General features: G+C 40.0%; 95 protein-coding genes and 2 pseudogenes (1 of these 97 running past the window's edge). 12 read left to right on the top strand and 85 right to left on the bottom strand.

From position 1 onward, the window contains the following. Together BLP54_RS16190 and gdhA are read right to left on the bottom strand one after the other, a co-directional pair. A pseudogene (locus tag BLP54_RS16190) lies at positions 1 to 2567 on the bottom strand (hypothetical protein); the annotation flags it as partial. A gap of 228 nt (positions 2568 to 2795) precedes the next feature. Beyond that, positions 2796 to 4157: an NADP-specific glutamate dehydrogenase gene (gdhA, locus tag BLP54_RS00685; protein WP_090165772.1), complete on the bottom strand. Its 1362-nt coding sequence runs from the start codon at positions 4155 to 4157 to the stop codon at positions 2796 to 2798. A 200-nt stretch (positions 4158 to 4357) separates the two neighbouring features. Here gdhA and BLP54_RS00675 point away from each other — a divergent pair, with 200 nt between their 5' ends. Next, a complete protein-coding gene (locus tag BLP54_RS00675) occupies positions 4358 to 6205 on the top strand; it encodes a flagellinolysin (protein WP_176754426.1) in 1848 nt (615 codons plus the stop codon). Positions 6206 to 6219: 14 nt separating this feature from the next. Here the strand turns inward: BLP54_RS00675 and BLP54_RS00670 are convergent, their stop codons facing one another. The 16 genes and pseudogenes from BLP54_RS00670 to gap form a co-directional block, all read right to left on the bottom strand. Further along, positions 6220 to 7605: a DUF4340 domain-containing protein gene (locus BLP54_RS00670; protein WP_090165770.1), complete on the bottom strand. Its 1386-nt coding sequence runs from the start codon at positions 7603 to 7605 to the stop codon at positions 6220 to 6222. A 10-nt stretch (positions 7606 to 7615) separates the two neighbouring features. Continuing rightward, complete coding sequence (locus tag BLP54_RS00665; protein ID WP_090165768.1) at positions 7616 to 9088, bottom strand: GldG family protein; 1473 nt, start codon at positions 9086 to 9088, stop codon at positions 7616 to 7618. Further along, entirely contained in the window at positions 9088 to 9795 is a 708-nt protein-coding gene (locus BLP54_RS00660; RefSeq protein WP_090165766.1) for an ABC transporter permease, read from the bottom strand. The genes BLP54_RS00665 and BLP54_RS00660 overlap by 1 nt, the downstream gene beginning before the upstream one ends. After that, entirely contained in the window at positions 9795 to 10811 is a 1017-nt protein-coding gene (locus tag BLP54_RS00655; protein ID WP_090165764.1) for an ABC transporter ATP-binding protein, read from the bottom strand. Before BLP54_RS00655 ends, BLP54_RS00660 begins: the two co-directional genes overlap by 1 nt. 136 nt (positions 10812 to 10947) lie before the next feature. Next, positions 10948 to 14508 carry a hypothetical protein gene (locus tag BLP54_RS00650; RefSeq protein WP_090165762.1) on the bottom strand — a complete coding sequence of 1187 codons (3561 nt, stop codon included), beginning with the start codon at positions 14506 to 14508 and terminating at the stop codon, positions 10948 to 10950. A gap of 115 nt (positions 14509 to 14623) precedes the next feature. Then, positions 14624 to 15286: pseudogene (gene sstT / locus BLP54_RS00645) on the bottom strand (serine/threonine transporter SstT); the annotation flags it as partial. A gap of 10 nt (positions 15287 to 15296) precedes the next feature. Further along, complete coding sequence (purB, locus tag BLP54_RS00640) at positions 15297 to 16751, bottom strand: adenylosuccinate lyase (RefSeq protein WP_090165758.1); 1455 nt, start codon at positions 16749 to 16751, stop codon at positions 15297 to 15299. Further along, the gene (gene purF / locus BLP54_RS00635; RefSeq protein ID WP_176754424.1) at positions 16744 to 18189 is read right to left on the bottom strand and encodes an amidophosphoribosyltransferase; all 1446 of its coding nucleotides are present in this window, start codon (positions 18187 to 18189) and stop codon (positions 16744 to 16746) included. The genes purB and purF overlap by 8 nt, the downstream gene beginning before the upstream one ends. 33 nt (positions 18190 to 18222) lie before the next feature. Next, positions 18223 to 19089 carry a phosphoribosylaminoimidazolesuccinocarboxamide synthase gene (locus tag BLP54_RS00630; protein WP_090165756.1) on the bottom strand — a complete coding sequence of 289 codons (867 nt, stop codon included), beginning with the start codon at positions 19087 to 19089 and terminating at the stop codon, positions 18223 to 18225. A 67-nt stretch (positions 19090 to 19156) separates the two neighbouring features. Beyond that, positions 19157 to 20701: a 2,3-bisphosphoglycerate-independent phosphoglycerate mutase gene (gene gpmI, locus BLP54_RS00625; RefSeq protein WP_090165754.1), complete on the bottom strand. Its 1545-nt coding sequence runs from the start codon at positions 20699 to 20701 to the stop codon at positions 19157 to 19159. A 44-nt stretch (positions 20702 to 20745) separates the two neighbouring features. After that, entirely contained in the window at positions 20746 to 21018 is a 273-nt protein-coding gene (locus BLP54_RS00620; protein WP_090165752.1) for a hypothetical protein, read from the bottom strand. A 3-nt stretch (positions 21019 to 21021) separates the two neighbouring features. Beyond that, complete coding sequence (locus BLP54_RS00615; RefSeq protein WP_090165749.1) at positions 21022 to 22122, bottom strand: CapA family protein; 1101 nt, start codon at positions 22120 to 22122, stop codon at positions 21022 to 21024. Then, positions 22109 to 23350 carry a tetratricopeptide repeat protein gene (locus BLP54_RS00610; protein ID WP_090165747.1) on the bottom strand — a complete coding sequence of 414 codons (1242 nt, stop codon included), beginning with the start codon at positions 23348 to 23350 and terminating at the stop codon, positions 22109 to 22111. Before BLP54_RS00610 ends, BLP54_RS00615 begins: the two co-directional genes overlap by 14 nt. A 172-nt stretch (positions 23351 to 23522) precedes the next feature. Further along, positions 23523 to 24269, bottom strand: a complete 747-nt coding sequence (gene tpiA / locus BLP54_RS00605; protein ID WP_090165745.1) for a triose-phosphate isomerase — start codon at positions 24267 to 24269, stop codon at positions 23523 to 23525. Positions 24270 to 24287: 18 nt separating this feature from the next. Beyond that, a complete protein-coding gene (locus BLP54_RS00600; RefSeq protein ID WP_090165743.1) occupies positions 24288 to 25511 on the bottom strand; it encodes a phosphoglycerate kinase in 1224 nt (407 codons plus the stop codon). Positions 25512 to 25594: 83 nt separating this feature from the next. Then, positions 25595 to 26611: a type I glyceraldehyde-3-phosphate dehydrogenase gene (gene gap / locus BLP54_RS00595; RefSeq protein WP_090165741.1), complete on the bottom strand. Its 1017-nt coding sequence runs from the start codon at positions 26609 to 26611 to the stop codon at positions 25595 to 25597. 173 nt (positions 26612 to 26784) lie between these two features. Between gap and BLP54_RS00590 the strand changes: the two genes are divergently transcribed. Further along, positions 26785 to 27591, top strand: coding sequence for a histidinol-phosphatase HisJ family protein (locus BLP54_RS00590; RefSeq protein ID WP_090165739.1), 807 nt, complete (start codon positions 26785 to 26787; stop codon positions 27589 to 27591). Positions 27592 to 27621: 30 nt separating this feature from the next. On the opposite strand, the gene BLP54_RS00585 is transcribed toward BLP54_RS00590, so the two are convergent. The 3 genes from BLP54_RS00585 to BLP54_RS00575 all read right to left on the bottom strand — a co-directional run bounded on the left by BLP54_RS00585 (position 27622) and on the right by BLP54_RS00575 (position 31545). Next, positions 27622 to 28413, bottom strand: a complete 792-nt coding sequence (locus tag BLP54_RS00585) for a shikimate kinase (RefSeq protein ID WP_090165737.1) — start codon at positions 28411 to 28413, stop codon at positions 27622 to 27624. Between the two features lie 112 nt (positions 28414 to 28525). Continuing rightward, on the bottom strand, positions 28526 to 30526 hold the full coding sequence (locus BLP54_RS00580) for an oxidoreductase (RefSeq protein ID WP_090165735.1): 2001 nt from the start codon (positions 30524 to 30526) through the stop codon (positions 28526 to 28528). A 134-nt stretch (positions 30527 to 30660) separates the two neighbouring features. Then, positions 30661 to 31545, bottom strand: a complete 885-nt coding sequence (locus tag BLP54_RS00575) for a LysR family transcriptional regulator (RefSeq protein ID WP_090165733.1) — start codon at positions 31543 to 31545, stop codon at positions 30661 to 30663. A gap of 248 nt (positions 31546 to 31793) precedes the next feature. Between BLP54_RS00575 and BLP54_RS00570 the strand changes: the two genes are divergently transcribed. The 6 genes from BLP54_RS00570 to BLP54_RS00545 all read left to right on the top strand — a co-directional run bounded on the left by BLP54_RS00570 (position 31794) and on the right by BLP54_RS00545 (position 37716). Then, the gene (locus tag BLP54_RS00570; protein WP_090165732.1) at positions 31794 to 32669 is read left to right on the top strand and encodes a shikimate dehydrogenase; all 876 of its coding nucleotides are present in this window, start codon (positions 31794 to 31796) and stop codon (positions 32667 to 32669) included. 38 nt (positions 32670 to 32707) lie between these two features. Further along, complete coding sequence (locus BLP54_RS00565) at positions 32708 to 33925, top strand: MFS transporter (protein ID WP_090165730.1); 1218 nt, start codon at positions 32708 to 32710, stop codon at positions 33923 to 33925. A 25-nt stretch (positions 33926 to 33950) separates the two neighbouring features. After that, positions 33951 to 34712, top strand: coding sequence for a type I 3-dehydroquinate dehydratase (aroD, locus tag BLP54_RS00560; RefSeq protein WP_090165728.1), 762 nt, complete (start codon positions 33951 to 33953; stop codon positions 34710 to 34712). A gap of 74 nt (positions 34713 to 34786) precedes the next feature. Continuing rightward, positions 34787 to 35416, top strand: coding sequence for a TRAP transporter small permease (locus BLP54_RS00555; protein WP_090165726.1), 630 nt, complete (start codon positions 34787 to 34789; stop codon positions 35414 to 35416). Then, a complete protein-coding gene (locus BLP54_RS00550; RefSeq protein WP_090165724.1) occupies positions 35413 to 36702 on the top strand; it encodes a TRAP transporter large permease in 1290 nt (429 codons plus the stop codon). The genes BLP54_RS00555 and BLP54_RS00550 overlap by 4 nt, the downstream gene beginning before the upstream one ends. A 9-nt stretch (positions 36703 to 36711) precedes the next feature. Further along, the gene (locus tag BLP54_RS00545) at positions 36712 to 37716 is read left to right on the top strand and encodes a TRAP transporter substrate-binding protein (protein ID WP_090165723.1); all 1005 of its coding nucleotides are present in this window, start codon (positions 36712 to 36714) and stop codon (positions 37714 to 37716) included. A 32-nt stretch (positions 37717 to 37748) separates the two neighbouring features. On the opposite strand, the gene BLP54_RS00540 is transcribed toward BLP54_RS00545, so the two are convergent. The 18 genes from BLP54_RS00540 to BLP54_RS00455 all read right to left on the bottom strand — a co-directional run bounded on the left by BLP54_RS00540 (position 37749) and on the right by BLP54_RS00455 (position 55506). After that, positions 37749 to 38336 carry a sigma-70 family RNA polymerase sigma factor gene (locus tag BLP54_RS00540; protein WP_090165721.1) on the bottom strand — a complete coding sequence of 196 codons (588 nt, stop codon included), beginning with the start codon at positions 38334 to 38336 and terminating at the stop codon, positions 37749 to 37751. An 18-nt stretch (positions 38337 to 38354) separates the two neighbouring features. Further along, positions 38355 to 39104, bottom strand: coding sequence for a 23S rRNA (guanosine(2251)-2'-O)-methyltransferase RlmB (rlmB, locus tag BLP54_RS00535; protein WP_090161904.1), 750 nt, complete (start codon positions 39102 to 39104; stop codon positions 38355 to 38357). 2 nt (positions 39105 to 39106) lie between these two features. Next, positions 39107 to 39547: a Mini-ribonuclease 3 gene (locus BLP54_RS00530; protein WP_090165719.1), complete on the bottom strand. Its 441-nt coding sequence runs from the start codon at positions 39545 to 39547 to the stop codon at positions 39107 to 39109. Then, positions 39532 to 40959, bottom strand: coding sequence for a cysteine--tRNA ligase (gene cysS / locus BLP54_RS00525; protein ID WP_090165718.1), 1428 nt, complete (start codon positions 40957 to 40959; stop codon positions 39532 to 39534). Before cysS ends, BLP54_RS00530 begins: the two co-directional genes overlap by 16 nt. Then, a complete protein-coding gene (gene ispF / locus BLP54_RS00520; RefSeq protein WP_090165716.1) occupies positions 40959 to 41510 on the bottom strand; it encodes a 2-C-methyl-D-erythritol 2,4-cyclodiphosphate synthase in 552 nt (183 codons plus the stop codon). Before ispF ends, cysS begins: the two co-directional genes overlap by 1 nt. 21 nt (positions 41511 to 41531) lie before the next feature. Then, a complete protein-coding gene (locus BLP54_RS00515; protein WP_090165713.1) occupies positions 41532 to 42725 on the bottom strand; it encodes an ATP-grasp domain-containing protein in 1194 nt (397 codons plus the stop codon). 79 nt (positions 42726 to 42804) lie between these two features. Continuing rightward, a complete protein-coding gene (locus BLP54_RS00510) occupies positions 42805 to 43797 on the bottom strand; it encodes a DUF4349 domain-containing protein (protein ID WP_090165711.1) in 993 nt (330 codons plus the stop codon). A gap of 155 nt (positions 43798 to 43952) precedes the next feature. Beyond that, positions 43953 to 45236, bottom strand: coding sequence for a PhoH family protein (locus BLP54_RS00505; protein WP_090165709.1), 1284 nt, complete (start codon positions 45234 to 45236; stop codon positions 43953 to 43955). Between the two features lie 219 nt (positions 45237 to 45455). Beyond that, the gene (mgtE, locus tag BLP54_RS00500) at positions 45456 to 46844 is read right to left on the bottom strand and encodes a magnesium transporter (RefSeq protein ID WP_090165707.1); all 1389 of its coding nucleotides are present in this window, start codon (positions 46842 to 46844) and stop codon (positions 45456 to 45458) included. A gap of 224 nt (positions 46845 to 47068) precedes the next feature. Further along, on the bottom strand, positions 47069 to 48550 hold the full coding sequence (locus BLP54_RS00495; RefSeq protein WP_090165705.1) for an AAA family ATPase: 1482 nt from the start codon (positions 48548 to 48550) through the stop codon (positions 47069 to 47071). A 126-nt stretch (positions 48551 to 48676) separates the two neighbouring features. Beyond that, positions 48677 to 49528 carry a YitT family protein gene (locus tag BLP54_RS00490; protein ID WP_090165703.1) on the bottom strand — a complete coding sequence of 284 codons (852 nt, stop codon included), beginning with the start codon at positions 49526 to 49528 and terminating at the stop codon, positions 48677 to 48679. Positions 49529 to 49679: 151 nt separating this feature from the next. Next, positions 49680 to 50147, bottom strand: coding sequence for a hypothetical protein (locus tag BLP54_RS00485; RefSeq protein WP_090165701.1), 468 nt, complete (start codon positions 50145 to 50147; stop codon positions 49680 to 49682). Between the two features lie 27 nt (positions 50148 to 50174). Then, the gene (locus BLP54_RS00480; RefSeq protein ID WP_090165700.1) at positions 50175 to 50903 is read right to left on the bottom strand and encodes a hypothetical protein; all 729 of its coding nucleotides are present in this window, start codon (positions 50901 to 50903) and stop codon (positions 50175 to 50177) included. Between the two features lie 14 nt (positions 50904 to 50917). Then, positions 50918 to 51331 (bottom strand): hypothetical protein, encoded by a 414-nt coding sequence (locus BLP54_RS00475; RefSeq protein ID WP_090165698.1) that lies wholly within the window; start codon positions 51329 to 51331, stop codon positions 50918 to 50920. Between the two features lie 138 nt (positions 51332 to 51469). Continuing rightward, positions 51470 to 53269: a methyl-accepting chemotaxis protein gene (locus BLP54_RS00470; protein WP_090165695.1), complete on the bottom strand. Its 1800-nt coding sequence runs from the start codon at positions 53267 to 53269 to the stop codon at positions 51470 to 51472. Positions 53270 to 53467: 198 nt separating this feature from the next. Next, positions 53468 to 54316, bottom strand: a complete 849-nt coding sequence (locus BLP54_RS00465; protein ID WP_090165694.1) for an FKBP-type peptidyl-prolyl cis-trans isomerase — start codon at positions 54314 to 54316, stop codon at positions 53468 to 53470. Between the two features lie 40 nt (positions 54317 to 54356). Then, on the bottom strand, positions 54357 to 55034 hold the full coding sequence (locus BLP54_RS00460; RefSeq protein WP_090165692.1) for a hypothetical protein: 678 nt from the start codon (positions 55032 to 55034) through the stop codon (positions 54357 to 54359). 271 nt (positions 55035 to 55305) lie between these two features. Then, positions 55306 to 55506, bottom strand: coding sequence for a hypothetical protein (locus BLP54_RS00455; protein ID WP_090165690.1), 201 nt, complete (start codon positions 55504 to 55506; stop codon positions 55306 to 55308). 277 nt (positions 55507 to 55783) lie between these two features. On the opposite strand from BLP54_RS00455, the gene BLP54_RS00450 reads away from it, so the two are divergent. Further along, complete coding sequence (locus tag BLP54_RS00450) at positions 55784 to 56296, top strand: SprT-like domain-containing protein (RefSeq protein ID WP_090165688.1); 513 nt, start codon at positions 55784 to 55786, stop codon at positions 56294 to 56296. Here the strand turns inward: BLP54_RS00450 and BLP54_RS00445 are convergent. From BLP54_RS00445 to BLP54_RS00365, 15 genes are all read right to left on the bottom strand, one after another. Beyond that, positions 56291 to 57283: a serine hydrolase domain-containing protein gene (locus tag BLP54_RS00445; RefSeq protein WP_090165686.1), complete on the bottom strand. Its 993-nt coding sequence runs from the start codon at positions 57281 to 57283 to the stop codon at positions 56291 to 56293. The two genes, BLP54_RS00450 and BLP54_RS00445, sit on opposite strands and share 6 nt — an antisense overlap. A gap of 502 nt (positions 57284 to 57785) precedes the next feature. Further along, positions 57786 to 58313 (bottom strand): DUF1697 domain-containing protein, encoded by a 528-nt coding sequence (locus tag BLP54_RS00435; RefSeq protein WP_027209112.1) that lies wholly within the window; start codon positions 58311 to 58313, stop codon positions 57786 to 57788. A gap of 59 nt (positions 58314 to 58372) precedes the next feature. After that, the gene (locus BLP54_RS00430) at positions 58373 to 58825 is read right to left on the bottom strand and encodes a GNAT family N-acetyltransferase (protein ID WP_029233031.1); all 453 of its coding nucleotides are present in this window, start codon (positions 58823 to 58825) and stop codon (positions 58373 to 58375) included. A gap of 390 nt (positions 58826 to 59215) precedes the next feature. Next, entirely contained in the window at positions 59216 to 59530 is a 315-nt protein-coding gene (locus BLP54_RS00425) for a TfoX/Sxy family protein (RefSeq protein ID WP_090165682.1), read from the bottom strand. Positions 59531 to 59558: 28 nt separating this feature from the next. Then, positions 59559 to 60092, bottom strand: coding sequence for a flavodoxin domain-containing protein (locus BLP54_RS00420; RefSeq protein ID WP_090165680.1), 534 nt, complete (start codon positions 60090 to 60092; stop codon positions 59559 to 59561). Positions 60093 to 60378: 286 nt separating this feature from the next. Next, a complete protein-coding gene (locus tag BLP54_RS00415; protein WP_090165678.1) occupies positions 60379 to 61692 on the bottom strand; it encodes a carboxylesterase family protein in 1314 nt (437 codons plus the stop codon). A gap of 106 nt (positions 61693 to 61798) precedes the next feature. Beyond that, positions 61799 to 62902, bottom strand: a complete 1104-nt coding sequence (locus BLP54_RS00410) for an ATP-binding protein (protein ID WP_176754423.1) — start codon at positions 62900 to 62902, stop codon at positions 61799 to 61801. A gap of 151 nt (positions 62903 to 63053) precedes the next feature. After that, on the bottom strand, positions 63054 to 63764 hold the full coding sequence (locus tag BLP54_RS00405) for a LytR/AlgR family response regulator transcription factor (protein ID WP_090165674.1): 711 nt from the start codon (positions 63762 to 63764) through the stop codon (positions 63054 to 63056). A 121-nt stretch (positions 63765 to 63885) separates the two neighbouring features. Then, on the bottom strand, positions 63886 to 64116 hold the full coding sequence (locus BLP54_RS00400; RefSeq protein ID WP_090165672.1) for a hypothetical protein: 231 nt from the start codon (positions 64114 to 64116) through the stop codon (positions 63886 to 63888). Between the two features lie 67 nt (positions 64117 to 64183). After that, positions 64184 to 64396: a hypothetical protein gene (locus BLP54_RS00395; RefSeq protein WP_090165670.1), complete on the bottom strand. Its 213-nt coding sequence runs from the start codon at positions 64394 to 64396 to the stop codon at positions 64184 to 64186. 409 nt (positions 64397 to 64805) lie between these two features. Further along, positions 64806 to 65156, bottom strand: a complete 351-nt coding sequence (locus BLP54_RS00385; protein ID WP_176754422.1) for a DUF5688 family protein — start codon at positions 65154 to 65156, stop codon at positions 64806 to 64808. 186 nt (positions 65157 to 65342) lie between these two features. Beyond that, a complete protein-coding gene (locus BLP54_RS00380) occupies positions 65343 to 65891 on the bottom strand; it encodes a flavodoxin family protein (protein ID WP_090165665.1) in 549 nt (182 codons plus the stop codon). 4 nt (positions 65892 to 65895) lie between these two features. Further along, positions 65896 to 66396 (bottom strand): cyclophilin-like fold protein, encoded by a 501-nt coding sequence (locus BLP54_RS00375; protein ID WP_207646772.1) that lies wholly within the window; start codon positions 66394 to 66396, stop codon positions 65896 to 65898. A 59-nt stretch (positions 66397 to 66455) separates the two neighbouring features. Further along, on the bottom strand, positions 66456 to 67457 hold the full coding sequence (locus tag BLP54_RS00370; RefSeq protein WP_090165663.1) for an alpha/beta hydrolase: 1002 nt from the start codon (positions 67455 to 67457) through the stop codon (positions 66456 to 66458). A 2-nt stretch (positions 67458 to 67459) separates the two neighbouring features. After that, entirely contained in the window at positions 67460 to 67693 is a 234-nt protein-coding gene (locus BLP54_RS00365) for a hypothetical protein (RefSeq protein ID WP_090165661.1), read from the bottom strand. A gap of 131 nt (positions 67694 to 67824) precedes the next feature. On the opposite strand from BLP54_RS00365, the gene BLP54_RS00360 reads away from it, so the two are divergent. After that, positions 67825 to 68700 carry a LysR family transcriptional regulator gene (locus tag BLP54_RS00360; RefSeq protein WP_090165659.1) on the top strand — a complete coding sequence of 292 codons (876 nt, stop codon included), beginning with the start codon at positions 67825 to 67827 and terminating at the stop codon, positions 68698 to 68700. On the opposite strand, the gene BLP54_RS00355 is transcribed toward BLP54_RS00360, so the two are convergent. The 23 genes from BLP54_RS00355 to BLP54_RS00245 form a co-directional block, all read right to left on the bottom strand. Continuing rightward, positions 68681 to 69604, bottom strand: coding sequence for an SIR2 family NAD-dependent protein deacylase (locus BLP54_RS00355; RefSeq protein ID WP_090165657.1), 924 nt, complete (start codon positions 69602 to 69604; stop codon positions 68681 to 68683). The genes BLP54_RS00360 and BLP54_RS00355 overlap by 20 nt on opposite strands. Continuing rightward, the gene (locus BLP54_RS00350) at positions 69588 to 70400 is read right to left on the bottom strand and encodes a protein-ADP-ribose hydrolase (protein WP_090165655.1); all 813 of its coding nucleotides are present in this window, start codon (positions 70398 to 70400) and stop codon (positions 69588 to 69590) included. The genes BLP54_RS00355 and BLP54_RS00350 overlap by 17 nt, the downstream gene beginning before the upstream one ends. A gap of 52 nt (positions 70401 to 70452) precedes the next feature. After that, positions 70453 to 70893 carry an Rrf2 family transcriptional regulator gene (locus BLP54_RS00345; protein WP_090165653.1) on the bottom strand — a complete coding sequence of 147 codons (441 nt, stop codon included), beginning with the start codon at positions 70891 to 70893 and terminating at the stop codon, positions 70453 to 70455. 110 nt (positions 70894 to 71003) lie between these two features. After that, a complete protein-coding gene (locus BLP54_RS00340; RefSeq protein WP_090165650.1) occupies positions 71004 to 71774 on the bottom strand; it encodes a nuclear transport factor 2 family protein in 771 nt (256 codons plus the stop codon). Positions 71775 to 72213: 439 nt separating this feature from the next. Continuing rightward, positions 72214 to 73467, bottom strand: a complete 1254-nt coding sequence (locus BLP54_RS00335; RefSeq protein ID WP_090165648.1) for an ATP-binding protein — start codon at positions 73465 to 73467, stop codon at positions 72214 to 72216. A 385-nt stretch (positions 73468 to 73852) separates the two neighbouring features. Continuing rightward, positions 73853 to 74704 (bottom strand): M55 family metallopeptidase, encoded by an 852-nt coding sequence (locus tag BLP54_RS00330; protein WP_090165646.1) that lies wholly within the window; start codon positions 74702 to 74704, stop codon positions 73853 to 73855. A gap of 521 nt (positions 74705 to 75225) precedes the next feature. Then, entirely contained in the window at positions 75226 to 77862 is a 2637-nt protein-coding gene (gene ppdK, locus BLP54_RS00325; RefSeq protein WP_090165643.1) for a pyruvate, phosphate dikinase, read from the bottom strand. Between the two features lie 181 nt (positions 77863 to 78043). Next, positions 78044 to 79405 carry an accessory Sec system glycosylation chaperone GtfB gene (gtfB, locus tag BLP54_RS00320; RefSeq protein WP_090165642.1) on the bottom strand — a complete coding sequence of 454 codons (1362 nt, stop codon included), beginning with the start codon at positions 79403 to 79405 and terminating at the stop codon, positions 78044 to 78046. Further along, positions 79378 to 80874, bottom strand: coding sequence for an accessory Sec system glycosyltransferase GtfA (gene gtfA, locus BLP54_RS00315; protein ID WP_090165639.1), 1497 nt, complete (start codon positions 80872 to 80874; stop codon positions 79378 to 79380). Before gtfA ends, gtfB begins: the two co-directional genes overlap by 28 nt. Further along, positions 80871 to 83219, bottom strand: a complete 2349-nt coding sequence (secA2, locus tag BLP54_RS00310) for an accessory Sec system translocase SecA2 (protein ID WP_090165637.1) — start codon at positions 83217 to 83219, stop codon at positions 80871 to 80873. Before secA2 ends, gtfA begins: the two co-directional genes overlap by 4 nt. Further along, positions 83219 to 83662, bottom strand: a complete 444-nt coding sequence (gene asp3, locus BLP54_RS00305; protein WP_090165635.1) for an accessory Sec system protein Asp3 — start codon at positions 83660 to 83662, stop codon at positions 83219 to 83221. Before asp3 ends, secA2 begins: the two co-directional genes overlap by 1 nt. Positions 83663 to 83665: 3 nt before the next feature. After that, positions 83666 to 85291 (bottom strand): accessory Sec system protein Asp1, encoded by a 1626-nt coding sequence (gene asp1, locus BLP54_RS00300; RefSeq protein WP_090165633.1) that lies wholly within the window; start codon positions 85289 to 85291, stop codon positions 83666 to 83668. 11 nt (positions 85292 to 85302) lie between these two features. Further along, entirely contained in the window at positions 85303 to 86508 is a 1206-nt protein-coding gene (locus BLP54_RS00295) for a hypothetical protein (protein WP_090165631.1), read from the bottom strand. Positions 86509 to 86532: 24 nt separating this feature from the next. After that, entirely contained in the window at positions 86533 to 87117 is a 585-nt protein-coding gene (locus BLP54_RS00290; RefSeq protein ID WP_090165629.1) for a manganese efflux pump, read from the bottom strand. Between the two features lie 147 nt (positions 87118 to 87264). Further along, positions 87265 to 87837, bottom strand: coding sequence for a TetR/AcrR family transcriptional regulator C-terminal domain-containing protein (locus BLP54_RS00285; protein ID WP_090165627.1), 573 nt, complete (start codon positions 87835 to 87837; stop codon positions 87265 to 87267). Positions 87838 to 87847: 10 nt separating this feature from the next. Beyond that, the gene (locus BLP54_RS00280; protein ID WP_090165625.1) at positions 87848 to 88081 is read right to left on the bottom strand and encodes a hypothetical protein; all 234 of its coding nucleotides are present in this window, start codon (positions 88079 to 88081) and stop codon (positions 87848 to 87850) included. 2 nt (positions 88082 to 88083) lie between these two features. Beyond that, complete coding sequence (locus tag BLP54_RS00275; RefSeq protein WP_090165623.1) at positions 88084 to 88650, bottom strand: HdeD family acid-resistance protein; 567 nt, start codon at positions 88648 to 88650, stop codon at positions 88084 to 88086. A 66-nt stretch (positions 88651 to 88716) separates the two neighbouring features. Next, positions 88717 to 89604 carry a DegV family protein gene (locus tag BLP54_RS00270; RefSeq protein ID WP_090165621.1) on the bottom strand — a complete coding sequence of 296 codons (888 nt, stop codon included), beginning with the start codon at positions 89602 to 89604 and terminating at the stop codon, positions 88717 to 88719. A 57-nt stretch (positions 89605 to 89661) separates the two neighbouring features. Continuing rightward, positions 89662 to 90156, bottom strand: coding sequence for a Gx transporter family protein (locus BLP54_RS00265; RefSeq protein ID WP_090166725.1), 495 nt, complete (start codon positions 90154 to 90156; stop codon positions 89662 to 89664). 16 nt (positions 90157 to 90172) lie between these two features. Next, positions 90173 to 90550, bottom strand: coding sequence for a NusG domain II-containing protein (locus tag BLP54_RS00260; RefSeq protein WP_090165619.1), 378 nt, complete (start codon positions 90548 to 90550; stop codon positions 90173 to 90175). Between the two features lie 4 nt (positions 90551 to 90554). After that, a complete protein-coding gene (locus BLP54_RS00255) occupies positions 90555 to 91625 on the bottom strand; it encodes an FAD:protein FMN transferase (RefSeq protein ID WP_242870596.1) in 1071 nt (356 codons plus the stop codon). Between the two features lie 11 nt (positions 91626 to 91636). Then, positions 91637 to 92680: an FMN-binding protein gene (locus tag BLP54_RS00250; RefSeq protein ID WP_176754421.1), complete on the bottom strand. Its 1044-nt coding sequence runs from the start codon at positions 92678 to 92680 to the stop codon at positions 91637 to 91639. Between the two features lie 59 nt (positions 92681 to 92739). Beyond that, positions 92740 to 93891 (bottom strand): hypothetical protein, encoded by a 1152-nt coding sequence (locus tag BLP54_RS00245; protein WP_090165615.1) that lies wholly within the window; start codon positions 93889 to 93891, stop codon positions 92740 to 92742. 226 nt (positions 93892 to 94117) lie between these two features. Here BLP54_RS00245 and BLP54_RS00240 point away from each other — a divergent pair, with 226 nt between their 5' ends. Further along, positions 94118 to 95893, top strand: coding sequence for a hypothetical protein (locus BLP54_RS00240; protein ID WP_090165613.1), 1776 nt, complete (start codon positions 94118 to 94120; stop codon positions 95891 to 95893). A 39-nt stretch (positions 95894 to 95932) separates the two neighbouring features. Here BLP54_RS00240 and BLP54_RS00235 read toward each other — a convergent pair whose 3' ends face one another. The 6 genes from BLP54_RS00235 to BLP54_RS00210 form a co-directional block, all read right to left on the bottom strand. Next, entirely contained in the window at positions 95933 to 96751 is an 819-nt protein-coding gene (locus BLP54_RS00235; protein ID WP_090165611.1) for a nitroreductase family protein, read from the bottom strand. A 2-nt stretch (positions 96752 to 96753) separates the two neighbouring features. Continuing rightward, positions 96754 to 97143: a flavodoxin domain-containing protein gene (locus BLP54_RS00230; RefSeq protein WP_090165607.1), complete on the bottom strand. Its 390-nt coding sequence runs from the start codon at positions 97141 to 97143 to the stop codon at positions 96754 to 96756. A gap of 177 nt (positions 97144 to 97320) precedes the next feature. Continuing rightward, the gene (locus tag BLP54_RS00225; RefSeq protein WP_090165605.1) at positions 97321 to 98841 is read right to left on the bottom strand and encodes an alpha-N-arabinofuranosidase; all 1521 of its coding nucleotides are present in this window, start codon (positions 98839 to 98841) and stop codon (positions 97321 to 97323) included. Between the two features lie 49 nt (positions 98842 to 98890). Then, entirely contained in the window at positions 98891 to 99760 is an 870-nt protein-coding gene (locus BLP54_RS00220; RefSeq protein WP_242870595.1) for a carbohydrate ABC transporter permease, read from the bottom strand. Position 99761: 1 nt separating this feature from the next. Then, entirely contained in the window at positions 99762 to 100658 is an 897-nt protein-coding gene (locus BLP54_RS00215) for a carbohydrate ABC transporter permease (RefSeq protein WP_090166718.1), read from the bottom strand. 96 nt (positions 100659 to 100754) lie between these two features. Next, positions 100755 to 102185: an ABC transporter substrate-binding protein gene (locus BLP54_RS00210; protein ID WP_090165602.1), complete on the bottom strand. Its 1431-nt coding sequence runs from the start codon at positions 102183 to 102185 to the stop codon at positions 100755 to 100757. 397 nt (positions 102186 to 102582) lie between these two features. Here BLP54_RS00210 and BLP54_RS00205 point away from each other — a divergent pair, with 397 nt between their 5' ends. Beyond that, complete coding sequence (locus BLP54_RS00205; RefSeq protein ID WP_028246550.1) at positions 102583 to 103503, top strand: ArsR/SmtB family transcription factor; 921 nt, start codon at positions 102583 to 102585, stop codon at positions 103501 to 103503. A 113-nt stretch (positions 103504 to 103616) separates the two neighbouring features. Here the strand turns inward: BLP54_RS00205 and BLP54_RS00200 are convergent, their stop codons facing one another. Both BLP54_RS00200 and BLP54_RS00195 read right to left on the bottom strand, forming a co-directional pair. Continuing rightward, a complete protein-coding gene (locus BLP54_RS00200; RefSeq protein ID WP_090165600.1) occupies positions 103617 to 104561 on the bottom strand; it encodes a glycoside hydrolase family 43 protein in 945 nt (314 codons plus the stop codon). Between the two features lie 21 nt (positions 104562 to 104582). Further along, a protein-coding gene (locus tag BLP54_RS00195; RefSeq protein ID WP_090165598.1) for a glycoside hydrolase family 43 protein crosses the window boundary here: on the bottom strand, positions 104583 to 104665 show its final stretch. 1456 nt of this gene lie beyond the right edge of the window; the window shows 83 of its 1539 coding nt (coding positions 1457–1539); its start codon lies off the right edge, out of view — the gene reads right to left on this strand; the stop codon is at positions 104583 to 104585.

The following is a 104665-nucleotide window of genomic DNA, read 5'->3' as shown; positions in this document are numbered from 1 at the left end:
CTCATGCTCTCTGACATACTTACTGATGTAGATGCACTAACTGACTCTGATGTACTCTGGCTTTCACTATTACTCATTGAAGTACTTGCTGACTCACTTGAGCTTGTTGATGTACTCTCAGATGCTGATGTACTTGCTGATTCTGAAGCACTCTGGCTTGCGCTATCGCTCATTGAAGTGCTTATGCTTGCTGATGCACTTGCACTTGTTGATGCACTCTCAGAAGCAGATGTGCTTGCTGACTCTGATGTACTCTGACTTTCACTATTACTCATTGAAGTACTTGCACTAGCTGACTCGCTCATGCTTGTCGATGCACTATCTGAAGCTGATGTGCTTGCTGACTCTGTTGCACTTGTTGATGCAGATTCACTTGCACTTGTTGAAGCAGACTCTGACATGCTCTGGCTTGCACTATTACTTGCACTTGTTGAAGCACTCTCACTTGCTGACAAACTCTCTGATAAAGAAGCTGCACTGCTAGCTGACTCAGATGCACTCTGGCTCATTGATGCGCTTGCGCTTGCAGATGCACTTGCTGAGAAGCTTGTAGACTCTGATCTTGATGAAGATGCAGATTCTGAAGCTACTGCACTATCTGAAAGGGACATGCTTCTAGACTGAGATGCACTCTCAGACATTCTTGAGCTCTCAGAAATAGACTCACTTCTCTGGGCTGCCTCACTCTGTGATACTGCCTCGCTTGCACTAACTGACTCTGACCAGGCTGCAGACTGTGATGCAATTGCACTAACTGATTCAGATAAAGAAGTTACTTCACTTCTTGCTTCATGGTAATCATCCTTACCCTTATTAAATGCATCCTCTCCAAAGTATGTGTAACCCTTTACATCGAAGTTTCCATCTCTGGCCTCACCGTTGTAATTAAAGTAAATATCTGAACCCTCATGCTCCTTGGCTACGAAGCTGAGCTTATAGTTTACAGTAGAAGTAGATGAATATGTGGCTGCCTTTAATGTAATATGCTGTGCCTCATAGGTCTCTCCAACTCCATCTAAATATGCAACCAGATGGTAAGTTCCATCAGGATTTTTTGATATGTTGGATGACTCATAATAATAAGTCTTTCCACCAATGGAAATGGCAGTATATCTTTCCATTTCCCAGCCCCATTTATTCTGCTTGCACACCGCTTTTTCTTTTGTTACAAGGCTGACAATATTTCCCTCTGTGTCAGTCAACTCACTGTAAGTACCTGTTCCATTCCAGTGATTGACTACTGTACCAAGATTATCATTTCTATTATTTCTAAAAATACCGTCAAAGGTATTGTTCCAGTCATTATCCTTTGTAGAGAAATAAGCTAAATTCTTGTAAACAGTACCATTGCATGTGTAATAATCATGATCACATCCAACATTTACAAGTGTGCCCTTTGTCTCCTCTGTAGGCCATGAAAGAGTAAATGTATTGTCATCATTTAAATCAACCTTAACAACATCCTGAAGCTGGTATCCATTTACATAATATCTGCATACTGTCTGAGCTGTTCCATCAGCAGCATAATTTGTCTCATACTTCCATGTAAGAACATTTCCTGCACCATCTGTATACTGAGTTGTCTTCTTAACAACCATGATTCCAGAAACGATATTTGCATTATCATTCTGACCCCATCCAGTTGTAAGTCCAGGAACCAAAGCATCACCATTCTGATCAACTGTTACATAATCAAAATATGCGTACTTTGTCTCACCAGCTGCATCAATATAAGTAACCTTTACACTGTTGGTATTGTAATTGCTGCTATCCCAGTCACTGTAAAGGATTTCTCCAACATAACCCTCCTGATAGAAGGAATACTGAATAAGAAGATTTGCCAGCTTATCACCATAACCGTAATAGTTATTAGACGCTGGTGTATGATTAAGTCGCTCTCCGTGAGCAATGGCATCAGCCTGTGCTGCCTTCAGCTCCGCCTGCGCCTCCTCAATCTGCTTTATAAGATTCTCAAGATAATCGTCCTGAAGACCTGCCTCTGAGAATGATGTAGATGCTGACTCAAATACTTCCTCAGCCTCAGACATAGCTGTAGAAAGACTTGCGCTCTCTGAAGCCAGTCTCTCTGAATCTGATACTGATGTACTTGCTAAGCTCTCATTCTCTGAAGTGAGGGATTCTAATGCCGAGGTAGAAGTAGATGAAATAGTAGATTCCTCTTCTGATAATGAGGTTCTTGCAACCTCTGACTGTGATGCCAATTCAGATGTCTCTGTAGCAGCTGAGTCACTTGCCGACTGACTCTCTGCTGTGATAGTGGAATCGATTTCCTCTGTCTGCTTTTCAGTTTCTTCCTTAGCCTGCTCCTCAACAGATTCCTGAGCTCTCTCCTCCTGTACACTCTGTACTGTGGACTCAATAACCTGCTGCTGTTGTTGCTGAGTAACTTCTATAGTAATCACACCCTGCGCACTTGCAGCTGCCTGTTCTTCGCCAAGCTCTGCAGCGTATGCTAAATTTGCATCACCAAGTACAGATGCTCCACCAACTGTAGCACCCGTTATCGCAACTCCCTTTAATAAACTTTCTACTTTCTTTCTCGACATTATAAATACCTCAAAAAATCTAAAACATAACTTATTTATAACCCTAAATCCGCCATGTTATTGTAACACAGAATTTTCAAATTTAAAGAGCAAATGTAACATTTTATTGCCAAATTTTAGAATTTCTTGCCAAAAGTTTATTTTTCAAGCTACTATTCACCGTTTTTGAGACAAAAAAAATCTCCAGAACAATAACTGTTCTGGAGATATAATATCAAGATTATGTGATTAATATGCGATGCCCTGAGCGATCATAGCATCTGCAACCTTCTCGAAGCCTGCGATGTTAGCGCCTGCAACATAATTGCCTTCCATACCATACTTCTTAGCAGCATCATCACATGCGTGGAAGATACCTTCCATGATGCCCTTAAGCTTAGAATCAACTTCCTCGAATGACCAGTGAAGTCTCTCAGAGTTCTGTGACATCTCAAGAGCTGATGTAGCAACACCACCTGCGTTTGCAGCCTTAGCTGGTCCAAAGAGAACGCCAGCCTTCTGGAATGCAGCAACAGCCTCTGGAGTTGAAGGCATGTTAGCACCCTCTGATACAGCAAGAACGCCGTTATCAATAAGCATCTTAGCATCATTCTCATCAAGCTCGTTCTGTGTAGCACATGGAAGAGCGATGTCTACCTTGTACTGCCATACACCGTGCTCACCGTTCTTCTTCTCATGATACTCAGCTGATGGTCTAGCTGCAGCATACTCAGAAAGACGAGCTCTCTTAACTTCCTTAACTTCCTTAAGAAGATCAACATCGATTCCCTCTGGATCATAAATCCAACCTGTAGAATCAGAACATGTAACTGGCTTAGCGCCAAGCTGATATGCCTTCTGGATAGCATAGATAGCTACATTACCAGCACCTGAAACAGCTACTGTCTTGCCCTCGAATGATGTGTTCTTTGCAGACTTAAGCATCTCCTGTGTGAAGTAGCATACGCCGTATCCTGTAGCCTCTGTACGAGCAAGTGATCCGCCGTGAGAAAGTCCCTTACCTGTAAGAACACCTGTGAACTCGTTACGAAGTCTCTTGTACTGGCCATACATATAACCAATCTCACGTCCACCTACACCGATATCACCAGCTGGAACGTCTGTATCAGCACCGATGTGCTTTGCAAGCTCTGTCATGAATGCCTGACAGAATCTCATGATTTCCATATCTGACTTACCCTTAGGATCGAAATCAGAACCACCCTTACCACCACCGATAGGAAGTGTTGTAAGTGAGTTCTTGAAGATCTGCTCGAAACCTAAGAACTTGATAACTGAAAGATTTACTGAAGGGTGAAGTCTAAGGCCTCCCTTGTAAGGTCCAATTGCTGAATTGAACTGTACTCTGTATCCACGGTTTACCTGAACCTTGCCCTTGTCGTCAACCCAAGATACTCTAAACTGAATAATACGCTCTGGCTCAACGATACGCTCGATAACACCAAGCTCCTCAAGCTTTGGATTAGCAGCAACAACTGGCTCTAAAGACTCAAGAACCTCTCCTACTGCCTGTAAGAATTCCTTCTGCTCTGCGTTTCTTGACTCAAGTCCGTCGTAAACGCCCTGTAAATAACTACTCTTAAAATTCATTTGTTATTCTCTCCTTCCAAAAATAAGTTCAGGTGCGCCAGAGACCTCTTCCGGCACAATCTAGAAAAGATTGTACATCTTTTAGCACTTTAAAGCAATAAATTTTTAAATATGAAATACAATTTTTTCCTCTAATAATATACATTTTGTTACCGAAATAATAAATAGTTACGTATTATATTTTTTCACGAGGAGAAAATATGGTCATCCAACACAATCTAGGCGCAAGTAACGCCAGCAGAATGTACAATCTTACAGATTCTTCACTTTCAACTGAAAGTGAAAAGCTTTCAAGCGGTTTTAAGATTAACCGCTCTGCTGATGATGCTGCTGGTCTTTCTATTTCTGAAAAAATGCGTCGCCAGATTCGTGGTCTTACACAATCTTCTTCTAACGGTGGAGATGGTATTTCTCTTGCACAGATTGCAGACGGTGCTCTTACAGAGGTTCATGACATGCTCCAGCGAGCAAATGAGCTTGCTGTTCAGGCGGCAAATGGAACTTTCTCTGAAAGTGACAGAAAAAACGTAAATGCAGAAATCGAAAAGCTTAAAGAAGAAATTAATTCCATTACAAGCAGAACCAAATTCAATGAAATTCAGATTTTTGATAAGAACGGAACCACTCCAAAAATTAGAAAAATAAATGGTTCTGCCTCTCAGAAATCTGCTGTAAACACTCTTGCAGGGAAAATAGCTCAAGAATACTACCCAAATGCTATAGCACAGATACTTGATAATATTCCTTCAATGGGTAACAAGCTTCGTGATCTGGCTTCAGTCAATAAGTCTGCCTACAATACAGAGCTAAGTATCAGATATATAGATGGACCAAGTAATAAGCTGGCTTATATGCAGGCAGCCTTTACTATTCCAGCCCAAAACTTTGCCAGTGGATCATTATCCATGCATGTTGACGAGGCTGATTTTCCATCACTTGACCTTACCAAAAGTCAGGTGCAAACTTTGGAATCAACAATTGCCCATGAAGTTATGCACGGTGTGATGGATATTCTTTATCCTGAAAGAATGTACAGAAGAGATGGTTCTGATACTGACTTTCCAAATTGGTTTGTAGAGGGAGCTGCTCAATTAACAGGTGGCGGTTACACCACTGGATGGAACAGCACCTTAACCTATCTTACAAAATCTTTATCTAGCGCCAATGATTCCTCTCAGGATGGAGAAATCGCTGCATATTTACAGACCGATACCGTTGATAATCGTGAATATGGTCACGGTTATCTTGCCGCAGCCTATACCTGCTATCTCGCTGCAGACGGAGATGATGTCTCCAAGGAAAATCTACTTAATGGTGCAGATAAAATCTTCCAGGCATTTTTAGATGATTCAGACTCAAGTTTCGATAGTATCATGAACAATGTTACTGGAATATCTGTAGATACTCTAAAGAACGATATCAACAGTGGAAACACCACTTCCTCAAAGGGCGGAAAAATGAGCTCTGTTGAGTTTGTTCGACAGTTAACCTATCTGTCAGGTGATGGCGCAGGTTCCATTACTTCATTTTCTCTAAATACTGGTGGCTCTAATATATTGGGCACCTCAGCCAAAAAATCTGACCAGCCGATGGAAATTGTTAATGTATCAGACGAATACTATCAGCTTAGAGCCGCTGCATCAACCTATATAAATATTAATCTGCACCTGGGTACTGATGCAGATATGTCCAATAAGGAGGAAATCACTCTTTATAATATGAGTTGTGATGCACTTACAATCTCCAAGACAAATGTACTTACTGAAGATGACGCCACCTCTGCCATCGATGAGTTTGGTACAGCTATTCTAATAGTAAGTGGCGTTAGAAGTTATTTTGGTGCAATCCAAAATCGTATAGAACATACAATAAGAAATCTTGATAATGTCGTAGAAAATACTACCGCTGCTGAATCTCGTATCAGAGATACGGATATGGCCTCTGAGATGGTAAAACTATCTAAGGATAAAATTTTAGCCCAGGCAGGAGAAACAATCCTTGCCCAGGCTAATAGTAGTGCTGAGGGTGTTATGACTCTATTAAGTTAATTACAGGGTAAGGGCTACTGGTCCTTGCCCTTATTTAATATTGCACTGGTAATCTCCTCTCTCAAAGTAGACATTGAAGATCTGTCGCAAAGTCCAACAATTTTTCCATCCACTGCTACAACACAGGAATCACCATCATATTGATACATGACTACATTTACCAGTGTTGCGTCATCATCATCCAAGGTAATAGCAAATGCCAGCTCCTCTGTTCCCTTTTTATAATCTTCTCCTACTTCTGAAAGAGTAAGTCCGTCTATCTTACTTGTAGCTGCAACGAATTCTATCTTGTCGTCACCGATAGAGTATTTATTTCCATCACCGCTGTGATCTACCTCAATAATACTGGTCTCACCATCTATCTTTGCAGATATCTGAGCCACCTTAGTCCAGTCTATAGAAACTATCTCATCAGGTCTTAAATCTTCGTAATTTGCTTTTAGAACATCTTCATATTCATCAGCAGTTATCGTATATACGATAGTTGAACCATCGAAGCAAAGATATGCCTTATCCTTACCATCCTTATGACTAAAATACATGGTCTGATTAACAGACATTACTGAAGCATCCTCATCTTCATCATCTGCAGGAACCTCTCCAGTAAGTGCTACTGTCAGGGTCGGATTATCAAGACCATATTTTGCCATATCATCTTCAGTAGCTTTATAGGTCTCGTAATTACTTAAATCAAGATGAGTCAAAGTGCTTAAGTATCCTAAAACCTTACTTTCTGAAAGTGGCTGATGCTCATTATCACTTACATTGTAAAAATTGTAAGCGTCTGTATATGTATATTTTCCATCAGGATCATAAACCACATTTGCCTTGCTGGCACCTGTGACTCGCATAGCTGTTAACTGCGAATAACCTGCCACCTTATCTCTATCCAGATAATCTTCTATATCACCTGAAAGCTTCTCAAGCAAATCAGTATCAATTAGATAAACGCTGCCGCCATCCACGCAGATATATCTTTTTTCATCAATTGTGGAAAATGAGCCAAAAGCAATCTCTTTGGTACCATCTGCTGTTGTAAATGTAATCTTTCCCTCTGGATTAGAGATTCCATACTGACTGTAATCCTCCACGTCATCTATGATAAAGCTGGCGTGTACAGACTCAAAGGCCTTAAAAATTTCAGCTACATAAGCCTGATCAACAGGAAAATCTGTGTCCGCAGTATTCTTCCAGGTGTCATCCACCTTTTCTACCACGGCAGTATTTCCATCCTTAGTGACGGTCACCTGATTTACATCCTCTTCTGAGATATTAAATACCTCTTCATCAATAGTGTTTATTTTATCTACATGCTGAGCTATAGCCTTTTCTGCCACGATGGCAACCACGGCCACCACCAGCACAAGACTTAATATCAGCAATGTCTTTTTTCGCTTCATTATGTCCCTCCTACTCAAGGCTTACTTTTCTTCTGCGAACCACTTCATCAATACCATAAAGCAGATATCCAAGAGGAATCAGTCCAATCATGATTATCTTAATCATTCTGGCAGCTGATGCGCTGATTGTAAGATAGTTATAATCTAAAGACTTTGCTCTAATCTGGAGTGATTCATTATCTGTCATCTTCCAGCTAATAGCATTCATAAAGAAGTCTGTGTTGGCACCTGAAGAATAAGAGTTATACTGATCATCCAAAAGATAATCAGAAGCAATCCATACTAAGGAGCCTTCACTTGAGTTCTCTGCTGATATAGCAAGTGAAAATGGGCCATCTACATCCCCCTCTTCTTTATCGTAGGTGCTAAGAGAATATCCTGCTGTTTTAGCATAGGATTCTGATGAACTGTCAAGAAGAGAAGTTACTGTATATGCTCCTGCTGTATTATTGATTGTAAGTCCCGCAGAAATTGGCATAATAACCTTACTATTTCCCTCAACCAGTGAGTTTGTAATGTCAGATGCGCCTATGGTTGGCATAAGGAAATAAGGGTATTCAAAAGCGTAATTATCTCTATTGGTATCTATTACTATTCCATCTGTCACAGAAACACCTACATACTCAAGCAGGCTCTTGAAGTTAGCCAATTCAGCATCCTGCTCTGGACCGGAAAGTACAACAATATGACCTCCATTATCCATATATGACTCTAAAATTGTAACCTCTTCCTCCGACAAATCACTTGTAGGAGAATTTATCAGGATGATTGATGCATCCTCAGGCACACTGTCCACATTTAAAAGCGAGAATTCTTTTGTCTCCACATTTGATTTTTCAAGCGCAGATTTCATAGTTGTACCCATTTCAGCTTCACCATGACCTGTGAGAACATAAGCCTGTGGGAGCTCCTCTGATACCACATAATCTATAGCTGTTGTGATTAAGCTCTCTCCATCAAAAGACTGAGAAGCAGAACCTGTTGTATAGTATGAGCTGTTATCCACCTGATACATTGACTCATAGCTTATATAACGACTCTTGTCTCCAGAAACTACAATCAAGGAATTGTTTGTAACAGTTTCATCTGTATATTCCTTCGCAAAGGTTGGGTAAGTATCTGGGTCCTTCTTCACAACCTTCAGGTTATCTGACAGGGAATCATATACATTAAGCAGCTTCTCAATGACTGTAGATTCCTGACCTGCCTGACATATCCAGTAGATAGTCACGTCATCTTCTATATTACTTACAACAGCCTTACTTGAAGATGTCAGGGAATAGAGTCTGGCTGCTGATATATCAAACTGTGTAAACTTTGAAGGCAAAGATGATACAAACACATTTATCGCAATTACGATACCAAGAACAAGGATCGTTATTGCCTTACTGTAACTACCAATCTTAAACCTTTTTGTATTTAAGGATTCCTTTGTTCTCTCCTGAAAAGCTTTTATGTCAATATTAGGTTTCTGAAGTTTCATTATCCGTTGTACCTCCTCTTCTCAAGTGACTGCACACATAAGAACAGGAAAAAGGCAATGATACTTATGTAATAAACAATCGCTGTCAAATCGAAAATTCCATTGTAAAACAAGGAAAATCTCTGAAATAAAGATATCTTTGCAATAATGTTTTGAATTGTTTCATTTGGAATAGCATTGGCAATCTGAACACAAAAATAATTAAGGAGCATTATTACCACACAGATTCCTGCAGCCATTCCCTGGGACTCAGTAAGGGATGAAATGTACATTCCTATACTTATAAGAGCCAGTCCCAAAAATACAAAAGCAAATATTGAACCATAGCTGGTTGGCAGATAAACCTCTCCATACATGGAGAAAATCAATGGATAAAGGCATATTACAAGCATTGGAATAATAAATACCACAAGTAACGCCAAAAACTTTCCAACTACAATTTCACTTGTTCTGATTGGCAAGGAATAAAGTAGCTGATCTGTTCTCTGTCTCTTCTCATCTGCAATTATTCTCATGGTAAGAATTGGAACAATGATAATAAACACCATCTGAATAAAGCTAAGCACATATTCAAAATTAGCCACTGATGCATTGATGTTATAAATCAATGCTCCTATACCTGTAAATGCTAAAAGAAAAGCTCCGAATACATAGCCCGACAAACTATGATAATAAAGTGATAACTCATGTTTCAATACTGCTAACATTATCTCGCCTCCTGTTCTGGAATTACTTTTTCTTCAGCAGGCTCGATTGCTTTTGGGCCTCCATATGCTTCTTCCTCATTTTCTGCTGAGGTAAGTTCGATAAAGATATCCTCCAATGTGGTCTTGATAGGATTAAGCTTAACCAAAGGAATCCCCTTACCTGCAAAGGCTACAAACAGCTCCTTGCAAATCTCAAAAGAATCACTACTGCTTGTGGTTAACTTGAAGCTGTTATATCCATCTACCTGCTCCTTTTGCTCAAAACAGGTTATAGTTGTATTTCTTTCAAGTAATTCTATAGTCTCTAGTGGATCTCCACCAGATAAAATCTCTATCTGATTTCCCTGTAGTCTGGTCTTACCAAGGTTTTCGATATTATCAAAGGCAACAAGCTTTCCTTTATAGATGATAAGAACCTTCTCACAAATAGCCTGAATCTCAGAAAGAATATGGGAGCTTAAAATAACAGTATGCTTCTTTCCAAGCTCAGCTATTAAATCTCGTATTTCAATAATCTGCATAGGGTCTAAGCCTACAGTAGGCTCATCTAAGATGATTACAGAAGGATTTCCGATTAAAGCCTGAGATATTCCCACCCTCTGTCGGTATCCCTTTGACAGATGCTTAATCAGTCGATTCTGCATCTCTGTGATGTGAGTCTCCTCAATTACCCTGTCTATTTCAGCTTCTATGTCGGCTTTTTTTACACCTTTTGCTTCTGCCACAAACTTTAAGTATTCCCTAGGTGTCTGATCGATATAAAGAGGTGGAATTTCTGGAAGATATCCAATTAGTCTTTTAGCCTCCCTCTCCTCTTCATATATATCGTGACCATCGATTTTAATCTCACCACTTGTAGCTGCAAGACAGCCTGTAATGATATTTAGAGTTGTAGATTTTCCGGCTCCGTTTGGGCCAAGAAAACCATAAATATGACCATCCTCAATGGTAAAAGACAAATCATCCACTGCAAGAACATCGCCATATCTTTTAGATAAATGCTCTACGGTTATCATAGCTATTACTCTCCTTTGTGTTTTTTGTCTTTCTAGACTATAAAACACAAATATTATCGTTAGCTGATTACTAAGTGACGGCTATGTGAAAATGCAATAAAAAACTCCCTCGCTTTTCAGCAAGGGAGTCTGTTTGTTATTCAGCTGTCTTTAGTTTTTTCATCCTTCTCATCTTCCTTATCTTTCTTGATGCAAGGAATACAACATCCAGTCCCACTAATGCCCAGAAAAGAATTGGCCACTGATGAGTAACGAAAAACTTAATAGGACTATTTCCTTTTTCGTCGACCTCTTCTTCTATAGGTTCGGAAACAGCAAGTGGTACCACCGGCGTGCTAACCAAAAGATAAGTAGAAAATTGCTCCGAAGATATGGTAACTGTATTTAAGTCTTCATCCTGATCACCTAACAAAGCACTTTCGCCATCATGAACCCTTATCATATAAAAGTCTTGAGCTGAGTTTTTTAGATTGTCAGGTAATTCAAAAACAAACTTGATTGGAGCCAGCGTTTCCGTAACTTCCTTCCAGTCATGAGAATCAAACTTATAGGATATGTTTATATCGAAATATCCCTCTTTCGTCAGATCTGGATATACTTCACTATATTCCAAAAATCCTTTTTCAAATACAGCTTGTTCGGCATCCGGTATACGCTCTTCAAGAGTAGAATTAGTGGCTATCTTTAGCTCAACAAGTCCACCTCTTGAAATCAAATCAATTTGTTCTTCCGTAAGAATGCTCTTTGCAACTGCGTATGCATCTGGTAGCTTTACACCACCATAATCCATTTTATCAAGTTCAATTACAATAACACCCTTACCAACCACAAGTGCTATTGGAACATCCTGTACAGCAATCTCACTTTCCTGCACCGCGGAAGCATCTAACATATCATTGGCATCTATTAGCTCACCACTTGTAGACTCTAATAACTCTTTTAAAGCTGCCTTGGTGTCCTCAGGAAGAGTTTTCCACATGTCGTCCTTGTCTATAAGATCAAAATCTAAGGCTGTGCCTTCACCGTCGACTTCCGTTTTTTTAGAAGTGTTGGATGACTTCTTATTACTGGTCTTCTTTGTAGTTGTTTTTTTAGTAGCTGTTGTAGTCTCTTTTTTCTCTGCTTTTGCTTCTACCTTTACAGTTACATACTTGCTGGCAAAGTTTGAGCCTGTTGCTGCAACTCTGACGAAGTAGGTACCTGCTTTAACAGTAGTGTATGATGCTGACGCCTTTGTATAAGACGATGCTCCACTGGCCTTATATTCCATAGAAGTACTGGTTCCAATTATCTTTCCATCCTCAGCAGTTGAGCTGGATGCATCCTCTGTCGTTAGATTACTAGGACTTGCAGGTCTTTCTGGGATACTTACCTTTACCCATGAACTTGCTTCCTTCCAGTCAGAGGCTTTCCTTCGTCCATAAATATATTTAGCGCTGTTTCGGTCTAGCACTGATGTCAGCTTTAAATTAGCTGTTCCAGAAGAACCAGAACCTGTTGAAATCTCATAATCAGAGCTTATAGCCACTACTTCCATCGGATAATTGTAACTAAGATGCTCTTTTATCTCTGATTCACTGATTGAATCTCCAGGCACCTTCTTTACAGGTCCAACGGAGGCTGACGCTACTGTTATTGCACTTGCTGGGTGACCTTCACCATCAACGTTGGCTGCCTGAGTAGCCCTTACCGTTATATACTTATTATAAGTATTTGTAGGCAGTGTATATCTCACTCCAGTGGCTCCACTTATAGCTGTACTGCCTGCGTACCACTGATAAGTTATGCCAGGTCCTGCATTTACCTGTACCTCCAAAGTATCTCCTATAATAGGCTGGGTTCTGGAAGCAGTAACATTCACAATAACTGGTTTATTTTGTGCGGTCAGTTCAATTACCTGTCTACGCACCGTGTACTCTGCCGTCTTACCCGCAAAAGCTGTGGCGCTTGCTGCATATCGTATCACATAGGTTCCAATTGGCACCTTGGTATATGTGTCATTTGCTCTGGTATAGGTTGTAGCGGAAATCAGCCTGTACTCCATGGCAGAGTTTGTTCCCACTAAGCCACCATTATTCCAATCAGAGGTAACAGCATTCTCTACACTTATCACTGGCGCAGCTGGTCTTTCAGGAATGAATACCGCCAGCCACTCACTGGCAGGTGAGCTTTCAGTAGCCTTTCTTCTTATATAGACTACCCTGTTCACTTCTCTATCTATAATGTCTGTAATAACAAGTGATGTCTGTCCTTCCATAGAAGAATCGGATAAGGCCACCTCATAATCAGCTGTCACATTAATAGTCTCATTTACATAATCATAAATAATGGCTGCAGCCACCTCTTCTGCTGTAATAGTTCCTGCTTCTCTGCCAACAACAGGCTGTGTTGCCTCTGACATAAGAGAAATATCTGTAGCAGGTTTTCCTTCGCCTGCAGCATTTCGAGGCTGTGTTGCCTGAACCTTAATAGTCTTTCCAAGCTCACGATCTGTTAATACCAAGATTTCACTGGTAGCTCCTTCAATGAATACATCATTGGCATACCATTTCCACTGAATGCTTGGCAAAGCATATGTAGACGCGGTCAATCTATCTCCTACCTGTGGAATATCATGACCGTTGGCATTAACAATAAATGGCTTTGTTGCTTCTTCAAGAATTTTGAAATCTATAAAGGTTGCGACTATAGAATCTATATTTGCCGCTGGCATCATAAATTCATAATTACCATCAAGATTTTTAACTGCATCAATTTTATTGCTATTACTATCTGTGACAGCAATAGACGAAAGGACATATCCGACTTTTTCTATTACAGATAAAACTACTTTGTCGCCAACACAGGCATTTGTATTGCCCTCAGCGGTAGACTCTGGCTGCTTAATGATACCTTGTATCTGAATACTGCATTCCGTCTGTGCCGCTTCAGGATAAATTGTAGGTGTAGCAATGGTGTAGCTTACTATCTCTGCAGATGCATCTATAATTGCGTCTCCATTTGGCTGAGTAAAACTACAACTGCCGTCCTCAGAAGGTGATAAGGAAATCTCTGTAAAGGTATCAGCTACGGCAGGTTTTACCGAAAGGCTCTTTACCTGATATCCATCATCAGGTCGAGCTATGACCGAAACAGTATCGTCAACAGAAGGATTATGGTTTGATATTTCAATAGAGATATGTTCAATGCCGTCCCTTACTGTTACTGTCCATTTATCCTTTTCTTCTTCCGTTGGCTGCTGGTTTCCTTCTCCTTCTTCTCCCTCTTCTTCCTCTTCTTCACCGTCTGTATCTTCCCCATCAGAAGATCCTTCTCCGCTCTTTCTTAATTTGACAGACTTCTCCTCCCCATCTTTCTTTTCTCCCTCAGCACCAGTTTCATCAGTAGCCTTTGACTCATCGTCACTTTTTGCTTCTTCTGGTTTAACATCTTCATCAGAATTCTGCCCCTCACCTGACTTGAGTTCCTCAGACTTAGGTTCTTCCTCAGACTTACCTGCCTCATCATTCTTTTGTTCTTCTTTGGAATCAGACTCTTCTCCATCTCCAGCTTTTTCAGAGCTCAATTCCATAATGGTATTTATATTTAAATCCAATTCGTCTGCTTCAGAAAAAAGGAAATTTCTATTTAAATACGCTTGAACTAACACTGCTACCATAGCCAATGCCAGTATTCGTACAAAGAATTTTTTATCCATTTTTTATCACCGCCCCATAGTAATGTTGAATATATTCCATTACTATATATCGGCAAAAAAAATCCCAGTGTGAAGCATCATGCCCCACATTGGGATAGAAAAAATTCAATAAAAATTAGATATCAAGTTTGGTATCTCCGCCTAAAAATGTTGGAAGAGATTTACCCTGCTTCTTCCACTGAGCGTACTCTGCTGTTGCAGCAAACATAACATCACCTGAGGAATTAAGGGCTGTCTCAACAGAATCCTGAACTACACCGATGATAAATCCTACTGCTACTACCTGCATGGCTACATCAGCATTAACTCCGAATAATGAGCAAGCCATTGGGATAAGAAGAAGTGAACCACCAGCAACACCTGAAGCTCCGCAGGCAGCAAGAGTTGCAATGAAAGCAAGGATAAGTGCTGTGGCAAAGGAAACCTGAATTCCTACTGTGTTAGCAGCTGCAAGTGACATTACCGCGATTGTGATAGCTGCACCGTCCATGTTGATAGTTGCACCGAGAGGAATGGATACAGCATACATTTCTGGGTCCATGCCAAGCTTCTCGCAAAGCTCCATGTTTACAGGAATATTTGCAGCTGAACTTCTAGTAAAGAAGGCTGTCACACCTGACTCTCTGAGACATCTGAAAACAAGTGGATATGGATTTCTTCTAAGAACGATTGCTGCAAGAAGTGGATCTACAATAAGTGCAACTGCAAGCATACATCCAACAAGAAGAATTAAAAGCTTTCCATAGTCTGTGAAGATTGACATACCGTTTGTAGATACATTCTCATTATTATACGTTGATTTCTGCTTTTACGCCAAGGATATCCTTATTTGCATCAAGGATTGGTGTAATAACCTCGCGGAGGTAAACCTCTACCTGACGTGGGCTACGTCCAACATAACGTGCAGGCTCCATTGTAGCCTCAAGCTCCTCAAGACCCATTGGGAACTCGTCATCTGCAGCGATAAGCTCAAGAAGGTTGTTCTCCTTACCTTCTACCTTTACGTTCTTTCCTGCCTCCATAGAAAGAGTTCTAATCTTCTCGTGAAGCTCCTGTCTGTTGCCGCCAAGCTTAACAGCATCCATCATGATGTTCTCTGTAGCCATGAATGGAAGCTCAGACATAAGACGCTTTGTAATAACCTTATCGTAAACCACAAGACCGTCTACTACGTTAAGACAAAGATCAAGTACACCATCAGTAGCAAGGAAGCCCTCTGCGATAGAAAGACGCTTGTTAGCAGAATCGTCAAGGGTGCGCTCAAACCACTGAGTAGCTGATGTGATTGCTGGGTTAAGAGCATCAATCATAACGTATCTTGAAAGAGATGCGATTCTTTCACTTCTCATTGGATTTCTCTTATAAGCCATAGCTGATGAACCAATCTGGCTCTTCTCAAATGGTTCTTCTACTTCCTTAAGATGCTGAAGAAGACGAATGTCATTTGACATCTTATGAGCACTGGCTGCAATACCTGCAAGGATATTGCAAACTCTTGTGTCTACCTTACGAGAATATGTCTGGCCTGATACTGGATAGCAAGACTCAAATCCCATTTTCTTTGCGATTGTAGGATCAATCTTGTCGATTGTCTCGTTGTCGCCGTTGAAAAGCTCAAGGAAGCTTGCCTGTGTACCTGTAGTACCCTTTGAACCAAGAAGCTTAAGAGTAGAAAGCACATAATCCAAATCCTCAAGATCCATAACAAACTCATTAAGCCAAAGTGTAGCACGCTTTCCTACTGTTGTAGGCTGTGCTGGCTGAAAATGAGTAAATGCAAGTGTAGGCTGTGCCTTATATTTATCAGCGAATGCAGCAAGCTCAGCAATAACATTTACAAGCTTCTTTCTGATAAGAAGAAGTGCATCACGCATGATAATGATATCTGTATTATCACCAACATAGCAGCTTGTTGCACCAAGGTGAATAATACCTGCTGCCTTTGGACACTGTTTGCCATAAGCATATACATGGCTCATTACATCGTGTCTTACTTCCTTCTCGCGGGCAACAGCAACATCATAATTAATATCCTCAATGTGCTGCTTCATCTCATCAATCATCTCCTGAGTGATGACTGGCTTTCCATCTTGAGAAAGACCAAGCTCCATCTCTGTCTCAGCAAGAGCAATCCAAAGACGACGCCATGTTGAAAACTTCTTATCCTGAGAAAAAATATACTGCATCTCCTTGCTGGCATATCTCTCTGAAAGTGGGCTACTGTATCTATCTGTATTACTCATCATATTCTCCTCTTATATCTTTAGTAGGTGGGTCCATAGGGTAATTTCCATCAAAACAACCATGACAAATCTCCAAACCGTCTACCATCTGCGATAAACGATCAAACTGTAGATATGCCAGCGAATCTGCTCCGATAATTCCGCAGATTTCATCTACTGAGCGATTGTATGCAATAAGCTGCTCTCTGCAAGGTACATCTGTACCGAAATAGCATGGCCACAAGAATGGTGGTGATGAAATTCTAACGTGTACTTCTGTAGCGCCTGCATCTCTAAGCATCTTAACAATTCTATCTGATGTGGTACCACGTACGATGGAATCATCAATCATTATGATACGCTTTCCTGCAACAACCTCTCTAAGGGCGTTAAGCTTAACCTGAACTGAAGACTCTCTGCTCTTCTGCTTAGGCTTAATGAATGTTCGTCCTACGTAGCTATTCTTAATGAAGGCTGTTCCATATGGAATACCTGACTCCATAGAATAACCAAGCGCAGCCGCATTACCAGACTCTGGTACGCCAACTACAAGGTCTGCCTCTACAGGAGAATCCTGTGCAAGGAAACGTCCTGCTTTAATACGTGCATCATATACAGATTTTCCATCAAAGGTACTGTCTGTTCTTGCAAAATAAATGTATTCGAAAATACAACGACCATGTTCATTTTTAGGAACACATCTGCTCTTATCTGATTTAATTCCAAAATCAGGAGAAATAGTAACAATCTCACCTGGCTCAACATCACGAACAAACTCCGCTCCGATAGTATCAAGAGCACAGGTCTCAGATGCTATAACATAAGCATTATCACGCTTACCAATACAAAGAGGTCTGAAGCCCTGTGGATCGCGGGCTGCAATAAGCTTTCTTGGTGACATTACTACCAGCGAATATGCTCCCTTTATTCTGTCACAAGCTTTTGCAACAGCTTCCTCAACTGAAGCACTCTTAAGTCGCTCTCTTGCGATAAGGTATGCAATAGTTTCAGAATCGATAGTAGTCTGGAAAATAGCACCTGTCATTGAAAGCTCTTCACGAAGCTCATCGGCATTGATAAGATTTCCATTATGTGCCATTCCAAGAAGACCCTTCCAATAAGAAAGCACAAGTGGCTGTGCATTCTCACGACAGGAAGAACCAGCAGTGGAATATCTGGTGTGACCCACACCGATATCTCCGTGCATGCTCTCTAATATTTCCTGATTAAAAACTTCATTAACAAGGCCCATGTCTTTATGCAAAGCATAGTTACGCTTTGGACCATTAGTATCTGATACGGCGATACCGCAGCTCTCCTGTCCTCTGTGCTGTAAAGCAAAAAGGCCATAATAAATAGAGGAGGCAACGTCCCCACCGTCGAAATCATACATAGCAAAGACGCCGCACTCCTCATGCAGTCCGTCCCATGGCATGTCCTTTAAGTTAAAATCTCCCATTAATTACTCCTATTACTTTAATCCGAAATATGTCTAGATACTGAGTTCCTTACCTGTAAGTAATTTATACGCTTCAAGGTACTTATCGATGGTCTTATCAATTACATCCTGTGGAAGGAGGTAATCAGACTCTGGATTTGCCTTGAGCCAGTCGCGTACAAACTGCTTATCGAAGGATGGCTGACCGTGGCCTGCCTCATATCCTTCTAGTGGCCAGAAACGTGAGCTATCTGGTGTAAGCATTTCGTCAGCAAGTACTACATTGCCTGCCTCATCAAGACCAAACTCAAACTTTGTATCTGCAATGATGATACCCTTTGTGAGAGCATAATCAGCGCACTTCTTATAAAGAGCAATTGTATTATCACGGAGAGCAGTAGCGTACTCTAAACCGTGACCTGGAAATTCCTTTTCAAGAACTTCAATGGAACGCTCGAAAGAGATATTTTCATCATGATCACCAATTTCTGCCTTAGTTGAAGGAGTGTAGATAGGCTCAGGGAGCTTATCAGATTCCTTAAGACCTGCTGGAAGCTCTATACCACAAACAGTACCGTTCTCTTTGTAGCTAGCCCAGCCAGAGCCTGTGATGTAACCGCGAACGATGCACTCGATTGGAAGCATTGTGAGCTTCTTGCACATCATTGACTTGCCTTTGTATTCTTCGTTCTGGAAGAACTCAGGCATATCCTTTACATCTGTTGAAAGCATGTGATTTGGAACGATGTCCTTTGTAAGGTCGAACCAGAACTTAGACATCTGTGTAAGAACAGCACCCTTATTTACTATCTTATTCTTTAAAATAACATCGAATGCAGATATACGATCTGTTGCCACCATGATAATGCTATCTCCGTTATCGTATACTTCTCTTACTTTTCCCTCTTTAATTGGTTTCATAATCAAATCCTCTCTCTTTTTATTTAGTTTATTTTAATCGCTCTGCCTCCTAAAAGGAGGCGAACAACTATTTCTTAATTAAAAGTGACTTACCAGTCATCTCCTTTGGCTGCTCAAGACCCATGATCTCGATAAGTGTAGGAGCGATATCACACAATGCGCCGCCTTCGCGAAGTGTGTAAGCCTCATCATAGTTAACTAAGATAAATGGAACAGGATTTGTTGTGTGAGCTGTGTGTGGCTCTCCTGTCTCATAATCAATCATCTTCTCAGCATTTCCGTGGTCAGCACAGATGAACAACGCTCCGTCCTTCTCCTTTACTGCCTCTACTGCCTCTCCTACAAGTGAGTCAACACGCTCTACAGCTGCAACAGCTGCCTCTATGACGCCAGTATGACCTACCATATCTGGGTTAGCAAAGTTGATAACGATAACATCGTACTTATCAGACTTGATAGCCTCTACAAGCTTTGCGCCAACCTCTGGTGCCGACATTTCAGGCTTAAGGTCATATGTAGCTACATCCTTTGGTGAGTTAACAAGGATTCTCTCCTCGTCCTTGTTAGGCTCTTCAACACCACCGTTGAAGAAGAATGTAACGTGTGCGTATTTTTCTGTCTCAGCAAGTCTAAGCTGCTTTAAGCCGCTGTTTGCAAGGAACTCGCCGAAAGTATTTGTAATGCTCTCCTTCTCGAAAGCAATGTGCTTGTTAGGGATTGTCTCATCGTAATCCTTGAAGCAAGCATAATATAAATTAAGGAATTCTCTATCGAATCCTGTGAACTTGTCATCGCAGAATGCTCTTGTAATTTCACGAGCACGGTCTGGACGGAAGTTGAAGAATACAACTGAATCGCCGTTCTTAACAACTGAAAGTGGAGTTCCATCAGCATAAGTGATAACTGTTGGAAGTACGAACTCATCAGTAACACCTTCATCATAAGAAGCCTGCATAGCATCCTGAACTGAAGTAGCCTTAACGCCCTCACCCTTAACAAGTGAATCGTAAGCCTTCTGTACACGATCCCAGTTGTTATCTCTATCCATAGCGTAGTAACGACCAGAGATAGATGCAATTGCACCAACTCCGATTTCATCCATCTTGCTCTGAAGCTGAGCTAAGAAATCCTTACCAGAAGCTGGTGGTGTATCTCTACCATCAAGGAAGGCGTGAACGAATACCTTTGTAAGACCGTTCTTCTTGCACATCTCAAGCATTCCATAAAGGTGCTCGATGTGGCTGTGAACGCCACCGTCAGAAAGAAGACCCCAAAGATGTAAATCAGAATCATTCTTTTTGCAGTTTTCAATTGCCTCAAGAAGAACCTTGTTCTCGAAGAACTCGCCATCATTGATAGCCTTAGTGATTCTTGTGAGATCCTGGTAGATGATACGGCCTGCGCCGATATTCATATGTCCTACCTCTGAATTTCCCATCTGGCCATCTGGAAGACCAACAAACATACCTGATGCCTGGCCCGGAACAAATGGGCACTCAGCCATAAGCTTATCCATAACAGGTGTCTTTGCCATTGCAATGGCGTTTCCCTTAGGATTGTCATTAAGACCATATCCATCGAGAACCATAAGTACTACAGGTTTCTTACTCATAGTAATTCCTCCTTAAATGTCTAGTGTAATACTAGTTCATTATTCTATTGTTTTTTTGTAATATGTCCCTTTTTATCTATCTTAGCAGTGCTAGAAAGACTATTGAGACTGTCTATGATATCGCTATATGCTTTATCGTTTTTATTTAAAAGGCGCGTAACACCTGATGAGAATTCACAAGGTATGAACGCTGCATCAATCTGTCCGTCCTTTGAAATCTTAATCTGAGCTAAACCAGTATGATAATCTGCTGGCATTTCTCCTGTAATAGAGAACCAATAATTACCAAGGCTGTAGAAAATAGGAACATTATCCATATATTATACTGTTTGTAAGCAGTGAGTGTGACCACCGATAATAACATCTGCCCCTGCCTCTACGAAGCTTCTTGCAAGATTTATCTGGTCCTCTCCATAATTAGCATTTCCCTCAGTACCCCAGTGTGGAATAACAATTACGTAATCCGAATTTGCTTTTGCTTCTCGAATTACTCCACAGAAAATTTCTGGATGAAGACATTTCAAAACACCTGGTAAAGTGTCTGTCGCCTCCTGTGTGAAATTGAGGGTTCGTTCTATCTGTGTAGCAGAACAAATAGCTATTTTTTTGCCTGCTGCTATGAAATAAACTGGCTTTTTGGCTTCTTCTAAATTTCTGCCCGCGCCTACATAAGGCATCTTAGCATCTTCCAGTGTATCAAGTGTGTCCTTTAAACCAGTTTCGCCGTAATCAAATACGTGATTGTTAGCAACACTAACAATATCAACGCCAAGCTCCTCTAAAAGAGAAACTCTGCTTGGGTCTCCTCTGAAGGTATATGCCTTTCCTTCAAGAGCAGCACCTCTTGTGGTGTATGCAAACTCATTGTTAATCATCATTATATCTGCTGAACGCATCTCTTCCAATAAATCCTCTGAGAAGCAATCAGTAATTCCATTAATCTGATGATCCATATATTCTGTGGTTGCAACATCATTTGCAAATGAGATATCTCCTGTGAAATCCAGGACTACCTCATCATCACAATCTATTTCATAGGTATTACCTAATGAATAGCTCTGAATACCTGTACTTTTACAGTACTCATACCAAAGAACATGTATGCTCTTTCCAGTAAGTTCATACCAAATATCAGGAGTTTCAAAATTAGCATAGCTGGCAATTTCTTCAATAACACTATCTCCATATTCTGATGTAACCAATGCTAAAAAGGACTCATCTATAGGATGTCCGCCAATAAATTCTTTGGTACTATTGTTCAAAATAGTATCCCATGCATCTCCCAAATCTGCTATCTGCAATTTCTTTGGCTGACTTTCTTTTAAATTAAAAGAACTTACGATGCCTTCCTTTGCACCGCAACCGGAAAGTAAAACACTACATGTCAAAACTAAAGCTAAGCCTAAATTACATTTCCTCATTAATCTGTGCCTTCACTCGGACAACAGCCTCAGTGGCGCCTTCATATCCTGAATTTGCCGCCATTTCGTAGTAGGACAAAGCTGTTTCCAAATTCCTCTCAACCCCATATCCATTTTCGTATAGAAAACCTAAATTTACCTGGGCGATGGCATATCCCTGCAATGCTGCAAGCTTCTGATAATAAACCGCCGAAGCAAAGTCTACATCTACACCATATCCATTGTAATAAAGGTAACCAATCTGATTAAGTGCTGGAGCAAAATCAAAGTCTGCTGCCTTTAAGTAGTACTCCATTGCCTTCTCATAATCCTTGTCAACACCGATGCCCTTTTCGTACATCTGTCCGATGTAATAGCTGGCCTTTGGTGATGAATTATCTGATGCTACAGTCAAATGCTCCATAGCCGCATCAGTATCAACGCCTACTCCATAACCCTTAATATACATAAGTGCAATGGCAATATTAGAAAGATTAATTGAATCTCTATCATTTAATGCTGTGCTAGTACTTCTAACTACTCTATTGTAATAGTCGTAAGCCTTTTTATAATCCTGAGTAACACCGATACCCTTCTCATAGATGTAGCCAAGATAATAGCCACCATCTAAATCTCCTGCCTGCTGAGCAACGATAAGTAAGTCTACGATCTGTGAAAGCTCATTTTCATCAGTATCATTCTCAGAATCCTTCTTAGTCGACTTCTTTTCATTTGCTGTAGCATGCTCTGTGGTATCTTCTTCAAGCTCAGTTTCTGCAGCTTCATAGTCTCCCTTTTTAAGTAATACACGTGCAAGACCAACCTTTGCATTAACTGAACCTGCATCAATAGCTGATTTAAAAAGCTCTTCTGCTTTGTCCAGATTCTGTTCAACACCTGCACCTGTAAGATAGAAATAACCAAGTGCATCTGTTCCTTCTACGCTGCCTGAATCAGATGCCATCTGGTACCATGAGATAGCTTCTGCAAAATTCTGCTTAACATCCTCTGTACCATACTCAAGCATTCTTCCAAGCATAACCTGAGCCTCTGTATCGCCCTGATAAGCAAGTACTTCAAGCTCACTATATGAAAGGACTGTATAGTCCTCAACCTCTACATCATCAAAAGCAACCTGCTCTGTGGTATCAACTGCCTCTTCTGTCTGTTCGGCATCATCCTTGCCACAAGCTGTGAATGCTAAAAAACAAAATCCTGATATAAGAAATAAACGAGATAATCGTCTCATAAAATAACTCCTTCTGGCACTAAACGTCCATCAGCGCAAATTATATCATAAAAATATGGCAAATAAAATAAAAATAGCGCACCAGATGACTGGTGCGCATGTAAAACTTTAGGAGTTTTTCTTACTTATAATTGACAATTTTAACAAAGTCATTGATAAAACTCATTAAATTTTAAGCATTAACGATTTTTCCGAAGTCTGGCTTAAGTGAAGCACCACCGATAAGACCACCATCGATGTTTGGCTTGCTAAGAAGCTCAGCAGCGTTACCAGCGTTCATAGAACCGCCGTACTGAATACGAACAGCCTCTGCTGTAGCACCATCATAAAGCTTAGCAATAAGCTCACGGATGAATCCACAAACTTCTTCAGCCTGATCAGCTGTAGCTGTCTCACCTGTACCGATAGCCCAGATTGGCTCATAAGCGATAACAAGATTCTTAACCTGATCAGCTGTAACACCTGAAAGGTCCCAAGTGATCTGACGCTCGATCCACTCCTTGTATGTGCCAGCCTTGCGAAGAGCAAGAGACTCACCACAGCAAAGGATTGGTGTAAGACCAGCAGCGAATGCCTTCTTAACCTTAGCGTTGATAAGGATATCATCCTCACCAAAGATATCTCTTCTCTCAGAGTGTCCCATGATAACGTACTTAACACCAGCGTCAACAAGCATAGGAGCTGAAATCTCGCCTGTGAAAGCACCCTTATCCTCGATGTAGAAGTTCTCAGCACCAACGTTTACGTTTGTACCCTTAACAGCCTCTACTACAGGAACGATGTCGATTGCAGGTACGCAGTAAACTACGTCTACATCATCGTTCTTTACTAAATCCTTAAGCTCAGCAACAAGCTTTACAGCCTCAGAAGGTGTCATGTTCATCTTCCAGTTGCCGGCAATAATTCTTCTTCTTGCCATTTTTATTTTCCTCTTTTCTTATTTATCATCTGCTGCGTAAACGCCTGGAAGCTCCTTACCCTCAAGGAACTCAAGTGAAGCACCACCACCTGTAGAGATGTGGCTCATCTTGTCAGCAAATCCCATCTGGTTAACAGCTGCTGCTGAATCACCACCACCGATGATTGTTGTAGCGTCTGTCTCAGCAAGAGCCTTAGCTACAGACTCTGTACCTACAGCAAGTGCTGGGTTCTCGAAAAGACCCATTGGTCCGTTCCAAAGAACTGTCTTAGCTGTCTTAACCTTGTTAGAGAAAAGCTCTACTGTCTTAGGTCCGATATCGCAACCCATTCTGTCAGCTGGCATCTTGTCTGAATCATATACTACAGTCTCAACTGGAGCATCGATTGGATCTGGGAACTCTGCAATTGTAACAGCATCTGTAGGGAGAAGAATCTCCTTACCCATGCTCTTAGCCTTCTCAAGCATCTCCTTGCAGTAATCAAGCTTTGTATCATCACAAAGTGATGTTCCGATTTCATATCCCATAGCCTTCTGGAATGTGTAAGACATACCACCACCAATGATAAGTGTGTCGCACTTCTCAAGAAGGTTGTTGATAACGTTAAGCTTATCAGCTACCTTAGCACCACCAAGGATAGCTACGAATGGACGTACAGGATTCTCAACAGCGTTGCCAAGGAAGTCGATTTCCTTCTGCATAAGGTATCCAACTACGTTAGAACCACCCTTAGCTGTGATGAACTTTGTAACACCAGCTACAGAAGCGTGTGCTCTGTGTGATGAACCGAAAGCATCGCATACATAATCATCAGCAAGATCAGCGAGCTCCTTAGAGAATGCCTCACCGTTCTTTGTCTCTTCCTCGCCACGGAAACGAGTATTCTGAAGAAGAACTACATCTCCTTCCTTCATAGCCTCAACTGCCTTTGTAGCAGCCTCGCCTGTTACGTTGTAATCAGAAACGAAAACAACTTCCTTACCAAGCTTCTCTGAAAGACGCTTAGCAACTGGAGCAAGTGACTCGCCCTCGTTAGGACCATTCTTTACCTTACCAAGGTGTGAGCAAAGGATAACCTTTCCACCATCAGCAATAAGCTTGTTGATTGTAGGAAGAGCTGCCTTGATACGTGTATCATCTGTAATCTCGCCAGCCTTAAGTGGTACATTAAAATCACAACGAACGAGAACACGGCGACCCTTTACGTTGATATCATCAACTGTCTTTTTGTTTAATGCCATTTTTATTATTCCTCCTTAATAAAAAAGGGGTCCGGTCCATGTGGACCGGACCCCTAATAAAGTCGTTAATTTCGATAAACGAATTAAGCAAGCTCTGAGAAGTACTTGATTGTACGAACCATCTGTGATGTGTAGCTGTTCTCGTTATCATACCAAGAAACAACCTGTACCTCGTACTGATCATCAGAAACCTTAGAAACCATTGTCTGTGTAGCATCGAAGAGAGAACCAAATCTCATACCTACGATATCTGAAGAAACGATTTCATCCTCGTTGTAACCGAATGACTCGTTAGCTGCTGCCTTCATAGCTGCGTTGATACCCTCAACAGTAACATCCTTCTTGTTTACTACTGCTGTAAGGATTGTTGTAGAACCTGTTGGTGTAGGAACACGCTGAGCAGATCCGATAAGCTTTCCGTTAAGCTCTGGGATAACAAGGCCGATAGCCTTTGCAGCACCTGTTGAGTTAGGAACGATGTTAACTGCTGCTGCACGTGAACGACGAAGATCACCCTTTCTCTGTGGGCCATCAAGTGTCATCTGATCACCTGTGTAAGCATGGATTGTTACCATGATACCAGACTGGATTGGAGCGTACTTGTTAAGTGCGTCAGCCATAGGTGCTAAGCAGTTTGTTGTACATGAAGCTGCTGAAATGATTGTATCATCAGCCTTAAGTGTTGTGTGGTTTGTATTGTAAACGATTGTAGGAAGATCGTTTCCTGCAGGAGCAGAGATAACAACCTTTCTAGCACCAGCATTGATGTGAGCCTGTGCCTTTTCCTTTGATGTGTAGAATCCTGAACACTCAAGAACTACGTCTACCTTAAGCTCACCCCATGGGCAATTGTTTGCATCTGGGAATGCATAAATCTTGATTTCCTTACCGCAAACGATGATTGAATCATCTGTGCAAGAAACCTCATCTGCATGCTCGTACTTTCCCTGTGATGAATCATACTTTAAAAGATGTGCTAACATCTTTGGGCTAGTTAAGTCGTTGATTGCTACTACTTCGTAACCTTCTGCACCGAACATCTGACGGAATGCAAGACGTCCGATACGGCCAAAACCGTTAATTGCTACTCTTACTGCCATTTTTAAATCCTCCTAAAGATTCTTTTAAAATATTAATTTTTCGAAGTGCCACAAAAATGCACCCCGTATGTACTACATTTTAAACAAAACCAATTTATAATTCAAGCCCAAAATGAAATTATTGTTAAAATTTTCTCAATCTGCTAGAATTAGCGTCAAAAGGAGGCAGAATTATGTTTTGGGACAATCACATGCACAGTAATTTTTCAGGGGATTCAAAGGCCGAACCCATTGATATGATAAACGCAGCTCGCGCAAAAAAACTTCGAGGTATCACCTTCACAGACCATATGGATTTGGACTATCCTCCTAAATATGGCTTTTTCGAACTTGACCCCTACAGCTATTACGAAGCGCAGCACAGGCTTGCTATAGAACAATCTAATGATAGCTTCACAGTATTAACCGGAATTGAGCTTGGGATTCAGCCACATATTGCAGCTGACATATATAAGGTAGCTAAAGATATTCCTTTCGACTTTATAATAGGAAGTACTCATCTCATTGATAAGCAGGATCCATATTTTGATACCTTTTGGGAATCCGGAGATGCGAAGCAGCTTCTCACCCGCTACTACGAATGTGTTTTAGAGAATATTTCAGCATTTACAGACTTTGATACTGTTGCACATTTGGATTACGCCTTCAGATATGCAAAGGATCCTAAGGTAAAAGAAGATACTCATCAGCCTTACTTTGAAATTGTCGATGAGATTCTTAATAAGATAATAAAGATGGATAAATCACTGGAAATAAATACTGGCGGTCTTAGAAAAGGGCTGGCAAATCCTAATCCTGCATTATCCATCGTAAAACGATACCATGAGCTTGGTGGAAAAATGATAACCCTTGGCGCTGATGCCCACGAACCAGCTCACGTTGCTGCAGATTTTGAAAAGCTTCCTGATATGCTAAATACCTGCGGCTTCAAAGAATTTATGGTTTACAAAAACAGAAAGCCTGAAGCTTATCCTCTATAGGAAAAGCTCAGGCTTTTTTATCGTCCTATTCTATTTGTTGTCTGCATCGAACTTCAAAAGTGAATTTACAAGTTCCTCGCAGATTTCCAGCTCTGACTTATTATCCGTCTCAATAATAATATCAGCTGCTGCCATGTATTTTTCACGGCGCTTCAGCATAAGCTCCTCGATAAATTCCACATTTTTATTATTCTCAATGAGTGGTCTGTCGTGACTGTCCTTAACACGATCAAGGATTGTCTCAGGTTTTGCAGTAAGAAGAACAACACGACCATTCTTCTTCATTTCTACCACATTGCACTCTCGCATTGGAGTACCACCGCCGCAGGAAATAACTACATTATGCTTTGTCTGCATCTCCTTCAAAAGATTAGTTTCAGCATTTCTAAAATGTTCCTCGCCATATACCTCAAAAATATCAGAGATGCTCATTCCCTCTCTCTCAGAGATAACCTGATCCATTTCCACCACATCCATGGCAAAACATGTGCTGAGGTAATCAGATATAGTAGTCTTACCTGCTCCCATGAAACCAATTAGTACAATATTGTAATTAAAAAGATGTCTTGCCTGAATACGCTTAGAGTTTTCAACAATACTCTTAAAAACATTTTGTACTTCCTTGCCGTGACGCTTTCCTTCAAGACTGGCCTTTAACCAATTCTCGCGCTTTTCATCCTGCTCCGGCTGTAATATCTGAAGACCATTAGCTTCCTTATAAGCCATAATCTCTTCAACAATGCTATTTCTCATTAAAAGCGCATTTAATATTATCTCATCATTCTGTCCTAAGTGTTCACGTAACATCTTTAATTGGTCCATAACAGCTTCTCCTTCACTTTAGTGCTTTAAATTGTAACACTAATATTAACAAAAAAACAGACAGATTGAAACCCATAATTTCAATCTGTCTGTAATTATATCAGATTATATCTTAAAGAAACTCATGCTTCTCAAGAACCTTAATAATATCACGGCCCTCTTCTGTTCCCTCAATGATACGACGAGCACGCTTAGAATCGCCAATGTTGTAAATTTCAACATCAGTATCAGCAAATGCCTCTTCAAGATCATTGATGATAGGTGTGTTAGCTCTCATACCAAGACATACGAAACCATAATCGAAGTCGATGTTCTCGATATTGCCCTCTGGAGTCTTAACGATAAACTTGTCGTTGCAAACTTCCTGAAGAGCAGTATTTGTCATCTGACGAACATTGTACTTCTTCATCTTAGCAGCTGTATCACACTTAGTAATAGGATCAAGACCATTACCGATGATTGGAAGCATCTCGATGATAGTAACCTCGCAACCTCTCTCTGTAAAGAATTCCATTACATCAAGACCTACGGCGCCACCACCAACTACAGCAACCTTCTTACCCTTCATATCCTCTGGGTAATCATTGATTCTTTCGATCATCTTGATAACTGTAGCTACATTAGAATCTTCCTTGTCTACAAGATCCATAAGACCTGTAATTGGAGGAAGTGTAGGATTTGAACCTGTAGCATTAACAATAATATCAGGCTTTAATCCCTTAACCTGCTCTACTGTAGTGTCGTTGTCTGTGAATACAAACAGATTCTTGAGCTTGCTAGCACGGTTAATCATGTACTTAGGGAAATCAGCAAGTCTCTTCTTATCAGGAATCTTAGAAATCTGAACAGAAAGACCTCCAAGCTCATGCTTCTTCTCAAGAAGGAAAGTAGTACATCCTACCTCAGCTGCTGTACAAGCTGCCTCAAGACCAGCAGTACCACCACCGATTACAACTACGTTGCAAGGCTTATTGATTTTTCTCTTATAATATTCATCATTTGCATTAACTGCAGGGTTAACTGTACATCTGATTGGAATATTAAGACCAATTCTGTGACCAGCGCAACCAACGTTACAAGAGATACACTTTCTAAGCTCGTCTTCTCTATTGAACTCTACCTTATTTACCCAAGCTGGATCTGCGATAAGTCCACGACCCATACCGATGATATCTGCGTCGCCCTTCTCAAGAATTTCCTCAGCGACCTTAGGATCACGAATATTCCCCATTGTTACACATGGCTTACCATATTTTTCCTTAACAGCCTTTGCCATGTATGAACGCCATCCATCTGGAAGATAATTTGCATCAATCTGGTACTGTATAGAACCATTAAGACCAGCTGAAACATCAAACACATCAACCTCTTCCTGGAAATACTGAAGATAATCTAAGGTATCCTCAAGAGTGTTACCACCTTCCATAAATTCGTCAGCAGAAATACGAACAAAGATTGGGAAGAATGGCCCCACCTGCTTTCTAACCTCTTCGATAACAAGCTTTGTAAAACGAGCTCTGTTCTCTGCAGAACCGCCAAACTCATCTGTACGCTTATTAGTTGTAGGTGAAAGGAACTGGCTAAGAAGATATGAATGACCTGCATGAATCTCAACGCAGTCGAAGCCGGCTGTCTGAGCACGCTTTGCAGCCTCACCATACTTCTTAACGATCTCATAAATCTCTTCCTTCTCAAGTGGACGTGGAGTCTCTCCGCCAGCCTTTGAAGGAATATCAGATGCTGAAACTGGCTGCATACCTGTACGTGCAGAAACAGCTGATGCACCTGCATGGTTAATCTGGATACCTACGCAAGCACCGTGCTTGTGCATTCTCTCAGTAAAATACCATAAACGTGGAATGTAATTGTCGTGATCAATTCTTAGCTGAGTTGTACCATTTGAACCCTGTGGTGAAAATACGCTGGCATTTTCTACCATTAAAAGACCTGTGCCACCTTTAGCACGCTGCTCATAATAATCGATATGCACAAAAGTCATCTCGCCATTCTGATCACCATAGTTTGTTCCCATTGGTGTCATCATAACACGATTCTTAAGTGTCATACGACGAATTGTAAGTGGTTCAAAAATGTGTGGATACTTAGTTTTCATAATTTAGACGCTCCTATTAAATAAACAATTATTTACGTAGAGCTATTCAGAATTTAAAAAAAGCGGGCATGCTTCTTATAATAGAAGTATAATCCCGCTTTAACTAATAAATCCAATGCATTTTTTGCAAATTATTAATGCATTGAGTGTACTAATATAAAATCTATCATACGCTGAACCGCTGGCATTTGGTATCTTCCTTTTATGTATGCCATGTAAACAGTGTGTGAAACGTACTGTTCTGTTGAAAGCTTCCTTATAGTAACATCCTCTCTATGTATAGAAGTTACATCTGCAACCAAAGCTATTCCAAAGTCCGCGGCAACTAGGGAAGCAATGCCATTTTCATCAGGTGATTCGCAAATAAAATTAGGTTCAACATCATTATGAGTAAAGAAATCTCTGGTAAGTCGGCCTAAACCTGAGTTTCTTGTATAGCCTAACACAGGATACTTAGAAAAAGCGCTGGCATCAATCAGATCACACTCTTCCAGAGGATGTCCCTTTGGCATAATAACCACAAGCTCCTGTTGCATAACAGGAATAAACTTAATATTAGGCTCATCTTTAACAAAGGAACCAAATATAATATCGTAATTACCCGCCTTTAAGCCTTCTATATTTCTAGAGGTAATATCCTGATGGAAGGTAAAGGTGACAGCCTGATTCTTCTCTTCTAATAAGAAGGCTCTGCACATATTAGGAATAAAGGACCCAGCAAGAGGAGCCACATAGGCAAGATCAATGTGTCCTCCAGAACCTGATAGCTGATGCATCTTTCTATCACACTGATTTACTTCTCTAAGAATCTTATCAACATGCTCAAAAAAGATATCCCCTGTTTTTGTAAGCACAACATTTCTACCTGTCTTTTCAAACAGAACAACTCCAAGCTCGCTCTCTAATGAACCAATGGAACGACTCAAAGATGGCTCCGATATATGAAGCTTCTCTGCTGCCTGGTTGAAATGCTGTAGCTTAGCTGCCTCATAAAAATACGTGAGTTGATTTAATGTCATTTTGGACTCCTTTTCATAGTTCATTCATAAAACTGCACAATTTGTTCACAATTAATTCGTTCTATATGTCTAATAATACCACAATCAGTACATTTATGCTATTAATTCTACGCAATATAAGTATTGGAAGTTTTCTATTAATACATTTACAATAATATACATAGAGACTGTTAAGAATTTAACAATTTAACTAGCGGGCACTGTTAAAATCAAAAATTCTTAATAAACACTTTTGGAGGAAATGAATAATGGCAGAAAGAATCACTGGCCACACCGAGCTCATCGGTCTTATGGCCTATCCAATCAGACACTCTAGCTCACCAGCTATGCACAACGAGGCTTTTGCTTACCTTGGTCTCGATTATGCATATCTCGCATTTGAGGTAGATAACAGCACACTTGAGGACGCAGTTAAGGGACTTAGAGCTCTTAAGCTTGTTGGCTCGAACGTATCAATGCCAAACAAGACTGTTGTTGGACAGTATCTTGACAAGCTCTCTCCTGCTGCTGAGCTTTGCGGTGCTGTAAACACTATTACAAACGAGAATGGTGTTCTTACAGGTCACATCACAGATGGTATTGGTTACATGCAGTCACTTAAGGATTACGATATCGATGTAATCGGAAAGAAAATGACTATCGTTGGTTGCGGTGGTGCTGGTACAGCAATCCAGATTCAGGCAGCTCTTGATGGCGTTAAGGAATTATCTATCTTCAACATCAAGGATGCATTCTGGGACAAGGCACAGGAGACAGTTGACAAGATCAACGACAGAACAGATTGTAAAGCAACTCTTTACGATCTTGCTGATAAGGATGCTCTTAGACGCGAAATCGCAGACAGCTACCTTCTTGCAAACGCAACAGGAATGGGTATGAAGCCTCTCGAGGGTCAGACATGGCTTCCAGATACTTCTTATCTCCGTCCCGACCTTATCGTTACAGATACTGTTTATGCTCCAGCTAAGACAAAGTTCTTAGAGATGGCTGAAGAAGTTGGATGTAAGAAGATGAACGGTCTTGGCATGATGCTCTTCCAGGGCGCTGCTGGTTTCAAGCTTTGGACAGGTCAGGATATGCCAATCGAACATATGAAGGAAGTACTTGGAATTAAGTACGAGTAATCAAATTGATTTCATATTAAATAATGAAAGGAAATCTCATGGGAACAAATTCAAAAGCAAAATATTATCCTGCAGCTTTAATTCTTTATTTGAACTACTTCATTCACGGAGTAGGCTGCTCAATTCTTGGACAGTCAGTTATCAAAGAGGCTCTCGCTACTAGCTGGGGCGTTGAGGTAATGTCAATCACAGCTATTTCAGCTGCACTTGGTCTCGGAAGACTTATCGCTCTTCCATTCGCTGGACCTCTTTCTGATAAGCTTGGTCGTCGTATCTCTGTAGTTATCGGTGGTTGCTCTTATGCAATCTACGTTATCGGTCTTGCACTTGCCTTCAATGCAGGTACAAACGGTGGTTACCAGATTGCTTATATCTGCGCTATCATCGGTGGTATTGCTAACTCTTTCCTTGATACTGGTATTTACCCAGCTGTTGCTGAAATCATCAGCGATGCTCCAGGTATTGCTACAATGGGTATCAAGTTCTTTATCGCAATCTCACAGATGCTTCTTCCATTCTTCCTTGGAATGACAGTTGCAACAAATGCTGCTGGCTTAGTAAGCTACAACAGACTTTTCTATATCTGTGGTATTGGATACATTATTTTAGTAGTACTTATCTTCATCCTTCCACTTCCAGATTCAGATGCAGCTGCAGCTGAAAAGAAGGAAGGACTTATTGCAAGCTTAAAGACAACTCACTTCTCTATTGAGTCAATTGCAATGATTCTTATCGGTTTCACATGTACAGGTACATTCCAGTTATGGCTTAACTGTGCACAGAACTACGCTAAGACAAATGTTGGTTGGGAAGATCCTTCAATCATGCAGACTTTCTACTCAACAGGTACAATCCTTGCTCTTATCGTTACATCTATTCTTACACGTAAGATTAAGGACGTACGTTTCATCGTAGTTTACCCTATCATTTGCCTTGCTACATTAATCCTTGTACTTATGGCACCATCACAGGGTATGATGAAGGTTGCAGCTTTCGCTATCGGCTGGGCTGGAGCAGGCGGACTTCTTCAGATTGCTACATCTGTATGTAACATGCTCTTCCCTAAGATTAAGGGTACAGTTACAGCACTTGTTATGATTGCTTCATCACTTTGCAACTACACAATCCTTACAGCAGCTGCTGCTATGACACCATCAGGCGTTATGGTTATGAACATTGTTCTTACAGCTATCGGTGTTGTTCTTGGTATCTTCGTAAACTTAAGATATACTAAGATGGTAGAGGCAAATTCATAAACACACTAATTTAGAGGGATATATTATGAATACTGTAAAAATTAGAAACGTAGTACTTGGCGAGGGCGTTCCAAAGATTTGTGTACCTATCGTTGGTAAGACAAAGGACGATATCCTTGCTGCTGCAAATTCCTTCAAGGGAGTTGCTCACGACGTTGTAGAATGGCGTGTTGACTGGTTCGATGGCGTTTTCGAGTTCGATAAGGTAGAGGATGTCCTCAAGGACCTTAGAGTTGCTTTAGGCGACACACCTCTTCTCTTCACTTTCAGAACTTCAAACGAAGGTGGTGAAAAGTCTATCGAGAAGGATGCATACGCTACACTTAACAAGAAGGCTGCTGCTACTGGTCTTGTAGATTTAGTAGACGTTGAAGTCTTCACCGGTGATGATATCGTTAAGGATATCGTTGCTGAGGCTCACAAGAATAATGTTAAGGTTGTTGCTTCAAACCACGACTTTGATAAGACACCTGACAAAGACGATATCGTTTCAAGACTTCGTAAGATGCAGGAGCTTGGAGCTGATATTCCAAAGATTGCAGTTATGCCTACTTGCCGTAAGGATGTAGTTACACTCCTTAGCGCAACTCAGGAAATGGCTGACAATTACGCTGACCGTCCAATCATTACAATGTCAATGGCTGGCACAGGTCTTGTAAGCCGTCTTTGCGGCGAAGCTTTCGGTTCAGCACTTACCTTTGGTGCTGTTGGCAAGGCTTCTGCTCCTGGTCAGATGAATGCTTCTGATCTTTCAACAATACTTAATCTTATACATGGTTCAATGTAATCATTAAGCATTTATAGGGCAATTTGTGTAAATGCACAAATTGCCCTATTGAATTATAAGGGGACTTAAATCACATGAAACGTATCTTTTTCTTTATAGATGAATATCTCGAAGAGTTTATCATGGTTGTTCTTCTCATCGCTATGAGTGTCATAATGGGCATCCAAATCTTTTGTCGCTATATCTTAGGCGCCTCGCTCTCATGGTCTGAAGAAATCACCCGTTACTTATTCATTTGGTCTGCATTTTTAAGTGTGAGTCTATGCACAAAGAAATGTATTTCCATCAAAATTGATCAGTTTATTCGCGCTTTTAAGCCTAGAGGCAAGGCGTTATTTAAGGTATTAAACCTTACAATTGAATTTATATTTTTCGTTTATCTCATTCCATTTTCATATCGTTATTTAATATCGACTATTGAAAGCGGTCAGGTATCTCCTGCCTGCGGAATTCCTATGTACTTTGTGCAGTCAGCACCACTTGTGTGCTTTACACTTTGCGCCATCAGAATACTAGAAAGATGGTTCTTAGAATGGCACAATGTCATCCATCGTGAAGAATTAAAAACATGGCCTTCTCATCTCAAGCAGATAGAAGAACGTGAACAACACAGAATCGAAATGAATGCTCTCCTTGCTAAGGGGAATTTTAATAAAGAAGTACTTGAAAACACAAAATCTAAAGAAGGGAGAAAGAAGAAATGAGTGCATTAACCGTACTTATCTTATTTGCTTTGTGCTTAATTATCGCAATTCCTGTTTCTATCTCCCTTGGAATAGTTGCAGTGTTGCCTGGAGCTTTTGATCCTTCCTTTACAGCCAGTGCAAGCTATGTTATTCGCTCTATGGTTGGAGGAATTGATAGCTTTCCACTTTTAGCAGTTCCAATGTTTGTGCTTTCTGGAATCATCATGGCTCACGGACAGATTTCAAAGAAGCTCTTTGATGTATTCTCATATTTCATTGGAAAGAAAACAGCAGGTGTCCCTTGTGCAGTTATCATCACCTGCCTGTTCTATGGCGCCATTTCCGGCTCCGCTCCAGCTACTGTTGCAGCCGTCGGTTCTATGACCATCCCTCTTCTTTTAGAGATGGGCTACGATAAGAAGTTCTCTACAGCAATCGTTGCTGTTGCTGGCGGTCTTGGAGTTATTATTCCTCCAAGCATACCTTTTATTATGTATGCTATGGCATCTGGCCAGTCTGTAAGTGATTTATTTATAGCCGGAATTATTCCAGGACTTTTAATTAGTGCACTGCTTATGGCCTATGCATATTTCCATTGCAAATTGGTAGGCGAGGACAAGGAAAAAATTAATGCAGAAATCGATGCACTTCACGCAAAAGGCTTTGGCACAATCTTCAAGGAAAGCTTTTTTGCAATCCTCAGTCCTATTATTGTTTTAGGCTGTATCTATGCAGGAATAGCTTCCCCTACAGAAGCTGCTGTTATTTCTGTATTCTACGCACTTATTGTCAGCCTCTTCATCTACAAGACAATCCACGTCAGAGACATTTGGAACATCTTTGTAGAAGCTATGAAGACCTATGCTCCAATCCTTTTCATTTTGGCAGCATCAACCGCCTTCTCAAGAGTGCTTACCCTTATGCAGGTACCTCAGACAGTCAGCGCTTACATCCTGGATAACTTTACAAATAAGATTATCCTATTACTGGTAATCAACCTGTTCCTTCTTCTTGTTGGAATGGTTATGGATACAACTCCAGCAATCCTCATCTTATCTCCTATCCTTCTGCCTATCGTAACAGCAGTTGGAATGAACCCAGTTCATTTTGGTATCATGATGGTTGTTAATCTGGCTATAGGCTTCGTTACACCTCCAATCGGTGTTAACCTTTTTGTTGCAAGTTCACTTACAGATGTTCCTGTTGTTGATATTGCAGCAAAAGCGCTACCTATGATTGCTATGTTTATTATCGCTTTATTGCTGATTACTTTTATTCCTGGAATCAGCTTGGTTTTAGTTTAGGAGGATGATATGAAATTCAAACGAATTATTGCTCTTTCTACAATTTTTATATCAGCCCTTAGTCTTTGCTCCTGTGGCAAATCGTCGGAGGTTCAGACTTATGCCTGGCCTCTTGGTACTTCAAGTCCAGAGGACACCGTTACACAAATTTACGCTGAGAAATTCGCCGAGGAAGTCTACAGACTCAGCGATGGTCAGATGGTTATTCAGGTTTATCCTAACAGCGTTTTAGGCGGTGATAGAGAGCTTTTAGAGTCCTGCAAGGACGGTGATATTCCATTCGTTGTACAGAACACTGCGCCTCAGGTTACCTTCCTTCCAGACGTTGCCATCTTTGATATGCCTTGTATGTTTGGAACTATCGATGAAGTTCGTAAAAAAGTAGATGACCCGGATTTTATGTCAGAGATATCTGCTGTCTATGAAAAAGGTGGCTATCAGCTTCTAGGTTATGCAGATCAGGGATTCAGAGTTATGACCACCAACAAACCGGTCAAAACTATTAATGATTTCAAAGGTCAAAAAATCCGTACCATGGAAAATTCCTACCATTTGGATTTTTGGAAGGCACTTTCAGCCTCTCCTACTCCAATGACCTTCTCTGAGGTTTACATTGGATTACAGCAGGGTACCATCGATGCTCAGGAAAATCCTTATGAAGTTATCGTATCCAACAGACTATACGAACAACAGGATTACGTAGTGGAGACAAATCATCTGCCACATCTGATTTCTTTAATCGTAAGTGAGGAATTTATGAAGGATAAGACTCCTGAAGAACAGGAAATCCTTAGAGAAGCAGCAAAAACTGCTACAAAATATGCAAGAGAACAAAGCGATGCGAGAATTGCTTCAAGAATTGCAACTATAGAGGAATCTGGCACTCAGGTAATCCCATTGAGCGACGAACTCAGAAGCCAAATTCAAGATGCTGCCGTTCCAATTTATAAAAATATAAAAGAACATGTAGACCCAAATCTTTACGATATTTATACAAAAGGTATTCTTAAATAATTAAAGCAGCCACCCGCGTGGCTGCTTTCGTTTTATATATTTTTAGCTTTCGCTTTGATTCTAGTAAGACAATTATCTATGTTCTTAGGCGTTTTCCCAAGCTTAACAGCTATCTCCTTGTAATCCAAGTCTTTCATATACAATTCAAAAACTTGAAGCTCCAAAGGTGATAATACCGCTTTTAAACGATCAACAAGACTAAGATTTTCCTCGGCTTCGATGATAATGTCGGCTGGGTCATCTGCCATAGATGATGCCTCTTCAAACTCTTCTCCATCTTCATCGTACAAGGAAACATACGCGTTTAACGGAGAATGCTTTTTTCGATTACTAGCCTCGATGGCCTTTATCATCTGTCTATCTATGCAAAGCTGAGCGAAATGAAAAAAAGTGACATCTGAACTGGTATCATAATCTCCAATCGCGCCAAAAAGACCTATCATTCCTTCCTGAATGAGGTCCTCATTTTCTCCACCAATCAAAAAATATTTTTTTGATAGCTTCAAAACAAGAGGTTTATATTTTTCGCAAATATAATTTACAACAGCTACATTTCCTGACTGATAGCTCTTCACAAGCTCCTCATCAGTAAACTTAGCGTACTCTTCTCTCAGGTCCATCTTTAACCCCCGTAGGAATTATTTTGCTTTGTTGATTCTCTGTCTAACAACCTCATATGCCAATACACCGCAAGCAACACTGGCATTAAGTGAATCGATATCTCCATACATAGGAATGCTGGCAACCATATCACAGTTCTTCTTAACAAGATCTGAAACGCCGTGACCTTCGTTACCAATAACAAGACCAATTGAGCCTGTAAGGTTGAGGTCGTACATAGTAGTGCCACCCATATCTGCGCACACGAACCACATCCCCTGTTCCTTAAGCTCCTCCATAGTCTTGGAAATATTTGTAACCTTTGCTACTGGAGTATAGTTGATTGCTCCGGCAGAAGCCTTTGCAACAGTAGCTGTAAGACCTACTGCACGATGCTTTGGAATAACTACACCATGAGCACCAGCCTGGTTTGCTGTACGGATGATAGCACCAAGATTATGTGGATCCTCAATGTTATCAAGAATGATAAGGAATGGATCCTCACCCTTTTCACGAGCTGCAGCTAAAATGTCATCTAACTCAGCATAATCATAGCTGGCAGCATAAGCGATAACTCCCTGATGCTTACCTGTCTCTGAGAGCTGATCAAGGCGCTCCTTCTTAACAAAGCTAACCACTGTGTCCTTGCTTTTCTTAGCTTCTCTGAGGATAGTCTGAACAGGGCCATCCTTGCAGCCTTCAAGTACAAACAAACGATCAATTGTCTTTCCTGAACGAAATGCTTCTAATACAGCATTGCGTCCTTCTACAATTCTACTTTCTTCCATATTTACTCCAATATATCTAATTCCAAACGTTCAATACCGCTATTAACAAGTTTGCATATACGGTCCATGTTTCCTGTCATGTAAAGATATCCCATGACAGCCTCAAAACCTGTGGCCTCAAGATAATCCATAGTGGTAGCATTCTTAGCCTTTGTATGTGGCTTGGAATTGCGACCTCTGCGATACCAGTCGGCCTCTTCTTCAGTAAAATCCTCCATGAGGACAGCTGCCATCTTGGCCTGTGTAGGCGCCTTGACAACGGAGCTGGTTCTCTGATGAAGCTTGTTGACTGCAGTATTACCCTTATTAACAAGGATAGAACGAATCACCACATCAAAAATAGCATCGCCTATGTAAGCAAGTGTCAGTGGTGAGTAAGTTCTTATATCCTTTGGTTCAATGTTAAATTTGCTATTTAAATATTCATTTAAACTAGCTTCCATACTACTCCTTCACGAGTATCCTTAATTTCTACACCCTTTGCTAAAAGCTCATCACGGATAGCATCTGCTGTAGCAAAATCCTTTGCCTTTTTAGCCTCTGCACGACGAGCGATAGCATCGTTAATAAATGCTTCAAGCTCAGCATCAACATTGCTTCCTGCTTCTGAAAGAGCCTTAGCATGACCAATCAAATCAAGAGAAAGAACTCTGTCAAAGCTCTCTACAAGAGCAAGCTTTGTAGCATCATTTGTATCTGCCTTCAAAGCATCATAAAGGATTGTGATAGCCATAGAAGTATTCAAGTCATTTGAAACTGCCTCGCAGAACTTCTCCTCGAATTCCTTCTTAACTGCCTCGTCAACAGCACCCTCTGCCTTAAGCTCAGATACTCTCTTAACAAGCTTATTATAAGCCTGAACTGTGTTATCAAGATTGTCCCAAGAGAATACAAGTGGCTTACGATAGTGTGACTGTAAACAGAAGAATCTGTAAACGAGTGGATCGTAACCCTTCTCCTGAAGAACAGAAACTGTAAGGATAGCGCCCTTTGACTTAGACATCTTTCCTGACTGATCATTAAGGTGATTGCTGTGGAACCAGTAATTGCACCACTTATGGCCAAGATAAGCCTCTGACTGAGCAACCTCATTTGTGTGATGTGGGAAGATGTTATCAACGCCACCGCAGTGGATATCCATGTACTCACCAAGATGCTTCATAGAAATGCATGAGCACTCGATATGCCAGCCTGGGTAACCAACGCCCCATGGGCTATCCCACTTAAGAGCCTGGTCCTCGAACTTAGACTTTGTAAACCAAAGAACGAAGTCTGTCTTGTTCTTTTTATTTGTATCCTCTTCTACATCATCACGTACACCAACCTCAAGGGCTTCCTTTTCAACTGATGATGAGAATACGTAGTAATCCTGAAGCTTGCTTGTGTCAAAGTATACATTCCCACCAGCAACATATGCATAGCCCTTCTCGAGAAGAACCTCTACCATATGGATGAATTCTGGAATGCAGTTTGTAGCAGGCTCCACTACATCTGGACGTTTGTTTCCTACTGCATCAAAGTCCTTGAAGAAGGCATCTGTATAAAACTTTGCAATCTCCATAACTGTCTTGTGCTCACGCTTTGCGCCAGCAACCATCTTATCTTCGCCTGTATCAGCATCGCTTGAAAGGTGTCCTACATCTGTGATGTTCATAACACGCTTTACATCGTAACCAGCGTACTCTAAAGACTTAATAAGTGCATCCTGCATGATATATGTACGGATGTTTCCGATATGTGCGAAATGATATACTGTAGGGCCGCAGGTGTACATTGCAACCTTGCCCTCTTCGTTTGGCTTAAAAACCTCTACCTCTCTTGAGGCAGTATTGTAAAACTTAAAATCCATTTTCATTACTCTCCTTTATTTCTAGCGCAACCCCCGCATGTCTCGCAGCTTCGTCCGCTGTCAAATACTACATTACTTCCATCATAAAATTCGTAAAGCAAACAGACTGCCTGTGCGCTAATTCCCTCTTCTCTACCTGTGAAGCCAAGATGCTCCTCTGTGGTAGCTTTTATATTGACCTGATCCACATCGATGCCAAGACACTTTGCTACGTTCTCTTCCATCTGTTCAATGAATGGACGAAGCTTTGGTCTCTGTGCGATAACTGTGGCATCCACATTTCCAACAACGTATCCCTTATCCATAACAAGCTCACGAACCTGCTCTAAAAGCTTCATGGAATCCGCTCCCTTGTACTTAGGATCTGTATCTGGAAAATGAGCCCCAATATCCTTCAACCCTGCTGCTCCGAGAACAGCATCAGAAATAGCATGTAAAAGTACATCTGCATCTGAGTGACCTAAAAGACCAAGTGTATGGTCGATTTTTACGCCGCCAATAATAAGGTCTCTGCCCTCTACCAGCTTATGTACATCATAACCTGTTCCTATTCTCATAATAATACTCCTGGTTGTTAGCTACATTGCTAACTTATTTAACAATATATTCTCACCGTCAGTTCCAACAAATTTTATAGTATCATATACAAATTCTATATTTTCTTTCTGGCGTTCCTCAGTGGTGTTATTAAAGAAAAGTGTAGTCACAACCTGACGCAAGCCAGTATTATTCTCGATAGTGTCACCCACTTTTCTCCATGGAGCCTCCATCAAATAATCTTCTCTTGCCTTAATCTCATCAAGGCCTTCGATTTTAGCAATGGTTCCTGCCTTTGCATATAATAAAATAGCGTGCATATGCAAATCTAACTGTGGAATCAAACGCTCCATGCCAAACATATCTCTTAAAACCATCTGACACAGAAGATTATTAATCTGCTCACCTACAAGTGCTCCAGCCAATCTGTAGTTCATCTCTAAAACTGCACAATTGTTATCGCTATCCATCATCATCTGAAGGAAACCAAACCCTCTTCTGATACCAAGCTCATAAAGCATCTTCTCAACATTAGGATTAACATTTTTTCTAATAAACTCCTCATATGGTGAAAAGATTCTAAATACAGTCATCTTATAGTCATCATATGTAGCAAATAAGTGAGCTCTGCCCTCATCATCAAAACAATAGTACATACTTACCATTGTTCCATCTATATACTTTTCTGCAAAGATACGCTCGCTATATAATCTTGCGTTTTTATAGCCTTCAAGGACTTCTGCTGAATTATGACATATTGTGATTCCTAATCCACTACTTCCATCTATTGGCTTAACAATAACTGGATAATTCATGTTCAAGGCATCGACATCAGCTTCTGTCATTCCATCCTGTAACATGTAATCCTCGGCTACAGGAACATTGTACTTTCTACACTGCTCCTTAAATAAAACTTTATCGCCTATAAGATTCCAAGTCTCTTTATTAGTGTAATAATCCAAGCCAAGACGCTCTGAAAGCTCCATGGCGCGAAGGAGACATGTCTCATGCACACCAGCATAAACGTTTGTAACACCTTCTGATTTGCAACGCTTTTCTAATTCATCAAGATCATTTATATCAACATCCCAATATTCGTCAGCTAATAACTTATCTGGCGACTCCTGGGTACTCCTATTATCGGAAACAATTACGTATGCCCCCAATTTTCTAGCATTTAGTATTAATTCCTTTGTAAAATTCGAATCTCCAAGTAATAGAAGCTTGTGTGTCATTTGAGTATATCCTTTCTATAGTAAGTACAATTTAACAATGTACCATTATAGCATTGGTGTCCTCATTTGTCTTCCTAATTTAATTAGAATTTGTTTCATCTTTCCCACTATTTGAAAGATGGGTCTTATCTTTTTTCAAAATATGTAGTTTCTTTGGCGCTGTTCCCTTCTTCTTAATCATAAACAATACTATACCTGCAATAATTACACCGACTATAGCATATGGCAAAATATAAACGATTACTATAACAAGCCCCTGTAAGAAGGTCACAAAGCCTGATAGCGAATCGCCTATTGCTTCCACAAAACGATTCCAGAAGGTATCTGCTTTAATCTCTGTATAAGTAATAACCTCATCTACATGGATTGAAACCGTGCAATAATCAATTTTGTCATCTAATACCTTAAGCTGAGCCGTATAGTTTTCAATGTCGTACTGAACGTCATTTATCCTGTCTTCAATGTTAAGCAAATCCTCTACAGTTTCTGCATTGGCTTCTAACTCCTGAAGGCGCTCGAGCTTTGTACGCAAGCTCTTTAATCTGGCCTGAACATCAACATAATTGCTGGTGATATCTTCTACAGCTTCATCACTGGAGGTAACAGAACCTATATCGCCAACGCTATCCATAAAGGCCTGATACTTTGCAGATGGAATTCGTGCTGTGTAATTTGCATATCTTCCACCATACTCAGCGGTTCCAGTAATTGAAGAGCTCTCGTAGTAGCCTCCGTTTGACTGAACCAATTTTTTGATAGCTACAATATCCTCATCGAAATTCTTGGTTTCTATTGAAATATTGGAAGAATAAATTATCTTTCTACCAGTAGTATATTCAGAATCAACGCTTTCTTCTTTTGGCGCTTCTACCTGTTCCTGGGCTATTTCATTTGTATCTGCATAAAAGCTTCCAAGCTCCGAATCAAACCCAGCACCGCTTTCCAACGCCTTTGTACTTCCAGACATATCATAGGCATCGGCTGACGCCCCGTCTGAGGTACCACCACAGCCTGTGGAAAACATACCCGTAGCCAGTAAAACAGCAAGTAATATAGCGATTCTTCTCCTCATAGTTAACCTCCCGTTATCCCCATAAACTACCTAAAAATATCTTACATCAATTGATTTAAATAAACAAATCTAACACATTTGGGCAAAAAAGCTGGGACCCAGGCAAGAACACTGGGTCCCTAAAGGAGGATTTATAAAATAAACAAGAGATTAAACTATTTGATTACAAGACGCTTTGCGCCTTCAGCCGCAAGTGGGCTTCGAACAGTCTCGCTTTCATCAAAGGTAACCTGTGCACAAAGCTTTGAGCCCTTCATTCTCTCTGAAGCAAATGTAAGACCATTATTCTTTCTATCAAGCTTAGGAGAATCAATCTGGTCTGGATCTCCAAGAAGAACTACCTTAGAGCCCTTGCCTGCTCTGGTAATAATTTCAAGAATCTGTCCAATTGTGCAGTTCTGTGCTTCATCCACTATGATAAAAGAATTAACAAGAGAACGACCTCTCATGTAAGCCAGTGAACAAATCTCGATAATACCTGTTTCAAACATGTCCTCTATTTGGAGCTTAACCTGTTCCTTCTCTTCATTTTGCCCTTTGAGAAGTACCTGCAGGTTATCCATAAATGGTGCAATAAGAGGAGTCATCTTTTCTTCCAAATCACCAGGAAGGAATCCCAAATCGTTATCTGAAAGAGTATTGCTTCGGGTAATCATGATTCTGTCGTAGCCGTTGTGGTAATATCCCTGAAGTCCTGCTGCCAGTGAAAGGAAAGTCTTAGCCGTTCCTGCACTTCCCTTTAAAATAACAAGTGGTAAATCCTCTGGATGTGCCAGCAAAGCATATAAAGCAAATCGCTGTCCTACATTTCTAGGCTGACAGTATGGAGTGTAGTAGTCTCTGTCCTTTAACAGGTGCCATCCGTCTTCCTTAAAGGTGTAGAGGGCTGAATTACTTCCGTCTCTACAAATACCAAATTCATTTTCTAAGAATCCCTTATTAAATGGACTCTCTATATCTTCCGGTGTGATATCCCTTCGTCCTGTATAGTTCTCACTGTCAAGAATCATCTCGTTGTGATAGCCCTGTACTACACAGCCACACATTGTTGCATTGATTCTCATTGAAATATCATTTGTAACTAATATAGTTTCTAAGTCTGATTCCTTAGCTATGCCAAGTACACCATTTATTATTCTGTTGTCAGGTTTGTCTAGCGAATACTCAGCTGGAACCAGCTTCTCAAATTCAGATTCTTTGGCGATTTTAAAGGTACCGCCATTCAGCATTGTAACTCCACTCGCATAATCTCCCTCAATTGATTCGATGTTTCGAATTGACTCTCTGGCGCCATAGCCCACCTCAGCAAAGGCTGTCTTCTTGGAATCAAGTTCCTGAAGAGTTGTGGTGGTGATAATAACATTGTTATCATCAAAACCAAATAACGCAGTAGGACAATGGATCAGAATGTTGGTATCAAGGACGTAATTTTTCTTCATATGGGGTCACACTCCTTACCTATTAAATTTTAAAAAACAAGAGCTTCTGTACCTAATATATCGACCGTATAGAAGGTAGTTTTTATAATTTAATTCTATCTTATTTGCATAATAAGTTCTACAACATTTTGTTGTTTTTTATGACAATTATGTGAAAAAAGCCCTGTATATTGTTATTTTGAATAACAACATACAAGGCTTCTTAAAATCTGTTTATTATTACAAACGTCCCACCAAAAGTAAACCTGCAAGACCATAATATGTTACCACTGCAACCAAATCATTTACCGTGGTAATAAGTGGACCAGAAGCTACCGCTGGGTCTACCTTAATCTTGTGGAAAAAGATAGGAATAATTGTACCGATGAAGCTTGAAACAATCATTGCCACAAAAAGTGAAAAACCAACAATGCCAGATACACTGAAGGCAGCGTACCATGCGTAGGCCTTAAAACCATGAAGATATACTGCAACAAATACAAAGGCAAGTAATCCTAAAATTAGTCCGTTGGTACCTCCAACTCTCATTTCCTTAAGAACGAACTTTGCTTTTTCTACTCCAGAAATTTCCTCATCCATAAGAACTCGGATGGTAACAGCCAGAGACTGTGTACCAACATTTCCGGCCATATCCAAAATAAGAGACTGGAACACTACTACAACTGCTACTGAGGCTACAACGCCTTCAAAGATACCAATAACAGAGCTTGTCACAAGCCCTAATCCTAAAAGTAATAAAAGCCAAGGAATACGCTTTTTAATACTTTCAAACAGCGACTCGTTTAAATCTTCCTCTGCTGTCAAACCAGCCAACTTAGCATAGTCTTCACCCATCTCATCATCAACGGCCTCGATGATATCCTGAGATGTGATTACACCGATGATTTCATCGTTTGGATTAAGAACTGGAATAGAATCCTCTGCGTAATCCTTTAACATTTCGATGCTATCTGAAATAGATGCATCAGCCTGAACGCTTGGGTAGCTGTGGCTAATGATGTCTGTAAGAGGAGTATCAGCTCGGGCGAGAATTAAATCTCTAAGCTCAATGGCTCCACAGTATTTGTCGTTATCATCCACTACATAAATAGTGTTGATATTGTCATTATCCTGAGACTGGGTAATCAGAGCTCGCATCGCCTGCTTTACAGAAAAGTTTTCTGCAATAACGATGAAGTTCGTAGTCATCATGCTACCGATTTCATCTTCATCGTAAGAATTAATCAGTCGAACGTCTGCAGATGCGTCCTCATCCATCAATTCGATAAGCTTTTCTCTCTGCTCCTCATCATCGATGTCTTCCAAGGCATCAACCGCATCATCGGCGTCCATGTTTTCAAGGACGTCAGCCGCCTGCTCTGGTGTAATCTCAGTTAAGTATTCTCCTACATCCTCGATGTAAGGGAAAATTTCAGACAGGAGCTCCGCACCTAAGATGCCGAAAAGTCTTTGTCTGTCTTCAGTTTCAAGAGACTCGTATGCTTCAGCGATATCATTTTCATGATAATCATCCAACGCCTCAATCATCTGCTCCGCACTCATATTTGAGCGCAGTAAGTCTATAATCTCCTGAATCTTGTTGTCTTCTAGTAAGTCTTTTGTTTCCATAGTTTCGTTTGAACTATAGGCATAAAAAAGTCACTGAATATGTAATTGCAAAAACACAAAAAGGAAAACTGCCCGATTAGTATAAGAAAAGAGCAGCTGCAAAATAGTTACATAATCGCCCGTGACTGTCGGATTTATCCATAGCTGCTCTCCTTTCGTTTTAATTGAATATATTATAGATATTAACAAAAAAACTTTAACACAAAAATTTAGTTTTTGCTACCCTATAAGTAAAGTTTTTCTACCATTTTTCTGTCATAGACAACAGACTCCACTTTGTCCACTTCTATTTGATACAAAGCATTTGCTGCAAGATGTTCTGCAGCCTGCTCCACATTTCTGATGCCTGTAGAAATAACAAATTTCTCCATAACAGCATCGAGTCCATCCTCTGTAACCTGGCACTCTTCTTCAGCCATTCCCATCCTCTTAAGAACCTTAGGCAATGAAAATCTTCTAAAGATTTCCTTCTTCTCCTGAACAGAATAATCTGGAATATCGATAACTGCAAAACGAGACATAAGTGGTGCTGAAATATCTGCCTTAACATTCGCTGTAGCTATTGGGTATACCCCCATTGTTGGAATCATGCACTCCATATAATTATCAGTAAAACCAAGGTTATCAAGAAGTGTAAGAAGAACATCCGCAGGGTTACCATTGCCCTTTCCAGAGTTTGCTTTATCAAGCTCGTTAATTATGAATACAAGGTTGCTGGTACCTGAATTTGCAAAAGCCTCCATGATGATACCTGGTTTTGCGTTTGAATATATTCTTGAGCTTCCTGTAAGCTGCTCCGGGTCATTGATAGAACTCATATCAAGAGTAGTCCATGGAAGCTTTAGGATTCTTGCTACCGCATATGCGATTTGAGATTTTCCAACTCCTGCAGGACCGCAAAGAAGCAAGCCATAGCTAGGCAAAGTGTGGGTGCGGTTCACCTGAATAACAGTCTCCATGATTCTCTGCTTTACGGACTCCAAGCCGTAAAGCTCTTCATCCAAAATTCTTCTTGCTTCTACCGGATCAATGGCCTCGAAATAATCACTCTTCCAGTGTATTCCCGTCATAATAGACAGAGCTCGTTGAGCATGTCTTCTCTCTTCTATTGTTACTTCAGCTGATTTTGCAACTGCAAGATTTCTTCTAGCCCATAGTCTGATGTTGTCAGGGAAAGTTCTTCCGGCACAGGTAATGAAATCAGTAATTGACTGGATGCTAGTAAGCTTCATATCATCGCCATCTTCTGCATCTTCATCATCCAGTTCCTCTTCGGAAGGGGCATTAGAAGCAAAAAGGCGCTCCATCATAAACTGCAAAAAGCCATCCTCTGAAGAAAGCTTACCGTTACCTGTCGCAGTTTCTCTGATTTTGTAAACTGCATATCCCTCTGCTATATTGGCACCTGAAAGTCTCACAGGAATATGATTCTCTCCCAGCCATCCAATAAGGCTGACAAAGCGAGAGTCCACCCTCAGAATATCAGTAGAAATAACGCCATTATCTGATTCGTATTCGAAGCTGCTTCTGGAAATCGGATTAGTGAACGTTCCATTTGTATGGTGCTTCATTACCCCTGCCTTATCTGCCAAAACCAAAATTGGCTTTTCAGCAGATGCCACCGGCTCGTCCGAGCGAAATGTAGTGTATGTCACCACAGCTTCCTTTTTCTCTTTCTCATCATTAGCAAAATCAAACACTGGCATAATCCTTCTCCCTTTCAACTATTACGCTTTATTTGACTTTCATTCTAGCAGAACACTTTAGTGCAGTAAAGTGTATAAGTAAAATTTAAGAGCCACCAGAAGCTTCTGAATGACTCTCATATCATCTTATAAGTATTTCTTCTGCTCAGTAAAGCCTCGACCCTTTACCTCAGATACACGGCTGACAATAATGAAAGCCTCAGGGTCGATTTGGTGTACAAGACGCTCAGCCTTCGCCAGCTCTCTTGTGGAAACAATTGAAAGACAAATCTCTGTGTCCTTGCCAAGATAGCCTGTGCGACCGTACATAACTGTAACACCACGGTCCACATCCTGAAGGATGGCACGACGTATTTCATCACTCTTCTTGCTGACAATCTTTATCTGAGTCTTAGCTTTTCCAAGAATCAAGGTCTTATCCAAAGTCATGGTGTAAATAACCACCAGGATAATGCCGTAAAGCACTAATCTGTGATCAGTAAAAATAGCCTGAACACCAAGAATTATAATATCGCACACCCACATTACGCCTGAAATAGATGTACCGAAAAACTTATTCATAACGATTGGTGGAATATCCATACCACCGGTAGATGCACCAGTTCTGATTACTATTCCAAGGCTGGCGCCAATAAGTAATCCACCAAAAACCGTGCACAAAACTATATCATCAACAGGCTCATAATGAGATGCAATGATTTCTGCAATATGAATCTCTACTGGTAAACAAAATGTGGAAAGTAAGGTGTTGGCTGCGAAGCGACGTCCCATAACGCGCCAACCAACTAGAAATAGAACCGTGTTAATAACAAACACAGCATAAGAAGTTTTGATTCCCCACATATGGTGAACAAAAAGAGCTAAACCTGTACCACCACCTGTAATAAGTCCTGATGGCTCTACAAAGAATGCCACCCCAAGGGCATACAAGAATAGTCCCGCAATTACGATTAATCCTGTCTTAATTATCTGTTTCATTAAGTGTCTCCATACATTATTCTCTTTAACACAACAAAACAGATTGTACATCATCTGCGGACATTTGTCAGCACACCACGGTAACGCGTTAGCAGACTAAAGTGTTTGCCACCACACTAAAAAAGCTGGTTACTGTCACAAGCCATCCTTACTACTTATCAAACCCTAGGAAATGCATACGGCCATCCTGAGTTTTTACTTCGTGTTGAGGCTTTTCGCCTACGTCAGGATTGAAGAAAACTCCCTTGAGGCTATTTGTGCGATTTCGGATGCAGTCCGGACAGTAGCGTCCATATCGAATACTGCAACCACAGGTTTCGCATTTGATGTATACACTGCTTCCCTCAGGAATTTCTAAGCGCCCCTCCCTGAGCATTCCATTTACCAGCTCAATAGGGACTCCCGTATTATCAGAGATTACAACGGCAGGTGCTGCGCCGTGCTCATCTATATAGTCCTTGATGCGACCGAAATCATCTATTTCCTGATTGCCACACTCATAGCACTCATAATAGCCTCCACCAATGTAACTTAGTCTCCCTTTACATTTCGAACAGCGGGTAGGCTTACGCTCAAGGAACTCCTTTTCAAATTTTTCTATATCTTCCTTTTTCCCCATAAATACACCTGCTAATTATTTTTCGCTTTATAGGTCAAAATCTACAACGCTGTCATCAAGTGGAACTATATCTTCGGGTGCACCACCCTCCAAGCCTTCACGGATAAGCTTCCAGTTTTTTAAAAACCAAACCGTCTGTGCTGGATGCTTGTATAGGGAAAGCATCTGTGCCCCCTCATATTTGAATGGATAAGTAACCGGAAGACTGGTTGGTCTTGATGTTGTAAAAAAGATAACGTGTCTATATTCTTTCTTTATAATCGCCTCTGGAGTCGTACAGTAAAAAATACAATCATTGTGCTCTGGAGCATAGACAAAATTCATTTTTGTCTGCTCTACCTCCATTGGCTCCATTCCATCCACAAAGAAATCCCTCTGACGGGCTTCCTTCATACCTTCGTCTGTAGCAGCTTCATCCCTGGCAGCCTTAACGGCTTCCTTCCACTTTTTCGCCTCCAAAGGATTCATGAGACCTGCAAAGAATCTGTCTTCCTGTTCTACTCTCTCTTGATCCTCCTCTGATTCACTAGGATCAATTGTGGTCTTCAGCCAATAATTTATAGTATTGAGATGTTTGTTAAGCTCTTCGATATGAGGCGCGTAAATCCTATCCAGATTTACCATTCCCTGCCAATACTCCTGAAACTGCTGTTGTGCATCTCTCCTGGCATTTTTTCTAAGAAAATGAATAGGCAAACCTATTAAAAGATTTATCGCTGCTAGTAAAACTACAACATTAACTGTAAACCAATTCATATCAGCCCCCGATGTTAACGAATAATGAAATTATAAACCACCACGCCTAGCAATATAATTAAAAGAGCGGTGTTAAACTGTAATACCACAATCAACTTATCTACACTCTCTTTATTGGCAGCCTTCAGCTTTGCACTTATATCCTTTGTCGCTGTGTCCAGCTGGGTCTTTATTGGTGCATCATAGTCCAAGGAACTTTGAAGCTTGGTAATCTTTTTATCCAGCTCAATTATCAGCTTCTCCATTTTTCGTTGATTATCTTCTATTGCATTAATGAAATTCTTATCATCCTCCTGTAAGGAATCTAGTGCTTTTTCAAGTGCGTGCACACGTCCCTGGAGTCTGTCGATTTCTTCTCGGATAGCCTCCTCACTCATGCCCACATATCTGCGGCTGAAAATAGACTTTCCCTTGTATTCTTCCGCCATTTTGTTCTCCCTTTATTTGTAAGTATAATTCAACCACTATATTATATACTTGTCTAAATTCTATCACTTTATCCCCATAATTGTATAGTCAAGTCACAAAAAAGTCACCCTTTGCAGGGTGACTTTTGAAATCTATTTTTAAAGAGAGAATCGAGCAACAAAATCCTGAAGTTCCTGAGCATTTCCAGCCAGCTTGTCAGATGCCTGGGCAACCTCATAAGAGGATGCTGTCTGCTCCTGAGAGGCGGCAGATACATTTGAGGTTTCATCAGCAACCTCAATACTCATCTGCTCAATATCCTTGATATTCTTTGCAATTGTCTCAGTTCCACTAGAGAGCTGAGCAACAATACCGCTCATTGTATTTGATTCCTCAGAAATTGAGTTAACCATGTTTACAATATTATTGAAGGTGCTACCCGCCTCATTAACAAGCTCTGCACCATTTACTACGTTCTGTGCGCCATCATGCATAGCCTCTACAGCTTCCTCTGAATTCTTTGTAATTCCTGCAATCAGCTCTGTAATCTTCTGAGCTGCCTGATTAGAATCATCAGCAAGCTTTGAAATCTCACTAGCTACGACAGCAAAGCCCTTACCCATTTCACCAGCACGGGCAGCCTCGATACTTGCATTCAATGAAAGGAGGTTTGTCTGGCTTGCGATTTCAGAAATAGTAACAACGAAATCATTGATACTCTTAAGTCGCTCGCCAAGTCCCTCTACTACCTGGGCTGTATTTTCAACAGATTCTCTGATACTATCCATCATATCTGTTGCATTTGTCATATCAGCAGCACCATTAACAGCAGCCTCATTTGTCGACTTAATCATATCTGTTGTACGATTAATTGCTTCCTGGAAGTTCTCCATGTTGGTAACGAAGGAATCGGTCTCGTTACTTGCACCTGTCACAGCATTAATCTGGCCTGAGCAAGAATTTGCAACGTTTGTACATGAGGTTGCAACCATCTCGGATGCCTCTGCAGACTGTGAGGCTGATGCTGAAAGCTCTTCTGATGCGGCAGCAACTGAAGTTGTGGTATCAGAAATCTCCATCATAAGTTTTCTAATATTACCATGCATTAAATCCAAGGCCTCTGCTATAAGACCAATCTCATTGTTTCTATTAACAAGGGTTCTAACCTTGTCCATTTCTTCATTCTCTGTAAAGTCACTGTTAGACATTCTTACAATCTGGCTAGCAGCAAGAGAAATAGGCTGCGTAATCTTTGTACCAAAGAATAGTGCCACAACAACACCACAAATAATAAGGATAAGAAGGATAACAATTGTGGCGATAATACTCTTTCTAAGGGCAGCGTTGGCATGCTGGCTATATACAGCAGTCATTTCCTCCAGATCATCTACCCATACACCAGTACCCATTACCCAATCGAATGGCTCATAGTAAGCTGTATAGTTTATCTTTGGAAGCTCTTCTGTCTCATTTGGCTTTGCAAACATAAGACTTGTGTAGCCACCGCCTTCCTGCATACCATTTTGAATCATCATCTGGATAAACTTGTTTCCGCTGGAATCCGTTGAATCCCAACGAGATTGTCCCTCTGTATCTCTACCAAGAAGAACTACGTTAATACCCTCAGAAGTATCAACCCAGAAATATCCACTTCCATCATTATATCTAAGCTCTCTAATAATATCTGCAGACTGCTTTTTTGCTTCCTCCAAAGTCATTTCTCCAGCCTCATACTTAGCATACATAAAGGCACAAATACTCATGGCTTCCTCAGTTTCAAACTTCAACTGATTCTTTACATCAGCGTAAAGTCTCTCCTTATAAGCCTCTGTCTGCTCAGAGTTAGTATTCAAAGTGTTAATTACAGTAAATGTAGAAATGATACCGGCGGTGATAACTACTGCCGCCAGGATGACTGCTATAAGCACAGTCTTTAAAGAACCCCTCTTTTTACCCATAGTGTGTACTCCTTTTCCCAAAAAGTAATACGACAATTGATAATGCTATAATACCATCTGAAATATGGTCATTTTTTAATTTCACAATTATTTCGTTAATTTTTCGCAAAATGATTGCATGCTATTTAAGTGCATAAAAAATGGGAGGCATTTCTGCCTCCCTGTGCTGCTAATCCCACTGGGATTAGATATTTTATTCTATTTTACTTCTACAAGCTCAATTGTAAAATTAAGCTCCTTACCAGCCATCTCGTGGTTTGCATCAAGAGTGATATTTGTCTCATCCTTGGCAACTACCTTTACTGGGAATGGTCTTCCATAAGGATCCTGTAAGTATACCTGCTGGTCTACTACTAACTCCTCTGAACCTGGAAGCTGAGCAATCTCCAATGTAATAACTGCATCTTCGTCACGCTGTCCATAGGCTTCCTCTGGCATAAGGTGTACTTCAACCTTATCGCCAACTTCCATGTTAGCAACAGCTTTATCGAAGCCCTTAATCATCATTCCAGCACCACAAACGAATTCAAGTGGCTCTCCTCTGTCATAAGATGAATCAAACTGAGTTCCGTCGTTGAATGTACCTCTGTAATGTGTACGGCATGTCTTACCAACATTCTTACCCTCGAATGCAGGCTCTGAATGGCATCCACCGCAACCAGAATGACCGCCGCAGCTATGGCCGTCCTCATGATCACCACATGTATGGCCTTCGCCGTGATGATTGCAATTAACACCTGTGTTAATAAGCTCACCCTTAAGATATGCCTCAACAGCAGCATTAACATCACCTGATGCACCAGCACAAAGCTCAATTCCATTCTCGCTAAGAGCTGCCTGAGCTCCTCCGCCAATGCCACCGCAAATAAGTACATCTATTGACTTATTGCTAAGAAGGCCTGCCAAAGCACCGTGTCCCTGTCCATCAGAACCGATAACCTCAGATGAAACTACTTTGCCGTCCTCTACTTCAAATATTTTAAACTGTTCTGTATGTCCAAAGTGCTGAAACACCTGTCCATTCTCATATGTAACTGCTATTCTCATTTTCATACTCCTTCAAACAAAATCCCGTTTATTATAGCTTTTATATGGTATCGATGCAATGGTAGTCATCATAAACAATTATCTCAACTACCGGTGAATCCCAAGAAGGGTACTTAAGAGAAGCATTTCCTCTTTCATAAATATCCGAGCGAATAGTATGTTTATCAATAATAAATTCACTACAGCAACGTGATCTGTATGTAAATGTGTTTGTTGAATCTGTATCAACATCGGCTTTAGCGTCACCCATCATACATTTGATGACTACCCCATTTTCTAATACAAGATCAAGATACTGACCAGGCACAGTGTTAAATCTACTTCCAACTGCTACCAAATACCTGTCGTCCAACATCATAAAACCATCCTGATCTGGCTCGGCTAAATCATTAATTACTCCTGAATCGCCGTATGTAATTTTACTTGAACGCTCGAGAGTTTTTCCTCCTTTGTAGCTTACTGTGTTTCCAGTTTCAGGATTTACGAAGCTACTTGGAATATCGTATTCGGTCTTTTCAACCTCTTCCTGGATTTCTTCCTCTTGAATTTCTTCTTCGAATTCTGCTAAATTTTCTTCTAAAACTTCTGGCCCTGCCAAAACTATATTGTCGTCCTCAATTGTAACTGAGGTACATTCGACAAGACTGCTAAGAATTACTGTATTTTCAAATGTTATTTCCTCTACAACAGTCTCTGCTTCTGCTGCTTCAAACGCCATAGCATAGCTTCTCTTGTAGCAGTGGCAAAATAATATTAATAAAAGTGATGTGATTAAAATAAGACTACAGGCCAGGTGGCCCGATCGAATGTCATTTGAGTCCATTCTTTTCATAATTTAATTATCCTCTCTTTCATAAGTTCGGTAGTCTAGCAAAAAAAAGACAACTAGCAACGGCTAATTGTCATTTTTGTGGTACTATTCTCGTTGAGAGGATGTTGTGTAATAATCCTAAGTTAAAAATTTTAACTATATAGACACCTTATTTTCTTTATTCTTTTATCTGTTTTATCATTTCCTGCGCCAGCTTTTTCGCTTTCTTTGTAAGCAAAAGTTCTTTATATGCCAGATACGCTTCTGCTTCACTTATTTCCATCTTTCCTTCACGTAAAGCAGTTCTGATTGAAAGATATAAATCATAGTATTCGCTGGCCGCCTGATTATCGCTCTTTAACTGTACCATAGTATCCATAGCTCACCCCCATGGACACATATTACTATATGGTTGTGACGAAACGGTTAAGATGAAAAAAAATGTCTCCCTCCGCCAGGGCTTTTCTAACCATTGTAGCCCATCTGGCTTCCTCAGGATATCTGCCACCCATGAATCCTCTCGGATCATAACCATATGTATTTGAATCTCCAAATAATATTAGTCTTCTCATACCATAAATTATGACTGTTTAGTATTTGTATTTCAAAGGAAAAATCAATATAATTGGCTCATATTATAGAAAGAGAATTATAATATGAAAGATTTTGAAATTTTAAAAGAACAATGCATACATGAGGTAACCCGCCTTGGCATCAAGCTAGGCACCATTTCCTCATGGTCAATAAACACAAGAGCAAAGACTCGCTGGGGGCTCTGCAAGCTAAACCACGACGGTTCATACTCCATCGAGATTGCATCCCGCCTTCTTGAAGACGACCGTATCTCTGAACAAGCCTGCAAGGAGACAATCATCCACGAACTACTCCACACCTGCAAAGGCTGCATGCGCCACACTGGCAAATGGAAGTACTATGCTGAAGTTGTAAATCAGGTTTATGGATATAACATCAAGAGAGTCACCCAAGGCCAGGAAAAGGGGGTCGAAAACTATGAAGGCTCAGAGATGAGCATCAAATATGTCTTCACCTGCGGTAGCTGTGGTGCCACCATCTACCGCAAGCGTGACAGTAAATTCACAAGAAATTATAGATACTACGGCTGTGCAAGATGTGGCGCCGTAGCATGGTCTAAAAAGACGGTATCATAGATTTATCGCAGGCAGTACCTTTTTCTCAATAAATTCAACTCTATCAAATATTCTTGGCTTGAATGTACCAGTCATTCCTACTGATACATTTTCCGCCTTATTCACATAGATGATATTTCCGCTGTCACCAATTGCAGCATATACATCTTTTTCATCGTATGTCTTGTACCATAAGTAGCCATAGTTCATGAAGCCAAATCGTTCACCTAGCTTAATTTGGGGTGTGAGCATGTCTTTTAAATACTCTTCGGAGATGATTCTCTTACCGCCATGCACCCCGTCATCCAAAACTAGTTCCCCGATCACAGCCATGTCTTTTGCAGACATGCATAATCCCCAGCCTGCTGTAACACACCCCTGCGGATCAGTATACCACTCGTATTTTCTAGGATTCTTGTTCATAAAGAAATCAAACTGATCCTCTTTGGAACTGTCTCCGTGAGGTATACGCTCTGGAAGCCCCAGCGGTTTAAAAAGATTCTCGTTGGCAAAATTGATGCATTTCCCACCGTATGCTCTTTCAATTACACCCGCCAATATCTGAATGCCCAGCGTAGCATACCGGAACTCACCAGTGATTCCATTACGGCCTCCAAGCGAATCAAGTATCGCAAGCGTAAAGTCTGGCGAAGTACATACCTTCTTCCATGGTTCTGACTTACCTTTATAAGGGGCTGTCATAGTAAGCAGATGTTTGATTGTGACATCATAGATAGTTTTTTCACCGCGCTTTACAGTGTAATCCGGAAAGAAATCCATTACCTTCTGATCAAGATTTTTGATATATCCCTTGTCCAGCGCGATTCCAGCAAGCAACCCCATGATACTTTTGGTCACGGAATTGACATTCATTGCATCCTCAGTCTTGAAACCACGCCAACAATCATCAAGTGCCACCTCATTATCCTTGATGACATATATCTGGCAGATGTTGCTCTCATTGCCAGCGCTCTCATAAATATACCTATGTAACTGTTCTTTGTTCATACTCAACTGCCTCCTCTTAGTATAGATTTGGACGTCCTAATAAAAGGCTAATATGATTAAAAATTCTTTTCAAGAAAAATCTTAAAAATTCTTTCTTACAGTGTTTTTCCAATTATTCTCCAAAACGCTGTAAAATCCCTGATTTACGGAATTTCCAGTCCTACCACAGTCCCCTTCTTCAGCCGGCTTGATTACCATTTATATGGCTTCTGGCACTGAGTCAAGAGAGCGAAGCTTCCGCGAAAGTTCGTATGCAGGGTTAAATCCCATAAGTTTGTCATCCACTAATTGGAGAAGTTCCGGATTCAAAAATGTAAGCCGAATGTAACGTTGAATGTTTCTAGCATTTTCACCAACCTCCTCAGCTATTAGCTCTCTCGACTTCTTACCATTATAATGGTATAGAAAAAGAGCAGCTGTCTTTCGATAACTGCTCAATGTTATGTTCACTATTCAATTGTTAGATCTCTACAAATTTGAATTGTGCGATTAACTTCGAATTTTATTTGCAAACCTTCTTTACTGTATTTGCTGTTCTGATTGTTAATCTATCTGCAATTTCATTAGTTGCAGTTTTTTTCCACCAATTACATTTTTGATATTGCTGTCTATCAAAAGTCCAAAATATAACATTCTTATACTTTTGTACTTTTTCAAGTTCATCGGAAGGTGGTCCTACCATCTCATATATTTGCTCAGGTGTATCATCTGAAAGAACAAAAATTAAATTATCATATTTTTCTTTACTATTTGACCCCCACCATTCAGGTGCATTAGACAAAATATCATTTAACACATCTGCTTCAACTACATATACTGGAATGCGAAGTTCAAATCTATTTATAATCATATCTTCAATTCTATTCTTAAGATTATTGTCATCAGATAAAAATGTAACATTGCCACTATTCAAATATGTTGACACCTGCGTAAACCCTGCATTTTCAAGTTCCAACTTCAAATCAGACATTCTAATTTTGTTTTTACCGCTAATATTTATACCACGAAGAAATGCTATATATTTTTTCATTGAGTCCCCCTTAACCATACAAATTAGGATTATCATCACTACAAAATCGGAAATTCATACTATAATTTATAATACATAAAGTTCCCGTTATGCTTAAATCCAAAATCAGTATATAGCTTTACTCCCATATCTGATGCAGTAATCTGAACAGTACCACAACCATATTCATTAGCTTCATTTACTACTCTTGAAAGCAATTCCTTGGCTATACCTTTTCTCCTGTAATTCGGGTTAGTAAACATACTGGAAAGTAAACCTATTCTTCCAGAAGGACATCCAAAATACGGAGGTTTTTCGACAAAAGACATTCCGCTTGTACCTATAATCTCATCACCATCCATTGCTAGCCATGAGACAAATGTTCCATCTGACATATGTCTTTTGTAATAATCCTTCAGATTTGGGACTAAATCTATGTCTTCAGTCGCACCTTCTTCTCGAAGTTGGTTAATCCTCATTTGAATAAATGTATCTAATTCATTTTCCGTAAGTTTCTTATATATGATATCCACTTTATCCCCCCTTAACGAGTTAAACTGAAATATAATTTGCCTCTAAAAATACCGATTTGTTAATTTCATTGTCTTTTTTATATTGAATCACGTTATTTCGCTTTCATTTACAGAATAATACAATGATTCCCCTTCTTTTTCCGTAACAATTTTTCTTACTTCTTGAAGAATTACGGAACAACTCCATATTTATCCCGTTTTGTTCCGTAGCATGGAGCCAAATTATACTAGTCAATCCATGTCAACTTTTAGTTTAGCCATTCTGTTTACGGAAAGAAGCGTTCGTTTTCGAGATTATTCCGTAATCATTTGCCAATTAACAAAAATACTTACGGTAAAACTTCTAGAAAACAACGTTTATTCCGTAAATCATTGCAAATTTGAATTTCTTTATTTCTTTTTCTTTGGAGCAGGCAATTCATCAACCATAGAATTCAATAGCTTATTCAAGAAATCTTTGTTATCTATGTCATCAACCAAAAGCATTTCCTTGGCTCCCTCATAGGGTGTTTCATATTGAGCGTTAGGCATCATCTGTTTTGCAGATTTAGTTGGTTTTACAAGAAATCTATCATCATAGATTCCGCCGATAATCTTACCCTGATAATAAATGATATATTCCCCCATCATTGCCTTGTACGAAATTTCATCAAGTGATGATAGCTGGTCTAAAATGAATTCCAAATAATCTTTACTTGAAGACATTTAAAACCTCCTTCTCGACAAACTGGAATTATATTTCAAAACATGCTTTGACAATTGGCTCTATCGTGATTAAATCCACAAAATCCACCTGTTTATTATAGGTTTCTATCATTGCCCTTACTTCAGCAGTTTTCTTGTCTTCCGGCAGTGTTACAGCTTTTTTATATAACATTCCCATCATGGTCTTATGCTTAAGTCCTAGCTTTGAATAATCTATTCCACCTCTCAAATGGAAAATAGAAGCTTTATCATATACTTCTGTTGGCAGTTGATTCTTCATGCCCTTCTTTATAGTGTCAGTATTCGTCTTGTCTGTTGGATCTGCAAGTCCCACAGTAGCAATTACTATCGTGTGCCCATTGCTATCCTTCATGCCTTTAAATGTCTTTTTCATCCCAAGTACTCCGCCAGCATATAATGCACCAACATAAATAATTGTATCGTATAAATTGACGTCTGCCACTTCCTCATATGATTTCAACTCAAATCCAAGACGATTTGATAATTCTTCAGCATATCGCTTTGCTGTACCATATTGAGAACCATATATTACTATATTCATATTATCTACTCCCCGAGAAATTTGAAGTTATCGAGCTCTTCTCTAGCAAAAGAGCTCAACAAACTGCCGATTTGTCAATTTCACTGTCTTCAATTATACAGAATCTTCATCCATCAAGGAACACACAATTCAAAAATTGGTACTAAAAAGAGCCCGCCACAATGGCAGGCTCATACATTTCTCTTATAGAAATCTCGATTCTTTATCTTATCGTAACTATTCTTCGTAAAGCTCAATATTCAATTAGGTCAACGAATTTGATTTTTATCGAGCTCTTTCTATTTTCTTATTTATGCTGTGCGTAAACCCAATCTAAGATATCCTTATCCTCAAAAGCTAATGCCCAAGAAGCATGATAAACCATGTGCTGGCCTGCAGCTTCCATTTCATCATCAGAATAAATCTTAATTTTATTATTTTTGCATCCCATATTCTTTAAAATGTCATAAAGCATTGTAGAAGCATATCTTGTGCAAATCTGATCGTGCTCTGCGTGAACGAAATAGATAGGTACGTTCTTTAAATCATAATCCTTCATAGCTGTTTCCATTGCAGAATATACATCAGCATAATCCTTATCAGATAAATCAAGCTTGCTCTCATCCTCAAGCTGATATGCCAATCCATACTTTTCTGAAATAGGAACGATTGTATCCTTTGCACTACTAATAAGAGCAGCAGCGAAAGTATCTGGGTACTGCATAACCATTCTGATTGCAGCACCGCCACCAGATGAAACGCCACTGATGTAAACTCTGGATGCATCAACAGTTCCATCCTTAATCAATGACTGTATAAGTTCATACTTTGCTGTGCCATAAGCATCCATTAGCTTGTTTTCTTCTGGCTTTTCTGTGATACCAAAGCTGTAATTGTCTGGGTACTGAACAGAAATAACTGCTGTGTTATACCCACCTTCAATCCATGCAACTGCTCCGCGATTTGCTACAAGGTTTGCTCCCTCGTATGAAGTAGCAAGAACCTCTCCGCCACCGTGCTCCCAAACCATAAGTGGAACGTTCTTGGCATTTTCTGGAACATATATATCATATGAGATTTCTGTTCCATTAGAATCTTTAAATGTCTTACGAGTAAACTCATCTGCTGTTTTTGTAGTAATATCTTTGAAATCACCAAGACCGCAAGACAATTCTGCACTTGGCCCTGTAACAAGAAGATCATCCAATGTGCTATAAACCACATCCTCTACATCGATTGTCACATAGTTATCAGCATAAGAAACTGAATCGATAGCAGCATCTGAAATCTTTTCCTCTGTCTCTCCATAAAAAGCTACTGGAGCTGCAAAATACTCAACCTTGAAATCCTCTGCCTTAAGGCTATCATCATCAGTCTTAATCTGAATAGTGTCGATTGTCTGACCATTCACACCTACATATGTGTTTAAAATAACATTTTCATTGCCTGTAACTGTTGGCTTGTACTCTGCTGTCTCCTCAGCAACATCGCTTCCCTGCTCCACATTCTCAGTCTTTTCTTCTACTGGCTGTGTCTCCTCTGTTGTAGCACTCTTACCACAACCCACTACACTTACTACCATCATTGAAGCAAGTGTTAATAACATCAATCTTTTCTTCATCCTTAGTATTCCTCCCAATTAAATTGATAAAGACATACTAAAAAATCCAAAAAGCTTATTCAATATTTACTGCACGAGCGGTTATTTAAACTGCATATCCGGTCAATTATTCCTGCATCATCAAAATCATATTCAATTTGAATATATTATTTGAACCATCAATAACCATTTCCCCGTGATACTTGTCCACAATATTTTTGATGCTTTTTATTCCAAAACCGTGAAAGAACGTATTCTCCTTTGTACTGTCTGGAATCGCACCTGTAAAATGTAGCTCACCATTAAAACGATTAGAAATAATGATTTTTACGAAATTACAATCTTTATACATCTTAAAATCTATAACTCTATCAGCAACATCTAATCTCTTAACCGCTTCAATAGCATTGTTCAATGCGTTTCCCAACAATATACTTAAGTCTATAATGTCTATAAAAGAAATATCCATCATTTCCACTCGGCATACAAACTGAATGTCATTCTTTAAACATTGGATTCTCTTTTCATTCAATATGGTATCTAAAATACTATTACCAGAATGAATCATAGAATCATATAGATCAATGGTTTCTTCCAGCTGATTAATTCTATCCATTCTGTCCTCAGGATGCATACCCTTCAATACCACTATCTCATGCTTCAAATCGTGATACTTACGATTTATTATGTCCACATATTCTTTTTTCATCTCGTATTCATGCTTATGGGCATACCACAAATATCGCATAAGCGAAGCTTCTTTTTCTTTTCTATAACCCTCATAAACAGCTAACTGAAGCCACAATACCAATATTATTGAAAAAACAGAAAATAATTGAAACAGATACAAAGTCACTGACCCGCGAGACATATAATTAAAACATAATGTGTTCATGGTGCATATGGCTCCGCAAAGAAATGCTGATATTCCTATCTGCTCCCACTTCATATTTTTAATTCGCTTTTCTTTCAAAAAATGTAAAGTAACTACTTCAGCAGGAATGACTATCGCAAATGCGAAGCATTTTCCTATTGGCATTGAAAGCAAAATATTATGAGGTGTCATAATATCAGCTACTGTGGCCGACAATTGCTGAATCAAATATGTAAAGGTTATTGCCCACACATTGTAGTAGACCAGTTCTTTTAAATCCAGTTTATTAACCACCAGAATAAAAAGTACTCCAACCACATGCATCAACAGATATCCTTGCTGATAATACAGTGCCAACAGTATTCCTATGAAACAAGTAAGTATCGTGCATAGAAAAAATCTTACCTTCCAATAATCTCTTTTTTCAAGAAACAAGCTACACAATATATGTGTCACACTGAAAATAATCATTGTTGCTGCCCAATAAAAAGTATAAAAATCCACCATTTTATCTCCCATCATACACAGTAAATGCCTCTATGAATGCCTTTCGCTCTCGCCTACTTAGAGGTACTGTCTTTCCATTAACAGTAAGTGTATCCACATCTATTCTTTCTACGTTTGCCAGGTTCACCAGGCAGCTCTTGCTACTTTTAACAAACCCCGCTCCTGACAGTTGACTTTCATAATCTTTAAGGGTTCCTGTACACTCAATACACTGGTCCTCATAGTGGACGTTTATTCTATGTCCAAACACTTCAATATAGTCAATCTTAGCTATCAAAAGATTAGACACAGAATCTCTGGTTTTTATGATTATTTTCTTTTTCTTTTTGCTAATACTTTCTATGAAGAAAGGCATTTTAGAATTGATATGCTCATATGTAACCGGCTTTAAAATGTAATCTATTGCACGCACCGAATATCCTTGAATTGCATACTGAAGCATATTAGTAACAAGCACTATCACTGCATCAGTTTGACGTTTTCTAAGCTCCGCCGCAGTTTCAATTCCATTCATACCAGGAATCTCTATATCCAAAAATACTATATCGTATTCACGTTTTTCCTCTAGAAATTCAACTCCACTCCCAAAGCTGGCAATGGAATAATGCATCTCGTTTTTTTCAAAATATCTTTCAAGATGTGTTTTTAATAATAAACTATCTTCTGGATTATCATCGATAATCGCAATTTCATAATTAGATCTTTCTGTCATTTATTCTTTTCCTTAAAAGAGACCTAGCAAAAGGCTAGATCTCCTATAATAATATCTTATTCAAGATTACTTTCCCTATCCTACTCATCGTCCCGTTGCATAAAGAACACCTTAATCTTATTCAAAAACTACACTGCTCTTTCAATACATAAAACATTGTCAATTCCATCCCAATCCAAGCCATGAAGCAATCTTTCGATTTCGTCCGCTCGGCTTTCAATATCCTGAAGAAGGACTCTAAAAACTTCTCAAAGTCCCTGACGCTTCCGCAATACATCAGCCCATCAGAAATAGATATCCCTTCAACCTCGGACAATCCTATCAATTCCTCAGGAACTTGATATTCAGCCATTATTTTCCCCGAGAAATTTGAATTTATCTTTGTCATTTATATAAAAATATAGGTATATTCATATCATTTAATCTGCATGATTATTTGAATTTATTTCATAATCTTCTTTCTTTGAATTTTTGATTCGGCGGACTAGCTCAAATACATTTCTTGAACCAATGACAATCCAGCATATAGTGCAGATTGTATTATTTTCAAAATAATACCTTGCAGCGACAAAAAATGATAAACAAATTAATACAAAGCAACCTACTATCTTTAATAGTTCTTTCTTTTTCATCCTATTATCTCCATATATAACTTTAATTAGCAATATCACAATTATGCCGTAACACTATAAATAAAAAGTTAAAGAACTCGACAAATGTCGATTTGTCAATTTCACTGTCTTCTATTATAGCTAATCCTCATACATCAAGAAATACCAAATCCTATATTAATCCCGCTATTCTCTGTTTCAGTACCCAGACAACATCCTCCTTATCTTTATCTCCAAGCTGATCGAAGATTCGATACAAAGAAATATATCTATTAAATAGGATTTGTTCTTCAGATTGCTCTACATATTCTTCTAATAGAAATGCCTCTATTACAAGGTTATTCGAGGTTTTGATTTTTCGATTTTTGCCTAAAAAACTAGGAAAATCGAGGTTCATCCGCTCGTATTTAATCTTCCAAAAAGTAGATTTCTAAATACTACTTGTTGGCGATAGCTGCCTGGAAAGCTTGCTCTTCATCTGCTCATAATCAGAAAGCGACTCCAGATCGACCTGAGGGGATTCACGGAATCCTTTCTCCACTGCATCAGTAAAATGCTCTGCAATCTCAGTGATTGGTGTACCATTCTCATAAGCAGCAAATGCCTTTTCAACGCTGATGTTCACTCCAATAGAACTGTCCGTAGGTCTTACTGTGATAGCATCATAGCTTTCATTCATCTTATCTACTCTTCGAGCAGTAAGTTCAACATCAGCTCCTCTAACAGCAAGTTCAGCCTTTAACGCATCCTGGAAATCTTCTTTGAAACGTTCATAATCCATATTCAATTTTCTCCTTATCTTTGACAGTTTTAATAGAAACACCGGCGCGCGCTTACCGGTTTCGGATAACAAAAAAAGCGCCACACACGACCTTGAGGGTTTGGTCATGCAATGACGCTTGTATCTGCTTCCTATTCTTCTGCAAAAGAAAAACAAGTCAAAACGAGACAAAATCGGTCAAGCAACTTAATTAATGCCAAGTCCCATCTCATATGCCTCTCTCAGGCTTTCCTTTTCTTTGATGTCGCCGATATCTGTTACACCTCCACAAAATACATAGCCCTTAAAACTGGCTTTATCAAAGCATTCAATCCATCCTTTTGTCCCTTCTATTGCTCTTTGTGGGACTGCCTTATCATCCTCGGCTGCAGCTGCAAGAAAATATACATCTCTGAACTTATAATCCTTTGTAAACATAGGGTTCAGTCTATCAATCAGCACTTTCATCTGTCCTGACATCTCGTAATAATATATAGGCGTAGCCCAAACAATTACATCAGCTTCAAGGACCTTCTGCTCGATTTCATTTACATCATCCTTTATTACACATTGCCCATTCTTCTGGCAGGCAAAACATCCTCTACAGAACTCTATTTTCTTGTCAATTACAGATATGATTTCAACCTCATTTCCAGCTTCTTTTGCGCCTTTTGCAAATTCCTCAGCCAATGCATTTGAATTACTGTTTTTTCGAGGGCTTGTTGAAAGAATTACTATCTTTTTCAAATTATCCATCTCCTTATTTTATGCTTAATATGACTTCTGTCTCTGATCCACTTAACACACTTTCAAGTTCTTCAATACTCGACGCTTCCACTTTACCTATTTTCGTATATGACCATGAATTAGCGCCATAAAAGAATACTATCTGATTTCCACTGTATAACATTACATCCCCAGCCTCAGTTGTAATCTGATTGTCGTTACGTGGTAGAGTTTTTCCCAACTGACAGACCTTCTCAAACCCTCCATAATTTGATGCTGAAATAGTCAAATCCTCATCCGCAAGCATTTCTCTTAAAGCTTTGGCAGTTTCATTATCTTCCAGATTCACAATAAATGAACTACTTCCTACTGTTACACAAATCTGATTATCAGCCAGTGTGCTTTCATCCGCCATTTTCATCTCAGTCTGCTCCTTTGACTCATTTGTATCTGTTTGAACACCGGATTTCATCTGCCCAACATTATCTTCTTGAAAATCACCGGTATTATTTGCCTTACACCCGGTTAACAACAAAAAGAAGACCACCAGTGTTGCCACAATTCTTTTCGACATCATTTTAATTCACCATATATTTACTTTAAATACTCATAAAAGAAATTCTCTAGCTTATCAAATGGAATATAATCCTTATCTCCACCATCATATAAATCTGTATGCGATGCTTCCGGTATAATCATAAGCTCCTTGTTCTCTGTATATTTACTGTCTTTTACCATGTTGGCATAAGCATCTTTTCCAAAGTAGCAGGAATGCGCTTTCTCACCGTGAATGATAAGAACAGCATTTCTGATTTCATTACTGTATTTTAGGATTGGCTGATTCATGAAAGACTCACATCCAATCACATTCCAACCACCATTCGAGTTTAAGGAACGAGCGTGATATCCACGCTTTGTCTTATAGTAGTCATAATAATCCTTTACAAAGAAAGGTGCATCCTCTGGGAGTGGATCTACTACACCACCTCCAAGCTTATACTCACCATTTTTTAGATCCTCAATTCTCTGTGCACACATAGCTTTCTTCTTCTCAAAACGTGCTTCTTCACTATCCTCAGAGTCAAAATATCCATTTGCATTTACTCTAGTCATATCGTACATAGTTGAAGCAACCGTTGCCTTAATTCTTGTATCCAGAGCAGCCGTATTGATTGCCATGCCACCCCAGCCACAGATTCCGATAATTCCGATTCTGTCTGAATCTACCAAGTCATTTAATGACAGAAAGTCTACAGCTGCCATGAAATCTTCTGTATTAATATCTGGAGATGCCATGTATCTAGGCTGACCTCCACTTTCACCCGTGAAAGATGGATCAAAGGCAATGGTAAGGAACCCCCTCTCTGCCATAGTCTGCGCATAAAGACCGGAACACTGCTCCTTAACTGCTCCAAAAGGTCCTGATACTGCTATAGCAGGAAGCCTACCAGACGCATTCTTTGGTACATACAGATCAGCAACAAGGGTAATCCCATAACGATTCACAAATGTCACCTTACTATGTTCCACTTTCTCACTCTTTGGAAAGGTCTTATCCCATTCTGTTACCAAATTAAGTTCTTCTTTTTTAATCATCTTCAGATACCTCCGTTACTCATTTTTTCTTTTTCAAATTCTCTAAGCATAAAATCCATGCAATCAATTTTTCTTCCACATTCATGATATTCATCCATTATGCGGCAACGCTCTTTTTTCAAAAGTCGAAACATGTTTTCCATGTTTCCAGATTCATATTGCTTAAGGATATTTTCTGATGCATCTTCGTGACATCCTGTATCCATAAGGCACTGTTTCAGTTTTTCTTTATCCATGAGATTTCCTCACTCAATTGTACTGTTTATCTGACATCTTTATTATATGAGCTTGTAAACGCTCTTGCTAATAGTTATAATGAATATCATATTATTCCATTTTGGCATATCATTGATAATGGAGGTGTTCTATGGAAATTAGAACTTTAAGATATTTTTTAGCAGTGGCAAGAGAAGAAAATATGAGTAGAGCTGCTGAACTTTTACATGTTACCCAGCCTACCCTGTCCAAACAGCTTAAATCGCTGGAAGAAGAATTAGGGAAAAAGCTTTTTACGAGACATTCGTTTAGTATCAAACTTACCGAAGAAGGAATTCTACTTCGCAATCGTGCCGAAGACTTGGTTAGTATGGCAGATAAAATCGAGCAGGAATTTGTATCTCTGGATGATATTAATGGTGGCGAACTCTATCTTGGTCTTGCTGAATCCTACCAGCTTCGATACCTGGCAAGATCTATAAAAGATTTTAAACAACACTATCCGAAGCTTCATTATCACATCACAAGCGGTGATACAGAGCAGCTCTCTGAAAAAGTCGATAAAGGCTTACTTGATTTTGTAGTACTGGTAGAACAACCGGATATCCGCAAATACGAATATATCGAATTCCCTCAAACAGACACCTGGGGACTTATTATTCCAGATACCGATTCCCTAGCAAAGAAAAAAGCCATCCGTTTGGATGACCTTGTAGGCTTGCCATTATTCTGTTCTGATCAGGCTTGGAATGGAGATATTAAAAACTGGGCTGGCAGCAGATTTTCAGAGCTTCAGTTAGAAGGTTCCTTCCGCCTTTCTTACAATGGAGCAATTTTTGTCATGGAAGGCTTAGGATATCTTCTCACCTATGAACATCTTGTAAATACGTCAAAAGACAGCGGCCTTGTATTCAGACCACTGTCTCCGAAGCTTGAAAATAGAATATATATAGCATGGAATAGATATCAGGCGTTTACACCTATAGCTGAAAGATTTCTAGCTCATCTCAAAGATTCTTTCCAATAGTAAAACAAATGAGGGGCTTTTGTAATATGGTTGCAATGTCACCATCAATACATATACTTCTATCTGCAATTTCCTCTGGGCAGAATGATTCACCATAATTTAAGCAGGCATATACCGCTTTTTCATTTGCCAGCGTCATCTGCCAGAACGGATACTTTATTATTACGGGCGTATTGGCTCCTACACCCAGCTCAAGATAAAGAACATGAAGATTCTCATGTCTACGAATAAAATCAGAGTATGCTGCAGATGCCCTATGCCATCCTTCATCTTCAACAAAAGAATCATCCGCTCTCAAATTCATAGTCATATCAGAGCCATCATCAGGACATTTGGGAATCAGCTCAGAAGGAATTTCCATTATTAACTTACCATCAGCCGGTACCTGGAACACTCCTTGCTCATCTTTTTCGAACCCTTGTGCTTCCATAGCTTTCATTACCCACTCTTCATTATCAAAGGTTTTCTGAATATCAGGATTCACGCTCTGAAACAAACCATAATCACCCTGAGTATAGAACAGTCTTTTCTTGTCAAAACCTGCTCTTTGAAACTGATGATCTACATTTGTTGTGATAACAAAATAATCCTTATCGGAAACCATCTTAAGAAGATCCCTATACACTGGCTTTGGAGCATCAATATATCTGTTAAAATAAATATGTCTCGCCCACCAAGCCCAGCGGATTTCTTCACTTGGAAACGGATAAAATCCTCCTGAATATATATCTCTTATTCCAAATCTTTTGGCAAAATCATAGAAATATTTCTCAAAACGTTCTCCACTATACGTCAATCCAGCAGACGTAGATAGTCCGGCACCTGCGCCAATGACAATTGCGTCTGCTTCCTTGATTTCTTGCAAAAGCCTTTTTATTTGCTCTTCATCATATAAGTTTTTCATAAATGGCCTTATCCTCATCTTTGAAAACATTGAATATCACTCTTTCTACCTTACCAGGATTTTCACGAAGCCATTCTGATACAGTCTTAACAGCAATCTCAGCGGCTTTTTTGTTAGGAAAATGAAATACTCCTGTCGAAATACAGCAAAAAGCAACGCTCTTCAAGCTATTTTCCGCACACATATCCAAAGTGTTTCTATAGCAGTTCTCCAAATCCTTTTCCAATTCCGAAGTAAGTTTGTATTGGACAATTGGTCCTACTATATGAATAACTTTCTTTGCCGGAAGATTATACGCTTCAGTGAGCATTGGAACAGCGGTCGGTTGCTCATAATCTCTTCCATATCTGATTCGAAGTTCATTCATCTGCCTGTTGCACTCAGCTCTTAATTGCACTCCGGCAAAAGTATGGATACAGTTATCTATGCAAGTGTGCATCGGAACAAAACAACCAAGCATCTGCGAATTAGCGGCATTAACAATAGCATCCACCGAAAGTCTTGTGATATCTCCTTGCCAGATAGAAAGTCCATCCCTGATAACCGGGATGTCTGATAGATTCACCACGCCCTTTTCAGCCGCTCTCTCTGTCAGATATTCATCCTGTACTTTCATTACTTCAGAGGGCAATTCTTTTGGCATACGGATGTTCATAAGGGACCTTAAGATTCGTCTTTTATCTTCCGTACTATTTGAAGTCTGTAATTCCTTATATTCAGCAGAATCTGCCTTGAACTCTTCTACAAGATAATCAAGACGTTCTTCCTGTGTTGATTTTTTAGCCTTAGTTTCCATATTACACATCCTTTGAAAAAGACTCTGAAGTAAATACCTCAGAGTCTCGTTGTTAAGCTTCTTTTGCCAACAGTTCCTGCATTCCGGATCTTAAATCATTAAGAGTGTATTTTTTCATCTCTGATTCCATCGCTTCCTGGATGCTTTTCAACTTATCATCCAAAAGTAAATGGATATTCCTACCAACAGGGCACTCTGGATTTGGTGATTCATGAAATCTGAATAGATTTCCATCCTCCAAAGGCTCTATTGCCTGATACACATCATAAAAAGTTATATCTTTAAGATCTCTTGTAAGCTCTATTCCGCCTGTTCCTCTGATAACATTTATTAGTCCTGCGTTCTTAAGCTGAGTAAGTATCTTTCTAATGATGACAGGATTCGTATTTATACTGGCTGCAAGAAAATCGCTCGTTACCTTGTGTTCATCTTTAAATGTATCTACACATGTAAAAATATGAAGTGCAACCGTAAATCTGCTTGATATCTGCATTTTTAATCTCTCCATTCCATTTCGGTGGTTGCAGAACAATCGTCCACTAGACGATTTGCACCCTCATGCCATCATTTTACTTCGTGACAGATGTAGTTGCAATGGTTACATTAAAACTTTCCGTTTTCATTAGCCCATGTGGACTTATCAGCTAATGTCTCCATTACATCCCAGTGCTCTGCGATAAATCCGTTCTCAACACGGAACAGGTCATAGTAGGTTGTAGGTACACCGCCAAAGGTTCCTTCTGAGCAAGCAAGTGCATAATCTCCATCTGCAAGAACCATATGAGTCTTGTTATAAACCATTGAGATTCCCTGTTTAGCCATAGCTTCAAGTGCAGCTCCAAGACCTGAAAGACCATCTGCAATTGAAGTATTATGCTGAATATATTTATCTCCATCGTAGTAAGAAGTGAGCTTGTCAGGATTCTCCCCACGAAGTACATCGCCTACAAATCCAGCTACAACCTTACGTGTCTCTTCCTTATCTACATCTTTCTTCTCAAGAGTTCCATCAATCTGAGTATGTCCTGAAGGATTAGGAGCTGCCTTGTCTGCCAGATTATCCCAGTGCTCTGCAATCTTACCGTCTTCATCAAAGCGGAATACATCAAATCCGACCTGCTCTCCTGCTCCTGCAAAATTATATACTGTCTGAAGGAAAACCTTATCTCCATCCTCAAATGAACGAATGTTATTAACAGTTGTTTTTACAGGTGCCTGTGCAAGTCCTTCAACTGCCGCTACAAATGCATCTACCCCTGCTCCAAATGCGAGGTTATGCTGAATATAGCTAGGCGCAAGAAGTTCTTTTGCCTTTGCTGTATCTCCTGATACGAATGTTCCGATGAGTGCTAATGCTTTTTCCTTATTTGTCATGATTATTTTCCTTTCTGGGCTCTGCCCTGCGAGGTAATTATCCTCGAATGTTAAAAAGTTCATTGATGTAACCATTGTGGTTTCATCTGATAGTGTTAATATAGCACCGTTTTGATGTAACGTCAATGGTTACATCTAAAATTTTTTAAAAAAATTTCCAGGTGTAGATAAACACCTGGATTTAATGTTCAATATTCAATTAGAGTCCAACATTTGGGATGCATTTTATAGAGTTTAACTAGAATTTGACCGGAATTATCCCCAATAGTCCCCTCTAACAAACAGCCCACAATAACCAAAAAGGCCCAGTCCCGGCAAAAAGCCAAGGGGCTGAGTCCATTCATTCAACAATATGCAATACTATCCGAAAATAGCGGATTACTTATTTGCGATAGCTGCCTGTAGTGGTGTGCTATCCTACGACACTTTTTGTAAGCATCTACTTTTTTGAGTATCTTGTTCCCCTCCCTGTTCCATATTTTGTAACATATCCTACGTCCACCAAAGCATTCAAGATTCGTACTGTTTTATCTTTGCTCCAATTGAGCTTTTCTGCTATTTCACTGCTACTATAACGCATCTCACCAGTTAACAACTCTAGCAATTTATTTTCATCAGATGTAACCGACATTGTTGCCGATAATACAGGCAGTGTGACAGTAATTGAATTATCTTTTATCTCAAACCGTGGTTTTATTTGGCATTCTTTGTATGCGTCCACAATTCTTTTTATTCCAGTGCCAAACATTTCAATATAATGCAATCTAAAGAAAATGTTTCCTAATATCGGATTTCTTAATGTTGAAATATTGCCATGTAAATATTCATCCTCACTAATTCCACTTGGCAACCCTCCAGGTGAAGTAATCTCAATCCTATCCTCAAACATCGATATTCTAATATTTGCATTTATATCCCATGTTCTATGCACTAGCGCATTAGCAACTGCTTCTCGAAATGCTTTTTCAGGAACCTTTTCAATTAAAACTCTGTCAACACCTTTAATCTGTTCATACTGGTAGTACCGTCTGTACATATTAAGAGCCTTATCATACTGTGTAATTATAGACATATGAGTAAAGCTCTCGCGGTCGAGTATTTCATCAATAGAGTTACCAAAACGAGCAACATCAATTCCAGAAAAATTATTTTTATCAGATAACAATGAAGCCGCATTGTTAAGCTGCCCTTCTTTTGTATAAAGCCCTAACGTCCTAAGTGTATCGTCATTAACTTTTGTTATTCCTAATTTTTCAATAAGACTTTTCTCAAGCTCTTCAAAAGTCATATCCTTATCCTCATTGACTAATGATTCAAAGTATAGATTATTCCCCTCAAGAGTAAGACGTTTTAATTCAATCTGGTCAACCTCAACAGAAGCAGTATCACTTCTTTGATATGCTTTTCCTTTGTATAGATATGGCTTATATCTTCCTTCCTTTACGTCTAGTGTTATAACATTATTTAACCTATTAATTGAAAGAGAATAATCAGGCTTAGGAGAAATGGAATCATTAATTTTATTTTCAATATCGAGACATATCTGATCTGGATCATCTATACCAATCACCACTCCATCATCAGCAACTCCAAACATTATTTTTCCAGTTCCAAAATTAGAAAAAGCACTCACTGTTTTCAAAAATGAATTTGTCACTTCCGATTTATATTCTAGAGTTCGCGTTTCTTTCATTAGCAATTCCTCCTAAAGTTCATTTCAATATCATCATATGATAAGTAAGACGCAAATGCAACGTAATTTTTTGCGTCGCATTTGCGTCTTACTAAATTATTATTAAGCCATCAAAACAATATACGATACTAATATTTGTAATACTGTGATTGCTGAATTGAAAATGCCATATCTTTCTCTTCTGGTCCGGGCTTCGCTTTCTTCCTAAACGGTTTCATCATCCATCTCTTTATTTTCCTAAATACCTTCTTCCATTCCTTGCGCTAAAAATGGGCATAATAATAGACCAGTACATATCAATCTGGGTGTCCCCAGAGGTACTGGTCTATGTAAGGTTTTATTTAGTTTTGTCCGACAAACCTGAATTTATAATGCCGTTGTCGTCCTAGCATTCCTTTTGAATGTAGTTATGAGCTTCCCAAAAACAATCAAGCGCAGTGAGGATATCTTTTGATTTCCAGTGAGCACTCCTTTTCTCAAACGAGCCTCCCCATTCACATTTCTCAGGAATTTCGTAATGGAATCCATCAGTGAGCACCAATTCACATTCATACTCATCCGTCAGAGGAAATGCTGTCTTGTTTGAATAATCTTGAATAGCACCAATGATTCCATTATAAATAATCGGGTAGGTTTCTTCTGAAGAAGGTTCCCATTTACTCTTCCTATCTTTTACCGAAATGCACGATACGTTGGTTGATAATTCCTGTGCTTCTTCATGAGATGCTTCACATCCGATATTTGCGATATAAGGAACACCGCTAAATGTCATTACAGCCTGTCCAATTTCCGCTACATGAATTCCATTGATATAAAACGCTTCAATGGGCGGTGTATGAATTGTGTGCGGAAAATAAGCATCCTTAGCACCATTTCTTGCGTGTTGTCCTACGGTAATAATACCGTAAGGTGTCATGTCTGCCTGTGCTCGAATCATATCCCAATGACATTCTCTGTTTGGTACATCAAACACTCTAACTTGCTCTGGCAATTTTTCCAGTTTAACATTATGTTCTCTGCAACCCGCAAAATGGCCATCATAAAGAAGAATTTCATCTATTCCAGAATCAATGGCTGCATTGCAAACTGCAAGCACATCACTCGTGATGCAATCTCTCCCATACTCACGCCAAAGGGAATACTGCGGATAAAGTTCTTCATGTGCCAATGCCTTGCGGTTTGAATCAAAAATTCCACTGGCACCTTCCATATCTGCGTATATTATTAATTGTTTCATTTCAAGCCCTCCAATGATGTCTTGTCTTATAGAATTATCTCGATAAATCCCGATTCTGTTAATTTCACTGCCTTTAATTATACAGAATCCTTAGTCTTCATGAAATACCAAAACCTCATTCAACCGGAAGAAATCATCCGGTTTTGAAATCTTCTTTGCTTAGATCAGTACTAGATTCTTTTTCTTTTCTACCACTGCCCGTTTCACTTCTCAAGAGCAGTGCTGAATTCATTTTCTCCCTTTGCACTGCTCCAATCTCTTCTCTAAAGCAGTGCTAATTTCATTTCCTTTTCCAGCACTGCTCGAATCGCTCTATAAGGGCAGTGCAAATCATAAAACGACCAATCTGCACTGCCTGTGCAGCTGTTTCCAGGCAGTGAAAATCCTAAAACCGCCGCCAGCACTGCCCGCGCCGCCGGAAACGCCTAGGTAAACCCACAAAAAAGGCCCAGCCCCGGCAAAAAGCCAAGGGGCTGAGCCCAATTATTTCATTTTATGCAACACAGTGTAGTAATCTCAGATTACTTGTTAGCGATAGCTGCCTGTGCTGCAGCAAGTCTAGCGATTGGTACTCTGAATGGAGAGCATGATACATAATCAAGACCAATCTTGTGGCAGAACTCTACTGAAGATGGATCTCCACCGTGCTCACCGCAGATACCTACGTGAAGCTTAGGATTTACTGGCTTACCAAGCTTAATAGCTGTCTCCATAAGCTTACCAACACCTGTCTGGTCAAGCTTAGCAAATGGATCGTTCTCGAAGATCTTTGTGTCATAGTAAGCATTTAAGAACTTACCAGCATCATCACGAGAGAAACCAAATGTCATCTGTGTAAGGTCGTTTGTACCGAAGCAGAAGAAGTCAGCTTCCTTAGCGATTTCGTCAGCTGTAAGAGCTGCACGTGGAATCTCAATCATTGTACCAACTTCGTACTCAAGCTTAGCGCCAGCAGCAGCGATTTCAGCATCAGCTGTCTCAACAACTACCTGCTTAACGTACTTAAGCTCCTTAACCTCACATACAAGTGGGATCATGATTTCAGGCTTAACATTCCAATCTGGATGAGCCTTCTGAACTTCAAGTGCTGCACGGATAACAGCCTTTGTCTGCATCTTAGCAATTGAAGGATATGTAACTGCAAGACGGCATCCTCTGTGACCCATCATTGGGTTGAACTCGTGGAGTGACTCACAGATGTTTCTAATTTCCTCTACTGACTTATTCTTAGCCTTTGCAAGCTTCTCGATATCAGCATCCTCTGTAGGAACGAACTCGTGAAGAGGTGGATCAAGGAATCTGATTGTAACTGGGCATCCCTCAAGTGCTTCGTAAAGAGCCTTGAAGTCTCCCTGCTGGTAAGGAAGAATCTTATCAAGAGCAACTTCTCTCTCTTCCTCTGTATCTGAGCAGATCATCTCACGGAATGCTGCAATTCTGTCAGCCTCGAAGAACATGTGCTCTGTACGGCAAAGACCGATACCTTCTGCACCAAGCTCTCTAGCCTTCTTAGCATCAGCTGGAGTATCTGCATTTGTTCTAACCTTAAGCTTTCTGAACTCATCAGCCCAAGCCATTACACGACCGAACTCGCCAGCGATAACAGCGTCAACTGTTGGGATGATACCAGCGTAGATGTTACCTGTTGTACCATCGATAGAGATTTCAGAACCCTCTGTAAATGTTGTGCCTGCAAGAGTGAACTTCTTGTTTTCCTCATCCATGTTGATGTCGCCACAACCAGAAACGCAGCATGTACCCATACCACGAGCAACTACTGCAGCGTGTGATGTCATACCACCACGAACTGTAAGGATACCCTGAGCAGCCTTCATACCTGTGATATCTTCTGGAGATGTCTCAAGACGTACAAGAACTACCTTCTCTCCTCTAGCAGCCCATGCCTCAGCATCGTCTGCTGTAAATACAACCTTACCACATGCAGCACCTGGAGAAGCACCAAGACCCTTTCCAAGTGGAGTTGCAGCCTTAAGAGCAGCAGCCTCGAACTGTGGGTGAAGAAGTGTATCAAGGTTACGTGGGTCGATCATTGCTACAGCCTCTTCTGGAGTCTTGTGTCCCTCATCAACGAGGTCGCAAGCAATCTTAAGAGCAGCTGGAGCTGTTCTCTTACCGTTACGGCACTGGAGCATGTAAAGCTTCTTGTTCTCTACTGTGAACTCCATATCCTGCATATCATGGTAGTGATTCTCAAGAGTCTCACATACCTTGATGAACTCTGCGTATGCCTCTGGGAACTCCTTCTCCATCTGAGCGATTGGCATTGGTGTACGAACACCAGCAACTACGTCCTCGCCCTGTGCGTTGATAAGGAACTCACCCATAAGCTTGTTCTCGCCTGTAGCTGGGTCACGAGTGAATGCAACACCAGTACCAGACTCGTTATTTAAGTTACCGAATACCATTGGCATTACGTTAACTGCTGTACCCCATGAATAAGGGATATCGTTATCTCTTCTGTAAACGTTTGCACGAGGGTTATCCCATGAACGGAATACTGCCTCGATAGCGAGCTTTAACTGCTCTACTGGATCTGAAGGGAAGTCTGAACCAAGCTGATTCTTGTACTCAGCCTTGAACTGCTCAGCAAGCTCCTTAAGGTCGGCTGCTGTAAGGTCTACGTCGAACTTAACACCCTTCTTTTCCTTCATCTCATCGATGAGCTGCTCGAAGTACTTCTTACCTACTTCCATAACTACATCTGAGAACATCTGAATAAATCTTCTGTATGAATCATATACGAAACGCTCGAAAGCTGGATCTGGGTTACCAGCGATCATAGCTGCAACTACTTCATCATTAAGACCAAGGTTAAGGATTGTATCCATCATACCTGGCATAGATGCACGAGCACCTGAACGAACTGAAACGAGAAGTGGGTTCTTAAGATCGCCGAACTTCTTGCCGTTGATCTCTTCCATTTTCTTAACACCCTCCATAGCCTGAGCCATGATCTCGTCGTTGATTTTACGGCCATCCTCATAGTACTGAGTACAAGCCTCTGTTGTGATTGTGAAACCCTGTGGTACTGGTAAGCCAATGCTTGTCATTTCTGCAAGATTCGCACCCTTTCCGCCGAGAAGGTTGCGCATTGACATGTCACCTTCGCTAAACATATACACCCATTTGTTAGCCATTACAATATCCTCTTAAAAATAAAAAAAACTGAAAATTACCGTCTGCAATTAAGGGGTTACAGACAGTCCGCTATTATTTAAACACAGATTGCACCCCAATTCAAGGAATTTGGTTGTATGGAACATAAAAATACGGCCCTCATTTTTGTGCACTTTTACTCCACAAAATAGGCCGTATTCGTCAATGTTTACAAATATATATAAATTCTTTTGTGCTAGTTGTTGAACCCTCTAAATGCTGTGTTGCTATTGCCTCATCTAGCACCGTTTTGTCTTTTAGCAGATTATTCAATCTTTGAATTATTGCCGAATAATTTGTAGTATCAAATATGTTTTCATGGGCTGTATACGCACCATGTTGTGTGTCATTAAAGGAAAGTATCAGAAGATTATATACAAATGCCCTTCTGGTCGCCTCCACAATTTCTCCACCTTGATTAATATCTAAGTAAAAATCGCATTTATTAAACAATCTATCAAGGGTTACCGCCTTTATATTAGGGTACATGATAACATTGTCATATTTTTCGTGAGCCAAAAGCTTAGCTGACATTTCTGTTATTGCCGTCACATGAAATGTGACCTGCGGTAATCCTTCCACAAGCTCCTTCAGGTGTTCCACGTTTTCACTGTTGGTGCAAATAAGTGCCTCCGGCTTGCCCATGTTTTTCTTGTGGAAGGTGTAGATAAAGCCCATACGCTTCAGCATATCTACAGGTGCCCCAAGCTCCAGCAATTTGTTGTAAGCCTGCAGATTCTGAACAATTACTGACTCACATCCATTTGCCTTTCCATCGAAGATTACCTGCATGTTTCCTGGTATATCTTCTCTAGGAGGCTCCTGCCAGAAAAGCTTATCTCTCTTCTCTTCCTTCGGGCTCTTCAAAGTATTGGATACAAAGAATGGAACCGACAGAGAGTTAAAGTAAATCCTGCAATCCTCCCATCCCCTTAACTTCAGGAAGAAGCAGATAAAATCCGTTCTGTTTTTAAATATAAAAGTCTCTCCCCGATAGTTTAAAATAATGTCCGAGGTCACATAGTTTTCAACCAGAACCTCTCTGCCTTCTGTATCAAAATAGGTCTTATTAACCTTCTCGGAATTTTTATTAAAAACCGTTCTGGCATAAAGGGCACCGTATTTGTTGTAATGCTCCGTAAAGCGGACATTTCCCATTTCATCCAGATAATCTACCAGCCTCACAAAGCGTTTATGGCTTGGATGTGAAAAGAAAATTCTTCCACGCTCCCTGTCTTTATCATGGATACTTCCATTGGTATTGTTAGCGCTTATCTCCCAGTAATCAGGAACCTTTATCTGATTGAAATACAAAGGCTTTCCAGGACAGGTATCGCATTTACGATAATCACCTAAAAAATATTCAAAAACATTAGTCACGCCATCAGGAAGAAATCCATCATCGTTAATTACGATAGCTTTAACTGGAATCTCTGCATTGGAAAAAGAGTCAAAAAGATCCTGACTACCCCTGTTAAAGTAATCCATTAATAAAACTATTTCATCTCTACCAGCTTTTTCCATTTCAACTCCACCTCTTCAGTCAGATACTGCTTTGCCTTTTCGTAAGAATGGCTGCTAAAAGCCTGAATATCATCCTCATTACAGAGCTTTATAATCGCCTGAACCAGCTTCTCCTGCCGTCTTGCTCTTTCCATTCCAACAAGATAAGGCAGCTTATAGCCATTCAAACCATGGTCGATAAAATTCTGATTTCCATATCGCACATCAAAGCCAATTATTGGAAGTCCAGATCCTATCGCCTCCATAAGGGTCAAGCCAAAACCCTCGCTTGTGGACGCAGATAAATATCCCTCGTAGTTCTTATATACGTCCTTTAAATCCTGCTGTCCCATAAGCCGAATGTAATCCTGAGCTCCCAGCTTTTCAATCTGCTTCTTTAACTCCTCCTCTGAACCACCTTTGCCGTAGATATCAAGACTAATATCTGGCACACTTTTGCGAGCTTCCACAACTGCTGCAACAAGCCAGTCCACATGCTTTTCCGTAGCAAGTCTTGATGCAGTGATGAAACCGTGTTTACGCCTGTCACCTGTAGATTTTTTCAATTCATGAAGACTTCCAACAGGTATCGTATATACGTTAGGAGTAACCCCCATGTACTTTTCAAACTGCTCCATCAAAAGCTTTCGCTGATCCTCAGTGGCAGTAATATAAAAATCTACATGTTTGTTCATTGCGAAGGTGTACTCATAATAATTATTCCAGAGAATGTTATCCTCATCCGTGGCGCCCTCGCTAAAATGATCTGCATGAATAACAACACCTATTCGCGCCTCTCCAGAATTTTCAAGTATAGCCTGCGCCTGACCTGTGGCGCGGTCAATTATGATAATATCATCTTCAGTTGGATTGAGTTTTTCCGTCATGTAACCAATCAACTCTTCCTTAGAACAAATCAGCTTATCAGGAAATTTATACATAACAGAATCATCATCGATTGCCTCCTCATAAGCAACTGAACCGTCCCTGTTAAAAAATCTACGCTGATAAAGATGAGCCTTGCCATCAAGCGGAGCATAATATTCTGAGAAAACACGCTTCGACATAAAGTAATCTTTTCTAATCAGGCATCCTCCCGAAACCATCTCCACGCGATGGACTTTTTCCTCATTTTCATTCAGGAAATAAACCCTAAAGAAATTGTTACTTCCGCCAAAAATTATTCGTCCAATCTTCCCCTCTCTCTCGAAGGTGTGCTCCTCATCCCCTATGGACGCCTCCAAATCCTTTAGCTCATAAGTCACAGGCTCTGGAACAAAATCTGTAAAGAAGGTGTAGAGCCAAACAACTTCATCATCCTCGAAGCCAATGTTTCTTGTCATGTCGATGAGATTGTCCCTTGGAAACATATCTGTGAAAATAAATTTGGCAGGCTTATTTAGTTTTCTTAAAATTTTGGCTCTGTAGCTTTGGGCATATTCAACACCTGAGGATGCCCAGCCAATGCCGAGATTAAAATTATAGATCATGGCAAAATAATCCTTAATTTATTCTTCTTATCCATGCTGACTTCCGACAGCAGTACGTTGCGGATAATATTTCTCTTAATCCTGCTCTCCATCTTTCTGAAGGATTCGAGAGCCTCCCCCTGATACTCAAACATAAGATTTCTCTGGGCGGAGCTTCTTCCTGATACAGCACCCTGGAGCTGCTGTAGATAGTCAACCTGTTCAATCCATGCCTCATCTATGGCAGAAAGAGCCGATACTCTGATAAAATCGTTCATACCATTTTCTGAGCCGATTGCCTCCTTCTTTTCCTCAAGAGACCGCTCGACCCTGGCAAGAATATACGCTTTCACTCTGGCTCTATTTGAAAGATTAATAAGACTGCTCTCCTTCTCCATCCTGTAGGAAATATTATCAAGGAGATATCTGTTCAAGGTAGACACATCCAGCTTTTTATTCTCTCTCAAAAACTCATCAATGTTCTCTCCTGCTATGGACATAAGCTTTTCTTTCTCAACTGTGCCACCATCCAAAAGCATATCTCTGGTGTCGTACATAAGCTTTCTTTCCAGCTGAAGCACAACATCGTAATCCTTTGAATTCTTTCTGTTGGTGATGCCCATTTCCTCGTTGGTTCTCTGGGCGCCATTAACAATCTTTTTGATTCTCCTATCGCTTATACGTTTTGAACCATCAATATATTTTTTCAACTTCTCAGGGTCAGTACCCTTTTCCACAATATCATCCTCCAAGGATACAAGGAAGCGGCTATAACCAGGGTCGCCCTGTCGACCTGCTCTGCCTCTTGCCTGCCTTTCATCTCGGATATTAAGCATTCGACCAACACCAATAACCGCCAGTCCTCCAAGTTCCTTAACTCCTGGTCCCAGCTTAATATCAGTTCCGCGTCCAGCCATGGACGTAGCCACTGTCATAGCCCCCATCTGCCCTGCTTCCTTGATGATTTCTGCCTCCCAAAAGGCATTGTTGGCATTTAAAACCGAGTGAGCCAAACCTTCTTTTACAAGCAGATGTGAAATGATTTCCGTATCAGATATCATGGTTGTAACTATAAGAACAGGCTGACCTGTCTCATGCTTTTTAACAGCCAGTTTAATCGCTGCCTCAAACTGTTTTTCCGAATCGCTGAAAAACCAATCCGGACAATCCACACGCTGAATAGGATTATTGGTAGGAATAACCACAACCTTCTTCCCGTAAACATCGTAAAGCTCATCTCGGGCATCATAAATTGTTCCGCTCATGCCTGCCATCTTCGGGAACATGGAAAAGAAATTCTGATAGGTGATAGATGCCATGGAACGATTCTCCTGAGTAATCTCCACCTTTTCCTTGCACTCCAGCGCCTGATGCTGTCCGCCTCGAAGCTTAACGCCTTTAAGCATACGGCCTGAGCTGGCATCGATAAGTGCAACCTCGCCAGTCTCAGATATCATGTACTCTGTTCCCTTTTCGATAATCTTGTGAGCCCTTAAGGCAAGCACAAGATGTCGATATATTTCAAAATATTCTGGGCTAAAAATATTCTCTATCCCAAAATAGCTCTCCGCATATTCAAGCCCCTTCTCAGTAAACCAAACATTCTTCTCCTCCACCTCGTAATCAACATCCTCCTGAAGAGTCCTTACGAAGAAATCTGCCATATCATAAAGATTTGACTGGACACGAGGCGCACCTGAAATAACAAGAGGTGTACTTGCACTATCCAGCAACACCGAATCCGCCTCATCGATAATGATGTAATAAAAGTCTCTCATAAAGCGCTCATCAGCAGACTTTACAAGATTATTAATCAGATAATCAAAACCTAAAGCGGAATGAGTCGTATAAACGATATCGGAATTATAAATCTCCTTCTTTTCATCGTTTTCAAATTTATCGTCAGCATCTCGCTTTACACCTGCCGAAATGGTAAGTCCCATAAATTCATAAGCAGGTCCCATTTCCTCAGCATCACGAAGAGCTAGATACTCGTTATTAGTAACAAGAATTGCACCCTTTCCCGTAAGACCATTCAGGTACATGGGACATGTAGCAGTAAGGGTTTTTCCCTCGCCAGTATTCATCTCCGCAAGGTACCCTAGGTGCAAAGCAATTCCCGCAAGAATCTGAACATCAAAAGGAAACATGTGAAGCACACGCATATCCGCCTCACACATTGCAGCAAAAGCCTCTGGAAGCATTTTATCCAGACTCTCCCCCGCCTCGAAGCGCTGTCTAAATTCCACAGTCTTAGCCTTCAGCTCCTCATCACTAAGGGCTGCCATAGCTTCCTTGTAGCTTTTGACCTTCTTCAGCTCCTTATAAAGTTGCTTTACAATCCCCTTGGTCTTTTTAATCTTCATTACTTTTCGTTTTCTATCTCTTCAATGGTTACTGAATGATAAACAAACTCCGTCATACCAGCATTTATAAGCTGCATTCTGTAACTGTAGGTTTTTAGTGGACATGAGAACTCTGCCTCCTTACCACGTAAAGTAAAATCACCAGCCTCTCGCTCATATCTATCCAAAAACACAAGTCTGATAAGACATCCCTCATCGTTTGGTGTCTCCACATTTACCCTGATTCGATACCTGCTTTCTCCATCAATGATAGGCAGAGACGGTTCGATTCTCTGAGCCTGATAATTAGTAAGGGAGTACCACTGTTTTATCACTGTGCCCGGTGGCATAAGATTATTCCTAAATCTCACATTATTGCGGGCAAGATACTCAATCTCAGAGCCGTAGAGATAGGTGTCCGAACTATATTCATTCCAATAAATTGTCCAACTGGCTTTTTCCATAGGCTACTCTCTACCCTGCCCTTCCATATAGGCTCTAACATCCTTCCACTTTTCCAAAAGCTTCCTGGTGGTAAACTTTTGAGCTATCTCATAGGAATAAACCTTTGCCTGATTCCAATTTGCAAGAGACCCTAAGAAATAATCTAACGCCGCTGGAATCTGCTCAAAATCCTTTACCACAAAACCGTTATACATGTTCTGCATGTACTGAGTTTCTCTTCGGATAATCTGCGGGATGGCAGTACTAATACAGTTTATCTGCAAATACAAATCAGGATTGTGTCTCATATCAACCATTATTCGCTGTTCACGAATACACTTACTTACAGAAAGCTCATCCACGCACTGTTCCACGAAAAATCTAACCTGAACTTCCTCTTCTTCCTCATCCTCTAAATCAATATCATTCTCTGCAGTATCGTCTTCTATTTCATCAGCAATAACCATCCTCCGATCAAAGCCTGCCTGCTCCAAAATGTCTGCCACTTTATTCAAAAGGACCTCTGGCCAATTGTAGGTTGCATTTCTGGTAAAAAGATGAATCATGGCATTTTCATTTTGTGGCAAATATATAGCCAGCTGAAGCATAAGCGCCTTAAATCTGTCTTCTGGCAAATCATCCACAGGCACCAGTACCTTTTGAACCGTTAGCTCTCCACTGATACCAAAATCCATTCGAGAATCATAAGGTGAAATATCAATAAGATTCTCTATCTCCTCACCTAATTCTCGCACAAGATATCTACTGGTGGCCTCAGAATCCGTGATAATATATCCCGCTTTTTTCACCAGCTCTTTTGCCTCCGGATGTTCCTTGATACGATATCTATCTCCATAGAAGGACAGGATACATTTTTCTCGTCCTATCAATTCATTAATCACGAGAACATTTTGTTTGTGCATGGCAATGCAGAAAATATCGTCTGCATTTTTCATCAGTATGTGGGTATAGAAAACTTCCCTGATGACCTCGCCCATATTAGGATAGTTCAGAGAACTAAACTCCACCGTCTCCACCTCGTCTCCTTCAAAAACAAGGAAAGTGTTATTCTGGGGATTGATTTCCACGCGTCCGTCATCAGCGTACTCTCTAAGTTTGGCAACGCCAGTTTCGGTCAGATAGTCGGTGTACAGCAACTGACCTTCTGAATAGGCCTCCATGGCTGACACAAAGCCTCTGTCATCATAGATATTCCTTTTGCTTAAAAGTCCATCCTGATATAAAGCCACCTCGATTGGATTACCAGCTTCGCCGAATTCAATCTGAGCGTATTTTTTATTATGCAAATATGCCACCACCACAAATGGCGTATATACGAATTCGATTCCTTCAGGCCAGTTTAGATTGTGAAAAGAAAATACTACCGCCTTTTTCTTTGTAACCTCCTGAATGGCATCAAAACAAGACCAGTAAGAGGCATGTAAGACTCCCTGGCGATGAAGGAAATGTCTAAAGTTTGGAGTGTGGCTCAAAAGAAGAATTTTAAAATCATGCATGCCACTTCGGTGAAACATCTGCACCTGTTTTACAGTGTCATCAAACTCCGTGTGCATTCTTCTGGTGTGCCAGCTTTGCTCCAGCTCCTTCCACTTATTCTGTTGGTACCAAGCAGGAATAAAATAAAGCATGGGTCCCCCAATTAAATAAACGGCACATACGCATCATATTCTTTAACCGCCCTAAACTCCCTATACAAATTACAATTAATACTAGCCATTGCAATGAGTATGGATGGAAGGCTCATCACCGAAGCTGCAAGTTTCCCTTCCATGTGCATATAAAGTGGTAATGCAATAAACATACTCAAAAAAGTGGCAGAAAAAATTGCTATAACAAGCAATCTATTTCTGATATAAACCCTTGTTTTTCTTCCAGCCTTTAGGCCTGTAATACTGTCCCCCGCCTTCTGCAGGGACTCCGCCAAATTCTTCGGACTAATAAAAATAAACGAAAACACTATCGTAATTACGTAGAGAACAATGATATAAATTCCAATTCCCAAAGGATGATTTGTATCCATGTTATCATTTATCCACTGCAAATCCCTATTATCAGGAAAAATAGTGCCCAGTCCCGAAAAAACATATACCGGCAGCTGAAAAAATGCTGATGAAAACATAACTGGCATCATTCCGATAGGATTAAGCTTAATAGGAATATAATTCTTATCTGAGAAAATACTGTGAATTGATATCCTCTGCATTGGAATTCTGTACTCCGTATTTTCAAATATGATAGTGATTAGTAGCGCCACCACCGACAAAATTCCTATTGCTCTAAGCTCCTTAAATTCTACGCTTTTTACCGTATTAACCACGCTATCCAATATATTTACGTATATCAAAATAGTCTGGCCGCCTACGCCATATTTTCCATTTCTGGTAGCAAGCCATAAAATTACAAAGGCGCCTGTGACCATCTCAACTGACGAAATAACTTTTGCTATTATCAGCTGGACGCCGCCGTCATATATATAGATTGTAGATTGTGTTGTGAAATAAGCCTGAACAGAGGCCCAGATAACCATAAGAATAAGTGTGGCTCTTGTGATTTTCTTTGGTGATGTATGAGATTTGCTGTCTGCACTTTTAAACGCCACAATCATCTGTACAAACAGTGTAGAAAACATAAAAGGAGATATTCCAAGAGCAAGCAAGCTTGTCTTGTACCTATCTCCTCCAATAGTCTGCATTATTAAATCCGCACTTTTATCCCTAAACGCATCATAAGCTGCTAAATCCACACCATAAAGCGGCAGCTCCCTACCTACCAGATAAGCCGCCATAATAATAAACGTAAATATCAGCTTTTCTACTAATGTTTTAGGAAAATAATGTTTTTTCAAACTCCTGCCCCAATAAACGCCTTACTAGATAACCTCTACGATATCATGCAATAGCATTTCTAAGCTTACTCCCCACAGCAAAACTACTCCTATCACATAAGCGATAGTCTTGTTTTCAAAACCAAAATGAAGACCTATATAAAGTCCCATTATTACCATAAGTACTGAAATTACAAGAATAATGACAAACACATGCCATACTGTAATTCCAACAAAACCGCAAACGCAACCAGCAGCCGCTGTATAGAAGCTGGACACTACTATTATTCTGATGTAATCCCAAACTCTTAAAACGTCTCGGCGGCGTTCCTGTATGAACTCCTGCTTAATAGCCTTAACAATAAGCCTGATACCAAGTATAGCCAACACAATAACTGCAACTCCCTCACCGAAATGAACTGGATCTGCAATATAGCCCGACTCTGACAAACCCCAGCAAACAGCATATCCAGCAAAAAAGAACGCAAGCTCAACAGCTGCAACTACGCCACAGGCTATTGCCAAAGTTTTCTTTTTAATTTGTACCATCATGGAGCCTTGTATTTCCATGGTGGCAAACACATCTAAAAGCACGCCTACTATTATCAGTAAGTCTTCTAATAAACTCATAAAATTATTATACTCCAATCAACTAAAATACGAACAATATTCGCATATTTTACACATTTCCTTATACCTTATATTCAATCACTAATATAGGTTTGTGTACAAGATACAAAGCAATTATTTTGTAGTTTTCATCCTAAAACTAAAAAATTACTTTTTAAGACTGGAAACAATTTCTATGAATGGACTATGGAAAATCTTTACATAAACGTCTGTAAGCTCCTCCACAGGAACCTTCATTCCCTTATTAATCCACTGAATAGTAACCCAACTGATAGAGTGAGCCAAAAAGTCCGCTACAAGCTCCTCTTTTAGCCATGGGTAGTTTGCAACCTTTGCAAGACTTTCCAAATCAAGATATTTCTGAACTGCTCTTGCAACGCATCTATTGAAAATTTCGTTGAAAGAGTTCTGGCCTTCCAGCATAACTGCCCTTTTATAGAAGTCCTTTTCTTTTTCCATTGTAGTAAGAATAAAAGTGACCGCTTCCTTAAGCATTCCATTAGATAACAGAGGCTCCACAGGCGCAAAAAGCTCATTTACAGTAATCCACTCAAGCAACTCATACTTATCTTGAAAATGATTATAAAAGGTAGGACGAATAACGCCTGCCTTGTCTGTAATTTCTTTTATTGTAATCTTTTCTATTGGCTTAGTGGCAGCAAGCTCCTTTAAGCTCTCAGCAAGCACAATATCAATAGCATTTTGTGTTTGATTGTTCATTAATTGCTCCTTAAGAATCCTCGTATTCTACTGTTACATAGAATCCTTTTGGTGTCTCTTTTATGTCGATTACCCTACCTTCTTTAGCCTTAATACGCTCTAAGGTAGTGTAATTGCCTGACATGGCAAATGACCTTCCCAACACATAATAATATGAGTTGGAAAGGGCATATTCAGTAATTGGAAGCACCTCTCCCTCTTCAAGAAGGCCGGTTCGTTCCATTTTAAATTCCATTTGACCCATTTTTAAACATCTTCCTCACGTAAAACTTCAACATCAATAATCTTTTCAGCCTTGTTTACCTTGTGAACAGTGAAGACATCTGTAATGCCATCATAAATAAGCATGATACCAATTAATCTTGTAGCAATCGCAATAAATTTAAAAGCATCAGCTATGCACGCTACTCCCAGAAGAATAGTTACCGCTGCAATGATGAAGGTAAGCCATGGACGTGGCGCCTTTGTCTTGATTGCCTGGGCAGCAAGACCTAAATCCTGAAGTCCATGTACAACTAAAAGCACACCGATTGCAATTGGAATAATTGAAACGATAGAGCCTGGCGCAAGGAAAATCCAGATACCAATAACTGCCAACACTCCGCCTACAGCTATTCCCATGGCATTAAAGCCCTTATCAAATATCTGGCTGATAATAACAAAGATACCTGAAAGAATGACAATAGCGGCAATTACTCTGCTGATTGTAGTAAGACTCTCTGTTGGATAAATCAAGAGAAGTACACCTATTACAATGCTGATAATTCCTGAGATTGTGATGTTAAGACGTAAGCCTTTGATTTTTTCTTTCATTTTTCTCCCTCCAATATAATAAGTGCTGAGCTTATTATAATAAACTCAACACTTTAGTACTACTTATTAGTGTTCCTTTAATGAGCCCCAGAAGCCAATAGCTACTGTACCTGGGCCTGTGTGAGAACCGATAGTAGGTCCAATATCGAAAATACGAATCTTCTCTTTCATATGAGGGAAAGCAAACTCAAGCATATCTGCCATCTCTCTGGCATCATCATAGCAAACTGAATGTGTGATGAAAATATTCTCGCTGTATTTCTCACCATCATCGATTCTTGCCTTGATAGCCTCAAGAGCTGCTCTCTTAACCATCTTCTTTCCACGACACTTCTGACGTGGGCAAAGCTTTCCTTCATCATTGATATTCAACAATGGACAAATATTAAGTGCAGTTCCAAACCATCCTGAAACCTTAGAAACACGTCCACCTCTGATGAAGAATGTAAGATCTGTAGTAAAGAACCATGTATTCTGATTCTGGATATGACCATTTGCCCAGTTAACAAGTCTGTCGAAATCGTATCCCTCATCTCTTAAGGATGCAAGCTTATCCATCATAAGAGCATAGCCAGCTGATGCTGTGAGACTATCAAATACAACAATCTTTCTATCTGGGAACTCTTCCTGAAGCTCCTGAGCAGCGATACGAGCTGAATTGATAACACCTGAAATACCACCAGAGAGTGTAAGGTGAATAATATCCTTACCCTGCTCCAAAAATCCTCTAAAATATGCTGTAAACTCATCTGCATTAACCTGAGATGTGCGAGTCATTGCTCCGTCCATCATAGCCTGATAAAACTCAGTAGCAGACATAGACTTGAACAAATCATCTGTGTATGCTACATCATCCATATAATAATGGAAACAGATGTGTTCAATATTCTTTTCTTTTAAGTACTCCTCAGTAACGTCTACTGTAGAACAGCAGCTAATAATATAATCACTCATATTTATATCCTACTCTTATAAAAATCTTCTTAACCCGTTAGAGTATACTCCAAAAGCTTATGCAAATGCAACCTTTACGCGCCTACAAATCATCCCCGAAAGTATACCTATTACCACGCCAGATATGGTGCCTATTACAATCAAAAATGGCAGATAATAAATCAGCTGACTAGTCTCCAAAACAAATATGGCAACAATAATCTGTCCCACGTTATGGAACACTCCACCGATAACACTGACACCAGTAATAGAAAGCTTTTTTGTGCGCTTTGCAACATACATCATAACAAAAGACAAAACTGCTCCGGCCAGACTGTAAAGCATCATTGCAAAATTGCCAAAGGTAAGACCTACAAGAAGCACTCTTACAAGTGACAGCATAGCAGCATTCTTTCCTCCGATGGTATAAAGGGCTACAACAATAACTATGTTGGCAAGGCCCACCTTGGCTCCTGGAATGCCTATGTTTAAAGGTAAAAGCACCTCTACATAGCTAAGAACAAAAGCAAGGGCTATAAGTAGACCTAAATATGCGATTTTTCTTGTATTCATTTTCATAACAGCCCCCTTAATTTGCTATAGTATCCACATCACTTACTTCTCCACCAGTGATTTCCACAACCAGTTTATTTGGCAGACAAACTATAGTCTCATTGGTATAGTGAATCTTGTGATGTTTTACACAAATCTGATCTGGGCAGGATGCCTCTGATATTTCTGCGTTTCCATCGTATATACGAAGCACATTGTAGCTTCCATCTGGAAAATCAAAACGCTGCTCCATGTCCTGATTAAGAGGAAATCTCCCCATCTCCTGACCATCTACAGTAACGATTACCATAGCACTTTCGTCAGTATTATTCCTCTGCCATACTCTGGTAATCCCTAATATCGTAAATGCGATAATCAGCAGAGCACCTATTAATATCAAATCATTTTTTTTCATAATATTATCTCGTCTCGACAATCAATTTTGAATCAGCATATTCTGATGTAAGGGCAAAATCATCCGCTATTCCCTCAGTGATATGCACATCCCCATTTGACATAACAATGATCATTTCAAAATCATCACTGCTCTTCCAATACTCTACTGCCTCATCCAGCCCCTTAACAAAAAGAGCTGTCGACAAACCATCACATTTCAAACCATCCTTACCAACTATTGTAACACTTGCCAGCCCCTTATCAGCAGGCTTTCCTGTGGATGGATCCAAAATATGCCAATATATTTTTCCATCCTCTTCAAAGTAGCGTTCATATCCACCTGAAGTAACAATGGCCAAATCCTTCGCCTGAAGTACGCCAAGAATTCCTTCCTTACTATCCAAAAATGGACTTTTAATAGCAATCTTCCATGGTTCTCCAGTAAGTTTTCCACCGAGACACTGAACATTTCCACCAAGATTAATAAGCGCCGACTCTACACCATTTTCTTTAAAGAAATCGTGAAGCATCTGGCTGGTGTAGCCCTTTGTGATACTACCTAAATCTATCTGCATATCATCAGGCAAAACTATATCAATATAGTCATTTCCCATATCAGATATTTCTACTTTATTATAATCAACAGCCTCTAAAAGCTGATTTATTTCTTCATCCTCTGGAACTTTATATTCACCGGTTGTAAATCCCCACTCCTTTAATACAGGATAGATAGTTAAATCCAGGGCACCCTCTGTGGCGGCACAAATATCCATACCACCAATAAAAATCTTTGCCCCATCGCCAGTCAGTCTTCCAATTTTATTTCTATTAATACCACTAACTTCACTGTCTTTCTCTGTAACAGAAAGCTGCTTTTCCAAAGCCATAACCTTCTGCTGAGCCTCTGTCAAAAGCTCCTCGTCTCCAGTTATCTGAATATCCATAACTGTATCCATTGCAAAAAAAGTGGTTGAATTGGTATCTGTCAGCTTGTTTTCAACCTGCTTTTCAGACCCACAACCACATAAAAGCAGGGCGCAAAGTAAACCTGCGCCCATTTTCTTATAATTTATTTTAAAAGAATCACAATTCAAAAACATTATTCTCACTGACCAGCCTGCTCCAAAGCCTTATTAACCGCTGATAAAAAGCCCTCTGAAGAGTATGTGGCACCTGCAATAGTATCCACATCTGCACTCTGTGCCTGAAGCACTCGGTCAATCATCTCCTTGCCATCTTTTTCTACATCAAAGTATTCTGCATCATCACTAAACTTCGTAAAGACGATATCAGATATTTCTCCATCAACTATGGTAACTTCAACTGCTATTGTACCATTATTACCCATTCCTTCGCCAGTAAATGTGCCATCTTTAAGAGTATTTGTAGCGGGCAAATCTGCAGCCTGCTCAATCTTTTCAGTCTCAAGCTTTTCTTTTGGCTTTTTCACGTTTGCATTAATAACAGCAACAGTTGTAGTTGCGACAAGGAGCGCAAGGCTAACCAAAACCAACTGTCTCCTTGGAAGCTTTTCTGCAGTGGCATCAGTTGCTTTTGCCACTCTGCAAACAAGATAACTAAGATAGATAAATACATAAACAAATACCGTAATGTCATATCCCTTAGCGCCTTTAAGTGCAGGTGGAACCATAAGCATCATTACATGGACAAATAAAAGTGCATAGAAAACGTATGCCGTTCTCTGCAACTTCTTCCATGTGACAGCCTTCATCTTTCTTCTGACTGATACGAATGAGGTGATAAAAAGTGGAAGCATTATTAAAGTCATTATTGTAGAAAGAACGATAAAAATAATCAGGCTAGTGCTTAATTCCGAAAAACCATTCATAGCCTTTTTGTAATATGACAATCCATATGCAATGCTGTGTCCCAATCCATTAATTGATGCAATGATTGAAAGTGGGCCTCGCAGTGGAATAAAGGTCTTTGCTCCAAGGCTTCTGTTTGGAAATGCGCCGGCATACATCACTATTACAAAAAGCGCTCCTGTCAGCCCTCCCCCAGCAACTATCGGAATAAACCACTTAGTTATCACTGCAGGCATGGCCATATCTGACCATGCTGCAACGATAGATAGAAAGGAAATTGCGACTGTTCCTATATAAAAAGGAACGGGATTCTTTTTCAAGCTATCACCACATACAAGTGAAAATATTAGTGCTATGCACAAAGAGATAAGAAATACCATTACTCAGTTACCACTGCTATATTTGCGTAGTTATCACTTGAAATAACGATTGTATAGCTTCCCTCTCCAGCAGCCTTTGCCTCCTTAAGAGCAGCTGAATCCATCTGAACTGAATCAGCTACTGCAGCAGAACATACTTCAGTTCTGATAGCCTCTCTGCCTTCACCTACTACATAAGTAGCTGTTACTGTAGGATTCTCAAGATCAGCAGGAACATCTGACAATGTGATTGTCTCTGCCTTCTCATCAACTACAGCTGTTGCCTTTGCATCCTTATATACAGGCTTTACATATACTCCATCAAGCTCATATACATAAGCATCATTCTGATTGATGAAGGTAACCTTTGTTACTGTCTCCTTCTCAAGCTTGCTAAGCTCATCAAGGTTATCAAAAGTCATTCTCTGATTGTGTGTGTTGTCAGATGCCACATTGAAAGAAATCTCATATGGCTGAACCCAAACGCTCTGAAGATACTCCATACCCACCTTAAGACCAGACTCTGTCTCAAGGATGATACCCTGAATATTTCCATCAATCTTAAAGTCTCCATCCTCTCTTGTATTCTTAATATAAGAAGTAGATGTCTCTAAAATATCAATCTCATAATCGCCCCAAACTGTTCCTGTAAGAAGCTGTGCATCTGCATCTGTTACTGTGTCAGCTACAGCAAAATTTGTCTCAGAATATTTAGCCTTGCCATCTTCTACTGTAACAACCTTATACTGCTCTGGCTCTACATCAGCCTCTACAAAGCTGTCATTTATAGCCTTATAAGCATCCACCTGATCTGCAGGAACTGCCACATTTACATTCTTAACACCTGTGATGTGGTATCCATCTGCATTAGTTGTCTCATCTACAAAATCTGTAACCATATTTGGGAAAATCTCTGACTTCCCAGTTGTTGCAGATGCTACTGCATCATAAGAATCTACACTTGAAACATCCCCTGAATAAAACTCAGCATATGAAAGTGTTGCTGTACCAAATACATACGCTGTGTCAGGATCAAGAAGTCCATTCATCTGAACTGTCTCTTCCTCAGCTACCTCCACACTTTCTGTATCAACAGATGCTTCCTTTGCGCCGCAACCGATAAGTCCTAATGCCATCACAGACATAAGGGATAAATACATTTTCTTTTTCATAAAAATATTCCTCCTAATTATATTTAGCTATATATAACCTCTGTTAGCCATTACTAACCTTTAGGATATTAACAAATCATAATTTCCGAGTCAATACGTATTAACGATAATTTTTTCCAAATAATAGTGTAAATAACAGTTGTTAGATTATTCTAACTTGTGTTATATTTGACTACGGTAGGGTTAGTGAATACTAACGGACAAAATATAATTTAGGAGGATTAATATGAAAAGAAAAGTTTTAGCCCAGTTCCTTGCATTTGGACTTGCGCTGACATCACTTCCAGTTTCAGTATCTGCTGCTGAAATTACTGAGGATGTTGTTGTGGAGGCAGAAGCTGCTGTTGCTGAGGAGGATGCTCAGGATGTTGAAGAACTTGAGCAAGAAGAAGCAACTGCTGAAGCAGATGAAGATGTAGATGTTGATGATGTTGTTGATGATGCATCTGAAGACCTTCAGGAGGTTACAGCATCTAAAATTACAATCAATGATGAGACCTACTATTTCTTAGCCAACAGCGACGATCTCACATCAGATTCAGTAATTGTTTTAGAGAACACAGATGAGGAAAAGAATCAGACTGAATTCTCTTCTTTCACAGAAATTGACGACACTGATGTTTATTTTTACACCACAGCAGATCTTTCTGGAAAGCTTTACGGAACTTACGAAGCTTCATATACTGACCTTTATCGTGGACAGACATCTGCACCTGAATATGATGCTGTATCATCTGCTACAAAGGGCAAGAGTAACCTATTTACAAGCACAAATGTTTCAGAAGTTACTGACGATGGCTACCAGATTTACGGACTTAAAAATGCAAACGTTGCTGTTTCAAAGGAAGACTATGTAAAAGCTTCTATTCTTGATTCAGCTAACAAGCTTGATAATAATTCTTATGCAAATCTTTTAAAGATTACATTAAATGAAAATAACGATATTCCATCATATTATCTTCCTTATGATGGAAGTGAATTCAAAAATGCGGTAATTAGAAAGAGCATTTCAGTCAATGATGCTGAAGGTGAGTTAAGGTATTACACAAGATATGGCACATACCAGCTTGAGGTTTTAGAGCCTTCTACAAGCTATCTTAGAAGAACAAGAGACAATGATATTTATGCTATTAACAACTCTGTTCACGGTGCAATCCTTCGCGGTACTGATGCAAATGGAAATCCTATTTCTATGGGCGTAAGACATCTTAAGGAGTTATGGGTTTCTACATATGAAATCGCATTCTCGCCTGATACCAACTCAGCGGTTTCTTTTGAAGGTGGATACATAACTTCAGTAGATTACCTTACAGCTTCTGATGTTTACAGCTTTAAGTTTGAAACTCCAGTCAAGGTAAAAGCAACATATGACAGTTCTACTCTTAGCACATTCTTTAATGAGAATAATAACAAAGAGCTTATTATTTCAGGTATCGACACAGTGCTTCAGAATACTACCCTTTCTCTTTCATACAGAGAAGGCCGTCAGTCGGTAACCGTTGTTGACAAGGCTCCTGTAACAGTAGAAAACGGCGTCATTAAATACACTGTTGAAGATGAACTCATTCCTGAAAAATCTTACACAGTTACTCTCGTAAATGATGAGTATGCAGATATCACATCAACTGTTACTCCTGAAACTCTAGGCACCGATCCAAGTGCCCCAGCAGAACCAGATGAGCCAACTGAGCCAGAAGAGCCAGACTCTCCTGATGAGCCAGACACTCCTGATGAGCCAGTTATTGATAATCCTGATGCTCCAGATGAGCCAGCTATCGATACACCAACAGAACCAGCAAAGCCTTCTACAGATAATCTCACAGACGAGCAAAAAGAATGCGTAAAGTGCATCGACAAGAAGATCAAAGAGATTGTAGATTGTGTAGTTGTTCCTATCGTGAAGAAGTGCTGCCCACAGCTTCAGGATGTTATTCCAGTAATAACTCAGCACTTACAGATGATTCAGACAAAGATTTTCAATTTCTTCTTTGGAAGATGGTAGTAAAAATGGCGACAGAGCATTTTGCTCTGCCGCCATTTTTTATTTACATCTGTATGATGCAATATATTCAACATCTTTAGGAAGATTGATTTTTGGATCTTCTACTACTAATTCAAGAGCTCTTCCCTCTGATTTCATCTGACTTTCAAAATGGAATAACGCAATTCCAAGATCAATCTTCTGTAAATCATAGGTACCGTTGTCATATCCTCTGTCATGCTTTTCGTAGAAATGAGCCATATTATCGGAAATAACTACTCTCCATGGCTGCTTATTTACAGCAGATGGTGCGACCCTTACTGCCTCAAGTGCCTTTCTTAAATCAAGTCCATCCGCCTTCTGCTCTGATAATGGATTGTCAAAACTATCAAGATAGAATAACTCTTCAAAATCTAATCTTTTATCTGCTTTAACTCCCTTTCTCATAAGGCCTTCTTTAAGAGACATGCTCTTTGCAATTCCACCTATAGGGCTCATGCAAGGCATAACCTCTTTGTCACTCAAATCAGAGGCCTTTTCGAATTTTTCTCTTGGAAGTGTTCCACCAATCCAAACAGTGCCAAGCCCCATCTCATGAGCCTTCATAAGAAGTGCCTCAAATGAATAGCCATAAGCTTCCTCTGCATGTGTGCCTGGTTCCATAAGAGCTGCTATATAAAGCTTTTCTCCTGTTAAAACAGGGCTTGATAATTTATTAGCCTCACCGTCCAAAAATTCAAAACGAATATTAATGCCGTAAGGATTCTCAATGCCTTCGGCAAATGACTTTAATTCTGCTACAATTTTTTCATCTACATTATTACCATCAAAAGTTCTTACACTTCTTCTAGTCTTGGCAAGTTCAAGAAATTCTGCCATTTTTAATACCTCTTTCCAAATTCTTCTGCTGCCTTGAGTTCATTTACTCCAGGCATATTTTTAGCGTAACATGTCTCCTCTTCTACCTCGATTCCTCTTCCCTTTAATTCTGACTTAAGTAAATCAAGAGCGTGCTTTGAAAGCCAGGATGTAGAAAATACAGCTGCTTTCTTTACCTTACTGGAATCTAATGTGCCGATATAAGCCTTGAGCTTTTTGTCAATTCCATAGGCATAAAGTCCACCACCGATAAACAATGTATCTACTGGCTCTTTAATCTCTGCACCTACTTCATCAACAGATACTGCTGTACAGCTTGCACCATTTGCAATAGCTGCAGCCAACGCCTTAGTGTTACCACTTCTTGAATAATATCTAACTGCCTTACCCATCTTGACCTCCTTATATGAAAATATATATCACTAAATTAACTAATGCCATTATATCGATTGTGTACAATTAAATCAAGTGTTACTTTACATTTCAAATATAAATTATTATTCGTTTAAATAACACAATAGAGACAGCCCCAAAGGACTGTCTCCTATAGAATAAAAATGAAAAGTTAGTTATTTCTTGATTCTGATGCTAACAACTGAGCAAGCTGGAAGCTTGACTGTGATTCCATGAGGAGTTCTGCTGTAATCCTTGAACTCTTCTTCCTTAACAACCTCAGGATTCTCGAATGTGTTGTGAGCATTCATCTTTCCAGATACGAAAACTGCCTCACATACATTGTAAGAATTTCCATCCTTTGTAAGCTGAATCTCCACATCCTCTGCTGACTCAAGAGAATTGTTTGTAAGAGTAATTGTGATTACTCCATTTTCATCCTCTGATACTGATTCAAATACCTTTGGAAGCTCGTTCTTATCAGAACCAACTGTTCCATTTCCGATAAGGCTTGAATCAAGAAGAGTAGCTCCCTGGTGATGACGATACATTTTGAAGACGTAATATGTAGGGGTTTTAATCATCTTTTCGCCATCAGTAAGCATTACAGACTGAAGTACGTTAATCATCTGTGCGATACATGCAAGCTTAACTCTGTCTGAATGCTTGTTGAAGATGTTAAGATTCATACCAGCTACAAGTGCATCACGCATTGTGTTCTGCTGATATAAGAAACCTGGATTTGTACCTGGCTCAACATCTGTCCAGATACCCCACTCATCAATCATCATGCCAATCTTCTTATCAGGGTCGTACTGATCCATGATTGCACCATGCTTATTGATAAGCTCTTCCATAAAGTAAGATCTCTTAAGAGTCTGGTAGAATACCTCCTCTGTGAAATCTGTTGCACTTCCCTTGAAGTTCCAGTCATCCTCTGTCTCTGGGAGGGTATAATAGTGAAGAGAAAGACCGTCCATGAATCCATGGAAGTGCTCTGGTGTATGGTCGAAGCAGGTAGCAAGAACCTCCTTTGTCCAGTGATAATCATCTACATTGGCACCGCAGCAAATCTTTGAGATTGGCTGGTTGCCATTGTAATTTCTAACATATGTCTGATAACGTCTGTATTCATCAGCATAAAACTGTGGGCGCATATTTCCGCCGCATCCCCAGTTCTCGTTACCAACGCCAAGGTAATCAACTACCCATGGCTCTTCATGACCATTTTCCTTACGAAGATCTGCCATTGGAGATACTCCGTTAAATGTCATATACTCAACCCACTCACTCATCTCACGAACTGTGCCTGAACCAACATTCGCATTTACGTATGTCTTACATCCAAGCTGACGACAAAGCTCGAAGAACTCGTGTGTACCGAAGCTGTTATCTTCTACTACACCACCCCAGTGAGTGTTAATCATCTTCTTACGCTTTTCCTTTGGACCAATACCATCCATCCAGTGATACTCATCTGCGAAGCATCCACCTGGCCAACGAAGTACAGGCACCTTCATTTCCTTAAGAGCCTCTACAACATCCTTACGCATTCCGTTTACGTTTGGGATGTCGCTGTTCTCTCCTACATAAAGTCCTTCGTAGATACATCTTCCAAGATGCTCTGAGAAATGACCGTAGATTTCTGGAGCGATTGTGCTTTTCTTATTTTCGTTATTGATTACTAATTTTGCCATTACATTCTTCTCCTTCAATTAGGGTTAATAAACAATCGGAGATTGTTTATTAACCTTTTACCGCACCGGCAGTCATTCCGTCAATAATGTATCTGTTAAAGATTAAGAAAATTACCAAAATAGGTAAAATTCCGAACATCGAACCGGCAATAAGAACATCATAGTTATTTCCGTATGGTGTAAGAAGTGTGTTCAGTCCAATTGGAAGTGTAAACTTCTCTGCGCCTTTAAGTACAAGCAGTGGCCAAAGGATGGCATTCCAGCTGCCCATTGCACATAAAATACCCATGGATGCAAAAGCTGGTTTGGCAAGTGGAAGGATTATTCTTACCGAAATGCCATATTCACTGCAGCCATCAATGCGCGCTGCATCCAATAAATCCTTTGGCAAACCCGACAGGTACTGCTTGAAGAAGAAAATTGTTGAAGCGCTGCACACGCCTATTATGATTACACCTGTGTAGGTGTCAATCAACTTGAGTGCAATTACTTCCTTATACAGTGGAAGCATAAGGATTTCAAAAGGTACCATCATTGTTGCAAGTACGATTGTAAAAAGTAAATTCTTAAATCTGAAATCGTACATTGTAAGACCGTAAGCAACAAAGTAGCAAATAATCAATGTGAGAGCCACTGATACGATTGTGATAATAAGTGAATTCTTATACCACATAAAGTACTTCTGGCTGTCTGCATTTCCACTAAAAAGATATGTGTAGTTATTCAGATTCATTGTAGAGATATCTAAATCAATAGAAAGACCTCTACGGATAAGCTGTGTTCCTGGTCTGAATGATGCTAACAATCCTGCAAATACCGGAAATACGATAATCAAACTTAGAATCAGGAAAAAGCCTGTTCCTAGAATTGTTCCTATTCTTCTTTGAGGAGTGGCTGCCATAGTTTTCTGCTTTGCCATATTATTTCTCCTCCTTCTTAAATGTTCCATTTAAAATTAACTGTGCGAAATTGATGATAAGTGCTACTACAAGAAGTACTACACCAACTGCGCAGGCATAACCCATATCATTCTTCTCAATACCACGCTTGTATAAGTATCCAACAATTGTAAGACCGATATTGTTTGGAGATGAATTTCCTGCCCATAACATGTATGACTCAAGGAACATTGCAAGTCCTGCATATACGGATATCGTAAGTACGTATACTGTTGTTGGCTTAAGAAGTGGCAGTGTTACAAATCTGAATTTCTGCCAGCCTGTAGCGCCATCAATATCTGCCGCCTCATAAAGAGATGTATCAATTGATTTAAGTCCTGAGAGGAAGTAAAGCATATTTACTCCTGTCCATCTCCAACATGCTACTATCAGGAGGGCAAGCATTCCTGACCAACCCATCTTTAACCATTTATATGTTCCAAGTCCCAAGGCTGCAGAAACCATATTCATCTGACCTGTTGTGTACTCTGTAAACATCAGACGGAATAAAGTACCTGAAATAACAACCGATGTAAGAGCTGGCATATAAAGAACGGCTTTCCATACACCCTTTGCCTTAACAAGATTGCTATCCATGAGAACAGCAAAAAGCATTGGAAATGGTATAAGAAGTACCAAGGTAAAGAACATGTATTTAACACTGTTAAAAACAGCAATATGGAATACATTATCCTTTAATAATTTTGCATAATTGGCAAACCCAATCCACTCTGATTTAATGGCTCCAATATCCTGGAAACTCATCGTAAATGCGGTAATGAGTGGGTATACCCAAAAAAGGAAAAAGCTAATCACAAAAGGAATTACAAAAACATATGGTGCAACCTTCTGTGAATAGAAAAATTTTCTAAAATTCATAACTGACCTTTCTCCACTGGTCTTTTTAAAAGAGGATGCCTGCCCCTTGGCAGGCATCCTTGTTGCATTTATATCCATATAAATCTTCCCTTTTGATTATTGCTCCATGTCAACTGCATCCTGTGCTTCTTTGAGAGCATCCTCTACAGAGTAGTCTGGATCCTCAAGAACCTGATTAAGTGTTGTTGTGCAGAAGTACTCATTGATTGTTGGGCTGATAGAAACAACAGAAATCTTTCCGATGTTCTCCATTCCAATATCGCTTAATACATCATATGGGTAGTTGATAAAGAACTGGTTGTACTGGTTGTTGTCATCATGTGCGAATGCATCATCACTCCATAAAGCTGAATTACATACATCAAATCCAAGTGTATCCCAAATGTGCTGCTCGCCTTCTTCAGACATCTTTGCCCAGCAAGTAAACTCAGCTGCAAGATCCTTATTTTCAGACTGCTGTGTTACTACTGTACCTGTACCACCGATACCTACAGAGCACTTCTGTCCAGCCTTGAATACAGGACACTTAGCAATGTACCAGTTGCCCTTCTCATCAGGCATATAGTTTGTGAAACGTGACATGTACCACATTGCCTTAGGGAATGAAACGATGTTGTGATCCATAATATTCTGGAAACCAGCCTCAAGGTCAACGTGTCCATCAGGAGAAACCTCTGCAAGACCACTCTTTAACCATCCCTGCTGCATCTCAAGCATTGTCTTTACTGAATCAATATTTACGTTTGCTGGATTATCAAATCCACCTGTCCAGTCATCTCCGTTTTCAGCCATTGCAATCCAGAGCCAATCAACACCGCCTGTATCAACTGATGTCCAATACTTACCCTCTTCATTTACTGTACCAAGATACTCTTCACCAAGCTTTGCGTAATCATCCCAGGTCTTTACTGCATCAATCTTTGCAATAACTTCGTCCTGGCTAATTCCCATTGCCTCTGACATAGCAGCTACGTTGTAGTACATTACTGTTGCACCTACGTGATAAGGAGCACCATAGTAATTTCCATCCTCGCCCTGGTATGTCTCCATACGAGATGTAACCATTGTATCAAGATAATCCTTTGCGTAGTCATTAAGTGGAACTAACCACTGATCAAGACCTTCAACTACGTTAGGGAACTGACCTACTTCTACGTCACAGATGTCTGGAGCACCTGTTCCAGCTTCAAGAGCTGTAAGAAGCTTTGTGTGCATATCGCCATATGGATATGTTGTACATGTAATTTCGATTGTCTCATCTGGATGCTGTTTGTTCCACTCTTCAGCCATAACACCGTAATGCTGTCCGTGAAGCTCAACGAATGTCCACATCTCAAGATGAGTACCATTAGGATCTCCAAATGTGTTTGTTACTACCTCAGCTTCTGCTGATTCTTCTGCAGTCTCCTCTGTTGCTTCTGCAGCGTCTGGATCAACTCCTCCTTCTGAAGCTGCTCCCCCACAACCAACAAGCATGCTAGCTGCCATTGATGTGCAAAGTAATGCACTAATCAATTTCTTCTTCATTCTTCTCCTCCTTGTAAAAAAAGAAATGTTTTGCGTTTGGTTTTGCAGTTTATTACTTCAATAGGCTGAGGCTTGTTAGCCACATGAATTGGAAACTGCACAACTCATTAACGATTATGGTATTATAATAAAGCTGGATGTTCTCAACGTCAATATTTATTTTAGGAAAAGCTAAACTATTTTGGATATTCTTTTAATATACACAAATACTTCACATTGTTTTTAGTAAATTTCACTAATTGACATCAAATTAATTGACTTTATCACGTCAAAGTGCTTCTACTTTTAATTCTAATTGAAATATTTAATCCTTTCTACACACCCATATTGACAGCGTTATTAGCAAATTTTATAATTATATGAAGTAATTTATTTTTAACATAAAAGGAGCAGTACGATGATTCATATCACTTCACTAGACGAAGGACTAGAATTATTTAAAGCATTAGGCTCAGACGTGCGAATCCAGATACTTAATATCTTATTAGAGAATGACCACATGAGTATGAACCAGCTTGCAACACAGCTAAACCTCAGTAATGGTGCACTCACTGGCCATATCAAGAAATTAGAAGAATGTGGACTTATATCCACATCCAATGAATCAGCTAGTCACGGAAATTCCAAAATATGTTCTGTTATTCAAGATAAAATAGTTGTAGAAATCGAAAAGCCTGTTGACCTTTCAAATGTATTCACTACAGACATAAAGGTTGGACAGTTTTCAAAATATGATATCTGCCCTACCTGTGGACTTGCTAACAGCACCTCTGTTATTGGTGAAATCGACGATGCACGATACTTTAGTCATCCGGACAGATTCAATGCAGATATTATGTGGTTTACAAAGGGATTTGTGGAGTACTCTTTCCCTAATCTTGTACCTAGTAACAACCGCATCACTCAGATTTCCATCTCTTTTGAGATTTCCTCTGAGGCACCAGGGGTTGATAACAACTGGCCTTCCGATATCAGCTTCTATCTTAACGGAACCAAGCTTGGTATGTGGACCAGCCCTGGAGATTTTGGTGGAGATATCTTAGGAATGTTTACCCCAGACTGGTGGCCACAGAACTGGAATCAGTACGGATTGCTTAAGCTGCTTGTTATAAACAAGCACGGCACATTTATTGATGGTCTTCAGATTTCAGATCTCACTATCGCTGATTTAAACATCAAACAGGGCCAGCCTTTAGATTTCAGAATCGCTGTAGATGATGATGCAGAGCACATCGGAGGTGTAACACTCTTCGGAAAGACTTTCGGAAATTACAGTCAGGACATCAGAGTGTCATTAAATTATATGCCTATAGAATAATTAAAAATAGCCAGCCTGTTACGCTGACAAGCCATAGTATTTCTCCGCTCGACAACACGTCTCGCTTGAGAAATCTATGAGCTTGTCAACTACAGACTGGCTTCTTTATTGTCCTAAAACTTAAATACAGGTTTCCCATCTATAAACTGGAACTTCATCAGCATCGCATGCCTGTTAGGATTATACAGTGGGTCTCCCACTATCTCTGTTTCAATTCTGGCATGATAAACAAGAATATCATTGCCTTCCTCATCCACAGTAAACGAATTATGACCTGGACCATATACCACATGTTCAGGTGATGATGCCAATACAGGATATCTCTCCTTCTTCCACGAAAGTGGATCAAGCAAATCACTATCTGCATCAGCAGTCAGCATTCCCATGCAATAATTTACACCTGTATCGCTGGCTGAATATGTCATAAACACTTTGCCATCTCTAATGATTACAGATGGTCCTTCATTTACCCAGTATCCATGTCGCTCCCAGTCATAATCAGGAGTGGTGAGAAGCACCTGGTCAGTCTCCAAAGTATATCCATTTTTCATACGGGCGATATAAAGATTTGAAATCTGTTTTCCAACACCAACTTTCTCAGCCCAAATATAATACCAGACACCTTTATTTTCAAATACAGTGGCATCCAAAGAAAATGCCTCAAATGAAAATTCGTCTGTCTCTGCACGAGTCATCTTTCCCTTTTCAATCCAAGGATCTTTCATTGGATCTGGTCCCTGGCATTCCAATACGTATGGACGAATTTTCCATATATCTTCCATTTCACCTCCGGCGAAATAGATATACCATTTTCCAAAAAGGAAGTGGATTTCTGGAGCCCAAATATGCTTGGACATCGGACCTGACTCATGTCCATGCCAAACCTCAAGTTCTGGCTCATCCTTAAGCCCTTCAAGAGTGTCGCTACAGCGCAAAACTATCCTGTCATACTCCGGCACTGAAGCAGTAAAATAATACTTTCCATCTGTGTGTCTGTATACATATGGATCTGCACGCTGCAATATCCACGGTTTATTGTATTCAAAATTCTTATCCATAATTACTTATAATCTCCCTAATTATTTATCAACATACATTACGCCCCAAACCGACTGATTGTTTCCAACAGCCGAGAATGTCATTACATCTGTACCAGCTTCAT

Origin of the sequence: Pseudobutyrivibrio sp. 49 (assembly GCF_900100545.1) — a bacterium.
In the GTDB taxonomy this organism is placed as follows: Bacteria; Bacillota; Clostridia; order Lachnospirales; family Lachnospiraceae; genus Pseudobutyrivibrio.
This window is presented reverse-complemented; position numbering and strand designations above follow the sequence as displayed.

Bases quoted from the DNA above. Each gene is read 5' to 3' on its own strand.
- gdhA (WP_090165772.1), bottom strand. From the start codon at position 4,157: ATGAATTTTAAGAGTAGTTATTTACAGGGCGTTTACGACGGACTTGAG.
- BLP54_RS00675 (WP_176754426.1), top strand. From the start codon at position 4,358: ATGGTCATCCAACACAATCTAGGCGCAAGTAACGCCAGCAGAATGTAC.
- BLP54_RS00670 (WP_090165770.1), bottom strand. From the start codon at position 7,605: ATGAAGCGAAAAAAGACATTGCTGATATTAAGTCTTGTGCTGGTGGTG.
- BLP54_RS00665 (WP_090165768.1), bottom strand. From the start codon at position 9,088: ATGAAACTTCAGAAACCTAATATTGACATAAAAGCTTTTCAGGAGAGA.
- BLP54_RS00660 (WP_090165766.1), bottom strand. From the start codon at position 9,795: ATGTTAGCAGTATTGAAACATGAGTTATCACTTTATTATCATAGTTTG.
- BLP54_RS00655 (WP_090165764.1), bottom strand. From the start codon at position 10,811: ATGATAACCGTAGAGCATTTATCTAAAAGATATGGCGATGTTCTTGCA.
- BLP54_RS00650 (WP_090165762.1), bottom strand. From the start codon at position 14,508: ATGGATAAAAAATTCTTTGTACGAATACTGGCATTGGCTATGGTAGCA.
- purB (WP_090165758.1), bottom strand. From the start codon at position 16,751: ATGAGTAATACAGATAGATACAGTAGCCCACTTTCAGAGAGATATGCC.
- purF (WP_176754424.1), bottom strand. From the start codon at position 18,189: ATGGGAGATTTTAACTTAAAGGACATGCCATGGGACGGACTGCATGAG.
- BLP54_RS00630 (WP_090165756.1), bottom strand. From the start codon at position 19,089: ATGAAACCAATTAAAGAGGGAAAAGTAAGAGAAGTATACGATAACGGA.
- gpmI (WP_090165754.1), bottom strand. From the start codon at position 20,701: ATGAGTAAGAAACCTGTAGTACTTATGGTTCTCGATGGATATGGTCTT.
- BLP54_RS00620 (WP_090165752.1), bottom strand. From the start codon at position 21,018: ATGGATAATGTTCCTATTTTCTACAGCCTTGGTAATTATTGGTTCTCT.
- BLP54_RS00615 (WP_090165749.1), bottom strand. From the start codon at position 22,122: ATGAGGAAATGTAATTTAGGCTTAGCTTTAGTTTTGACATGTAGTGTT.
- BLP54_RS00610 (WP_090165747.1), bottom strand. From the start codon at position 23,350: ATGAGACGATTATCTCGTTTATTTCTTATATCAGGATTTTGTTTTTTA.
- tpiA (WP_090165745.1), bottom strand. From the start codon at position 24,269: ATGGCAAGAAGAAGAATTATTGCCGGCAACTGGAAGATGAACATGACA.
- BLP54_RS00600 (WP_090165743.1), bottom strand. From the start codon at position 25,511: ATGGCATTAAACAAAAAGACAGTTGATGATATCAACGTAAAGGGTCGC.
- gap (WP_090165741.1), bottom strand. From the start codon at position 26,611: ATGGCAGTAAGAGTAGCAATTAACGGTTTTGGCCGTATCGGACGTCTT.
- BLP54_RS00590 (WP_090165739.1), top strand. From the start codon at position 26,785: ATGTTTTGGGACAATCACATGCACAGTAATTTTTCAGGGGATTCAAAG.
- BLP54_RS00585 (WP_090165737.1), bottom strand. From the start codon at position 28,413: ATGGACCAATTAAAGATGTTACGTGAACACTTAGGACAGAATGATGAG.
- BLP54_RS00580 (WP_090165735.1), bottom strand. From the start codon at position 30,526: ATGAAAACTAAGTATCCACACATTTTTGAACCACTTACAATTCGTCGT.
- BLP54_RS00575 (WP_090165733.1), bottom strand. From the start codon at position 31,545: ATGACATTAAATCAACTCACGTATTTTTATGAGGCAGCTAAGCTACAG.
- BLP54_RS00570 (WP_090165732.1), top strand. From the start codon at position 31,794: ATGGCAGAAAGAATCACTGGCCACACCGAGCTCATCGGTCTTATGGCC.
- BLP54_RS00565 (WP_090165730.1), top strand. From the start codon at position 32,708: ATGGGAACAAATTCAAAAGCAAAATATTATCCTGCAGCTTTAATTCTT.
- aroD (WP_090165728.1), top strand. From the start codon at position 33,951: ATGAATACTGTAAAAATTAGAAACGTAGTACTTGGCGAGGGCGTTCCA.
- BLP54_RS00555 (WP_090165726.1), top strand. From the start codon at position 34,787: ATGAAACGTATCTTTTTCTTTATAGATGAATATCTCGAAGAGTTTATC.
- BLP54_RS00550 (WP_090165724.1), top strand. From the start codon at position 35,413: ATGAGTGCATTAACCGTACTTATCTTATTTGCTTTGTGCTTAATTATC.
- BLP54_RS00545 (WP_090165723.1), top strand. From the start codon at position 36,712: ATGAAATTCAAACGAATTATTGCTCTTTCTACAATTTTTATATCAGCC.
- BLP54_RS00540 (WP_090165721.1), bottom strand. From the start codon at position 38,336: ATGGACCTGAGAGAAGAGTACGCTAAGTTTACTGATGAGGAGCTTGTG.
- rlmB (WP_090161904.1), bottom strand. From the start codon at position 39,104: ATGGAAGAAAGTAGAATTGTAGAAGGACGCAATGCTGTATTAGAAGCA.
- BLP54_RS00530 (WP_090165719.1), bottom strand. From the start codon at position 39,547: ATGGAAGCTAGTTTAAATGAATATTTAAATAGCAAATTTAACATTGAA.
- cysS (WP_090165718.1), bottom strand. From the start codon at position 40,959: ATGAAAATGGATTTTAAGTTTTACAATACTGCCTCAAGAGAGGTAGAG.
- ispF (WP_090165716.1), bottom strand. From the start codon at position 41,510: ATGAGAATAGGAACAGGTTATGATGTACATAAGCTGGTAGAGGGCAGA.
- BLP54_RS00515 (WP_090165713.1), bottom strand. From the start codon at position 42,725: ATGACACACAAGCTTCTATTACTTGGAGATTCGAATTTTACAAAGGAA.
- BLP54_RS00510 (WP_090165711.1), bottom strand. From the start codon at position 43,797: ATGAGGAGAAGAATCGCTATATTACTTGCTGTTTTACTGGCTACGGGT.
- BLP54_RS00505 (WP_090165709.1), bottom strand. From the start codon at position 45,236: ATGAAGAAAAATTACGTCCTTGATACCAACATTCTGATCCATTGTCCT.
- mgtE (WP_090165707.1), bottom strand. From the start codon at position 46,844: ATGGAAACAAAAGACTTACTAGAAGACAACAAGATTCAGGAGATTATA.
- BLP54_RS00495 (WP_090165705.1), bottom strand. From the start codon at position 48,550: ATGCCAGTGTTTGATTTTGCTAATGATGAGAAAGAGAAAAAGGAAGCT.
- BLP54_RS00490 (WP_090165703.1), bottom strand. From the start codon at position 49,528: ATGAAACAGATAATTAAGACAGGATTAATCGTAATTGCGGGACTATTC.
- BLP54_RS00485 (WP_090165701.1), bottom strand. From the start codon at position 50,147: ATGGGGAAAAAGGAAGATATAGAAAAATTTGAAAAGGAGTTCCTTGAG.
- BLP54_RS00480 (WP_090165700.1), bottom strand. From the start codon at position 50,903: ATGAATTGGTTTACAGTTAATGTTGTAGTTTTACTAGCAGCGATAAAT.
- BLP54_RS00475 (WP_090165698.1), bottom strand. From the start codon at position 51,331: ATGGCGGAAGAATACAAGGGAAAGTCTATTTTCAGCCGCAGATATGTG.
- BLP54_RS00470 (WP_090165695.1), bottom strand. From the start codon at position 53,269: ATGGGTAAAAAGAGGGGTTCTTTAAAGACTGTGCTTATAGCAGTCATC.
- BLP54_RS00465 (WP_090165694.1), bottom strand. From the start codon at position 54,316: ATGAGAATAGCAGTTACATATGAGAATGGACAGGTGTTTCAGCACTTT.
- BLP54_RS00460 (WP_090165692.1), bottom strand. From the start codon at position 55,034: ATGGCGTTTGAAGCAGCAGAAGCAGAGACTGTTGTAGAGGAAATAACA.
- BLP54_RS00455 (WP_090165690.1), bottom strand. From the start codon at position 55,506: ATGGATACTATGGTACAGTTAAAGAGCGATAATCAGGCGGCCAGCGAA.
- BLP54_RS00450 (WP_090165688.1), top strand. From the start codon at position 55,784: ATGAAAGATTTTGAAATTTTAAAAGAACAATGCATACATGAGGTAACC.
- BLP54_RS00445 (WP_090165686.1), bottom strand. From the start codon at position 57,283: ATGAACAAAGAACAGTTACATAGGTATATTTATGAGAGCGCTGGCAAT.
- BLP54_RS00435 (WP_027209112.1), bottom strand. From the start codon at position 58,313: ATGAAAAAATATATAGCATTTCTTCGTGGTATAAATATTAGCGGTAAA.
- BLP54_RS00425 (WP_090165682.1), bottom strand. From the start codon at position 59,530: ATGTCTTCAAGTAAAGATTATTTGGAATTCATTTTAGACCAGCTATCA.
- BLP54_RS00420 (WP_090165680.1), bottom strand. From the start codon at position 60,092: ATGAATATAGTAATATATGGTTCTCAATATGGTACAGCAAAGCGATAT.
- BLP54_RS00415 (WP_090165678.1), bottom strand. From the start codon at position 61,692: ATGAAGAAAAGATTGATGTTATTAACACTTGCTTCAATGATGGTAGTA.
- BLP54_RS00405 (WP_090165674.1), bottom strand. From the start codon at position 63,764: ATGACAGAAAGATCTAATTATGAAATTGCGATTATCGATGATAATCCA.
- BLP54_RS00400 (WP_090165672.1), bottom strand. From the start codon at position 64,116: ATGGCTGAATATCAAGTTCCTGAGGAATTGATAGGATTGTCCGAGGTT.
- BLP54_RS00395 (WP_090165670.1), bottom strand. From the start codon at position 64,396: ATGAAAAAGAAAGAACTATTAAAGATAGTAGGTTGCTTTGTATTAATT.
- BLP54_RS00385 (WP_176754422.1), bottom strand. From the start codon at position 65,156: ATGGATTATGAACGTTTCAAAGAAGATTTCCAGGATGCGTTAAAGGCT.
- BLP54_RS00380 (WP_090165665.1), bottom strand. From the start codon at position 65,891: ATGGATAATTTGAAAAAGATAGTAATTCTTTCAACAAGCCCTCGAAAA.
- BLP54_RS00370 (WP_090165663.1), bottom strand. From the start codon at position 67,457: ATGATTAAAAAAGAAGAACTTAATTTGGTAACAGAATGGGATAAGACC.
- BLP54_RS00365 (WP_090165661.1), bottom strand. From the start codon at position 67,693: ATGGATAAAGAAAAACTGAAACAGTGCCTTATGGATACAGGATGTCAC.
- BLP54_RS00360 (WP_090165659.1), top strand. From the start codon at position 67,825: ATGGAAATTAGAACTTTAAGATATTTTTTAGCAGTGGCAAGAGAAGAA.
- BLP54_RS00355 (WP_090165657.1), bottom strand. From the start codon at position 69,604: ATGAAAAACTTATATGATGAAGAGCAAATAAAAAGGCTTTTGCAAGAA.
- BLP54_RS00350 (WP_090165655.1), bottom strand. From the start codon at position 70,400: ATGGAAACTAAGGCTAAAAAATCAACACAGGAAGAACGTCTTGATTAT.
- BLP54_RS00345 (WP_090165653.1), bottom strand. From the start codon at position 70,893: ATGCAGATATCAAGCAGATTTACGGTTGCACTTCATATTTTTACATGT.
- BLP54_RS00340 (WP_090165650.1), bottom strand. From the start codon at position 71,774: ATGACAAATAAGGAAAAAGCATTAGCACTCATCGGAACATTCGTATCA.
- BLP54_RS00335 (WP_090165648.1), bottom strand. From the start codon at position 73,467: ATGAAAGAAACGCGAACTCTAGAATATAAATCGGAAGTGACAAATTCA.
- BLP54_RS00330 (WP_090165646.1), bottom strand. From the start codon at position 74,704: ATGAAACAATTAATAATATACGCAGATATGGAAGGTGCCAGTGGAATT.
- ppdK (WP_090165643.1), bottom strand. From the start codon at position 77,862: ATGGCTAACAAATGGGTGTATATGTTTAGCGAAGGTGACATGTCAATG.
- gtfB (WP_090165642.1), bottom strand. From the start codon at position 79,405: ATGGAAAAAGCTGGTAGAGATGAAATAGTTTTATTAATGGATTACTTT.
- gtfA (WP_090165639.1), bottom strand. From the start codon at position 80,874: ATGATCTATAATTTTAATCTCGGCATTGGCTGGGCATCCTCAGGTGTT.
- secA2 (WP_090165637.1), bottom strand. From the start codon at position 83,219: ATGAAGATTAAAAAGACCAAGGGGATTGTAAAGCAACTTTATAAGGAG.
- asp3 (WP_090165635.1), bottom strand. From the start codon at position 83,662: ATGGAAAAAGCCAGTTGGACAATTTATTGGAATGAATATAGTTCGGAC.
- asp1 (WP_090165633.1), bottom strand. From the start codon at position 85,291: ATGCTTTATTTTATTCCTGCTTGGTACCAACAGAATAAGTGGAAGGAG.
- BLP54_RS00290 (WP_090165629.1), bottom strand. From the start codon at position 87,117: ATGAGTTTATTAGAAGACTTACTGATAATAGTAGGCGTGCTTTTAGAT.
- BLP54_RS00285 (WP_090165627.1), bottom strand. From the start codon at position 87,837: ATGAACAATCAAACACAAAATGCTATTGATATTGTGCTTGCTGAGAGC.
- BLP54_RS00280 (WP_090165625.1), bottom strand. From the start codon at position 88,081: ATGGGTCAAATGGAATTTAAAATGGAACGAACCGGCCTTCTTGAAGAG.
- BLP54_RS00275 (WP_090165623.1), bottom strand. From the start codon at position 88,650: ATGAAAGAAAAAATCAAAGGCTTACGTCTTAACATCACAATCTCAGGA.
- BLP54_RS00270 (WP_090165621.1), bottom strand. From the start codon at position 89,604: ATGAGTGATTATATTATTAGCTGCTGTTCTACAGTAGACGTTACTGAG.
- BLP54_RS00265 (WP_090166725.1), bottom strand. From the start codon at position 90,156: ATGAATACAAGAAAAATCGCATATTTAGGTCTACTTATAGCCCTTGCT.
- BLP54_RS00260 (WP_090165619.1), bottom strand. From the start codon at position 90,550: ATGAAAAAAAATGATTTGATATTAATAGGTGCTCTGCTGATTATCGCA.
- BLP54_RS00245 (WP_090165615.1), bottom strand. From the start codon at position 93,891: ATGAAAAAGAAAATGTATTTATCCCTTATGTCTGTGATGGCATTAGGA.
- BLP54_RS00240 (WP_090165613.1), top strand. From the start codon at position 94,118: ATGAAAAGAAAAGTTTTAGCCCAGTTCCTTGCATTTGGACTTGCGCTG.
- BLP54_RS00235 (WP_090165611.1), bottom strand. From the start codon at position 96,751: ATGGCAGAATTTCTTGAACTTGCCAAGACTAGAAGAAGTGTAAGAACT.
- BLP54_RS00230 (WP_090165607.1), bottom strand. From the start codon at position 97,143: ATGGGTAAGGCAGTTAGATATTATTCAAGAAGTGGTAACACTAAGGCG.
- BLP54_RS00225 (WP_090165605.1), bottom strand. From the start codon at position 98,841: ATGGCAAAATTAGTAATCAATAACGAAAATAAGAAAAGCACAATCGCT.
- BLP54_RS00220 (WP_242870595.1), bottom strand. From the start codon at position 99,760: ATGGCAAAGCAGAAAACTATGGCAGCCACTCCTCAAAGAAGAATAGGA.
- BLP54_RS00215 (WP_090166718.1), bottom strand. From the start codon at position 100,658: ATGAATTTTAGAAAATTTTTCTATTCACAGAAGGTTGCACCATATGTT.
- BLP54_RS00210 (WP_090165602.1), bottom strand. From the start codon at position 102,185: ATGAAGAAGAAATTGATTAGTGCATTACTTTGCACATCAATGGCAGCT.
- BLP54_RS00205 (WP_028246550.1), top strand. From the start codon at position 102,583: ATGATTCATATCACTTCACTAGACGAAGGACTAGAATTATTTAAAGCA.
- BLP54_RS00200 (WP_090165600.1), bottom strand. From the start codon at position 104,561: ATGGATAAGAATTTTGAATACAATAAACCGTGGATATTGCAGCGTGCA.